The sequence below is a fragment of the Nocardia sp. NPDC006630 genome (genome assembly GCF_040611495.1).
Taxonomy (GTDB): domain Bacteria; phylum Actinomycetota; class Actinomycetes; order Mycobacteriales; family Mycobacteriaceae; genus Nocardia.
Genome location: NZ_JBEXOK010000013.1, coordinates 1 through 115,343, shown reverse-complemented (window position 1 = coordinate 115,343; position 115,343 = coordinate 1). Strand labels below are relative to the sequence as shown.

Below are 115,343 nucleotides of genomic sequence, written 5' to 3'. Positions count from 1 at the left end.
TCCGGCCGCCGTCACGCTTGCCGGTCTCGCGCAGCGTCCGATAGGCCCACACCGTAAAGAACAGTCCGACAGGCACATTCACCCAGAACACCGCCCGCCAGTCCCAGGCCGCCAGCAGCCCGCCGGCGACCAGGCCGATGAACATCCCGGCCAGGGCGGCGACCTGGTTGACGCCGAGGGCGAAGCCACGCTGCTCCTCGGGAAAGGCATCGGTCAGGATCGCGGCCGAGTTCGCGGTCAGCATCGATCCGCCGACGGCCTGCAGCACCCGCCACCCGATCAGCCACATCGCCGCGTGGCCGCCGTCCAGCGGATCGAAGGACAGCAGGATCGAGGCGAAGGTGAAGACCGCGAACCCGGAGTTGTAGATGCGGACCCGGCCGTACATATCGCCCAGCCGGCCGACCGTGACCACCAGCACGGCTTGGACCAGCCGGTATCCCATGATCATCCACAGCAGGTAGGCGATATTGCCCGGCGCCAGCGGGTCCAGGTGGATGCCCCGGAAGATCGCCGGCAGGGCGATCAGCACGATGGAACCGTCCAGCGCGGACATGAAGACCGCGGCGGTGGTATTCGTCAGTGCCGTCCACTTGTACCGGTCACCGGTCACGCGGGGTGGAGCGGGAGTCTCCGTCATCAGGTTGGTGCTCATGGTTCCGTTCAGATGTTCTGGGCCAGTCGCTCGAGAAGCGCTGCGGCCGAGGCGAGTTGCTCCAGCTCCGTCGGAGTGAATGTGCCGCTGGTCAGGGCGTGTGCGATGAGTTCGGTGCGTGCGTCGCGCTTGTTCTGCAGCGCTTGGAGGCCGGTGGCGGTGACTGTCAGCACGACGCGCCTGCCGTCATCCGGATCAGGCCGGCGTTCGACCAGACCCCGGCCGCGCAGTGCGCTGACCGTCGCCCCCATGGACTGGGCGGTGATCTGCATCGCCCGGGCCAGCGCCGCGGACGTGGTGGGGCCGGAGCGATCCAGGTGCGAGAGCGCGGCTCGCTCGGGCATCGTGAGCTCACCCGGCGTCGGCACCTGGCGAATCCGTCGCACCAGCACGCTGACGCTGGCCAGCAGCACGGCGGCGACCTCGGCGGGGTCCAGATCATCCATCCACTAAGGCTAACTTATAAGTTTCACTTAGCAAATTCTGAAACGGATATGTGTCTGAAAACCCTGCGGATTCGACGCCGAGTGGCGACAATTGGCCATGACTGCGCGGCGGAACCCGAACACCTGCCAGGCAGGCCCGAATCCCCATCGGCAACAGAGGAATTCAACAATGAGCAGGCTGGCGACCTCGTGCGCGGCGACCCTGGTCGCCGTGGCCGTCCTGGTCGGGACCGTGGTGGTCGGCGAGGCGCGCGCGCAGACGCGCGGCGCGCAGCACTGCACCCCCTACACCGCGATTTTCGCCCCGGGGACCTGGGAGACGCGCTCCGACGCGGATCCCACCGTGCCGGTCGGCATGCTCAGACCGATCGGTGACGGTCTGCAGCGGCAATTCGGCAGCGATATCACCGTGCTCTACGCCCCTTATGCCGCAAGCGCTTTCGATCAGGGATTGAGCTATGCGCAATCGCTGAGCACCCTGGAAAATCGATTGCACTCCATGATCAGCGGCCTGTGCGGCTCGACGCGGGTCATCCTCGCCGGGTACAGCCAGGGCGCGGACGGCATCGGCGACGTCGCCACCGCAATCGGCAATGGCGAAGGCCCCATCCGCGCCGATCGGGTGGTCGGCGTCGGGCTGCTGGCCGATCCGCACCGCAACCCGAATACCACACTCTCACTGGGTGATCCGCAACCCGGTCACGGTATCGCCGGAACCCGCAGTCAGGACTTCGGTGCGCTGACCGACCGGGTGCGCACCCTGTGCGCCGACGGTGATCTGTACTGCTCGCTCAATGCCACCGCCTCGCCGTTCCTCGCGGCGCTCGGCCGGGTGCTCAGCGGTGATCCCGCACCCATCGCCTCGCTGATCCCGGCCACCACCGACCCCGGCACGCTCATTGCGCAGGCCGTGAAGATGGGCGCGGGCTGGACGGCGACCGCGGCGAAGCTGCCCACCATTCTCGACGGCCTCACCGGCCTCCCGGCGGCGATCGAATCCGGCGATATCCGCGGTGCGCATCAGATCGCGAGCGACCTCAATGCCGATCTGGCCCCGATGGTCCAGGCGGCGGCGGGCGTGGACCTGCCCCTCATCGCCTCGGTCATCCGCGCGGCCGGCACCGTCGACCCCTCGGGGTGGACCGCCGCCGAAAGTGTCATCGCCGACGTCCTGACCCGGATCGACATCATGCGCATCGCCGGAGACGTCGGCCAGATGCAGGAAACCCTCTGGCGCGCAGTCGAATCCCTCACCCGGGGCGACTCGTTCACCGCCGCCGCAGACGTCGCTACCCTGGCCCCGGCCGGACTCGACCTGGCCGGCGCCGTTGTCGGCCCATTCGCCACCGCCGTACGCGGTGACCTCCGGGTGGCGGTGCACGCCCTGCTCAATATCGGTGGCCCCCAATGCATCAACGATCTGGTGCAACTGAGTCGCCAGGGCTTGGCCATGGCCAAGTTCTACGCCTCGAACGCCCACGTCGACTACGGCGACGACGCCCAGATACTGCTGAACTACCTGGGCTCCCAGGTCATTTCATAGAAGTGCGACCAACCCCGCATCAGCTCAGAAGTATTCGCCCATCAGCTCGGTCGACCACTCAGGCTGATGCACTTCTCCTCGGGGCCCGAACTCGCTCATATAGGGCTTGATATCGAGCACCGGGGTTCCGTCGATCGCATCCAGCCCCGCCACACGCACGGTCAGCCCGTCGACACCCAGCAGACGGCACCGGGAGACCCCGATCCGGTTGGGCCGATTCTTCCCCCGCTGCGCGAAGATCCCGACCAGCGGCCAGTCCTGGCGATTGCGCGGGTGCCTGGCGCCGGTCTCCACCTTCTCCTCCGGCACCAGGTGAAAGTGATAAACCACCTCCAGATGCGAGAAGTCCCCGAGTCCGGCAAGCGCCTCAGGCGTGAACCGCTCCGCATCCAACTCGATGGCGGCCTCGACGGCCCCCCAGTTGTCGTCGAACGCCTCACCGCGCCCTCCGGCCACCCGGCCCACAGGCTCGATCTCCAGTACAAAAGGCGAGTTCGTCATCACCGGAATATAGCCCGGAGCCTCCGTCACCCGAACAGTTGATCCGCACTCTGACAGGAGCACCCAATAATTCGGTTTCCCAGGCGAATACACGGTGCTACCGTCGTTTCAACGATCCACCGAACCTCCACAGAAGGCAGTGTTATGACCGGGCAGCAGCTACTGAATCAGCGGCAACGCTGGCTCGAGGGTGCCCGCCTGCCGCAGGCACTTCTTTCCGTATCGGTTCTCCGCCAGCGCATTCGCGGCGGTTCCTGAGGTCTGTCAACAGACCCCCACGGGGCCGCCCTGGCGAATTCGCCACGGAGCGGCCCTTTTCCGTATCCAACCCCGCGTTACCCGATCCCTCGTAGCCCAATTGGTAGAGGCAGCAGTCTCAGACCCTGTCCAGTGCGAGTTCGAATCCCGCCGAGGGAACCCGACCCAACCAGCCCCGCGCACCTCAGTGCGGAGTAGATGTCAATGGCGACATCCGCGCGGGGCCATATGCCCGTAGCTCAAACGGATAGAGCGCCTGCCTACGAAGCAGGAGGCTGGAGGTTCGATTCCTCTCGGGCATACACACTTTCGATGAAACGTGGTGTAACGGCAGCACGGCGAACTCTGACTTCGTCAGTCCAGGTTCGAATCCTGGCGTTTCAGCTCACTCTTCTTCCGGGGCTTCGTCGTCCGCCGGAGGCTCTCCCCCGCCGCCGCGGATGGTCCACAGCAGGCCGTCGAGTTCGTCGGACTTGATGAGGACGTCGCGGGCCTTGGAGCCTTCGCTGGGGCCCACTACGCCGCGGGTTTCCATGAGGTCCATGAGGCGTCCGGCCTTGGCGAAACCAACGCGGAGTTTGCGCTGCAGCATCGAGGTGGAACCGAATTGCGAGGTGACGACCAGTTCGATTGCCTGGACCAGCAGTTCGAGATCGTCGCCGATATCGGCGTCCACCTCCTTCTTCTCGCCGGCCTTGGCGGCGGTGACGCCTTCCTGGTATTCGGGTTCGGCCTGGGTCTTGGCGAATTCGACTACGGCGGAGATCTCTTCGTCGGAGATGAATGCGCCCTGCAGGCGGGTGGGCTTGCTGGCGCCCATGGGGAGGAAGAGGGCGTCACCCATGCCGATGAGCTTTTCGGCGCCGGGCTGATCGAGGATGACTCGGGAGTCGGTCAGCGAGGAGGTGGCGAAGGCCAGGCGGGAGGGGACATTGGTCTTGATCAGGCCGGTGACCACGTCCACCGAGGGGCGCTGGGTGGCCAGCACCAGGTGAATGCCTGCGGCACGGGCCTTCTGGGTAATGCGGACGATGGCGTCCTCGACGTCGCGCGGGGCGGTCATCATGAGGTCGGCGAGCTCGTCGACGATGGCGAGGATGTACGGGTACGGGCGATAGACGCGTTCGCTGCCCAGGGGTGCGGTGATCTGGCCCGACTTCACCTTGCGGTTGAAATCGTCGACATGGCGAACCTTATTGGCCTGCATGTCCATATACCGCTGTTCCATCTCCTCCACCAGCCAGGTCAGCGCGGCGGCCGCCTTCTTCGGCTGGGTGATGATGGGCGTGATCAGATGCGGAATGCCTTCGTAGGGCGTGAGTTCCACCATCTTGGGGTCGATGAGGATCATGCGCACTTCTTCCGGCGTCGCCCGGTGCAGCAGCGAAACCAGCATGGAGTTCACGAAACTCGACTTACCGGAACCGGTGGAACCGGCGACCAGCAGGTGCGGCATCTTCGCCAGATTCGCCGAGACGAACTCGCCCTCGATATTCTTGCCGAGGCCGATGACCAGCGGATGGTGGTCGGCGCGGGTGGTGGGCGCCTTGAGCACATCGGCCAGGCGCACCAATTCCCGGTCGGCATTGGGGACTTCGATGCCGACCGCCGACTTGCCCGGAATCGGGGCGAGCAGGCGCACATTCTCGGTGGCGACCGCGTACGCGATATTGCGGGCCAGCGCGGTGATCTTCTCGACCTTCACGCCGGGGCCGAGCTCGACCTCATAGCGGGTGACCGTCGGGCCGCGCACGAATCCGGTGACCGCGGCGTCGATCTTGAACTGGATCAGCACCTCGCTGATCGCCTCGATCATGGAATCGTTTGCGGCACTGCGCAGCTTGGGCGGGTCGCCATCGGTGAGCAGACTCAGCGGCGCGAGCTGATAGTCGCCGTCCACCTCACGCTCGGTGACGAACTCCAGCTGCTGCGCGACCGGCGGCGGCGGGGTCTGGTCGACCACCTTGGGCGGAACCTTGCGCACCTTGGCTTTCGGCTTCTCCTCCGCCACGATCTCCTTGGCGGCCTGCAGCGGCGGTTCGCCGATCACCTCGGTGAGGGCATCGGAACCACCGAATTCGTCGACCGGATAGTTCTCCGCGGGTGCGCGGCCGCGGCGCTTGCCGCGCACGCCCTCATGGCGCGGGAAGCCGTCCGCGTCATAGTTTTCCGGGTCGTAGAGGCCGGGTTCGTCGGAGTAGCTTTCGTATTCGTCGCCGCCGCTGCCGGTGCCGAAGATCTCGCGCAGGGCCTCCGGCACCTCGCGCACGGTGGTGCCGGTGAGCAGCAGAATGCCGAATCCGATGGCCAGCAACAGCAGTGGAACGGCCAGCCAGGCGCTCAAACCGTCACGCAGCGGGCCGCCGATGACGTACCCGGCAAAGCCCGCGGCATGTGCGCGACCGTGCGCATCGGCCGGCGCCCCGGCCGCCATATGCCACAGACCCAGCACCGGCAGGCCGACCAGCAGCCCGCCCAGCACCAGTCGCGGCCGGATCTCCGGATGCGGTTCGGTGCGCATGAGAATGACCGCGATGCCGATCAGCACGAACGGCAGTGCCGCCGAGACGGATCCGGCGACCGCGCGAATCGCGGCATCCACCCAGTGCCCGACCGGCCCGCCCGCCGACAGCCATACCGCCGCGACAATCAGAAATCCGAAACCGACCAGCCCCAGCGCGATTCCGTCCCGCCGGTGCCCGTGCTCGATCTCTCCGGCACGGCTAAGGGCCCGGGTGCTCGCACCCAGCCCCCGCGCCAGCATGTTCCACCCGCTGCTCACGCCGCGGGTGACCACCGCCAGCGGCGCGGTATTCGACTGGCGCCGAGGTGCGGGACGGCGGCGCGCCGGAGTGCTCCGACCGGCATTCCCCCGCGCCGCGGCCGTGGTGCGACCGCGCGCAGCGGTGCGCGGAGTGCTCGCCCGAGACCGTGCAGGAGTCTGCCCCCGCGTCGATCCCGCTCGCGAACGTGACGTTGCGGTACCGCGGGACTTACCTGGCATGCACCCCAGGCTAGTCGCAACCGCACCATACGGACCATCCGCAACACTCGGCCCTCCCACAACAGCGCTGTGGGATAGGCCATGAAAACGGACAGAACGGTCAGCTGGCGGCGGGGATCGCCGCCGGTCGAGTGCCGATCGGAGTGGGTCCCGGCGGCGCGGTCCAGCGGGTCAGGGCCGCTTCGAAGTCGGGGATCTGGCTGGCGGCGGTGCGGTAGCACTCGGCGGCGTCGAGGGTGCGGCCCAGGCGGTGCAGGGCGGTGTAGCGGACGAGCAGGTTGTAGGTGTGCAGCGCGCCCACCCGGGAGGATTCGCGGGTGGCCTCGGCGAGCTCGGCCTGTTCGACGGCCTGCAGGAGGCGGTCGGCGCTCAGATGGGCCAGGGCGGCCCGGGAGTGCACCGTGGATTCGAAGCGGAGGGCGCCGGCACGGCGGGCGGCGCGCAGGGCGGCGTCGAACAGCAGGGTGCCGAGTTCGCCGTCACCCTCCTTGCTGATCACCCAGGCGGCTTCGGTCAACGCCCACATGACATTCCGGCGGGTCCCGGGCTGCGAGTCGCCGACGACGGCACGCGCGGCCGCGGCCAGCGAATCGCGATTGCGGCCCGCCGCCGAATAGGCCTGGGCGAGACATGAATAGGCGACCCGCACGCATTCGGGACTCGCACCCAGCCGATACAGGCGCAGCGCATGCGCGAAATGCGTGGCCGCGCTCATCGGATCCTGGCGATACAGCCCGATAATGCCCGCGAACACATGCGCGGTACCCGCCACCCACGGTTCGGCATCGGGATCGGTATCGGCGAAAAGCTTGTGCAGGTGCCCGGCCGCCCGCTCGGGCTCACCGAACTCCGAGACCAGCGCGAAAACCAGCGCCAACCGGGCCCGACCGGCCGCCACCACATTGCCGTCGGCCTCGGTCGCCCGGATCAATTCCTCGAGCGCCTTCTCCACATCCACGGTGGCATCACCGGCGAGCATGGTCTCGGCCACCGACAGGGCCAGATCGGCGGCCAGCACCCGATGGTGCGGGGCGCCCGCCACCGCGAGGCGGTACAGCGCGACCAGATTGCGGCGCTCGATATTCAGGAAATCGCGGGTCGCGTCCAGGTCGGCCAGCCGGGTGCCCGGATGCCCGGTCGGGGCCAGGGCCAGGCGCAGACCCGGATGCCGCACGCGCAGCACGGTTTTCATGGTGGCCAGGTAGTGGTCGAGCAGCCGCTCGGTGACGTCCACCTCGGCATCGTCGCCCTCGCGGCCGAGCGCGAACAGGCGCATGAGGTCGTGATAGTGGTAGCGACCGCGGCCCACGGTCTCGAGCATGCCGCGATCGACCAGTTCCTCGCACAGATCCTCGGCCAGCGGCTCGGTGGTATCGAGCACGGCGGCCGCGGCGGTCAGCGGTAGTTCCGGCAGCTCGGCCACCGCCAGCAAGCGGAACGCCCGTGCGGCATCGGCGGGCAGCTGCTCGTATCCGGCCCGGAAGGCGACAGCCAGCGCCAGCTCCCCGGTCCGGAAGCGGTCCAGGTCATGGCGTTCGTCGGCCAGCCGGTCGGCCTCGGAGACGATCGTCCACTGCGGCCGCGCCGCGACCCGCGCCGCCACGATGCGCACCGCCATCGGCAGCAGTCCGCACAGTTCGGCAATGCGCCGGGTCGCCTCCGGTTCGGCAGCCACCCGCGCCGGGCCGACAATGCGGGCGAACAGCGCCACCGCCTCCGCGGTGTCGAGCACCGGCAGGGCCGCCGAGCGCACCCCGGGCAGCGCGGTGAGCGGGCGGTGCGCGGTGACCAGCACCGCGCAGCCGGGACCGCCGGGCAGCAGCGGCGCGACTTGGACGGCGTCGCAGGCATTGTCGAGCACCAGCAGCATGCGGCGACCGCTCACCACGGACCGGAACAATGCCGCACGCTCGGCCACCCCGGTGGGCACCTCACGCTGCGCCACATTCAGGGCGCGCAGAAAGACCCCGAGCACCTGCTCGGGGTCTGCCGGATCCGCACCCGCACCCTGCAAATCGACGTACAGCTGTCCGTCCGGATACTGATCCCGAATCCGGTGCGCCACATGCAGAGCCAATGCGGTCTTGCCGACTCCGCCCATACCGGAGAGGGCCACAATCGAGGTTCCGGCGCCGAACGCGGCGCTCAGCTCCCGCACGAGATCGCGGCGACCGGTGAAATCGGCCGTGTCCGGTGGTAATTGGGCCGGTAGCGGCGCCACCGCCGGAACCGGGGCGGTGACGTACACGCGGGCGGGCAGTTCATCGGCCAGGATCTGCCGATGCAATTCCAGCAGGGCGGGCCCGGGCTCGATGCCCTGCTCGGACACCAGCAGTCGCCGAATGCGCTGATATTCGCCGAGTGCCTCGGTGCGGCGGCCCGCCCGGTACAGGGCGGTCATCATGAGCCCGCGCAGCCGCTCACTGAGCGGGTCACCCGGGATCAGGGCCTCCAATTCGGCTATGGCATCGGAATAGTCGCCGCGCTGCACGGTGACTTCGATGAGGTCTTCGCGCAGCGCCCGGTGCAGGCGGCGCAGCCGGGCGCGTTCGGCGGTGGCCCACGGTCCGGGCACCCCGCTGAGCGGATCGCCGCGCCACAACCCCAGTAGCGCGCGCAGTGCGGCATCGGCCTGCTCCAGCTGTCCGGCTCCGCGCGCGTTCTCGGCTTCGGCGCGATACCGGTCGATTTCGTCGATATCGAGCTCGAGCGGGCCTTCCAGGCGGTAGCCCCGCGACTCCGAAGCCAGCAGCATCGTCCCCGGTTGCGCCGGCAGATGCTTACGCAGCGCCCACGCGTAATTGCGGAGCGCACCGACCGCGGAGGCCGGGCGTTCCGCACCCCAGATGCCGTCGACCAGTTCCTCGATCGACACCGTCCGCCCGCGCGCACAGGCCAGCATGACAAGCGCCGCTTGCTGTTTGGGCGGCATGGGCGAGCCGGGCGCACCATCGGACACCAACTCGACCGGCCCGAGCAGCGCCAGTTGCCAAGTCATTGCCTACCACCTCATCACCACGGGCTACCCGCCGCTCGCAGAAGCTACCGTCCGGCGCGTGATCGTTTCATGATCAGCGGCCGGACCGCCACTCGAGCGCACCCGCCGGCCGAAATCTCACACGCTGCGATCCAGAGCGTGGACCGCGGCGACATCCTCCGCGTCCCCGGTGGCTTCCAACCGGACGGCACTGCGGCCGAACGCATGCAGCAGCAGCTCCGACGGCGGACCCGCCAGCACCACCGTGCGCTCCCCCGCGCGATGCGCGACGGTGCGGCGACCGTCCGGCGTCACGAGCGCCACGGTAACCGGTGATTTGCGATATGCCATGCGCGCCAAGCCGGTCAGGACCTTCCAGAGCCGATCCTCGTCCGCGGCAGACAGTTCGCGCGGCTCCCACTCGGTCTGCGCGCGGCGCACATCCTCGTGGTGCACGAACATCTCGGTCAGATTCATGAGCGAATCCACCGGGCGCAGCAACCACGGCGGACCACTGCTCACCAGTTCGAGCAGCTGCGGGAACGGCCGCTGCGCGACTCGGCGCTGGACGTTCTCCAGGTGGGAGGCGAAGGGCTTCAGCATGATGCCGGGTGCGGCATCCGGGCGGCGCTCGCGGACGATCAAGTGCGCGGCCAGATCTCGCGTCGTCCATTCACCGCAGAGGGTGGGTGCGTCCGGGCCGACCACGCCCATCGTCCGCACCAGGGCCTGCCGTTCCCGCTGTGCCATGCTCATAAAGGGAACCCTAACCGGACACACCCTCGAATGCATCGCGCGCGTTGCACCTTGCGATAGCGATTCAATTGCTGATTGCCCTGGTCTTTAAGCGGAACACCCGGTCCGCCATAAGGCGCGCGTTCGATCATGAACTCATCAGCCGGTCCGGCATTCGCCGGTTGGCTTCGGTCGAATCGGATCGGTAGCTTGTGCACTCGGTCCATCGGGTCATGGGCCCACAGCACAAGAAGGGCAACAATTTTGAAGAAGATCGTCAGCGGCGCCACCATGATGGTTGCGGCGGCTGGTTCCCTACTGGTCAGCACCGCAGCTCCGGCCGGGGCCTACACCGACAACTTCGGCGCCATCGCGCTGTCACCCTCCACCGGCCACATCGGCTACTCCTACGATTATTCCGATCGCGGCTCGGCGCAGGACGGCGCGATGTCCTCCTGCTCCTTCAACGACTGCCGGGTGGTCGCCACCTTCGCGAATGGTTGCGGCGCGGTTGCCTACTCCCCCCGCGGCTATTACACCTATGGTGCGGATTACTCGCGCTCGTCCGCGCGGACCCAGGCGCTGAACCGCAATTACTCCGACGCCACCATCGTCCACTGGAACTGCACCACCGGCTACCAGCTCTGATTCCGAATTCCATACCGGGGAGAAAATCGTTGAAGCACACCATCTTCCGCGCCACCGCCGCCGTGGCGCTGGCCGCCGCCGCGCTCGGCCTGGTCGCCTGCAGCTCGAGCGATAAGTCCGACAGCGCCGCCACCACCACCAGCGCCGCCGCACCCAGCAATGCGTTCCAGGGCACCACCGACGACACCAAGGACACCGGCGCGCCGTCCACCTCGCAGGTGCCGAACCTGCCGAAGCCGACCGTGGCGGAGCTGAACGACAAGCTCACCAAGGCCTTCGACCCGTCCATCGACGCCAAGACCAAGGTCGACTGGATCGAGGATGCCGGACAGGACCCGCAGCTGGTCGCCAAGCTGGTCGACGCCGCCAAGAAGAACGACGTCAAGGTGGAGATCACCAACGTTCCCGATCCCGCGGACGGCAAGATCAAGGCCGATGCCAATGTCACCATCGGCAGCTCACCGGTCAACAATGCCACCGTCTCCTTTGTCGCCGACGGCAACGACTGGAAGGTGGACCACAACTTCGCCTGCAGCATCGTGAAGGCCGCCAAGCTGGATTCCGCAGCCTGCCAGGACAAATAGCAGCTCTTCGTGTTTCCGCCCCGGCAGCTGAGGCTGTCGGGGCGGCTTTGGTTTCGACGGTTGGCGGGAAGCTTTGTGAGGGTACGAACATACCGACCATTCATCTTTAAATGCGCATATTTCAATGTAGGTATGCTTCTCGACCTGCTTCAGCACATCATCAGAGTGATTGCCAGATAACGCAAGAGCGCCCGGCAGCTGGTGCTGCCGGGCGCTCTCAGGTTGTGGCGCTTGCCTTTTCGGGCGTCAGACCCCGATGACCGTCGGGACGATCATCGGGCGGCGGCGGTACTTGTCCGCGACCCACTTGCCGACCACCCGGCGCACGCTCTGGGCGATGCGGTGGGTGTCGGTAATGCCCTCGCTCGACAGGCGGCGCAGTTCCGCTTCGACGAGTTCGTGCGTTTCGGCCAACGCGTCCGGGTCGTCGGAGAAGCCACGGCCGTGCACCTCGGGCGCGCTGACGGCCTTGCCGGTGGTGGAGTCGACGGCGACGGTGATGGAGATGAAGCCGCCCTCCCCCAGCACCAGACGATCCGAGAGGGTCGATTCACCGACGTCGCCGACGGACAGACCGTCCACGTACACCTGACCGACCGGCACCCGGCCGGTGATCGAGGCGATGCCGTCGACCAGATCGACCACAACGCCGTTCTCGGCGAGCATGACTCGCTCCTCCGGCACACCGGTCGCCACCGCGAGCGCGGCATTGGCGCGCAGGTGCCGCCATTCACCGTGCACGGGCATGGCATTGGTCGGCCGCACCGCGTTGTACAGGTACAGCAGCTCACCGGCCGAAGCATGTCCGGAGACATGGACTTTCGCGTTCTGCTGGGTGATGACGGTCGCGCCGATCCGGGTCAGCCCGTTCACCACGGTGAACACGGCATTCTCATTGCCCGGGATGAGCGAGGAGGCCAGCACCACCAGATCGTCGGCGCGAATATTGATCTGGCGGTGATCGCCGCGTGCCATGCGCGAGAGCGCCGACAGCGGTTCGCCCTGCGAGCCGGTGGAGATGAGCACCAGCTTGTGCACCGGCAGGTTCGCGGCCTGATCGATATCGACCACCAGACCGTCCGGCAGATTCAGATAGCCGAGATCCTGGGCGATCTGCATATTGCGGACCATGGACCGGCCGACGAAGCAGATGCGGCGGTCATAACGCTGCGCCACATCCACCACCTGCTGAATGCGGTGTACGTGAGAGGCGAAGGACGCCACGATGACCCGGCCCTTGGCCTTGCCGATCACCGTGTCCAGCACCGGGCCGATCTCACGCTCGGGCGTGACGAAGCCGGGCACCTCGGCATTGGTGGAGTCCACCAGGAACAGGTCGACACCCTCGTCGCCGAGGCGGGAGAACCCGGCCAGGTCGGTGAGGCGGCCGTCCAGCGGGAGCTGGTCGAGCTTGATATCGCCGGTGTGCAGCACCATGCCGGCGGGGGTGCGCACCGCGACCGCGATGGCATCCGGGATCGAGTGGTTGACCGCGAAGTACTCGCAGTCGAACGGGCCGTGCTGGGTGCGCTGGCCCTCGGTGACCTCGATCAGCTTGGGCTGCAACCGGTGCTCACGGCACTTGGCGGCCACCAGCGCGAGGGTGAACTTGGCACTGACGATCGGAATATCGCGGCGTAGGCGCAGCAGGAACGGCACCGCACCGATGTGATCCTCGTGACCGTGGGTCAGGATGACCGCGGCGATATCGTCCATGCGGTCCTCGATGGGACCGAAGTCGGGCAGGATCAAATCCACGCCCGGCTGCTGGTCCTCGGGGAACAACACACCGCAGTCGATGATCAGCAGCTTGCCGTCGTATTCGAAAACGGTCATATTGCGGCCGATTTCGCTGATGCCGCCCAGCGCGAACACGCGCAGGCCGCCCTTGGGCGGCTTCGGCGGCGGGGGCAGCTGACGACGCTCGGGACGCGGCGCGGCAACAGCCTCGGAGCGATCACCACGACCACCCTGGCGGGAACGGGTCCCGCCCGGCTTACGGGTGCGATCGGCCTGCCGCGACTTGGGCGCGGAGTCGTCCTGGCGCGCCTTCGCGGGCGCGGCGTCGGCCTGCCCGTTCTTGGCGGCCCGGGTGCCGTTGCGCTTGGCCCGGGTTTCCTGCGGCGCGGCGGTTTCCGCCGGTGCCGCGGCCTTCGGCTGCTCGGCGGCAGTGACCTTCGGCGCCGCGGCAGCAGCGGCCTTCGGCTGTGCGACAACAGGTTCCGGCGCACCCGCGGCGCGGGAGGCGGTACGACGCGGTCGGCGACCTTCGGGGTTGCTCATGCAAGCACCCCCGCGGTTCGCAGGTCCACGGCAAGCTCGGCGAGCTGCTCGGTATTGGGCATGAGTTGTGGCAAACGTGGCTCCCCGGTTTCGACCCCGAGCAGCCGCAGCGCACCCTTGGTCATGGCGACGCCACCCAGCCGGGACATGGCCCGATTGAGTGGAATCATGCTGACATTGATTTCACGAGCCCGGGCCACATCGCCGGCGGCATGAGCCGCAGCGAGTGCACGCAGGCGATCCGGCACGAGATGGCCGATAACACTGATGAATCCGACCGCACCGACCGACAGCCAGGGCAGGTTCAGCCCATCGTCGCCGGAGTAGAAGGACAGGCCCGTCTCGGCGATGAGCTCGGCGCCGGCATTGAGATCGCCCTTGGCGTCCTTGACCGCGACAATGCGCGGGTGCTCGGCGAGACGGCGAATGGTGTCCGAATTGATGGCCACCATCGAACGCGGTGGGATGTCGTAGAGCGTGACCGGCAGATCGGTGCTGTCCGCAATGGCGGTGAAGTGTGCGAACAGGCCGTCCTGCGAGGGACGCGAGTAATACGGGGTGACGACCAGCAAACCGTGGGCACCCGCGCGCGCCGCATTGCGTGCCAGCTCGATGCTGTGCGCGGTGTCGTAGGTGCCGGCGCCCGCGATGACGGTGGCGCGGTCACCGACCGCGTCGACGACGGCGTGCAGCAGATCGAACTTCTCGGACTCGGTGGTGGTCGGCGATTCTCCGGTGGTGCCGGAGATGGCGAGCAGGTCCACACCACCTTCGACCAGGCGAGCGGCGAGCGCTACCCCGGCATCGACATCGAGCTTGCCTTCGGCGGTAAAGGGAGTCACCATCGCGACACCGACTGTGCCGGACGCGCGCAGCTCGATTCGCGTCGATTCACCGTTCGTCATAGCCAGAAGGCTACCCGGTTACCGAAACACCTTTTGCATCGTTATACCCGAACCGGCCCGTCGATGACGGTGATTCGCATCGCTCCCGGGGTGTGACGCCAAATCACTCCTTGAATGATGTCATTTATGACAGCACACTGGTGTCATGGATCTGAACAAGTACACCGCCCAACTACGCGAGAACCTCATCGCGGCCGCCGCGCTCGGCGATGAGAAGACGCAGTCGACGGCCGCCGCCCTGGCCGCGGCCACCGAGAACTCGGCGCGGCTGGTACTGCTGGCGGCGCTGTCCGAACTCGCCACCGAGGTGAGCGCCGCGGTCGGCGATCACACGGTGCACGTCTCCTACGGCGGCTCGGAAGCGCAGGTGGACGTGCGCAAAGCGGGCGGTCCCGAGGAGGAGCACCAGCCCACCTTCGAGGAGATGACCGGGGATATCAGCCGCGTGACACTGCGACTGGTCGAGCAGATCAAGTCCCGCGCGGAGGATGCCGCGGCACAGAGCGGGCAGTCGCTGAACTCGTGGATGGCGACTGCCGTGCAGGGTGCGCTGCGCGATCAGATGAAGAAGGGCGGCGCGGGCCGCTGGGATATGCCCCGCGATTCACGCCGCCCCAAGGACACCGACGCGCCCCGGGCCAAGGACACCAAGGACACCGAGGACCCGGCCAGCTGACACGAACCAGTACGGCCTGACTGACGCGAGTCAATGCGGCCGACTGACGCGAGTCAATGCGGCCTGACTAGCGCGAATCTGTGCGGCCTGACTGACGCGAATCTGTGCGCCGCGTTCAGTCCGTGACGCTGACCTGACCGTCCGTATCGATCTCGGTGCGGCAGTCGTGATCGGGCGCGTGCGCGAGCACCGTCGCCAGTACGCGCCGCCCCAGCGGCAGTACCCGCACCGTCACCGATCCGGTATTGGCGGCGTCCAATTCCCTTGTCGCCGCGTCGATCACACGCTTGCGCACCCATTCCGGGACGCCCGCGAAGCCACCGTCGTCGAGCAGTACGACCTCGACGCCCCGGGCGCGCGCACCGCGCGCCGCGCCACTGAGTTCATCGGTCATCAGCTGCGGCGCCCGCAGGCCGTCGCGCAGTTCCGCCTCGAGCAGGCGGCATTCCTCACGTTCGGCCGCGGTGAGTTCGGCCCCATCGGCAATGCGCTCCAGAATCGGGCGCGCCACCCGGTCCAGCCGGGCGAGCTGGCGGGTGCGTTCACTGTCGGCGGCGGCCATGGTGGCCTCGGAGGCGGCGCGCATCATGGCGTCCTCGCGCAGCAGTCGCAGTGAGCGCTGCATCGGGGCCATGACCATGCTGAAGACCGAGATCGCGGCCACGGTGCCGATCGGCACCAGCGAGCCGACCACGGTATTCGACTGCAGGTGCGCGGTCATACCGGCGACCAGCAGCACACCCGCGATCCCGGCCACACCGGCCCACGCCGTCCGGACCCGGCCGCGCAGCACCAGCACCGCGAGGACATAGGACGAGGCGAAGGCCGACCACACCGAGTGGTGCACGGTATCCGCCGACGGGGTCATGACGGTGAGCGCGGTGGCCACCGGTCCGGCCGCGGCGGCGAACAGGGCGAGCGGCAACGGCAGCGGATCCACCGGCACGACCACCACCAGCGCGCCCGCGCTCAGAATGAGCACGGTGCCGAGCAGGGCGGCCCACTGCGGTGATTCGCCGAAATTGCGAATCATGTACAGCGCGATGGTCGCTTCGAGAATCAGCAGGAACAGCCAGGCGGCGCGGCCGCGCAGGCCGAGCATATCGCGCAGGTCGAACCGCGAATCCAGTTCTGCCACATGGTAATCAGCGGGAACCATCGCCACCCCACACCAGTGTCACGGTAGTGCCCTCTCCCGGTTGGGATTCCACGAACGCGCTGCCGCCGGCCAGTTGCCGCATGCGGCCGAGAATGCTCATGGAGATGCCGAGCCGGTCCGCGGAGACCGCGGCGAGGTCGAAACCGGCTCCGTCATCGGTGAATACGATGCGAATACTGCCAGCGCTCACGGTGGCGGTGACAATGCGGCGCACCTCGCGACCGGGTAGCTGGGCATGTCGCAGACTGTTGCGCACCGCCTCGGCGAGCGCCGCGGCAATGGTGCTGGCCGCGTGCACCGGCATGCGCAGATCGTCGAAGCCCGGCCAGGTGCGGGTCGCGAAGCGCACCACGGGATTGATCTCGTGCACGGCGGCGCGCAGGAACAGCACCGCCGAACGCGCATCGAGCAGATCGGGATCGCGGTCGCTGCCGCGACATTCGTCGAGTTGTTCGAGGGTGCGCTCGGCTTGGCGGCGCAGCACATTCGACTGTGCGCCCGCCCGCGAGGCCTCCAGCAGGGTGGAGAGCACCGCATCGTGGATGAGCGCGGCGAAACGCGCGCGCTCGTGGTCACGGCCCTGCGCCGAGGCGGCGGCGGCCGCGCGGCGCGTGGCAATGGCCGATTCCCGGTCGACCCGCGCGGCCGCACCCGTGGCGGCGGTACCGCACCAGACGAACAGGGCCGCCAAACCCACTGCGCGCAGGAAGTTCTCGACCACCGAGTACGGCGTCACCGTGGCGACGGTGTAGATGATCGACAGCGCCACCGACGTGGAGGAGGCCACCAGATAGGCGACGGCCCAGCGCGGCGGCCAGGCCAGCACGGCCGCGATCACGGCCAGCGCCGCCACCCGGTACGGCCACACCGTGGTCGAATCCACCGAGTGGACTTCCAGCGCGAACGGCATGGTGGCCAGCGCGGCGAGGAAACTCAGTGCGGCACAACCGGATACGACCCGCACCGGGCCCGGTCCGGTAATGGCCGATATTACCGCCAGCACCGGGAACCAGCCGAAGGTCAGCACCACGGCGACCACTGTCCACCAGCCGGGGGCATGCCGCCCCTGTTCGGCGATCTCGGGCAATTCCATGGCGCAGACGATGATTCCGGCAATGCCGACGGAGATGCCGAGCCGGCGCATGATCCGGTCGTAGGCGGCGGTCGCCGGATCCTCCTGCGGCATCACCAGCGCGCGGCGCAGCCGTTGCAGGAATGCGGTGATCACGGACATCGGATGCTCGGCGGGCCGGGTGGCGAGCGTGCCGGTCGCGGTCATGCGTGCGGTTGCCGTTTTTCGGGGACGGGAAGCCACCCGTCCTCGACGGCCCGCTTGTACAGATCGGTCTTCGTGGGCGCCGGACGGCCGGCGTCGGCGTACTTCTGCCGGATGCGGCCGAGATAGTCGTTCACGGTCTGCTCCGACAGACCCGTCATGCGCGCCACTCGCGACGCCTTCTCACCGGAGGCGTAGAGCTGCAGCACCTGCTGCTGCCGCGGGCTCAACCCGACGTTCGACAGCTGCGGATCACCGTCGATGGCGGCCGCCCAATCGGTGGTCACCACCTGCTCGCCCTGTGCGGCGCGGCGCACGGCCGCCACCACGGTCGGCACATCCTCCGATTTCCGGACCACGCCCAGCACACCCGCCCGGGCGGCCTCGCGCACCATGAACGGATTGTCCGCACCGGTGAACACCAGCACCTCGATACCGCGTTCCCGCAGCGTGCGCACATTGTCGTCGGGCGATGATCCGTCGGCGAGCCGCAGATCCAATACCACCAGATCCAAGTGCGGCCCGGCGGACAACAGCTCCGCCACCGTCCCCGCGGTGATCACCAACTCCAGATCGGCCTCGGGCGCCAGCATGGCCGCCAGCCCGATTGCCACCGATTCATGATCCTCGACCAGCCCGATACGGCGTATCCCCGAATCCTGCGCCTGCACGCCGGCCCTCACCTCTTCTCAACTCCCGAATATTCGTATCGAGTATGACGGCAAGCCCACCGGATGCGTCAGCCACCAGAATTCGGGGGGAAGGCCGACTTCGGAACGAGTACAAAAAGACCGCCGGGCCCGTTCCGGGCGAACTGTCCGTACGCTCTACGCCATGAGCGAGAATCTGGAATCGGTGACTGCGCATTCAGGGGGCGGCGGGGGCACGGCTCGACTGCTCTCGGTGATGCTTTTCGGTATGGGGACATTGCATTTCGTGGCGCCGAAGCCGTTCGACGCCCTGATTCCCCCGCAGCTGCCGGGCTCTGCTCGGGCCTACACACTGGGTTCCGGAGTGGCCGAGCTCGCAGTGGCCGGGGCGCTCGCAGTGCCGAAGACCCGGCGGCTGGGCGGCGGACTCGCGCTGCTGCTGTTCCTCGCGGTGTTCCCGGGCAATCTGCAGATGACCTACGAATGGGTGCGCAGCGACAAGCCGCTGCCTTTGAAGGTCGGATCGATTCTGCGGCTGCCCCTGCAGATTCCGCTGATCCTGGCCGCCCGCAAGGTATATCGGCAGACCGCCCGGGGCTGATGCGCTTCAGGGCATGAGGTGCGCGGCCACGGTCGCGCCGAGTTCCCAGCAGCGCTGGACATCCTGCTTGGTCGGCGGGCCGGAGACCAGCACCGCGGCGGCGGCCTTCTCCCAGCCCAGCCCGGTAGTAATGCTCTCCACACCGCGTTCGGCGCCCTCGGTCCCCTGATTGCCGTGCATGTACATGCCGTAGGGCCGGCCTCGGGTCGAATCCAGGCAGGGGTAGTAGAAGGTGTCGAACGCGTGCTTGAGGGCCCCGGACATATAGCCGAGATTGGCCGGGGTGCCGAGGAGGTAGCCGTCGGCCGCGAGCACATCGCTCGCGGTCACCGCGAGTGCGGCCCGGCGCACCACCTCGACGCCGTCGATCTCCGGATCGGTGGCTCCGGCCACCACCGCCTCGAACATCTCCTGCATATGCGGCGACGGCGTGTGGTGAATCAGCAGCAGCTTCGGCACGACGTCGAGCCTAGCGCCGTGGTTCGCCTACGCCGGTCGCCGCAGCGGGTCAGTCCTGCTTCTCGGTGAAGAGCGACCGGTACTGCCCGTAGCCCTGCGCCTCGAGATCGTCGAGGTGGATGAACCGCAGCGCCGCCGAATTGATGCAGTACCGCAGGCCGCCCGCCTCGCGCGGGCCGTCGTTGAACACATGCCCGAGATGGCTGTCGCCGAGGGCCGAACGCGCCTCGGTGCGGATCATCAGATGACTGAGGTCGCGCTTCTCGACGACGGTCTCGGCCTCGATCGGCTTGGTGAAACTCGGCCAGCCCGAACCACTGTCGAACTTGTCGACCGAGGCGAACAAGGGCTCGCCGGACACCACATCCACATAGATTCCCGGCTCGTGGTTGTCCCAGTACTCGCCGGTGAACGCACGCTCGGTGCCGTTCTCCTGGGTGACGTGGAACTGCTCGGGTGAGAGCGCCGCCACCGCCGCGGGATTCCGGTTGTATTCCTGTGTCACTTGACCTCCTCAGATGGGCATCCGGTACAACCGGACCCTTGCCTCGGAAGTTCCCGCCGCACGGCAGGCGTCACACTTCGGTCACCTCTCGGCCAGCAGACCGTGGTTCGTCATGACATGACGCGAACGCTGCGGCCGTCGGCGCTGACCGTACTTCCGTAGGGGGAAATCGTTTCCGTGGCGCCGGTGCAGTCGGCATTGGCGTAGACGTAGGCCGTGGTGCCGGTGTCATTGTGAATCGTCACCGGGGGAACCAGATCGTCGTAGCAGCCGGTCGGATCCAGATAGACCCGGCCGTCGATGATCAATTGCCCGCCATCGTCGGCCGCGCCGACGCCGGCCATGCCCAGGGTCAAAATTCCGGCCACGATGAGCGTGGCCGGTAGTGCGACGAATCGTCGCATCAGCTTCTCCTTGTTTCAGCGAAAAGCGGCTTACAACAATTCGAGCCCGAACCGGCCTCGCGCAGTTACCTCCGCTGTCCCTCCAGGCTAGTCGGTCGTACCGCTGGCTTCGCCGATGAGTTCGGCAAGCACATCGACGGCATCCTGATTGCCGGTGGCGGCGAGCCGCCGCAGCTCGTCCATATCGTCGAATTCGATTGCCAGCTGCACGAGTTGGTCGGCGGCATCGTGGCTGCCGGCGGCGGCCAGCTGCCGCAATTCCTCCATATCGCCGCGCTCACCGGCGAGTTCGACAAGCTGATCGACCGCATCGGTATCGCCGGCGGCCGCCCTACTGCGAAGGTTCATCAGTTCGGAATCAGTCATGCCGGCCACAGTATCGGCGAGGGGTGACACCTCACGCGCAACGACCCACCGGGCGCGCGATGCCCGGCGGGTCGTTGTGGTGGTTCGCTACCGGCGCTGGTGGCGGCGGAGCACCGTGGAGGCGGCCGAGGCGATGAGCGACAGCGCCGCGATGGCCGCGAAGGCGAAGTGGTAGCCGGAAATCGGCTCCCATCCGGATGCCGTTGCGCGGGAAAGGATTACCGCGATCGCGGCCACGCCGACCGCGCCGCCGACACGCTGCAGGATATTGACGAAGGCCGCGGCATCGGGCAGTTGATCGTGGCGGACGGAGGCGTAGGCCGCCGATATCAGCGGGATGCCCGACAGTGCGGTGAATACACCCGCCGCGAACAGCAGCATCTCCATCAGGAAGGTATCGGCATCGATCGGGAGGAAGGCGAACGGGAGCACGGTCAGCGCCACCCCGAGGTTGCCGCCCACCGCGATGACACCGCCGCCGAAGCGGTCCGCCAGGCGGCCGCCGAGCGGAAGGGTGACAACGCCGCCCGCACCGAAGGCGATCAGCAGTACGCCGGTGCGAATCAGTCCGTCACCGTGCAGCACCTGGAAGTACAACGGCAGCAACACCATCACGCTGAACATGGACGCACCCGCGAAGAAGCTCGCGGCGTTCGCGGCCGCGAAGACCCGGTTCTTGAACATGCGAACGTCGAGCAGCGGCCGGCTGCTGCTGATCGTGCGCGCGATGAATCCGGCGAGCGCGGCCAGGCCGAGCAGGACCGGCAGCCATACCGAGAGCGCGGTGAACGAGCCGTCGATACCGATTTCCGACAGGCCGTAGACCACGGCCGACACTCCCCCACCGCCGAGAATCAGGCCGAGCACATCCAGGCGCTGCGCCGGTGCGCCGCCCTGCAGCGGCAGATACCGCAATCCGAGGGCGATGCCGATCAGGCCCAGCGGAATATTGATGAGGAACAGCCACTGCCAGCTCCAATTCGCCAGCATGAGACCACCGATGGTCGGCCCGATGGCGGGCGCGCCCACCACGGCGATGCCGACCACGCCCATGACCCGGCCCATGCGCTTGGGTCCGGCGGCCTGGCCGAGGATGGTCTGACCGGCCGGAATCATGACTCCGGCGGCGAGCCCCTGCAGTACGCGCAGCGCGATCAACCATTCCGCCGACCCGGCCAGCGCACAGGCGGCCGAGGTGAGGGTGAAGGCGAGCAGTGCGCCGATCCACAGCCGGCCCACGCCGACGCGCCGCGCCAGCCAGCCGCAGACGGTGAGCGAAACACCAAGGGCGAGTAGGTATCCGCTGGCCACCCATTGAATCGTGGCAAGCGAGCTGTGCAGATCCGCACCGATGGTGTGCAGGCCGATATTGACCAGTGAGGTATCGAGCATGCCCATGATCGCGCCGAACACCACGACGGCGGCGGTGCGCCAGACGTGCGCGGGGATCTTGTCGGAGGCCTCGGGGGCATTCGGGTCGGGGGCAATGGCATTCGGGGCGTTGGGAGCGCTGGCATCCGTGCGCGGCTGCGACATCGGACCCCTCCTTCAGTTGTGATTGAGCTTCTCAATTGCAGATACTAACAATGATTGAGTTCCTCAACAATAGATATAATCCGCAGGTGACCGAAAACCGCGAGTACCACCCCCGGGGCCTGCTGCGCTACCCGACGTACGCACTGGGCAAGCTGCACAAGGCCATGCACACCGAGCTTGATACGCCGCTGCGCGAGCACTGGGTACTGACCTACCTCGAGGAGAGCGGCGACATCACGCAGCAGGAAATGGCGAATGCGCTGGCCATCGACCGCAGCGAAGTGGTCCGGCTGATCGACAGCCTGGAGAAGGCGGGCCTGGTCACCCGCACCCGGGACGCCGACGACCGGCGCAAATACCGGCTGACCATCACCGCCTCGGGACGCAAACTGCGCGAGGAGGTCGGCGCGCGCGTCGATGCGGCGACCGATGTGCTGCTGCAGCGGCTCACCCCGGCGGAACGCACTACGCTGCACCGGCTTTCGCTCAAGGCCCTGGGTTACGACCTCGACGAGCTCTGAGCTGCCGGACCCGGCCGCCGGTGACGCGGTTCCCGGCCGCAGGCCGGACCGCTACCGTGGGCTGGTGCCTTCCCGACCGCGACTACCCCGACTACCTCAGCTGACCCCTGCGCACGATGCGCATCGCGGGTATTCGCAGCACGAGATTCTCGACGAGTTGCGCAGGCTGATCCTCGAGGGCAATCTGCCGCCGGGGACCGGTATGCCGCTGGGGGAATTGGCCCGGCAGTTCGGGGTCAGCGCGATTCCGGTGCGGGAGTCGCTGCAGACCCTGATCGGCGAGGGGCTCGTCGAGCACAAGACGAACTTCGGATATCAGGTGACGCTGTTGACGGCGGCCGAGCTGCGCGAGCTGTATGTCGTGCGGGAGAGCCTGGAGGCCGCGGCGCTGGCCGCCGCCGTGCACCAGGCCACGACGGCCGATCACGAGCTCGCCCGGGAGATCCATGCCCGGCTGGAACGGGCGATTCTCACCGAGAACGCCCTGGCCTATCACCGGGAGACGCGGAACTTCCATCTCGCGCTGGTGCGGCCGTCCGGTATGCCGCGGGTGGTGCACATGCTCGAATACGCCTGGAATATCACCGAACCGGTGCAGCCCATGGTGCACGCCAGCACGGCCGATCGGGTGGTGCTGCACGCCGATCACAGTAAGCAGCTCGCGGCCTTCCTGGCTCGCGATTCCGACGCGCTGCTGGCGGCCACGGGTGCGCATCACACGCGGCTCAACGGAGTACTCTCGCGACTGCCCACCGATACCGGACTTTTTGCGGATTCGGCCGGTCAGAAAGATATATAGTTTCAGCAACAACCGGGCAATACCCGCTCGATAGCATCGCGAACACCTTTGTTTCCGAAGGTCGGACCTATGAGATCGGATGTGCGACGTGCCTGACAGGAATCCGCGGCGCGGCAGCTGGCGGATCAGCGGCACGATCGCGACGGCCGGCACACTCGCCGCCGTGTTCCCGATGCCGGTCTCCGGCAAGATCAGCGGTATGCACCCGTCCGGCCCCGTATTCGAAACTCGGTGAGATCCATGCGAATTCGAGTCATCAATCCCAATACCACCGCGGCCATGACCGATCTGGCCGCGGCCGCCGCCCGGGCGGTGGCCGCACCCGGGACCGTGATCGAGGGCATTACCCCGACCATGGGTCCGGCCTCCATCGAAAGCCATTACGACGAAGCGCTTTCCATCCCCGGCCTGCTCACCGAGATCGCCCGTGGTGAGGCGGAGGGCGTGGACGGCTATGTGATCTCCTGTTTCGGTGATCCCGGCCTGGATGCGGCGCGCGAGCTGGCCCGCGGGCCGGTGATCGGCATCGCCGAGGCCGCCATGCAGGCCGCGAGCCATCTCGGGCGCGGCTTCAGCGTGGTGACCACCCTGGCCCGTACCTCCGGCCGGGCCGCGGAGCTGGCCGAACGCTACGGCATGCAGCGGTTCTGCCTCGGCATTCACGCCTGCGAGATTCCGGTGCTGGAGCTGGAGGACCCCAAGGCGCGCACGGTGATCGTGGATGCCTGCCGGGAGGCCGTGCACACGGACAATTCCGATGCCATCGTGCTGGGCTGCGCGGGCATGGCGGATCTGTGCGAATACCTGACCCGCGAGGTCGGCGTACCGGTGATCGACGGTGTCGCCGCGGCCACGCTGACCGTGCAGTCGCTGGTCACCATGGGACTGCGTAAATCCGGGCGCGGGGAGTACGCGACCCCGCTGCCCAAGCACTACACCGGCCTGCTGGCCGGATTCTCCACCGATGCCGAGGAGGCGCGTTCGTGACCCTGCCCCCGTATGTACTGGGCAATATCGAGGGCCGCCTGCAGGCCGTCGATTCCGAGTTGGCACAGCGATACCCGGGCGATCGGGCGGGTCAGCCGATCCACACCGTCTATGTGAGCGCGGCCGACGCCACCCCCGAGCTCCCGCGCGAATGGGGTGCGACGGCAATCGAATTGGCCGGGAAGCACAGTGCGGTGCTGACCGAATTGGCCGGCGGCGAGGTGCTGTCGCGGGCGCTCACCGCGCTGCGCTGGCGGCCGATCCAGGATTTGCGCCTGGATTTCGAGGACGGCTACGGCACGCGTGGCGATGCGGTGGAGGATCGCGACGCACTGCGCGCGGGCGCCGTGCTCGCCGCACTGCCCGCCGAGGTGGTCTCCCGCGGCATTCGCACGAAGGGTCTCACCACGCTCGAATGGGCGCGCGCCGTGCGCACTCTGGAGAAGGTGCTCGAGGGCGCGGGCGGGGTGCCGACCGGATTCGTCTTCACCATTCCGAAGATTCGCTCGGCCGATCAGGCCGAGGCGGCCGTACTGCTGTGTCAGGCAATCGAATCCGCGCACGGGCTGCCCGAGCAGTCGCTGAAGTTCGAGCTGCAGATCGAGAGTCCGCAGGCCGTCATCGCCGCCGACGGCACCGCGACGGTGGCGCAGGCCATTCACCGCTCGGCCGGACGCTGCACCGGATTGCACTACGGCACATACGATTACAGTGCGGCCTGCGGTATCGCACCGCAGTTCCAGTCGCTGGAACATCCGGTGGCCGATCACGCCAAGGCGGTCATGCAGGCCGCCGCCGCGCAGACCGGCGTATGGGTGTGCGACGGCTCGACCCAGGTACTGCCCATGGGCACCGATGACGAAGTGCGCGCGGCCCTGGCCCGGCACTATCGCCTGGTCACCCGCTCGCTGGAGCGCGGCTACTACCAGGGCTGGGATATGGGCGCCGGGCATCTGGCCACCCGCTGGCTGGCCACCTTCGCCTTCTACCGCACCGCACTGGAGGTGGCCGCGCCGCGCATCGGCCGCTACCTGGATCGCCAGGGCGGCGCGGTGGTCGACGAACCCGCCACCGCCCAGGCCCTCGCGACCGTGGTGCTGCGCGGATTGGATTGCGGCGCTTTCGATCCCGACGAAGTGACGGCGCTTATACCGGCCGCCACCGTCGATGTTCTACATCAGTTGCGAGAGAGGAAGATGCCGTCGCTATGACCGCAGATACGACTGATTTCACCCTCCTGCCCGATCTGGCCGTCCGCTCCCTCGGCGGTGCGGTGATCTGGGCCAATGACGAATCCTTCGCGGAGAAGGAGAATTTGGTCCGGCCGGAGGATTCCACCTATCAGCCCGCGACCTTCGGTCACAAGGGCCAGGTGTACGACGGGTGGGAGACCCGGCGGCGGCGCGACGAGGCCGGGGATGCCCCGGAACCCGATGATTGCGACACCGCCATTGTGCGGCTGGGTGTGCCCGGCGTGATCGCGGGCATCGTGGTCGACACCGCCTGGTTCAAGGGCAATTACCCGCCCGAGGTTTCCGTGGAAGCCATTGCGGTGCAGGGTTATCCGGCCGCAGCAGAGATTGCCGCGCTGGACGGCTGGACCACCATTGTCGAGCGCAGCGCGGTCGGCGGTGACAGCCGCAATCCGTTCACCGTCGATTCGAAGCGCCGGTTCACCCATGTGCGCCTGCGCATGTTCCCGGACGGCGGCGTCGCCCGGCTGCGGGTGCACGGTGTGGCCACACCCGATCTGCGCTGGCTGGATTCGGGCCCGTTCGATCTGGCCGCGCTGGAAAACGGTGGCCTGGTGGCGGATTGCTCCAATCGCTTCTATTCGCATCCGCAGAATGTGCTGCTGCCCGGGCGAGCACAGTCCATGGGCGGCGGCTGGGAGACCGCGCGCCGCCGCGACAAGGACAATGACTGGGTGCTGGTGCGGCTGGCGGGCGAGGGCGTGCTCACCATGGCCGAGATCGACACCTCGTACTTCCTGTTCAACAGCCCGGGGGCAGCCGCACTCACCGGTATTCGCGCCGACGGCTCCGAGGTGGAGTTGTTGCCGCGCACCGTGATCCGGCCCGATACCCGGCACCGGTTCGCCATCGACTCGGACGCGGCGGTGGTCGAGGTGCGGCTGGACGCCTTCCCCGACGGCGGCCTCGCGCGACTTCGCCTGTACGGCAACCTCACCGACGGCGCGCGGGCGCGGCTGGCGGCGGAGCAGGAGGACAACGCATGAGCGACTTCGATTCGGACTACCCCCGGGATATGGTCGGCTACGGCCCGAACCCGCCGCATCCGCAATGGCCCGGCAATGCCAATATCGCGGTCAATTTCGTCCTCAATTACGAGGAGGGCGGCGAGAACAATGTGCTCGACGGGGACGAGGGGTCGGAGACCTTCCTCTCGGATATCGTTCCGGCCCAGTCGTTCCCGAACCGGCACCTGTCGATGGAGTCCATCTACGAGTACGGCTCACGTGCCGGGCTCTGGCGGGTGCTGCGCATGTTCGAGCAGCGCGATATCCCGCTGACCATCTTCGGGGTGGCACGGGCGCTGGAGCGCAATCCGGAGGCGGTCGCGGCCTTCCAGCGACTCGGCCACGAGATCGCCTGTCACGGGCTGCGCTGGATCTCGTATCAGTCGGTCGATCCGGAGATCGAGCGCGAGCACATGAAGGAGGCGGTGAGCATCATTACCCGTCTCTTCGGTGCGCCGCCGCAGGGCTGGTACACCGGTCGCGATTCACCCCAGACCCGCGAACTGGTCGTCGAGCACGGCGGTTTCGCCTACGACTCCGACTCCTACGCCGATGATCTGCCGTACTGGGTGAAGGTGGGCGCCAACGATCAGCTCGTCATCCCGTACACCCTCGAAACCAACGACATGCGCTTCTCCTCCCCCGCCGGTTTCGCCAACGGTGACGAGTTCTACGCCTACCTCCGCGACGCCTTCGACGTCCTCTACGCCGAGGGCGAAGCGGGCGCCCCCAAGATGCTGTCCGTAGGCCTGCACTGCCGCATCGCCGGAAAGCCCGCCCGCGCAAAGTCTCTGGAGCGTTTCCTGGACTACGTGCAATCCCACGACAAGGTCTGGCTCACCCGCCGCATCGATATCGCCGACCACTGGCGCAAGGTGCACCCGGCGCGCTGACCGGTGCGCCGTGAGTGAGAGATGAGTGTGGCCCGGAACCGTACGGTTCCGGGCCACCGTCGTCGTTGCGGGGATCGACCGAAATTCGCTGGCCCGCTGTGAGTGTGGATCCCGGCCACAAGCATGCCGGGATGACGGGGGTAGCTGCGCCCGAAATGACCGGGGACGCTGCGCCCGAAATGACCGGGGACGCTGCGCCCGAAATGACCGGGGACGCTGCGCCCGAAATGACCGGGGACGCTGCGCCTGGAATGACTGGGACTGCTGGGTCCGAATGAGTGGCTCCGGCCCGGCGGGCTCAGCCGGTCTGCGTGGTGCGTTCCTGGCGTTCGAGTTCGACTGCGCGGCGCATGATTTCGCGGGCGCGGGTGCGGTCGCCGGCGTAGTCGTAGGCGCGGGCGGCGCGGTAGTTGCTGCGCCAGTTGTCGGGGTCGGCTTCCCATTCGGTTTTGACCTGCTCGAAGAGCTGGTCGGCGGCGGCACGTTCCAGGCGGCCGGAGGGGCGGCGCGGGAGGTCGGAGGTGTCCAGTTCCAGGCCCTCGGCGTGGATGCGGCGGGCCAGATGCTGGTGGGCGAAGGCGGCGCGGACGCTGGAGGCGACCACCCAGACGCCGAGCAGCGGCAGCAGGAAGACGCCGACGCCGAGGATCGCCGCGGGGATGGAGCCCGAGGCGATGAGGCTGACGGCAATGCGGCCCAGCAGGATGAAGTAGAACCCGAGCACCAGCACCAGGGCCGCGATGAAGGCGACCCGCTTGCCGACCTCGCGGGTGTTGTTCTCCGGGGTGGTGCTCACAGGTCCAGCAGTGGGTCGATGCCCACGGTCAGGCCGGGGCGCAGCGGGGTCTTGCGCACACCGAGCAGTACACCGGGGACAAACGAGGTGCGGTCCATGGAGTCGTGTCGAATGGTGAGGGTCTCACCCTGCGTACCGAAGAGCACCTCTTGATGCGCGACCAGACCGGCCAGGCGCACCGAGTGCACGCGCACACCGTCGACATCGGCGCCGCGCGCACCCTCGAGCTCATCGACGGTGGCATCGGGGCTGCGGCCGACACCGGCTTTCTCCCGGGCTGCGGCAATGATCCCGGCGGTGCGGTAGGCGGTGCCGGACGGCGCGTCCAGCTTGTTCGGGTGGTGCAGTTCGATGACCTCGACAGAGTCGAACCAGCGGGCCGCCTGCTCGGCGAAGCGCATGGACAGCACCGCGCCGATGGCGAAGTTGGGGGCGATGAGCACGCCGACCTCGGGCTTGGCGGCAATCCAGTCGCGCACCTGGCCGAGCCGCTCGGCATCGAATCCGGTGGTACCGACCACGGCGTGAATACCGTTCTCCACCAGCCACTTCAGGTTCGGCATCACGACGCCGGGGCTGGTGAAGTCGACCACGACCTCGGTACCGGCGGCGGTGAAGGTCTCCAGGGCGTCATCCTTGTCGACCTGGGCCACGAGCTCCAGATCGGCGGCCGCCTCGACACCCGCGCAGATCGCCTGCCCGACCTTGCCGCGCGCTCCGAGTACACCCACCCGGATCCGGTTCGTGGTCACCACGTCTCCTCACATACTTCGCCTGGACAACCCCAACGGGTCTCGCCTGAGCCTATCGGGTCGCTGTACAGCGCTGCGGAACCCCCGTGACGTGCCGGATCGGGGCGGGCGAGCTACCCAATGGCAAATGTTCAGGTCGTGGTCAACTCACGGTCGGATAGGCGCGGTATTGATCCCTGGTGAGAATTAGCCGCAATACCCCGAGCGCGCTCGTCGCCGTTGCCGTGTGCGCCGCTGCCCTTGCCGCCTGCTCCTCCTCCGGCTCCGGTGCGGACTTCACCGCGAGCAAGGATCAGCCGCTGGTGATCTCCCTGGACGATCTGCTGGCCAAGACCGGCGGCAGCGCGGCGGTGGCGATCGCGGATCCGCAGCACGGCGCCGTGAGCCGGCGCACCGACGGCGCCCTCGTCTACACCCCCGCCGCCGGATACACCGGCTCCGACAGCATTACCGTCACCACCACCGATGCGGTGCGACTGTTCACCACCGACATTCCCCCGCTCGGCACCTTCGGCGGAGTTACCGTGCAGGCCAGCGGATTCGGTTCCGCGCTCGCGCCGGTGCCGGGATCGAAGGACGAGTTCTACGGGCTCACCGACCGCGGCCCGAATGTGGACGGCAAGGGCAAGAACGAGAAGCTGGCCGCCGTACCGGATTTCACACCGTCCATCGCCAAGTTCAAGCTGGTCGGCACCCGGGCCGTCGTGGAATCCACTCTCGCGCTGAAGAATCCGGTGGGGCAGCCGTTCAATGGCCTGGTCGACACCGCCGCCTCCACCGGTGAGACCATACGCGACCTCGACGGGAATGTGCTGCCCGCCACCGATCACGGCATCGACAGCGAGGGCCTGGTGGCGCTGCCCGACGGCACCTTCTGGGTCTCCGACGAATACGGCCCGTTCCTGGTGCACTTCAATGCCAAGGGCAGTGAGCTGGAGCGACTCGCACCGGGACGCGGTCTGCCGCAGGAGCTTTCGCTGCGCACACCGAATCAGGGCATGGAGGGCCTCACCATCACCCCGGACGGGAACACGCTGGTGGGCATCATCCAGAGCGGTCTGAGCGCGCCCGGCGTGAGCTCCTCCCGCGAGGTGCCGATGACCCGCATCGTGATGGTGGATCTGAAGTCCCGGGCGGTCAAGGAGCTGGTCTACCCGCTGGAGGATCCCAAGGAGAAGCTCGCCGTCTCCGAGATCACCGCGCTGAGCAATACCACCTTCGTCGTCGACGAGCGCGACGGCAACAAGGCGCCCAAGGCGAACAAGAAGCTGTGGACCATCGATATCAGCGGCGCCACCGATGTCGGGCCGCAGGCGAATGTGCCCGGTGCGCAATATGATTCGAAGAACGGCCTGCTGGTCGACGGTAAGCCGCTCGAAGCCTACGTCGGTACGGTACCCACCGCGGACGGTGTGGCCGCACTGCAGAAGGCGGGAATCACCCCGGTCACCAAGAAGTCCGGCCTCGACCTGGGCGGGCTGCTCGACGGACTGAACTCCGAGGGCAAGTTCTTCGGCCACGACAAGATCGAAGGCGTCGCCACGAACGACGGCGGCAAGACCCTCTACATCTCCGATGACAGCGATTTCGGGCTCGAGGGCGCGACCGGAGACAAGGCGCCCTTCGGCCTGAAGGCCAAGATGCTGCCGAACGGCGTTCAGGACTCCGGCGAGATTCTGCTGGTCGACACCACCAAACTGCCCGCCAAGAAACAGACCGTGACGATCAGCCTCACGGTGCACTGACCGCCACGCCCGAACTGCGACAGCGCTCACGACTGCGCCCGCCACGTTGATTCGTGGCGGGCGCAGTCATTTCCAGCGCGGCGATATCCCACGCAACCGTGTGACGATATCCCACGCGACCATGCCATGCGGTCCCACGCAACCGCGCGTGCAGCAGCGGTATCACGGAGCCGCGCGTGCAGCAGCGGTCTCACGGAGCCGCGCCGCGCAGTGCAGCGGATTACATTGCGGCTCAGTCGAAAACGATCACCTGACGCAGGGCGTGCCCTGCGGCCAGCTCGTCCATACCCGCATTGATGTCCTCCAGCCGGATGCGGGAGGAGACCAGGCGTTCGACCGGAAGCTTGCCCTCCCGCCACATGCGGACGTACTCGGGGATATCACGGGACGGGACCGCCGAGCCCAGGTAGCTGCCGATAATGGTGCGGCCCTGGGCAACCAGGCCCAGCGGCGAGATGCTGGCCATCGCATCGGGCGCGGGCAGGCCCACGGTGACGGTCTTGCCGCCGGTGGCGGTGGCGGCGACCGCGGTTTCGAAGGCCCGCACATTGCCGGCGGCCTCGATCACCACTTCGGCCTGGATGTGCTGATCGGCGATCTCCTGCGGCGTATAAGCCGCTGTCGCACCGAGTTCCAGGGCGATCTTCAATTTCTCCGGGACCGTATCGACGGCGATCACATCGCGGCCGGTGCCCTCCCGCAGTGCGGCCGCGACCAGTACGGCCGCCATTCCGACGCCGCCGAGCCCGACCACCATAATGCGATCCGCGGGTGTCGGCTGCGCCGAATTCAGCAGCGCCCCACCGCCGGTCAGCACCGCGCAGCCGAGGACGGCCGCGACGTCCGGCGGCACATCGTCGTCCACCGGCACCACCGAGTGGCGGTCGACCACGGCATGGGTGGCGAAAGCCGAGACCCCGAGGTGATGGTGCACCGGCTCACCGTCGCGCAGCAGCCGCCGTCCGCCGCTCATGAGCTCGCCCGAATTATTGGCCATACTGCCGGGCAGGCAGGGGGTACGGCCCTCGGTGGCGCAGCCGGAGCATTCGCCGCAGCGCGGCAGGAAGGTCATGACCACCCGCTGCCCGACGGCGATATCGCTCTCGCCCGGACCCACGGCCTCGACCCGGCCGGCGGCCTCGTGCCCGAGCAGCATGGGCACCGGGCGCACCCGATTTCCGTCCACCACCGACAGATCCGAGTGGCACAGTCCGGCCGCCTCGATCCGCACCAGCAACTCGCCGGGGTTGGGTTCACCCAGGTCGAGTTCGCTCACCGTAATCGGCTTCGACTCCGCAAAGGGTGCTGACGCCCCGATTCGTTCCAGGACAGCTCCACGAATCCTCATGGGCCCGACGCTACTCCACCGCACCGGTCACCCACAGCTCGCCAAACCTTCCCAGACAGTTCGAAATCTGCTTCGATGAGGACAAGATTAGGAGCACACATGAACAGCACTTCCCTCACCACGGGCAACCGTGCCCTCAACCGGGTGGTGACCGGGTTCTTCGGCAATGTCGCCCGCGCCTACGACACCGCGGCACTGCAGCAGGCGGTGTATCGCCCGCCGCAGGACCAGGTGGTTTCCGAGCTGCGGGCGGCCGGATCCCGCCGGATCGCCGATATCGGTTGCGGCACCGGCATTCTCACCTCGCGCATCGCTCGCGAACTGCATCCGGAGGTGACCTACGGCGTGGACGCCTCCACGGGCATGCTGGAGCAGGCCCGCGCCCGGTCCGCCGACGTGCACTGGCGGCACGCCGCCGCCGAACATCTTCCGCTCGGTGACGGTGAATTGGATGCGGTGGTCTCCACCAGCGCCTTTCACTTCTTCGATCATCCGGTGGCGCTGCGCGAATTCCATCGGGTGCTGGTTCCCGGCGGCCTGGTCGCCATTGCCACCATGCACCCGTCGGCGCCCACCGCCCGTCCGATCCAGCGCCTCACCCGCAGCCCCCTGTTCCCCGCGCACGCGCCGTCCCCCAGCGAGGTCCGGAAGCTGCTGGAGGATGCCGGGTTCGAACTGCAGGATCAGCGCAAGGTCGCGCGTCCCCTGCCGTCCTGGCTGATCCCGGACGTCATCACCATCGCGCGCCGGGTGTAATTTCCGGCCAGGCCCTGGTGCGAGCCCTTGCGGTCGCACCAGGACCCGAGTGTCACTTGCCCGGATCGTCTCCGCCGCGGAAGCAGACGGTCATCCGGCGTTTGTCCCAGACGACCCACACCGCGCCCTTGCCGTCGCGCGGGCAGCCCGCACCGCTGGTGGAGTCCTCCAGCACCGCGGTGGCCTGCACGATGTGATCGCCGGGTGTTCCGCAATCGACCTTCGACGGTTCGTCCATATGCGCTGTGTCGTAACAGACTCCGACGCGCCAGTCGAAGGCCAGGCACAGATGGTAGAGCTGCTTTCCGGAGCGATCCTTGCGGCTGGTCTCGAGTTTGAACAGCGGGCCGGCGCAGGGTTCCGGGCCGGTCTGCAGGACGCGGTAGTTCGCGTCGAGAGAAGTGCAGTCGGCGGGATCGGGCGAACCGGGCTTCCAGGTCGGGGCGCCGGAGGCATCGGTCGCGGCCTCCATCGGAACCTCGACGCAATCACCCGGCTTCAGCAGCGACATCGGATCCGGGGCAACGGGTTTGGCGCTGGTCGTGGGGGCCATCGAACCCGCCGGGACCAGGCCGGGCGCGGGCGGCACGGCGGTGCCGGCGACGGTGTCCCCCATCAGCACCGCCACCCCGGGCTGCACGCCAGCCGCCAAGGCCAGCCAGCCGGAAATGCCCAGCGCAAGGGTCACGAGCACCAGTGCGCGTTTGCCCCTGATGACGAGAAAACCCACGATCGCGGCCGAGAACAGCAGTGCCACTGCCACTTCGACGACAATCCAATGAATGCCCAGCGTCCCCACTACGATCCCCTACTCGTTACCGCTGCAAGCTATCGCACGGGACGATCCGGGGGCAATCCGACAGATCGGGTCGCGCTAGGTGGTGCGCTCCGGCAGGTTCTCCGCCGGGGCCGGTGGCCACTGCTCGGGCAGGATATTGGCGGGTTTGGTGGCGGGCGTCTCATTCCAGTCGAAGTGCACGCCGACCCAGGCCTTCGGGCGCTCGAAACTGACCTCTCTGGCATCGAAGACCGCGCGCCGGAAGGAGATCTCCCCGAAGAAGTCACCGCCTGCGAAAACCGCCGAGCGCCCGCCGAACACCGCATCGGCGAAGGACACCTTGCCGTGGTATTCGGCCCGGGAGAAGTTCACCTCCTGGGTGCGGCCGGACCGCCAGCGGGTACTGCCGCCGAGATGCGCGCAGTCGAAGGAGGTGGCCTCGGAGTAGAAGCGGGCGGAGGTGAAAACCAGTTTGGCGCCGAAGAATTCGGCGCCGGTGAAGGTCAGCCGATCACCGTCGAAAATGGCGCGCTCGAAGGAGGTCAGCTCGGCGGTGAACTTGGCATTGGCGAAACCGCTGCGTTCACCGGCGAATTTGGCGCGGGTGAACGCGGTGCGCGCACCGCCGAACTCCGCGCCGTCGAAGCTCACCGGACCACCGAAGGTGGCATCGATGAAAGTGGTTCCGGTACTGCCGCGTTCACCGCGCGCGACCCGCGCATGGCTGAAACGGGTCTGATCGAAGGAGGTGGTGGCGCCGCGGAACATGGCCCCGCGGAAGGTGACCCGCTTACCGAGGAAGGCCGCCTTCTCGAAACTGGTGGCGCGGCCGCCGGTGAACATGGCATTGCTGAAGCGGGTATTGCGCCCGGCGAAGACGGTGTAGCGGAAGTCGGCATTCTCGAAGGCGGCGTCGGAGAAGTCGAAATCGCAAGCGGACCAGGACACTTCGGCGGAGGTCCGCAGATGTTCGGTGATCACCCGCACGATGGTCTCGCGGACCTGCCGGTCGTTCTGCCGATAGTGGTACACCCGCTCGACCGCCGTCCCGGCATCCTCGATGCGCTGGGATTTGGAGACCAGATGGCTGGCGCCCTCGTCCGGCGCGTACGGCAGTCGCAGATATCCGCAGAGCACATCGACACACTGCTGCCGCCGCCCCCGGGCCGAGAACTCGTCCGCGACACCGGCCATGGCGTACACACCGGCAAGCCGCACCGCCACATCGGGATTGCCCAATTGGGTGGCCGCGGCGCCGAACACCTCGGCGAACCTGCCGCGCTCATTGTCGCGCTGCCGCCGATAGGCGACCACCAGCGCCACCGCGCCGCCCACGCCCGCAGTCACCGAGAGCGCGATCTTGGTGAGATCCACCTGATTCGGCGTCTCCGCCTTGGCGCCGAGCAGCTCCCACATCACCCACCAGGTGAGCGCCGCGATGGCCAGTCCACCCAGGACCGCGAACACCACCGACAGCAAGAGGGCCGACCGATGTACTGCCCGGTTCCACACTCCCCCGAACCTCCCCCACCACCGCATAGCGGAAGGATAGCGATCGCACCCGCACAACGCACGGCAAGCCCGGATTCCTGATCTCCGACAGGCCCTTTCGCCGCCCGGACCGAAAATGGCACCGCATTCGATCACGGTCCCGGGGCTGCGGCCCAGCAGTCACCAGGGCCCGCCCGGCTGCTCGCCGGACGGGCCATAACTCTTCGGGTGGTGCGCGCTCAGGCCTTCCGCGGCCGCAGACCCAGCCCGGCTGCCGTCAGGCAGGCCAGTGCCACCGCCACGACGAACCAGGGGAAGACGGCAGTCAGACTCCAGGTGGTCGCCGCCCAGCCCGCGACCACGGTCGGCAACGCCATGGCCGAGTAGGCGAGCAGGTAGTAGGCCGACATGGTCTCGCCCCGCTTGTGGTGCGGCACAACGCTGGACAGGTGCCGCAGCGAACCGCCGAAGCCGAGTCCGAAGGTGGTGCCCAGCAGGAATCCGGCCGCCAGCACCAGCACCCAGTTGTGGGTGTTCAGCGCCGGGATCGTCAGCAGCAGTGCGATCGCCATGCCGATATCGCCGATGATCGCCGCGCGGCGCGCGGGAATTCCGCCCGCGAAGTACTGCGCTCCGGCGCCGGCGATGGCGGTCGAGGCCACCACCGCGCCGCCGAAGACCAGATTGTGAATGCCGGTCTTGGCCGAGGCCAGTGCGGGATACAGCGACAGCAGCACGCCGAGCACCGACCAGGCCGCCATCACACCGAGTGCGGAGAACCAGAAATCACTGCGGATTTCCGAGGGCACGGCCGGGCGGGAAATCTTGATGCGCCCCGCGATGCGCGCGGTGTGCGGTTCCCGCAGCGCCAGCACACCCGCGCCGATGGCCAGGCAGGCCAGCGTGATCACCATGTACGGCGTGCGCAGCGGATACGGCGCGTACTGCGCGAGCAGCGCCGAGCCCAGAATCGCCACTGCCATACCGATATTGAAGGCCACACCGGACAACTGCCCGGAGCGCGCGCCCTGGGTGGGTCGCAGGTCCAGCAGCGCCGCCGCACCCGCCACCACGGTGGCGCCGACCGCGAAGCCGTGCAGCGCCCGCGCCACCAGCAGCATGGCCACATTGTCGGCGAACAGGAATACCACCAGGCCGAGGATCATGAGGGCGCAGGCGCCCAGCAGCACCGGCTTGCGGCCGACCACATCGGAGATGCGGCCGGAGACGAGCACTGCGACCAGGGCGGCAACGGCATAGACGGCGAAGACGAATGTCGTAGTGAGCGGCGAGAAATGCCACGCCTGCTGATACATGCCGTACAGCGGCGCGGGCGCGCCGGAAACTCCGAGCGCTACGCCACCGGCGGCAAGTATGAGCGCGTAGGCCCAGGTCTGGCTGCCCTGCTCCACCGGAGCCGCAACCGTCGCTGTCGCTGCCATCACACCCTCCATCAGGTAAGTTCGATTACTATCGAACCTGACCATACGCCTGGTTCGATGATCGTCAAACCAGTTCCCGAGTGAGGTATTTCATGCCCGACACCTACGACACGCCCGCGGTGGCCCCGATCGCACCGCTGCCGACCGTCCTGGTCGCGCTGCAGGACCCGGTCCGCCTCGAAATGGTGCGCCGGCTGGGCAATGCGAACGAGCCGCTGCGCTGCACCGCGCTCTACGACGCGATCAGCAAGTCGACCGCCGCCCACCACTTCAAGATCCTGCGCTTGGCCGGTCTCACCGAACGCCTCACCATCGACGGCCAGACCTGTCAGCGACTGCGCCTGGCCGAGGTCGACGCGGAACTGCCCGGACTGCTGGACGCGGTCCTGAGCGCGGCGAACCGCCTGTCCGACTGACCTCGGGCGACTTGGTGCGATAGCGTTTACGAATGCGCATTCGTGCCGCGACGATCGACGATCTCCATATCCTGCAGGACATCGAGGACGCGACCGGCGAACCGTTCCGGGAACTGGGCATGATCGAGGTCGCCGATGACGACCCGCCCGCGATCGAGGTACTCGAGGAGCATCGGCGCGACGGCCGGGCCTGGGTCGCCGTCGATGACAGCGACACCCCGATCGCCTACCTCATCAGCGAAGAGGTCGACGATACCGAGCACATCGGCCAGGTCTCCGTACATCCGAACGCCGCGCGCCGCCGGATCGGCGCCATGCTCATCGACACCGCCGCCGAACACGCCCGCGCTGCGGGCCTGTCCGCCCTCACCCTCACCACCTTCACCGAAGTCCCTTGGAACGCACCGTATTACGCGCGCATCGGCTTCCACGAGGTGGAGGAGGACGAGTTGACCCCCGGCCTGCGCAAGATCCGCGCCAACGAGGCCGAACTGGGCCTTAACCGCTGGCCGCGCATTGTGATGCGCCGCGAGCTGTAGCCGCCCTCAGTTCCTGGTCGGCCCGGTGGCGAGTTGGGCTCGGAGGGAAGCGTTTTCGCGGCGGAGTTCGTCGAGGGCAGCCTCGTAGCGAGCGGCCTGCTCGGCCGCGGCCTTGCGCTCGAGGGCGAGGGCTTCGTCCAGGCGCGCCTTGTCGAAGCGGGGTTTGATGAACTTCACGCAGTTCCAGTTGAAGGCCTCGACGGAGATGATCAGGGCGCGTTCGGCGATCTTCTGGATCGCACCGGAGTAGGCGCCGGCCACGCGGTCGACCAACTCGGCGTCCTCGGCACGCTCGACGACCCGGGCGGTCCCGAATACCTTGAGCCGCTCGCGCAGCGGGTAGTCGATGAAGAACAGCGCCACACGGGAATTGGCCGCCAGATTTCCGACGGTCACATATTGCTGGTTTCCGGAGAGATCAGCGAAGGCGATGGTGTGGTTGTCCAGGACCTGGACGAAGCCCTTCGGTCCGCCGCGATGCTGAATATAGGGCCAGCCCTCCGGCGTCGCGGTCCCCAGGAAGAACGAGTCCGCGCGGCCGATGAACCCGCGCTCCCGCAGGTCCAGCGGCTCGGGCCCGTCCATCCGGCGTTGCTCCAATTGCGCACCGTAATCCCGGAAACTGCCCGCACGCTGCTGCAGGTCCACAGATCCGGCCGAAAAGGCGATCTGCGCGTACCGATTCGACACGATGCTCCCTTCGCTCGTCCCGGCAATCGACGCTACCAGCGGCGCGACCGTGGTCCGCAGCCTCACCGTGTGGGATTCATCGCCCGGGCAGTGCGCAGGTCAGCGGAGGATGCCCGCTCGGGTGGCTTCGTCGATCCAGGCGGGGAATTCCGAGAGCAGGCGGTCGTAGAGTTCCGGATCGGTGATCTGGTCCATATCGTCGACGGCGAAGAAGCCGACATTGTCGACGCGGCGGCCCGCCATGGTGTCGAGGCGTTCCAGGACGCCGTAGCCGGAGCGGGTGCCGAGGCCGACGAACTGCCAGAAGATGGGTTCCTCGACGGCGGCGCGGAGTTCCTGTTCGATCTCGCTGTTCTTGTAGACGCCGCCGTCGGAGAAGAAGAGCACCAGGGTGGGGACGGGCAGCGGCTGGGCGCGGATATAGGAGCGGACCTCGGCGATCACCTTCTGCTCCTCGTTCTGGATGCCCACGGTGCGCATATCGATCTGGCCGGGCTGCAGGTCGCGGGGCGGTTTGCGATTGCCGAACAGGGAGAGCTTGCCGCAGCGGACGTGTAGCGAAATCCATTGCGGCATATCGGCAATGGCCAGATCCGGGAGGCGGGCCGGGGTGCTGGCGAAGGTCCAGGCCTGCATATCGCCATTGTCGTCCAGCTGGGCGGCGACGGCGGCCATGCGCTCCACCACACGGTGCACCAGCTGCTTGTCGTAGAGCGGGGTCATGGAGCCGGAGGCGTCCAGCACCAGTACGACGCGTGCGGTGAGGCCGGAAATTCCGCGCTTGGCGAGGCTGACCGCCACCTGTTCCTTGCGCAGCGACAGGCGTTTTCGCATATCGACGGGCAGGCGCTCTTCACCCTTGGTGAGCCGCATACCGGGCTGCGAGGCAACGGGCGTGGGTCCGCCGGAGACAGGACGGGCCGGCGCGGCATATGCGGGCGGCGGCATGGGCGCCGCGGGCGACGGCAGGTTCGGCGACGCGGTCGCGACGACCTGCGGTGCGGGCTCCTTCTCGACCGTGATGCCGAAATCCGTTGCCAGCCCGGCCAATCCACTGGACCAGCCCTGACCGACGGCCCGGAACTTCCAGGCCCCGCCACGCCGATACAGTTCCCCGCACCACATGGCAGTCTCCGGGCCCGCCGCAATATCGAAGTGCGCTATCTCCGCATCGCTCGCGGCATCGATCAGGCGCAGTTGCAATCCGGGTACCTGTCCGAAGGTCCCGCCGTCGGCGGACGCGCAGACCGCGATGCGTTCGATATCCCCCTCGACCGCAGCCAGATTCACCTCCAGGGCGTCGAAGTCGCCGCGTTTGCCCAGATGCCGCACAGCCCCGCCGGGATGCTGCGGCTGGTTGTAGAAGACGAAATCCACATCCGACCGCACCCGCCCCGCCGCGGTCAGCAGGAGCGCCGATGCGTCGACCCCGGGCACCCCGGGTCCGCCCGTCCAGGCCAGCACGGCGCGAACAGCATTGGCAGCGACCGGCACATTGGACCCTTTGCTGAGATTCGTCACGCGCACCAGTGTGCCCGCATCACCGCAATCGCAACACCGAGCGGCAGATTGCGCATAGGCGCGGCGATCTCGCGCGCGTAGGCTTCGGACATGACAATCGCCGACAATTCGGTTGTCAGCATTCGTGATCGGATTGTGGGCCTGGCCTACGAGGTGGTCACCCGCCAAGGCGTGCGGGCTCTCGACGTCCATGCCATCGCGGCCGGTGCCGGAATCACGTATGTCGAACTGCAGCAGCACTTTCCCACCACCATCGACTTGGTCACGGCGGTATTGCAGCGCCGGGAACGACTCTGGACCTTCGGACTCATCGAAGAACAGTCCCGGCGCCGGGGCGAAACACCCGAGCAGCAGCTGCTGGCGATCTTCGACGTCTTCGACGAATGGTTCGCCGCCGACGATTTCAACGCCTGCACCTTCATCAATGTGCTGCTCGAAATGGGCGCGGATCACCCGCTGGGCCGTGCGGGCATCGAACACCTGCAACGCATTCGCGACATAGTCCGCTACCGCGCCGAACGCGCAGGCCTATCCGATATCGACGATTTCGCCCGCTCCTGGCACCTCCTCATGAAGGGTGCGATCATCGCCGCCGCCGAGGGCGATCTGCTCGCCGCCCGCCGCGCGAAGAAAATGGCCCGCACCCTCCTCGAAGCGCACCGCCCGCAAACGGACGGCAGCGGAGGGTAATCCGGCCGACGGTCAGTCGACGAGGCGGCGGACGACGGCGGGGAGGTCGCGGGTGCGGCGGTAGGGGCCCGCTACCGAGGCGCCGATGGGGCGGGAAAGCAGGGTGGCGGCGATGCGGGAGACTTCGTCGGTGGTGACTTCGTCGATGCGGGCGAGGGTTTCGGAGACGCTGCGGTGATTGCCGTAGCTGAGTTCGCTGCGGCCGATGCGGTTCATGCGGGAGCCGGAATCCTCCAGGCCCAGCACCAGACCGCCGCGCAGGGAACCCTTGGCGCGGGCGCACTCGGCGTCCGTAATGCCATCCGCCGCAACCTCTTCCAGTACGCCACGCGCGAGACTCGCCACCTGGCCCAGATTTTCGGGCTGGCAGCCGAGGTACACCGAGAAGGCGCCGGTATCGGCGAAGGTGTCGACGCTGGAGTACACCGAGTACGCCAGGCCGCGCTCCTCCCGAATCCGCTGGAACAGACGGGAACTGAGGCCACCACCGAGCACGGTATTGAGAATCGACAGCGGCCAGCGCTTATCGCCCTCATGCCTGCCGAAGGCACGGGTACCGAAGACCAGGTGCGCCTGCTCGCTGTCCCGGTGCATGCGAATCAGTTCGGGACTGGTGCGGGGACGGAATTTACCCTCACGGCGCGGTGCGGGTTCGCGCACCGGATCGAGACGACCGGCGAAGGCGCGATGCACCAGTTCGACGGTGTGCTCGTGCTCGATATTGCCGGCCACCGCGACCACCATCTGGTCGGGCCGGTAGCGCCGCTGATGGAAACCGCGCAGCTGCGGGGCCTGCATGCTCTCGATGCTCTCGATACTGCCGATCACCGGACGGCCGATGGGATGGTCACCGAAGAGCGCGGTCAGAAAGGCATCGCCGACCATATCCTCGGGATCGTCATCGCGCATGCAGATCTCTTCGAGCACCACCTGCCGCTCGACGGCGACATCCTCGGCGCGGCACAGCCCGTTGAGCACCACATCGGACACCAGATCCACCGCCATGGGCAGATCCTCGTCGATGACGTGCGCGTAGTAGCAGGTCTGCTCCTTGGCGGTGAACGCATTCAGTTCGCCGCCGACAGCATCCATGGCCTGCGCGATATCGAGCGCCGAGCGGGTGGGCGTGGCCTTGAAGAGCAGATGTTCGAGGAAGTGCGCGGCTCCGGCAACGGTCGAGCCCTCATCGCGCGAGCCGACGCCGACCCATACGCCGATGGAGGCGCTGCGCACCCCGGGGACATGCTCGGTGACAATGCGTAGCCCGCCGGGCAGCACGGTTTTGCGCAGACCGGTGTCGGCGTACACCGCTTCAGACGTGGAGAGAACCAGTGCAGAACTCTTACCCGACAGTGGAGTGTCCTTCTTCCGACCCATGCTTCCCAACCCGCGTCTCGAACTCACTGAGTGTCTACGAACTACGTACCTGGTGCCTACGAACTATGTACCTGCAGAAGCCGGTGGCCCCTCGCTCCATTATCCGGAGCAAGGGGCCACCGCACTTTACGTCAGAGCTACGACAATCACTCGGCCGCTACGGTTTCGGCGACGGGGGCTTCCGCGTTCTCAGCGGACTCCTCCTCGACCGGAACCAGCGAGATCTTGCCGCGGTTGTCGATATCGGCGATCTCGACGCGGAGCTTGTCGCCGACGTTGACCACGTCTTCGACCTTGGCGACCCGCTTGCCGTTGCCCAGCTTCGAGATGTGGACCAGGCCGTCACGGCCCGGCAGCAGCGAGACGAACGCGCCGAAGGCGGTGGTCTTGACGACCGTGCCCAGGAAGCGCTCGCCGACCTTCGGCAGCTGCGGGTTCGCGATGGCGTTGATCAGATCGATCGCCGCCTGCGCCGCAGGGCCGTTGGTCGCACCGACGTAGACGGTGCCGTCATCTTCGATCGAGATGTTGGCGCCGGTTTCCTCGGTGATCTGGTTGATGACCTTGCCCTTGGGCCCGATCACCTCGCCGATCTTGTCCACCGGGATCTTGATGGCGGTGACGCGAGGCGCGTACGGGCTCATGTCGTCCGGGGTGTTGATGGCCTCGGCCATGACATCCAGGATGGTCATGCGGGCGTCGCGCGCCTGGTTCAGCGCACCGGCCAGCACCTGCGACGGAATGCCGTCGAGCTTGGTGTCCAGCTGCAGCGCGGTGACGAACTCCGGGGTACCGGCGACCTTGAAGTCCATATCGCCGAAGGCATCCTCGGCGCCGAGGATGTCGGTCAGCGCGACGTAGCGGACCTCGTCCTCGCCCTTGGCGTTCTTGATGGTGTCGGACACCAGGCCCATGGCGATACCGGCGACGGGGGCCTTGAGCGGCACACCGGCGTTCAGCAGCGACAGGGTCGAGGCGCAGACCGAGCCCATGGAGGTGGAACCGTTGGAGGACAACGCTTCCGACACCTGGCGAATGGCGTACGGGAACTCTTCCTGCGACGGCAGCACCGGCATCAGGGCGCGCTCGGCGAGAGCGCCGTGGCCGATCTCGCGGCGCTTGGGCGAACCGACGCGGCCGGTCTCACCGGTGGAGTACGGCGGGAAGTTGTAGTGGTGCATGTAGCGCTTGGAGGTCTCCGGCCCGAGGGAGTCGACCTGCTGCGCCATCTTCACCATGTCGAGGGTGGTGACACCCAGGATCTGGGTCTCGCCGCGCTCGAACAGCGCCGAGCCGTGGGCGCGCGGGACAACCGCGACCTCGGCCGAGAGGGCGCGGATATCGGCCAGACCGCGACCGTCGATGCGGAAGCTGTCGGTCAGAATGCGCTGGCGCACAAGCTTCTTGGTGACCGAGCGGAAGGCCGCGCCGATCTCCTTCTCGCGGCCGACGAAGTCCTCGGCCAGCGCCGAGAGCACGTCGAGCTTGATCTCGTCGATCTTCTCTTCGCGCTCCTGCTTGGCGGCGATGGACATCGCGTTGTTCAGCGGGGTCTTCGCGGTGCCCTCGACGGCCGTGTACACGTCCGGCTGGTAGGCCGGGAAGACCGGGAACTCACCGGTGGGCTTGGCGGCCAGCGCCGCCAGGTCCGCCTGCGCCTTGCAGAGGCGGGCGATGAACGGCTTGGCGGCCTCGAGGCCCTGTGCCACAACGGTTTCCGTCGGAGCGGTGCCACCGTCGGCGATCAGGGACAGCACGTGGGTCGGGGCCTCGGCCTCGACCATCATGATGGCGACGTCGCCCTCGACCACGCGGCCGGCGACGACCATGTCGAACACGGCGCCTTCCAGCTGCTCCACGGTCGGGAACGCGACCCACTGGTCACCGATCAGGGCGACGCGCACGCCGCCGACCGGACCCGAGAAGGGCAGGCCCGCAATCTGAGTGGAGGCGGAGGCCGCGTTGATGGCGACCACGTCGTACAGATCCTTGGGATCGAGCGACATGACCGTCACCACGACCTGGATCTCGTTGCGCAGGCCGTCGACGAAGGACGGGCGCAGCGGCCGGTCGATCAGGCGGCAGGTCAGGATGGCGTCGGTGGAGGGGCGGCCCTCACGACGGAAGAACGAGCCGGGGATGCGACCCGCGGCGTACATGCGCTCTTCGACGTCCACCGTCAGCGGGAAGAAGTCGAACTGCTCTTTGGGGTGCTTACCGGCGGTGGTCGCCGACAGCAGCATGGTCTCGTCGTCCAGGTAGGCGACGACGGCGCCGGCGGCCTGCTTGGCCAGCCGGCCGGTCTCGAAACGGATGGTGCGGGTGCCGTAGCTGCCGTTGTCGATCAGCGCGACGGACTCGAATACGCCGGGCTCGACCTCGGCGGCGGAACTGGTCACTGTTTCGGTCATTCTCTTCTCTCAACCTCTCGTCTTCGCCGGATGCCAGCGCCGCTTCCCCGTGTGGGACGGTGGCGCGATCCGACTGTTGTGTCCCCTTGACAGGGGCAAGCTGTACCCGGCACGGGCTCGCGGCGACCCTCCTGGCCTACGCGCGCACACCCGGCCGTCTCCCCTTGGAAACGGCGACGCGGAGGCGGTCATCGATCGAAGCCCTCCGGCAGCGCGGTGTTTCTACCTCTTGCTGCGCCCCGAAAAGCCACTACCGAAGACCGACGCCACGGATCAGGTGCATACGGCTCGTGTTGGCGTGCATACGGCATCGTTCACCGGATGCACGAATGGCCAACGAGGAGATTCTATGCCTCCCCGTCGGCCGGTTCGTCAACTGCCTACGGCAGTCGTGTTGTGTCGCGTGAAACCGCGGCACGGTATCGCAAAGACTAGCGACGCAGACCCAGACGCTCGATCAGCGAACGGTAACGCGCGATGTCGTTGGCCTGCAGGTACTTCGAGAGCCGGCGACGGCGACCGATCAGCGCAAGCAGACCGTGGCGCGTGTGGTGGTCGTGCTTGTGCACCTTGAGGTGCTCGGTGAGGTCGGAAATCCGCTTGGACAGCATCGCGATCTGGGCTTCCGGAGAACCGGTGTCCGTCGGGTGCAGGCCGTACTCGGCCAGGATGGCCTTCTTCTGCTCGGTGGTCAACGCCACGAATTCACTCCTGATTTTCCAGTCCGCGCTCGGAATCCCGGGACGAAAGCCGAAACCGGCCCGGTTGGGCGCTGCCGCAGACCACAGCAAACCCGACGGATCAGGTTACCGGACCGGTGACCTGGACCGTTAATCGCCCCTGGCGGATCACGCGGGGACGTGCTATTCGGCCACGGCTTCCGCGGCGCTGAGCACCTTGCGAGTCTGCTCGACATCGCGGCGGATGGCCTCCACCAGCTCCTCGATGGACTCGAATTTGCGCATGCCGCGCAGCTGTTCGACGAAGTCCACCGCGACATGCTTCTCGTACAGGTCACCGTCGAAGTCGAGGATATGCGGCTCGACCGTGCGAGTGCGGCCGTCGAAGGTGGGATTGGTGCCGACCGAGATGGCCGCCATGCGCCGCTCCCCCGGTTCGTCCAGCACGCTGAACCAGCCGGCGTACACACCGTCCGCGGGAATCGCGCCGTGCATGGTCGGGGCCACATTGGCGGTCGGGAAGCCGAGCCCCTTACCGCGACCGTCACCGTGCACGACCACGCCTTCGACCCGATGCGGGCGGCCGAGCGCCTCGGCGGCGGCCGCGACATCGCCCTCCGAGAGACAGGCGCGAATATAGGTCGAGGAGAAGGTGACGGCATGTTCGCCGAGCAGCTGGACGCCGTCCACATCGAAGCCGAAGCGGGTGCCGAGCTCGCGCATGGTGTCAACCGTGCCTGCCGCCTGCTTACCGAAGGTGAAGTTGTCGCCGACCACCACTTCGGAGACGTGCAGCTTGTCCACGAGCAGCTGTTCGACGTACTGCTCGGGCGTCAGCTTCATGAAATCTTTGGTGAACGGCATGACCAGGAAGACGTCGATACCGAGCTCTTCTACCAGCTCCGCGCGGCGGTGCAGGGTGGACAGCTGCGGCGGATGCGAGCCGGGCCGCACCACGTCCACCGGGTGCGGATCGAAAGTCATGAGGACCGACGGAACACCCCGCACCGCAGCGGATTTCACCGCACGGCTGATGAGCTGGGCGTGACCGCGGTGCACGCCGTCGAACACCCCGATCGTGAGGACACACCGGCCCCATTCCGCGGGCATCTCATCGAGACTTCGCCATCTCTGCACACCGGAAGCCTACGCAAAGCGCGTCACAGACAGTATTCCGCGGTGCGGATCTTCACAGGAGGAAGCACTGTGGTCACCCGTAGTTCACCTCGGTCTACCAGCAGGCGCGCCGATGTGTGAAACCCGCGCGGCTGTGCCTAAGCTCGAGTACGTGCCTGGAAAACGAGACATCGCCACCCGTCGCGAGCTGGCCGATCCGTCCGAACCCACCGGTACCCTCACCGCCGTCGCGACCAGCGTTGCTCCCGTCCTGTCCTCTGTCGCACAGGACTATCTGAAGGTGATCTGGACCGCGCAGGAATGGTCGCCGGAGAAGGTGTCGACCAAGCTGCTCGCCGAACGCATCGGCGTGTCCGCGTCCACGGTCTCCGAGGCGGTCCGCAAGCTCGCCGATCAGGGCCTGGTCCAGCATGCGCGCTACGGCGCCATCACCCTCACCGAGGACGGCCGCCGCGCCGCCATCGCCATGGTGCGCCGGCACCGGCTCATCGAGACCTTCCTGGTCAATGAGCTCGGCTACGGCTGGGACGAGGTGCACGATGAGGCGGAGGTGCTCGAGCACGCCGTCTCCGAAACGCTCATGGCGCGCATCGACGCCAAACTCGGCTATCCGGACCGGGATCCGCACGGCGACCCCATTCCCTCGGTGGACGGTGCGGTCCCGACGCCGCCCGCACGGCAGCTCAGCGATTTCGGCGATGGCGAGATCGGCCGGGTGGCGCGCATCTCCGATTCCGATCCGGCCATGCTGCGGTACTTCGATTCCCTCGGCATCGCCCTCGACACCCCGATCACCGTGGTGGAGCGCCGCGATTTCGCGGGCACCATCGCCGTGCGCATCGAAGACCGCACCATCGATCTCGGCAGCATTGCCGCCGAGGCCATCTGGCTGACCCACGAAAATTGAGGGCTCGCGGAAATAGGCGTTCTGTGCATCGAAATACGCACCGGCACAACCGGATTCGGCACACGCCCAGAATGCTCGAATAGCCCTCCGACTGGGCGGTCGCTATGTACCGTGCTGCCTCAACGTCACTCGACGTCGAAGCAGTACCCGTACAAAGGATCGACCTTGAAGCGCTCACTCCTCGCCGGCATCGCCGGCGCAACCATCGCCCTCGGCACCGTCGGCTCGGCCTCCGCCACGCCACTGAACCTCGAAAACCCAGCCGCTGTCGCCGATTCCGGCAGCAGCGATACCGGCAGCAGCGCTGCCACGTCCGCCATTATCGGCCCACTGGTCAGCCTCCTGCCCACCGGCTCGACCGCCGGAATCAGCAACGCCATCGGCGCTGTTGCCACGATCCTGCTCGCGCCGATCGGGCTGCTGTGCTCTATGTCCAGTGGTGGTCACGGCTGCCTGGCCGGGCAGAGTCTCTAGGTCGCATCAGACCAGCCGGTGGCCGCCGTCCACATGCAGGACCGTGCCGGTGATGAAGGGTTGCGCAGTAGCGAAAGTGCTGCCTGCGCAATGTCTTCCGGGCGGCCGAGGCGGCCTGCCGGCAGGCGTTCGGCCATGGCGCGCAGGCGGTCCGCCTTGTCGTCCCAGGGCATGTTGTCCCATACCCCGGTCTCGACCCACCCGGGCGAGAGGACGTTCACGCGGGTGGGGGCGAGTTCGACGGCGAGGGCGCGGGCCAGGCCCTCCAGGGCGGCGTTCACGGCGGCCACCATGGCCCCGCCCGCGGCCGGGCGGTAGGCGGCGATGCCGGAGGTGAAGGTGAGGGAACCGCCGGGGGTGATGCGGGCGTGCTTCGCCAGCAGCATGGAGCCGATCAGTTTGGTCTCGAGGAAGCCGCGGCCGTTCCCGAAATCGAAAGTGCTTACGGGACCGTAGGCTCCGCGCAGATCGGCGGCGGTGGTGATCACGTGATCGACCGCGCCGACGGTGTCGAACAGGCGCCGGACCTGGTCCTCATCACTGACGTCCGCGGCAATGGCCGCGAGCTTGCCGTCGCCGAGTTCGCGTACCGCATCGGCGAGTCGCTCGGCCGAGCGCCCGACGATGGTCACCTCGCTGCCCGCGGCCAGCAGCGCGTCGGCAATCGCCTGGCCCATACCGGAACCGCCGCCGATCACGACGGAGCGGCCGATCTGATTGTCGAATCCCTTGTCTGTCATGCCTTTCAGCAAACCCGCGGCGGCAGTGCGCGTCCATGTCGCGGTATCGAAGCCGGATGAGCCGCCGACTAACGGGGCTGCTGCCGCTGCTGCTCGGCGGCGCAGATGCGAGCCGTGCCACAGCGATTCAGCCGACTGGCGATGCGGGCACGGCAGACCTCACCCGAGGGTGCGTGGTAGCCGGTACGGGCGGTCAGGGCGACAGCCGGGATCCGCTGGCGAGCACCTCGGCGACGGCCCGTAGTGCGGAGTTGCGGGCGGCGGGGCGCCAGGCGGCGACGTAGCTGATGACCAGCGGGTGCGGATGCAGTGGGCGCCAGGCCAATCCGGGGGCGGTGGCGGTGCGTGCGGAACCCAGGCCGATGGCGGCGGGGCGCAGCGGCAGCAGTGAGAGCATTTGAGCGTGGCTCATGGCGCTCTCGCTGAGGGCGACGGCCGCACCCTGCTCGCGCAGCTGTGCGAGCAGCGAATCATGCAGTTCGGGAGCGGAATCGCGGGCGAACATGATCAGTTCCTGACCGCGCAGGTGCACCGGTTCGATGGTGCTGCGAAGGGCGAGCGGATGTTCGCGAGACATGACGATGCCCAGCTCCTCCACGGCAATGGCGGTGCTGGTGAGGTGTTCGGGCAGGCGCACCGGCATGCGCAGCACCGCCAGATCCACATCCTCGCGATCGAGCAGGCGCACCTGGTCGGCGGTGGGCCCGCCGGTCAAAACCACGCGGGCGCCGGGTTGCCGGGCCTTGAGCAGCGATTCGATGCGCGCGGGCAGCCAGCTCGGCGCGCCGTTCACCACGCCGAGCCGGAAGACCGCGCATTCGGGATTGGCGACCATGCGCGTCTCGCGCAGCGCGATCTCCGCGGCCTCCAGCACCGTGCGCGAGTTCTTCAGCAAAACCTCACCGGCAGCGGTCAATTCGACGCCCTGGGAGCCGCGAATGAGCAGCGGCCCGCCGATCTCGCGCTCGATGGCCCGGATCTGCTGACTGAGCGTCGGCGCGGAGATGAACAGCCGCTCCGCGGCCCGGCGGAAGTGCAATTCCTCCGCTACCGCCACGAAATACCGCAACTGCCGTAATTCGACCACCACAGCACTCTAGGCCGCCCGGGTGTCGATCCGGGTGCGAGCGGTTCAGGGAAGGTTGGCGGGGCGGATCACCAGGACGGACGCGGCGCGCTTACCGCTCTCCTTCAGCAGGGCGATGGCACGGCCGGAGGAATCCACCGCGGCGTAGACGCCCGGCAGACCGGCAGGTTCGAGCCAGCGGCCGTTGCGCAGGTCTTCGGCCTGGGCATCGTCGATATCGCGGATCGGGAAGGCTGCGCGCACCGCCTCGTCGATATCCAGGCTCAGCAGCGGGTCGCCTGCCTCCGCCGCGGCGGCCAGGGTCGCGAGGGTTCGCGCGTGTTCCAGCGTGAAGGGGCCCACTCGGGTGCGGCGCAGGGCGGTGAGATGGCCACCGACACCGAGCTTTTCGCCGAGATCACGGGCCAGGGCGCGGATGTAGGTGCCGGAGGTGCAGTCGACCTCGACATCGAGGTCGACGAATTGCGCTGTGCCGGTGTCGATATCGCGGCGTTCGAGAATATCGAAGCGGCTCACGGTGACCGGGCGGGCGGCCAGCTGGACGTCCTCCCCCGCGCGGGCGCGGGCGTAGGCGCGCTCACCATTGATCTTGATGGCGCTGACGGTGGCCGGTACCTGCTGGATGTCACCGGTCAGTTCGGCTACGCCAGAAGCGATTTCGGCATCTGTGAGGTGCGCGGCGGAGGTGGTCGCGGTGACCTCGCCCTCGGCGTCGTCGGTAATGGTGGACTGCCCCAGGCGAATGGTCGCCGTGTACGCCTTGGTGGTCAGGATCAGCTGGCCGAGAATCTTGGTGGCCCGCTCCACGCCCAGCACCAGCACGCCGGTCGCCATCGGATCGAGGGTGCCCGCATGCCCGACCTTCTTGGTACGCAACAGCCCTCGGCTCTTGGCGACCACATCGTGACTGGTCCAGCCGCCGTCCTTATCGACGATCAGCAGGCCGCCGAGCGCATCGACGACGGGTGTCCGCTTCTCGCTCATCAGGCCTCCACGATCGCGGTCAGAATCAGTCCGTCGGTGATCACCCAGCGACCGTCGAAGCTGTGCAGCGCGGCGCCGCCGTCGGTGGTCTGGCCCGGAATCAGCAGACGCGTATGGAAGGAGCCCGCACCGGTGCCCGCGGACTCCTCGTCCACGGTGAAGGTGATGTGCGCGTCCTCGAAGCCCAGCCAGCGGCCGGTCAGCGGGAACCACGCCTTGTAGGTCGCCTCCTTGGCGCAGAACAGCAGTCGGTCCAGATGCAGTCCGGTGCCGGGCAGAACCGTTGCGAGCCACTCCCTTTCGGGCGGCAGACTCACCGAGTCGAGCACACCGTCGGGCAGCGCGGCGTGCGGTTCGGCATCGATGCCGATGGAACGGAAACGCAGTTTGTGGCCGAGCGCCGCCGCCCGGTAGCCGTCGCAGTGCGTGAGGCTGCCGACAATGCCGCGCGGGAGCAGCGGTTCGCCGGTGCCGCCCTTGCCGATGGCCACCGCGGGCTCACCGAGTTGGGCCAGCGCCTGCCGGGCGCAGTACCGCGCGCCGATGAAATCGCGCCGCCGCTTCTCCACCGCCCGCGCGATCAAATGCTCCTCGGCGGGATGGGGCTGCAGCCCCTCCGGGTACGCCAGCAGTTCGGCCGAGGCGACGCCAGGGGGGAGGATGCTCCCGAGAATGCGCGCCGACTCCGTCGTAGGTACCGACTCCGCCGCCGCGACTGCCCGCTCTTCGATGACCGCCTCCTGATCGCACCGCCACTTGCCCGAACGAGCCTACCGGCCGGGCGCGAGCACACGACGGGCCAGTGTCCGCCAGCATCGCCGCTCGGCTCCGAACCGAACGCCGGGGATATACCGGCCGGGCCGCGCGGCCCTATAGGTCTCGTCGACGGCCACGGGGCGTGTCGACCAGGCAGCGCGGGTGCACACCGCAATCCGCAGGTGAATACCGGCGATATCGAGCGCCGTCCATGAGAGCCCGAAACCGGGCGTCTATCGGGAGCAGGCGCAGCCGGAGGTCAGGCGTCGCGGACGCGGACCGCGATCCAGCGATCGGTGTGCTTCCACACATATACGTCCATGACGCGCCATGGCGGGGCAGCACGAGAAGGCCGCGCACTTATTCGAAGCGCACGGTGGCAATCATGTTGCGGGCCAGGGCTTCCGGGTCCTGCTCGAAGGCGAGTGCCGAATTCTCCAGTGCGCCTTCGCGCCACAGCACCGCGAAGCCGTGCACGATGGACCAGGCGGCGAGCTGGGTGGCCAGCTGTCCGCGCTCGGAGTGGTCGGGCTGTTCGGCGGCGACACCGGAGCGCAGGGCCGCGCCGGATCTGTTGCGCGCCTGGGCCAATTGCGGATCGTCACCGCGCAGCAGATCGCGGCGGAACATCACATCGAAGTGGCCCGGATGCCGCAGGGCGAACCGTACATAGGCGATCGCGGCGGCGTGGAAATCCGTGCCGGCCGCGTTCATCTCCACCGTCAGCAATTCGAAGCCCTCGATGGCCAGTGCGGTGAGCAGGCCCGCGCGATCACCGAAGTGATGCGCGGGCGCGGCATGGGAGACCTCAGCGCGGCGCGCCAGACCTCGCAGGGAGACGGCGTCGACACCGTCGGTGGCAATCTGCTCGGCGGCCGCCGCCAGGATGGTGGCCCGCAGATCTCCGTGGTGGTAGCCGGTTTTCGCCATGGGCCCCATCATGGACCGCAATCTAGTCATTGACAAGTTCCGCCGCGCGGACCTAATCTAGCCACTGTCAAGATTGCGTGCTCGATACACAGGAGATCCGATGGCCCCGCTGGTTGTACTTGCCGTCGTTACCGGACTGACCCGGCTCATCGGGTGGCTCACCGGTTATGCCTGGCTCGATTCCTGGCCGCACACCACGGCCCTGGGACTGGCCGCCATGTTCGCCATGACCGCCGGCGCGCACTTCGCGCAGCCCAAGCGGAACGAGCTGATCGCCATGGTCCCGCCGCAATTCCCGAATGCCGGCGCCATGGTCACGCTGACCGGCGTGCTGGAGGCCGCCGGCGCGGTGGGCCTGCTGCTCCCGCCGTTCCCCCGGGTGGCCGCACTCTGCCTGTTCCTGCTGCTGCTCATCATGTTCCCGGCGAATGTGCGTGCCGCGAAACAGGATGTGGGTGTCAAGACCATGCCGCTACCGCTGCGGACGGTCGTGCAGGCGATCTTCCTGGGTGCCTGCGCGATCGTCTCGGTGGGCTGAGAAGCCCTGTCGCAGTAGCACATCGAGCCGTCCGCAGCACCAAGCGGGCGGCCCGATACGCTGCCTGAACGTCAGGCCCGGCGCCTATGCCAGCCCGCGCCGCTTCTGCGCCTGTTCCTGCATCTTCAGGCCGGCTTCCCGCATTTCGGGCGTGATCTTGAAATGCCCGCCCCACTCATTGAGCGTGTCACCGTAATCGGGCACCGGAAGGATCTGCCGCAGCAGCTGGTCGGGCAGACCGCGCCGCTGCCACTCCCGGGGATAGCCGAGCGAGACCTCTTCGAAGCGCACGCCGTCGTGGAAGGTGGTGCGCGGAATGTGCAGATGACCGTAGACCGAGCACACCACGTTGTAGCTGGTGTGCCAGTCGGCGGTGAGGTCGGTGCCGCACCACAGCGCGAACTCCGGGTACCAGAGCATGTCGGTGATCTCCCGCAGCAGCGGGAAGTGATTGATCAGCACCACCGGGGTCTCCGCGGGCAGCGCGTCGAGACGGCGCTGGGTGTACTTCACGCGGGCGTGGCACCAGGCGTCCCGGGTCAGGTACGGCTCCGAGGAGAGCAGGAATTCGTCGGTGGCGACCACATTGCGCTCCCGGGCCAGGGCCAGGCCCTCGGCCTTGGTGGTGGTGCCCTTCGGCAGCCAGGAGTAGTCGTAGAGCAGGAACATCGGGACCAGGGTCACCGCGCCGCCGTACGCCTCCGCACCCGCGCCCTCCCACACCGGGAACGGATCCTCCGGCGTGACCACATCCAGATCACGGCAGATCGACACCAGGTAGTCGTAGCGCCCGGCCCCGTGCATCTGCACGGGATCCTTTGCCGTGGTCCACAATTCGTGATTGCCAGGCACCCAGATCACCTTGGCGAACTGGCGGCGCAGGGTTTCCAGCGCCCAGCGGAAATCGTCGGTCTTCTCCCCCACATCACCGGCGAGGATCAGCCAGTCCTCGGGTGAATCCGCCCGGATCGCCTCGACCACGGGTTTATTGCCCTGATGCCCGACATGGATGTCGCTCACCGCCATCAGTTTCGGAATCACCCAGCTCCGCCTCTCTGCTCGAACCAACCTTCGCAGCAACGATGGCGGCCGCCTCCAGATTCCCATGCGCCCGCGCGCAGACCGTCGGTCACCCCCTGCTCCAGGTCAGCGGAGGGCGGAGGACCTCAGCTGTCCAGGCGAATCCGGGCGGCGGGCGCGAAACCGGCTGCCACCGTCAGGACGCCGGAGGCTTCCCGGCGGCAGGAGGCCACCCCGAGATGGCAGGGGCGCAGCAGGTCGGTGGGAAGTTTTGCGCCGCCGTCGATCTGATAGCGGGTATTGGTGACCTTCCATTTGCGGTCGGCGCGCGCATCGTCCGGGTCGACCGGCGGGGCATCGGTGCGGGCCACCACCATGACCTCGGTGATGCCGGTGGGCCATTCGAAGAGCAGGAGCCCGGCTCGTTCGGCCAGGTCCCGGACGGCCGGCATACCGCTGGGCGTGGGATCTTCGGCGGGAGCGGCGGGAGCGGTCTCCTGCGGACGGGCCTGGCCGTCCGAGCGGGTCACCTCCGAGGCGCGGCCCGATACCGAGGCGACAACGCCGTACACGGGTACCGGACCGGCCATTGCGGCGCCATCCTCGAGGGCGGTGCCCCGCGTGCGGCCGACCACTCGCCAGGAACCGTCCGGTTGTAAACGGGTGACCCGGTACTCGGTCTGCTCCGTGGTGGACGGCGACCAGGCGATCACCACCGTGCCATCGGGTTTGCGGTTCGCGGTCACCTGACCGGGCGCGTCGACCGGCAGTACGGACAGTGCCGCGGTGGTATCGGCGTGATCGGCGCAGATGTCGAAAATCGCACGCAGCGCACGCATTCGGGCGACGACCGGTGCGGCCGGGGCCGCCGCGAACAACCGATCGGCCTCGGCGAGCGCAGCCCGCGCCTGCGCCGTCAGCTCCGCCAGACTCGGTCCGCCGCTTTCCGGATTGGGCACATCGGAAGCCGCACGCTGCAGATATTCGAGATGATCGAGCGCCTCGACATACCGCTTACCCGCACACCCGACGCGCGCCCCACGCCAGCGCACCGCCGCCTCGGCCAGCACCCGCTCCACCAGTTCGGCAATAGGCCGCACCGAGGTCGCCCCGAGGCTGTCATCCCCGACACTCCGCTGCGCCTGCGCCACATGGGAAGCCGCCGCACCCGGATGCCCGGCCCGCAGCGCTGCCCGAGCCGCCTTCAGCGGCTCCTCCCACTGCCGCGGCTGCGAGCCCCCGGACGTGCGGTGGTAACCAGAGGCCGCGCCATGGTCCGGCGAATCGGTCCCGCCCCGACCCGAACCCGCATATCCCGCACCGGAAGTCGTCCGCGAAGACCCGGCACTGGCCCCCGAGTATCCAGCGCCCGCCCCGGACTGTGCCGTATCCGCGGATCCGGCATGCCCCGTACCCGCGCCCGCCTCGGCACGGTTCCCCCCGCCGCCGGTCGCCTGCGAGGTTGTGCCGGAGGACGGCCTGGTGCGTGTGTACGAGATGGGTGGCGCAGCCGAGTTCTGTGGTCCGGAGCTGGGCGACGGCTCCGCGCCCTCTACCGTGGTGCCGAGCTCGTCTGCGAGGGCGAGGATTACGCGTTCGGCGGCGGGGTGGTCGAGTCCGGCGGCGATGGCTTCGCCGATCAGGTAATCGTGATCGCCCTCTACCAGACGGTCTTCGACGAGCACCGCCGCGCGGACCTTGGGACGCAGCAGGTCGGTGACGTCGTCGATAATGGCCTGCAGGTAGCCGTCCATGGCGCTGCCGCCGGGTTCGAGCAGGTCGCTGACGTGTACGAGCAACTCGTCCAGCACCACGCGTACCCGGCCGGGCGGCAGTTCGCGGGTGCGGGCGCGCAAAGCCTCAGCGCGCAAACGGATTTCGGAGGTTTGGCGGGCCTTGGTGAAATCCAGGCCGAGCAGGGCCAGCAGGGTGGGTACCGGATCGCCGGGGAGCAGGCGATCGTATTCGGCGAGCAGCTTCCGAATCTGCTGCCGCCGTTGCACACTCACCCCGGCGGGCGCGGGGGCCGGGGCGGCGTCCTCGTCGAGGAGACGATGCCGCCGCAGCCGGGCCTGGACCTCGGCGGGATCGAGACCGCTCAGCTTGCCGATATCTTCCAGCCCGGCAATCTTGCCAGCCGGAATTGCGCCGTGCCGCTGCACAAGTCGTTCGATGGCGGAATCGAGCATTTCGTAGCGCTCGGCATCCCGGCGCGCCCGCAGGTGTTTGACACGCTCGGCCTCGATCCGGCGCATCCCCGCATCGAGCAGCGGGGCGGACAGCTGCGCGTGCTCATCGACGAGCAGTCCGGCCAGCACCCGGTACTTGGGATGGTCGCGCTGCTTCTGCCAGAAGCCCCACACCTCCTCGATGCGCGCCCGCACCTCGGCATCACCGAGCCGGGGCGCCTCCTCGAGCGGAATGTCGTACAGCTCGAACGCATCCGAGTGGTCGATGCCGCCGCGGCGTTCCACGGCCGCGAGCACTCGTTTGCGGTAGTCGTTCGGATCGAAGGCGTGCATGGATACCGCGCTCACACCGCGCGGCGGCGGGTGCGCTGCAGCTGATCCAGCTCACGCGCCACATCCGCCTGGGACAGCGTCGCGCCGGTCTGCACCGAAAGGGCAAGCGGCATACGGGCATCCACGTGATAGGCCGTCACGTGCAGGACGCCGTCGAAACCCATCTCGAAGGTGACCTGCACTTCGCTGCCCGCCGGATAACCCGCCGGAATATCCCGAATGCGCCCCTCCACCAATACTTTCGTATCCTCGGGGCGGGTCGAGGCGGCCTGCCCCTGCTGTTCGACGATGGTCAGTTCGATCTGATCCTGATCGGCGCGCACCGTGCCGTAGGAGCGGCGCACCCGAATGGGCAGGGTCTGATTGCGATGCACCAGCCAGCTGGCCGCCAGCCCGTTGTAGGTATCGAGGGCCAGCACCCCGAAACCGCGCGACACCACGGTATCCACCTGAATTTCGAGCATGCGCCGCACCAGGGACACCGGCTGCCCGAAGGAGGCGGCGACCCGCTCGAGCGACTGCTCCAGGTCGCGGGGATCGGCATCGTAGAGATCCGCGCCATCGCGTAAACGGCCGCGCGTCACCAGATCCGCGATGACCAGCCGCTCCATCTCCAGCTTCTCGCCGTAGAGGGCGGCGCCGCGCGCGACCGACAGATCCGGATCGCGCAGCTCGCCGGTCAGGCCCAGTTCCCGCTTCAGTTCGCGCGCCACCATGGGCATGCGCGAGGAACCGCCGACCAGCAGCACCCGATCCACCTGCCGCACCCCGCGCTGCTCCGCCGCGGCCAGGCACGCCTTGGTGAGGTCGATGGTGCGCCGCAGCAGCGAGGCGGTCATGGCCTCCAGCTCGCTGCGGGTCAGGGTGATCACGGCGCGCACACCGTCATGCGTGACAACCACATCGGTGCTCTCGGACTCACCGAGTTCCCGCTTGGCGCGCTCGGCGGCGAGCACCAGCATCTGCGATCCGGCCGAATCGTCCAGCGGGTCTTCGGCATCCGGATTGGCCTCGCAGAACTGCTGCGAAAGATGCAGGGCGATCCGCTCATCCCAGTCCGCCCCGCCCAGCTGATGATCGCCCTCGACGGCGAGCACGGAGATGCGGCGATCGGACAGTTCGATGACGGTGGCGTCGAAGGTGCCGCCGCCCAGGTCGTAGACGAGCACGGTCTCGCGCAGGCCGCCGCTCTTACCGATATCGATACTGCCGTCCAGCCGCCCGAAACCATAGGACAGGGCCGCGGCAATGGGCTCGGAAAGTACGCCCGCCACATCGAATCCGGCGTAGGTCCCGGCCTGGATGGTGGCCCGCCGCTCCTCGTCGCCGAAGTACGCGGGCACGGTGATCACCACCCGCTGCACGGTTCCGCCGCCGCCGAATTCGGCGTCTGCCGCGAGGCTCTTCAAGATCAGGGAGGAGACCGCTGGCGCGGACCAACTCTGCCCGTGCGCCATGAATCGCCAGTCCGCATCGCCCATGCGCCGCTTCACCAGCGTGCACACATGCTCGGGATCCAGCCGGGATTGGCGGCGCGCGCCCTCACCGACCACATGATCGGTCGCGGACGCGAACAGCACCACCGACGGCACCGTCTGCTCACCGTTCATACCGATCAAAATCTCCGGGCGCCCGTCCGCGTCGATCCGCGCGATGGCCGAATTCGTTGTGCCCAGGTCGATGCCGAAGACCCCCATGGTCGCGATCGTAGCAGTCACCGGCGGCACCCGGGATTAAGGTTCGGAGCATGACCGAACCCGCCGCAGCGACCGGGAACCCTGATGCCGCAAGCGAACCCGCAGGCGCGGACCGCACCCGTCCACTGGCCGAGCGCATCGACGATCTGACCCGCGTGATCGCCCGCCAGGCCGCCACTCTGGAGCGGCTCACCGACGAGGCCAAGGCCCGCGCGCAGCGGGAACGCCTCGGCGCCGACCTGCCCCTGGTGGTCGAGCTGTTCGCCCTGTACAGCGATGCGCGGGCACTGGCGGGCACCGCCGGATCCGGCGCCGAGCGAACGGCTTTCGAGACCTTCGCGGCCCGCGTGGAACGACTGCTGATCGGACGCGGCGGGCAGATCGTCAGCCCCGCACCGGGCAGCGCCTTCGACGCGCTGACGATGGAGGCCGCCGACGTCACCGCCACCGCGGACCCGGCCGCCGACCGCACGGTCGACGCCGTGGTCGAACCCGGTCTGACCGTCGCCGACCGCTCGGTGCGGCCCGCCCGAGTGGTCGTCCGCCGCCATCGTCCGGACGGACAGGACTGACCACATCCGGCTCCGGTAGCCAGGAACATTTAAGCAATTGCTTGCAGAAATTAAGCACCGATGCTTAATCTCGGCGCATGACCTCTTCCGCCGCGACCGCGATCGTCACGGGCGCCGCCTCCGGGATCGGCCGCGCCCTCGTGACGCGGCTCCTGGAGCGGGGCGCCACCGTGTACGCCGCCGATCGCGATGCCGCCGGGCTCGACCGGCTGGTCACCAGCGACCGCCTCACGACCATGGTCACCGATGTCTCCGACCGGTCCGCCATTGCCGCCGTGATCGATCGCGCCGTCAGCGAAAAAGGCACGCTGGACCTGATTTTCAATAATGCGGGCATGGTGGTCGGCGGCGACTTCGAGGAGATGACCGAAGCGGCGTGGGACCGCATCATCGGCGTGAACCTGTGGGGTGTCATCCATGGCAGCCAGCTCGCCTACGCGGTCATGCGCAAACAGGGCAGCGGACACATTGTGAACACCGCCAGCAGTGCGGGCGTGCTGCCCGTCGCGCGGTCCACCGCCTATGCCGCCACCAAGCACGCCGTGGTCGGATTGAGCACCTCGCTGCGCGCCGAGGCCGCCGCACACGGCATTCGGGTCAGCGCGGTCCTGCCCGGCGTGGTCGACACCGGCATCTTCGACAGTGCGGTGAATCTCCCCGGCTACAACTACCGGGCCTCGATCGACAAACTGCCGTTCGCCAAGGTGACACCGCTCGACGCCGCGGACGCCATCCTGCACGGCGTCTCGAAGAACAAGCAGTTCATCACCTTTCCGGCCTACAACCGAATCATTATCGGGCTCAATCGACTCATGCCCGATGTGATGGCCCCGATCATCAATCGCGGAGGGCGACAATGACACCGGATATTCGCACCATCGATGTGGGACAGCCGATGACGCGGTTTGCGCGCGGCTGGCACTGTCTCGGCCTGGCCGAGAGCTTCCGGGACGGACAGCCGCACTCCATCAGCGCTTTCGGCACCAAGCTGGTGATCTGGGCGGACAGCACCGGGGCGTTGCACGCGCTCGACGGGTACTGCCGGCATATGGGCGCGGATCTGAGCTACGGGAGCATCAAGGGCGACAATATCGCCTGCCCGTTCCATGATTGGCGCTGGCGCGGCGACGGCAAGTGCGCCGCAATCCCTTACGCCCGCCGGGTGCCGCCGCTGGCCAAGACCCGCTCCTGGACCACCTGCGAGGAGAACGGGCAGTTCTTCGTCTGGAACGATCCGGAGGGCAATCCCCCGCAGCCCGAGGTCGCCATCCCGCACATCGAGGGCATGGGCACCGATCTATGGAGCGACTGGAGCTGGAACTCACTGCTCATCGAGGGTGCGCACTGCCGCGAAATCATCGACAACAACGTCGATATGGCGCACTTCTTCTATATCCACTTCGCCTATCCGGTGTTCTTCAAGAATGTGTTCGAGGGCCATGTGGCCACGCAGTTCCTGCATTCGAAGGGGCGGCCGGATATGCATACCGCCTCGAACTATTCGACCGAGATGCAGCTGTTGCGTTCGGAGGCTTCGTATTTCGGGCCATCCTACATGATCAACTACCTGCACAACGACTTCGGCGACAATACGGTGGAGGTGGCGCTGATCAACTGCCACTATCCGGTCACGCACAATTCGTTCATGCTGCAGTGGGGCGTCAGTGTGCAGCGCATCGACGGCCTGCCGCCGGAGAAATCGCAGAAGCTGGCCAAGGCGTTCGGCAAGAGCTTCGGCGTCGGCTTCCTGCAGGACGTCGAGATCTGGAAGCACAAGACCCGCATCGACAATCCGCTGCTCACCCAGGAGGACGGGCCGGTCTACCAGCACCGCCGCTGGTACGAGCAGTTCTACGTCGACGTCGCAGACATCACCCCGGACATGACCGCCCGCTTCGAATTCGAGGTCGACACCACACACGCCAATGAGAACTGGCGCGCCGAGGTCGCCGCCAACCTGGAAAAGCTTGCGGCGGAACAGAGTTAGGACACTGATAGGGCTCGTGACGGCCGCACAGTCAGCGCGGCCCCGTGACGGCGGCGGCCAGTAATTCGACCCCTGCCGGCAAGCTGCCGTCGGCGTCCGCGTCGATGAGGAACGTCTCCAGCGTTTCGCGAAAAGCGATGGCGGCGTGGGTCGGAGCGACATCCTTACGGTGCGCCAGCGCGACCGTACGGTGCAGGCCGGGCGCACCGCGGCCGCCGTCCAGCAGCAGCGGTGTGCCGCGCAGCCCGGGCCGGCCCGTCAAGACCGTGCTCGGGACGACCGCCACCCCGAGCCCCACCTCCACGAACCGCAGGACCGCGTCCATCTCCCCGCCCTCGACCGCGAAGCGGGGTTCGAATCCGGCGTGCCGGCACGCCGCGATCGTCGCCTCGCGCAGGTCGTATCCGGCCCGGAACATCACCAGCGGCCGGTCCCGCAGATCAGTGATGTGCAGGTGCGGCCGGTTCGGCAGCGACGTGTCATCGACGCGCGAGGCGACCACCAGGTTCTCCCGCAGCAGCGGGCTGGTGACCAGCGGCGTGTCCTCGGCGAGGGGCAGGATCACCAGGGCCAGGTCGAGCGCTCCCCTGGTCAGCTCCCGCACCAGATCACGCGAGCCGCCCTCTTCCACCAGCAGTCTGATTCCCGGATAGCCGTCGTGGAAGAGCCGCAGGGTGTCCGCCAGCAGTCCCGAGCACAGTGACGGCGTGGCTCCCAGCCGGACCCGGCCGCGCCGCAGTCCCGCGAGTTCCTGCACCTCGAGCCGCGCGGTGTCCACATCGGCCAGGATTCGATTGGCGAGCGGGAGCAGCGCCTCACCCGCCGGGGTCAGGGTGATATTCCCTCTGGCCCGGCTGAACAGCGGAGCGCCGAGCTCGGTCTCCAGCGCCCGGATCTGCTTGGACAGCGAAGGCTGCGCGACGCCCAGCGCCTCGGCCGCGTGCGTGAAATGCCTGGTCGTCGCCACGGCCAGGAAGTACGACAACTGCTGCAACTGCACGTTCGACAGCCTAGGACCACGCACTTGCGGCCTTCGACCCCGGAGCCGGTGACCGCGCCGCGGCGCGTTCTGGGGTGTGAAAGCCCTCACGCCACGAAACCCCTACGGGGCGTAGTAATTACGCCCGCAGCTTGCTGCATAGCCCGCGGCCATCGACACCAGAGCGTTGCGGACTTGGACCCGCCGCGCACTCCGGCCATATTTTCCGCTGGTGGCTATCGCAATACCCGCGCTGTACCGCTCGACGGTCGGCAAGAAGGCCGTCATGGCGGTGACCGGCGCCGTCCTCGTGCTGTTCCTGCTCGCGCATATGGCCGGCAATCTCAAGATCTTCCTGGGTGATTCGGACTTCGATCACTACGCCGGATGGCTGCGCACGCTGGGCGAGCCGGCACTGCCGCACCGGTGGCTGCTCACCGGAATGGAGATCGTGCTCACCGTGAGCGTGATTCTGCACATGTGGTCGGCGGTCTCCCTCGCCCGCACGGCGCGGCGCGCCAGACCCGTCCGGTACGCGGTCAAGAAGAAGTCGCACGCCCAGGGTTATGCCGTGCACACCATGCGGTACGGCGGCGTCATCATCCTGCTGTTCCTCATCTGGCATCTGCTCGACCTGACCTTCGGCGCGGTGAACCCCAAGGGCGGCAACTCCTCTCCGCATGCCAAGGTCGTCGCCGACTTCGAACCCTCACGCTGGTACATCACGCTGTTCTACGTCGTGGCGGTCGTCCTGGTGGGTGTGCACCTGCGGCACGGCATTCGCAGCGCCTTCCAAACACTCGGACTGGCGAGCAGCCGCAGTTATGCCCGCTACGACCTGCTCGCGGCCGCGGTCTCGGCGCTGCTGGTCGTCGGATTCCTCGCAGTCCCGATCGCCGTCACATTCGGATGGGTGAAGTAATCATGACCTGGTACAACAGCGGCGATCCGATCGCCGACAGCACCGCCCCGGCCGGACCGATCGCCGACCGCTGGACCACCCGTAAATTCGAGGCCAGGCTGGTCAACCCCGCGAACAAGCGGAAGAAGAAGATCATAATCATCGGCACCGGCCTGGCCGGCGGCGCGGCCGGCGCCACACTGGGTGAACAGGGCTATCACGTCATCCAGTTCTGCTTCCAGGACTCCCCGCGCCGGGCCCACTCGATCGCCGCGCAGGGCGGCATCAACGCCGCCAAGAACTATCGCAATGACGGCGACAGCGTGCACCGCCTGTTCTACGACACGGTCAAGGGCGGCGATTACCGTTCTCGCGAGTCGAATGTGCACCGCCTGGCCGAGATCTCCACGCAGATCATCGATCAGTGTGTCGCGCAGGGTGTTCCGTTCGCCCGGGAGTACGGCGGCCTGCTCGACAACCGATCCTTCGGCGGCACACAGGTTTCCCGTACCTTCTACGCCCGCGGTCAGACGGGTCAGCAACTGCTACTGGGCGCCTACCAGGCCCTGCTGCGCCAGGTCGATGCCGGCACTGTCGAACTGCACGCCCGGCACGAGATGCTCGATCTGATCATGGCCGACGGGGTGGCGCGGGGCGTGGTGGTTCGCGATCTCATCACCGGAGAGATCAAGTCCTACACCGCCGATGCGGTGGTGCTGGCCTCCGGCGGGTACAGCAACGTGTATTTCCTCTCGACCAATGCCATGGGCTCGAATGTCACCGCCTCCTGGCGTGCGCACAAGCACGGCGCGTACTTCGCCAACCCGTGCTTCACCCAGATCCACCCGACCTGCATTCCGGTCTCGGGCGAACACCAGTCGAAGCTGACCCTCATGTCGGAGTCGCTGCGCAATGACGGCCGGGTGTGGGTGCCGCAGCAGGCCGGTGACCACCGCGAGCCCCGCGATATCCCAGAGGATGAGCGCGATTACTACCTGGAGCGCATCTACCCGGCGTTCGGCAATCTGGTCCCCCGCGATATCGCCTCCCGGGCGGCCAAGAACGTCTGCGACGAGGGACGGGGTGTGGGTCCCGGCGGGCTCGGCGTCTACCTCGACTTCGCCGACGCGATCGGGCGGCTCGGCCTGGATGCGGTGAAAGCCAAGTACGGCAACCTCTTCACGATGTACGAGCGGATCACGGGCGAGAATCCGTACGAGCGGCCCATGCGCATCTACCCCGCCGTGCACTACACGATGGGTGGATTGTGGGTCGATTACGACCTCCGCTCGACCATCCCCGGTCTGTTCGTGATCGGCGAGGCCAATTTCTCCGATCACGGCGCCAACCGGCTCGGCGCGTCGGCGCTCATGCAGGGCCTGGCCGACGGGTACTTCGTACTCCCCACCACCATCGGCGACTATCTGGCCCGCGGCCTCGCCGGGGATGTCCCCGATACCGCGATCGCGGCAGCCGAGCGCCGGGTCACCTCGATGATCGGCAGACTGCTGTCGATCAACGGCGACCGCACGGTCGATTCCTTCCATCGCGAACTCGGCCACATCATGTGGGAGTACTGCGGGATGGAGCGGACCGAGGAGGGCCTGCGCAAGGCGCTCGACCTGATTCCCGCTCTGCGCGCGGAGTTCTGGGAGCGGGTCACGGTGCCGGGCTCGGGCGACGACCTCAATCAGTCGCTGGAACGCGCGGGCCGGGTGGCCGACTTCCTCGAACTGGCCGAGCTCATGGTGATCGACGCCCTGCATCGCACCGAATCCGCGGGCGGGCACTTCCGCGCGGAGTCGCGGACCGAGGACGGCGAGGCCAGGCGCGACGACCAGAACTTCTCCTATGTCGCCGCGTGGGAGTGGAACGACTCGGACGAGCCGCCGACGCTGCACCGGGAGGCGCTGAATTTCGAGTACGTCCACCCGACCACCCGGTCCTACAAGTAATAAGGGGTGTCACCCATGAAGCTCACACTGCGCATCTGGCGGCAGCGGGGTCCTCGGGACGAGGGCGGACTGATCGACTACCAGGTCGAGATCTCTTCCGACGCTTCGTTTCTGGAAATGCTCGATGTTCTCAACGAGCGTCTGACCGGCGCGGGCGAGGAGCCGATCGCCTTCGATCACGACTGCCGCGAGGGCATCTGCGGTATGTGCTCGCTCGTCATCGACGGCACTCCGCACGGCCCGGAGCAGGCGACCACCACCTGCCAGCTCCATATGCGCAAGTTCGCCGACGGCGACACCATCACGGTCGAACCGTGGCGGGCCAAGGCTTTTCCCGTCGTCAAGGATCTTGTTGTCGACCGCTCGGCGTTCGATAGGATCATTCAGGCGGGCGGCTACATCACCGCGCCGACCGGCGCCGCGCCCGAGGCCCACTCGGTGCCGGTCCCCAAACCCGATGCCGACTTCGCCTTCCAGGCCGCCGAATGCATCGGCTGCGGCGCCTGCGTGGCGGCCTGCCCCAATGGCTCGGCCATGCTGTTCACCGCCGCCAAGATCACCCACCTCGGACTGCTGCCGCAGGGACAGCCGGAGCGGTACTCGCGGGTGGCCGACATGCTGGAGACCCACGACGAGTTGGGGTTCGGCGGCTGCACCAATACCGGCGAGTGCACGCTCGCCTGCCCGAAGGAGATCCCCCAGGACGTGATCGGACGGCTCAACAGGGATCTGCTGCGCGCTGCCAGGAAGGGACGCTGATCAGGCCGGCCGTCCCGGCACATCCGCGCCCACCCGGGCCCAGCGCCCGGACAGTGCCCGCCACGATACGGCGGCGAGGCGCAGCACCATGAAAGCGACCAGCCCGGTCCAGATTCCGGCAATGCCCCAGTCGTAGACCAGCGATAGCCAGATGGCCGGGAGAAAGCCGAGCAGCGCCGATCCGAGGGTGGCATTGCGCAGGAAGGCGGCGTCGCCCGCACCGAGCAGCACGCCGTCCAGTGCGAAGACCACTCCGGCGATCGGAATGATGCCGACGAAGAACCACCACACCACGTGGGTGCGGTCCAGCACCGACGGATCGGTGGTGAACAGGTTCGGTATGACCGAGTATCCGGCCGCGAAGACCACGGCCAGCGCCACCGCGAACACCGTGGACCAGCCGGTAATGCGCCGCGCCAAACCCTGTGCGCCGCGCGCGTTTCCGGCTCCCAGGGCGGCGCCCACCAGGGTCTGCGCGGCAATGGCCAGCGAATCCAGGGTCAGGGCGAGGAAATTCCAGAGCTGCAGCACCAATTGGTGCGCGGCGACCGAGGCCGCCCCGAATCGGGAGGCCACCGCCGCTGCGGAGACGAAGCACGCCTGAAAGGACAGACTGCGCGCGATCAGGTCCCGCCCCAGCACCAATTGCGCCTTCATGATCGCACTATGCGGCGCCAGAGGCACTTTCGAGCGCCGGAGCGCCAGCACGAAAAGTACGGCGGTCACCACCTGCCCCGCCAGATTGGCCACCGCGGAGCCCTCCAGTTCCAGTCGCGGCGCACCCAGCAGCCCGTGCACCAGCATCGGGCACAGCACGCCCGAAAGCGCCAGCCCCGCAATCACATACAGCAGGGGCCGCCGCGTCTGCTGGACCCCGCGCATCCAGCCGTTGCCCGCCATCGACAGCAGAATCAACGGCACCCCGAACAGCGCGATGCGCAACCAGGACTCCGCGCCCGCCGCGATCTCGCTGCCACCGGCGATGGCGCGCGTCACCGGACCCGCGAAGACCTGCAGCACAAGAACAATCGCCAGCCCCACCCCGGCGGCGATCCAACTCGCCTGCACCCCTTCGCCGATCGCGCCGCGCTCATCCCCCGCCCCGTGCCGGCGCGAGGCTCGTGAGGTCGTCCCGTAACTCAGAAATGTCAACTGCGTACTGACCTGCGCCAGAATCAATCCGCCGACCGCCAGGCCGGCCAGCGCCAGCGCACCCAATCGGCCTACCACCGCCATATCGAACAGCAGGTAGATCGGCTCGGCGATCAATACGCCCAGGGTCGGCACGGCAATGCCGAGAATCCGGCCCGGCCCGGCCGCGGCCGGATCCGCACCGAGCCCCGACCGCGCCGACGCCGTCACGACATCGGCGAAGGCCTCCGCCGGGTCATCCCCGCCCTCCTCGTCGACACCGCTCATCCGATCACCATCGCACACAGCACCGGCCGAGAGGCCTGCCGGTGCTGTGGCGGCTGCTGGTTTCTAGCTGGTGAGCGCCTTTTCGAAGCCTGGCCAGGACCGGTGCAGATCCTCCTGCCAATAGCGCCAGGAGTGCGTGCCCGTGGGCCGCAGATCGAAGGTGGCCGGAATTCCGAGCTGCTGGAACCGCTCCTGCAGCTCCCGGGTGCACATGTTCATCACCGCTTCGAGCGGCGCGCCGAACAGCAGTTGCCAGGTGAGTTGGAGCAGATCACCGTGCGCGCCCTCGGGCGTATCGAACGGCCCCGGCACGCCCGTGCCGGTGGATACGTAGATCGCGGTGCCGCGCAGCCGATCGGCATGCAGGTAGGCGTCATTCGCCGCCCACCGCGCGTCACCGGGCGGACCCCACATATTGAACGCATTGCCGCGCTGCCGCCCCACCGCGGCGGTGACGAAGGCCTGCCCCTGCGGATCGCTGGTCCGCACGCACCCGCTGTAGGAGCCGATGGCCCGATACCGGCCCGGCGCGGCCAGCGCGAGCTGGAACACCGACGTCCCGGCCATCGAGATACCGGCGATGGCATCGGCGCCACTGCCGTGGAACGCCGCATCGACGACCGGCGGCAGCTCCCCGGTGAGGAAGGTCGACCACCTCGGGTGGCCGAGAATCGGGTCGTCGAATGCCCAATCGGTGAAATAGCTTCCGGCGCCGCCCACCGGGATCACCACATTGACCTGCTTGTCGCGGAAGAAGTCCGCCACATCGGTCTCGTCGTACCAGCTGCCGTCGACGCCGCCGTTCGCGCCGTTGAGCAGATAGAGGGTGGGTGCGGGTGCGTCCGGGTCGGCGGCGCGCAGGACCCGATTGCGGATGACGGTGTTCATGGCGGCGGAGTAGACGTAGACATCCGACACCCGATCGCGCACCGGCTCGATGCGGTCGAGATGCGAACCATCGGTCGCGGAATCCGGAGGCCCGCTGTGGCCCGTCGCCGCGGTCAGCATGCCGAGCAGCAATGCCAGCCATACAGCTGTGGTGCGGTATCGGATTGTGTGCCAGTGCAATTGGAGTCTGCGCCGCGTTCTCACAAGATTCCTCCCTCGACGACCTGCATGCTCGCCATGGGTGGCCGGTCCGCGACCGATACTGTGCTGACCGTCCGCCGCCAGGAGTTGCCCTCCGGCCGATACAGCGCCAGGCCGATACCCGAATCGTGGATGCCGAGCCGATCGAGCAGGGTGGCGATGAGCTGGCGGCTCATGACGGCCAGTTCATGGGTGGGGCGATTGCGATGAATGCGGGTGCCCAGATCGACCTGGGCAATGGCCTGCGCACCGTAGCGCTGCCAGGCGTCGATGAGAATGCCGATCTCGACGCCGTAGCCGGGCGCGAAAGGAATGCCGGTCAACAGCTTTCGGGTTGCGGCGTACTCACCGCCGAGCGGTTGCAGTACCTCGCCGAGTTCGGGCGCCAGCGCGGCGAGCAGCGGGCGCGCCACCAGCTGGGTGACTCGCCCGCCGCCGTCCGCATCACCGGAGGGGTCGGCGATGAGCGGCCGGCGGTAGTAGCCCTTCACCAGTTCGATGTGCTCCTCGAACAGCAGCGGAGCCAGTAGGGCCGGAACGAAGAGCGGATTCGGCGCCAGCAGATCGGAATCGATGAAGACAACGAGATCACCGGTGGTCACGGCCAGCGACCGCCACAGCACCTCACCCTTGCCCGGCCGTGGCGGTATTCCCGGCATCGCCTGCTCACGGGTGTAAACCGCAGTGGCGCCGGAGGCTTCGGCAATGGCCACGGTGTGATCGGTGGAACCGGAGTCGATGACCACCAGCTCGTCCACCAGTGTTCCCACCAGGCCGCGGATGGATCCGAGTACCCCGGCAATGGTGGCCTGCTCGTTCAGCGCCGGCAGCACGACCGAGACGGTGCGCCCGGCCTTGCGTTCGATCAGCTCCGGTATCGACCAATCCTGGTGAAACCAGATGATGTTGGCAGGAGTTCTCCGGTAGGTCATCGATCTATCCCTTCACCCGAATCGAGGATGGTGGTGTGCCAGTCCGGCCAGATATCGGACCAGGGGCGCAGCGGATGGTCACAGCGCCAGATGACGACGTGCCGGGTGATGCCCGGGAATCCGAGTGGGGCGTCCAACCGGGAGATCGGCCGAACCTCGGAGAACGTCTGGCGCAGTGACGTTTCCGCCGAGTTCGAACCGACGTAGAGCACGGTGGTCGCGGTCTCCGGCGGGCTCCCGAAGTAGGCGAACCCCCGGTTCGCGCTGTACACCGGCGGCAGGCCGACGCCGAACTCATCGAGAGCTGCTGCCTGCCAATAGTTCTGGGCGATGAGGACGACATGCGAACTCGCATCCGGGTCCAAGCCAAGCACCGCCGCATCGACGGCTGTCACCATTTCCGCCCAGCCGCTCACACCGAACATTCGCATTCGCAGGGACACGGCGCGCTGCGTGTCCGCGGGCTCGCGCAGTGACGATGCGGGCAAGGGGAGCAGGACAACCACGGCCAGGGCGATCACCATCGACACTGCGGCCACGCCACGACCGGCAATGTCGAGCCAGGTGCGCCGATCGCGATCGGCGTACCACACCGCGCCTGCCGCGAGCAGTACCGGGAACAGGCCCGCCAGATAGTAGGGCCTGGAGTCGGTGACCACCACGAACAGCGCCTGCACCAGCACCGCGACCGCGGCAAATCGATAGGGGCGCAAGGCCGGAGACCGCAGCAGCGCCCACAGTCCGGCGGCGGCCGCCGGGCATCCGCACACCCCGAGCAGCAGTGCCCACTGCATCGGCAATCCGCCCACACCGCCGGTCGCCGCCCGCTGCTCAGCCGCGATGACCGGACCCATGGCCAGCTGTGGCCAGCCGTGCCGCACCTGCCACCACAGACTCGGGACCGCGGAGAGCCCGGCCGCCGATATCCCCGCCCACAGCAGCGGGCGGCGGCACACCGCACGCGGACCGAAGATGAGCAATCCCAGCACAATTCCGGCGCCGAGGACCGGTAGCAGCAGCTTCACCTGTAGGTCGACAGCGGCAATGACCGCAGCGCCGAGGAGCAGCCGATCGTCACGAATTCTACTCCAGCGCACCAGTATCCAGAGCAGTGCGGCGGACAAGGTGGCATCGATCGCGAAGGTGGACAGCGTGGCCGCCGCCGTGATCAGGAAGGGACTCGTGGCGTACGCGAGCGCCGCCATTCGCTGCGCGCCTCGGCCGCCCCCGAACTCCCGCGCCAGCGCGGCGCACACCCAGATCGACGCCACCGCGCACACAATCGACGGAATCCGCAGCACGGTAACCGATTCCGGCGCCATCCAGCCCGCTGCGCGGGCCAGCACCGGCACCAGCGGCCCCTGATCCGCATACCCGACCGCAAGATGCCGCCCAGCCGAGAGGAAGTACAGCTCGTCCCCGAAGTAGCCGTACCGTCCCGCCCGCAGGCACAGCACCACCGCCGTCACCCCCGTGATCACACCCACCCACCGTACGTCCCACGGCGGCAACGCATCTCGGATGATCCCGTACCGGGAGTCATCGGCAGAGGGACCGGGTTTCAGCGACATGGCCGTTCCGGAACCAGCTGCCGACCGCGCTGCCTTCCCGCCGGCAGGGGTTGCGACCCGCTGCGGCGCATCCGCTCCGGCGGCAGTCTCCTGCTGCTGCGGCCCGGTGTTCATGTCCGCCGCCCGGGCAGCGCGAGTGTGAGCACGGCGAGTAGCGCGGATACTCCGGCCATGATCCAGAGCACGGTGGTGAGCGCGGCGAGATAGGACTGCGCCGCGACCCGGGCGAAGAACACCATCCCCAGCACGGCCACCCCCACCGAACTGCCGACCTGCTGCACCGTCGGCACGATCCCCGACGCCGATCCGGCAGCACGATCGGCCACTCCGGCAATCATCAACGGCGGCAGCGGTGCGGCGAACCAGCCCATACCCGCACCGGCCGCGCATACCGGCCACACCAATTCTCGGATGTCCAACCCGGCCCCTGCCGCGTGCACGGTGCTCGCTATCGCCCCCAACCCGACAGCGAACACCGTCACTCCGAGGGTCAGCGCCCGGTTTCCGAACCACGACACCAGCATCGGCGACGACAGCGCCCCGGCGACCGCACCGACCGCGAACGGCAACATGACCAGCCCGGTATGTGACGCGGACCAGCCCAACCCCGACTGTGTCGTCACCGACACCGTGAACAGCAACGCGGTGAAGACCCCGTAGAACACCGCCATGAGCACGGCCCCCACCCCGAACCCGCGATCAGCAAACAACTCCAGCCGCACCAGCGGCTCCAACCCCCGGTCCACCCGCCGCCGCTGCCCGGCTACGAATACCGCTAGCACCGGCCCCGAAAGCCCCAGCAATACGAACATCCCCGGTGGCCACCCCAACTCCCGTCCATAGGTCAGCGGATAAACCAGCAATCCCAGCCCCGCAGCCGACAGCACCGCCCCCCACACATCAAGCCGTCGCACCGCCCCCGCAGCGGCACCCGAGTACACATCCTCCCCGACCACTGCGGCAGCACCCGAGCGCGCACACTCCGCCACCGGCTGCCCTGCTTCCGAAACAGCGTGCGCGGCATACCCAACCGGCATCCCCGGCAGGTAGGCCGAATGCCTGGCAGCTCCCTCGGGCCGCCCGGGATTTCCCGGCAAGAGCCCGCGGCCCGCTGCTCGCCGCCCGAGGCTTCTCTCCCCTGATCCGAGCCGGTCCGCCGATCGCCCGGACTCCCTACTCGGCTGTGTGGAGTCCCCGTTGGCGTGCGCGGCCTCTGCTACCGAGCTCTCTGCCGGTGCGCGCCGAATCGCCAGGGCCACAGCAACTCCGGCTAGCGGGATATTGATCAGAAAAACGGCTCGCCAGCCCAGGGAGAGCGGGTTCGCGTCTATCAGCGCGCCGCCGAGGGTGGGTCCGGTCATGCCGGCAAGGCCGGCTACCGCGCCGTAGAGGCCGAAGGCGGTGGCTCGCGCCTGCTGCGGGAACGCGGCGGTGATGATGGCGATGGTCTGGGCGGAGGCCAGGGCGGCGGCTATGCCCGACACGGCTCGGGCCATCACTAATTCCGTTGCACTGGAGCATATTCCGCACCAGAGAGAGGCGACGGCAAATCCGGCCAGGGCGGCCGGGAAGACGAGCCGCCTGCCGAGCACGTCGCCTATGCGGGCGGCGGTCGGCAGGGCGCAGGCGAAGGTCAGGCCGTAGGCGCTGACAATGAGTAGTTCGGCGGACGAGCTCGCCCCGAGATCCCGGGCCAGCGCGGGCATGGCGGTATGCACGATGGTCAGGTCCAGCATTTGCATGAATACCGCGATCAGGCACGCCGACAGGGCAATCCACGCCCCCGGAGATCTCGTGGCGCCCGCGTCGCCGGTCCGGTCCGATTCCCGGACGGTCATGACAGCGCCGGGACCCGGACCGCGTAGTCCCCGTCGGCGGCCACCGTCGTGACGATGGTGACCAGCTTCTGCACATACCGGTCGACCGAGGCGTGCGCCTGCGGAGTGTCGGGGAACAGCAGGGTCAGGGTGGTCACATCGTTCATGCGATTGACCCAGAGAAAGACCTCACCGGAGCTGCCGTCGCTGCCGTACAGCCCGCCCTTGATCGCGTCGAACATCTCCGCACCGGCCATTTTCCGGACATCGACGTAGGACACCATGGGCGCCGCGAAACCCGGGCGGGTCCGAATGCCGAGGTCGGGCGTGACCAGCTCCAGCACCCGGTGCAGTGAGATATCCGTGAGGTCCCGGGCCCGCTCGGTCGCCTCCTGTGCCGCCGCCACCAGCGCGGTGAAGGTGTCCACGGACTCCACCGGGACCACCACCGGAATGAGATTGGTGTACCAGCCCACCGAGTCCATCTCCCCCGGCAGGAATCGGGTGTTGGCCGGGGTGAAGCCGAAATAGCTTTCCCTACCGGTCAATTCGAATTCCGCGAGCGCGACCGCCGCGAACAAGCCGCCGAAGAATCGGCCGCCGTGCTCCTCGCACACCTGCTCGAAGCGCAGCATATCGGCCTCGCTCAGCAGCGGAATGGTGAGCTGCGCACCCCGGGTGTAGCCGCCGTCCGCGCCCAGATCGAGCGGGAAGTGCGGCACCTGACCGTCATTGCGCCGCAACAGCTCCACCCACCGGGCGACCGCGGCCGACTCCAGGGTGAGCTGCCCGTTGAGGCGGCGCTCCCGGGCGCAGTAGCCGATATGACCGTCGACCGGCGGCAAAGCCAGTGTGCCACCGGATATTTCGGTGCCGTACAGCAGCAGCAGTTCCACACACGAGAGCGCCTGCGCCACACCGTCGGTGTGCAGATGATCGACGGCCGCGTACACGGTGAACGAACCGGGACGCTCGATGATCCCGAAGGAGAAGCAATCCCATTCGAAGGGGCCCGGCGTCTCGGCCTGCACCCGTTCGCGCAGCGCGCCGAGATCGGTGAACTCACCGTACGTGGCAGGCGTGAAATCGATATCCGCCGGATCCGTCACATGGCGCACGAACCACTCACCGCGCTCCGGCGCGAACCAGCTGTGAAAGGTGTCGTGCCTGCGCAGGAACGCATTCACCGTGGCAGTCATGGCCCGCTGGTCCGGCACTCCGGGAATATCGAACGAGATCATGCATATTCGCGAAACCCGTAATCCCGCAACGTCATTACGCTGTGCCGCCCGCAGATACGCCTCCTGCTGATACGACGGGCCCACGTCGTGCGCGGGCGCCCGCCGCACCGCCGCCCGCGATTGCGGCGATGCGGTCCAGGTGGTGAGCCGGCCCGGCTCCGGATGCCAGTCGTCGAACAAACCGAATGCGACCATGATGACCCTCGATTCCTACAGCTGAGAACCACGCGTCACCGCCGGAATCATGTGTCCGGGGGTAACAGGTTTTCGAGTGAACGGCACGCGGCGGCACCCTGACCAGCGCCGCGCCGAAAGTCTGTGATCATTCCCAAGCCTGTGTGCCGTCGACCGGACGGTCTCCCAAAGCTTCGCGACATTCATTGTCGCGGCATTGCTTTGGTCCTAACGTGACCAGCCGACCGGCTCCACTCCAGACGATCGGAGGTCTCGGGTGAAGGCAGCAGTCCCGCTCGTCTCGCTCACACTCGCCCTCGCGCTGCCCTGGCTGGGTGTCGCGGCTCCGGCACGAGCGGAGCCCGCGCCACCGGCCGCGGTGCTGGCGGCCGCACACCTGGCACCGGACGGTTCCGGCGTGATCGCGGTGACCGAGGACTCCGGCGGCCTGCTCGACATGCGGGTGCACTCCACCGCCATGGATGCCGATATCGCGCTGAAAGTCCTTCGCGCACCGGATGGTTCGTCTCCCGCGCCGACCCTCTACCTGCTCAACGGCGCCGCCGGCGGCTCCGATGCCAGCAGTTGGACGGATCAGACCGATATCGTCGATTTCTTCCGCGACAAGCAGGTCACGGTGGTCGTGCCATTGGGCGGCAGTGGCAGCTACTTCACCGATTGGCGGACCGATGATCCCGCGCTGGGCCGGGTGCGGTGGAGCACCTTTCTCACCCAGGAGTTGCCGCCCATTATCGATTCGGCGCTGAACGGCAGCGGCGCGAACGCCGTCGCGGGCATCTCCATGGCGGGCACCTCGGTCTTCCAGCTCGCGCTCGACGCACCCGGCAGGTACCGCGCCATCGGCTCCTACAGCGGCTGCGCCCGCACCAGCGACCCCATCGGCCAGGCCTTCGTCGATGCCGTGGTGCTGCGCTGGCATGGCAATCCCGCCAATATGTGGGGCCCACCGGGTGATCCGGCCTGGACCGCCAACGACCCCTACCTGCATGCCGACCGGCTCCGCGGCACAGCCGTCTACGTCTCGACCGGCAATGGACTCCCGGGCCCACTCGACACTCTCGACGGGCCCGGAATACACGGCAGCGCAGCAAAACTCGTCGGCCAGCTCACCAGCGGCGGCGTGCTCGAAGCCATTACCGATCAGTGCGCGCTGGCGCTCCGCGACCGTCTCCAAACCCTGGGCATCCCAGCCACTTTCAACCTCCGCCCGGCCGGAACCCACTCCTGGGGTTACTGGCAGCAGGATCTGCACGACTCCTGGCCCCTGTTCGCCCGCGCGCTGCACGGGTGATCAACACCGCGCCGCAGCAAAAAGACCTACACCGAATCGGGCACTCGAGGCAGGCTGGGCACATGACCCAACTCGAAACCGCCATCACCGCGGTCACCGTGTACCCGGACCGAGCCCGCGTGACCCGATCCGGCAAGGCGAATCTGGTGGCGGGCGAGCATCGGATACGGGTGGCGCCCCTGCCCACCGGCCTGCTGCACGATTCGATCCGGGTGGCCGGACAGGGCGATGTGACGGTGCTCGGGGTCGATATCGTCACCGAGCGGCAGGCGGCGACCAGTGACGAGCAGGTCGCGGACCTGCTGGCCCGCATGCGCACGCTGGACGCCGCGATGACCGAGCTCGCCGACGCCGACCGCGCCGCGGAGGCTCGGGTGGCATTCCTGAAACGGCTCGCCCAGCAGTCCGCCGAACGGCTGGCGAAGGCCGATGAGGACCGCGTCATCGAATTCGCCGACAGCCTCGAAGCGCAGTACGGGGCCGTGCACGCCGCACGACGCGAACGGGAACGGCTGCGGCAGGAGCACATTCGCGAACATCAGGCCCTCGAGCGGCAACTGGCGGACCTGCGCGGAAAGGACCGGACCGATATCACGGTCGCGGTGATCACCGTCGATGCCGCACAACCGGTGACCGTGGACCTCGAGGTGTCCTATGTGGTGCCGAATGCGAGCTGGTACAGCACCTACGATCTGCGCCTCGGCGAGACCGGGCTGACGCTGCGCTGGTTCGGACTGGTGCTGCAGAGCACGGGCGAGGACTGGCCCGAATGCCGGTTGCAGCTCTCCACCGCCCGCCCGGCGCAGGCGCTGGACGTCCCCGAATTGGATCCGTGGTTCATCACCGCCGAAGCGCCGCCCGCACGGGTGTACCGCAAGGCCTCCCGCATGGCGGGGTCCGCGGATATGAGCGCCGATATGGTCAGCTTCGGCGCGCCCGGCGGCGCAATGCCCGCCGCCGCCATGCCCGCCCCTCGGATGCGGGAGTCGGTCGCCACCGTCGAACAGGGCGTCACTGCGGCGACCTATACGCCGCAGCGCACCGTCGCGGTGCCGTCCGACGGCACCTCGCACCGCACCGTCATCACGGCCCTCGATCTGGAAGCGCAGCTCGATCACGTGACCGCGCCGGTGCGGTCGCTGGAGGCGGTGCTGCGCGCGACGGCCCGCAATACCTCCGAGCACACGCTGCCCGCCGGCCGCGCGGCCCTGTTCCACGACACCGAATACGTCGGCGCCACCGACCTCGAGACCTGGGCTCCCGGCGAGGAGCGCGAACTCGCGCTCGGCGTCGACGACCGCATCCGTGTCGAACGAGAACTGGTGCGCCGCAATGCCACCAAGGCCACGCTGGGATCGACCCGCCGCACCGAGGTGGAATACACCATCACCATCAGCAACCACGGCGCCCGCCCCGCCACAGTGACAGTCCTGGACCGCCTCCCCGTATCCCGCGACGCCGCCATCACCGTCCGCGAAACCACCGCCAAGCCCCAGCCCGCCGACCGCGACGAACTCGGCGTCCTCACCTGGAAGACCGCCCTGGCCCCCCAGGCCGACACCACCATCACCTTCGGCTACCGAGTCGAATCCGCCAAGGGCGTCACCATTTACGGCCTCGACGACTGACCATTCCCCCCGTTCGCCGACGGCAGTGTCACGTACTGCCGTCGGCGAACACCTCACCGCGACGCAGCGCTGAAAAGCAGGGCGCGACATGGCGAATGATGGTGCGCAGGTTTAGCGAATTGTCTACGCCGCGCAAAGGGGTACCCATCGGACAGCTCGATCTGCGAACACTAGGCTGATCTCGCGGAACGTCGGAGCACGGGGGGCGACATGGTCAATGGCGTTGAGGCGCTGCGCAAGTGGCTGTCACGGATTGCTGCGGCGGCGGGCGCACTGGGGGCCGGTTTGATCGTCGGCGGGACGGCACTCGCGGTCTACAGCCGCTGCTTCGCATCAACACGATCACTGCACAAAGAGTGGCTGGACCGCGGAGCCTGGTTCACCGCCGGCCCGGGGGTGGAGATCTCGGTGCTCCCCGGTTACCTCGCCACGGCGGCCGTACTGACCGGAATCGCGATGCTGGTCACGGTGGCGGTCGTCATGGTCCGCGTGGTGCGGCGATGGGACAGCTATTTGGGGCTCAACGCCCTCGTCGCGCTATCGACGATCGGTGCGGTAGTCGTGCTGCCATTCATGGCAGTGCACTATCATCTGCTCGAGGCATACCGCCTGATCAGTTTCGAGTACCAGCTTTTCGAGATGCTGCCCACCGCGATCGCGGCCGCCGGTGTGCTGGTCGCCGGAACGGTACTGTTCGTGCCGATCGCGCTTCGACCCGCACACACCCGCACCTTGCCGATACAGGTACTCGCTCTATTGCTGACGACCGGGATGCTGGTATCGGCCGGCGTCGCTGTCGCTGCCGTCCGCCTGGGTGATGATCAGCGAAATATAGAGCATACGACAGCATCCCGGACGGAGTCTGCGGCTGTACCGGACCGGCTCGGCGCGGAGCGCTACCGGATACCGATTCCGATAGCGCCCAACTATTTCGGCGAAACGGCTGCCGATGACGTGGTGCCCGCGGGCGCGGGATTCGTCATCGCCTCGGCGCAGGGTTTGACGGCCTACGACGGTTCGACCGGCCTGCCCCGATGGCACTACCTGCGACGGAACGTCGAACGCGACGGCCGGTTCGGCCCGGCCTACATACCGCGAACACTGCGGCCGCTCGACAACGGAGCGATAGTCCTCGCGCTGTGGGATCAGTTGGGCTGGATCGCCTTCGACGCCTCGACCGGGGATACCCTCTGGCAGGGTTCGGATTTCACCCGCGACACTGTGCCCGGAGTGTCGTGGGAGTTCCCCGGCAGCGAGCTCCGGACCGATTCCGAGGCCTTGATCCTGGTGAGCGACAACCGGATCGCGGGGTACGACTCGCGCAGCGGGCTTCGGCTGTGGTCAACGGATACGACCACTCCGGACTGTAAACCGTCCAAGTCCGACGTCGCCGCCACCGAAACTGTGGTGTATCAGATCTCCCGCTGCACGAATCACAGCGAATTCTGGTTCACCTCGACAGTCCGGGACGCCCGAACGGGTGTAGTGATCGGGACACGCGAAGTCGGCAGGAGCGCAGAGACGAACGCGCCGGAGTCGGTGGCGTCTATCAAACGGTTCGGCGGTGTCCTCGTCATATGGTGGCTCGAAATGAACGACACACACCAAATCGTCTTCGCGATGCCCCAGCAATTCGCCACCACACCGGTCACCGACGAGAAAGACTATATGCCCATCGGCGGCGACCAAGCCGGCACCGAGGCGCTGGTCGACAAATCGACCCACACCGATGATGGCTACAACCACGATCGTCTCCCCGTCCTCGAACTCCCCGAGGGCGCCGAAAAATACACTTTGACCGGGCCTGAGCCGGATTACGACAGCCCGCTGCTGTTCCTATCGGCGGAAATCGTCGCCGTATTCCGCTACGGCAGCACCAAGAGCAATCCCCGATCCAGCCTGCAGTCCTGGAGCCGCGACAATGGCGGACCGGCAACGGACCGGCCGATCGCCTCCGATAACCACACGTGTGACTTCACGCGGCTTATGGCCGCGCCCGGCGCGATACTGGCACTGTGCGTAGAGGATCAGTCCGCGGAGCTGGTGGGTTTCGGCTCGGTGGGGTGATCGCCCGGACCGCGCGCCATTCAGGCGGCAGTGAATCTCGCGAGTGGCGTGCTCGATGGGCCCGGCGGGGCGATCGCAGGGGCCACAGCCGGATTCAGGGTTGAGCGAGCTGTCGGGTCAGGTTCTCGATGAGCTCATCGGGGCTGCCGGTGGTGGAGTAGCCGGCGGCGTAGCGGTGGCCGCCGCCGCCCAAAGCTCCTGCGACGCAGGCGACGTCGACTCCCGGTGAGCCGTCGGCACTGTCGTGCGAGCGGAGGGAGACCGTCCACTGTCCGGAGGTGCTGCGGGTTTCCTTGAAGACGGCCGCCACCTGGGCCTCGGAGGTGGTGCGGATGAGGTCGATAATGCTCTCGACCTCCTCCGAACGCACGCCGACGGTGTCCTCGCGGCGGACGAAGACGTAGACCAGGCCCGCACCGTTCGCGGCCTCGCGATCCAGCTCCGCCGACGCGAGCACCCGCGACAGCATGGGCAGCCAGGCGAAGGGGTGGGTGTCCATGAGGGTCCGGGTGATCCCGGCGCCGTCGATGCCGGTGGCCAGCAAGCGCTCCGCGAGCGCGTGCGAGCCGGGCCGGGCCCATTTGAACGAGCCGGTATCGGTGACCAGTCCGGCGTAGAGACAGTGCGCCACGTCGCGGTCGATGGGTTCACCCCAGGCGTCCAGCACCCGGGCGACCAAACCTGCTGTGGATTCGGCGTTTTCGTCGATGACGTTCACCATGCCGAAGCGGGTGTTCGAGCGGTGATGATCGAGTACGAGACTGACGCGGGCGCCGCCGAGACGGTCCGCGAGCGCGCCCAGCCGACCGGCACTGCCGCAGTCCACCGCGACCAGCACATCCACCTCACGCGCGACCTGCTTCGCCGGCACCAGCAGTTCGGTGCCGGGCAGCCCGCGCATGGATACCGGCAGCTCCGACGGCTCGGCGAAGGACACCTGCACCGGCACGCCCCGCCGTCGCAGCACCTGCGCCAGAGCCAGCCCGCTGCCTATGGTGTCGGCATCGGGCTGGACATGGCTCAGCACCGTGACCGATCGGGCGGTGTCGAGTATCGACACCGCCGCGGCCAGATCGACCGGTTCAGTCACCGGCGGTCTCCTCCCCCGCAGAAGATCCGCAGGTCAGTCTTCGTCTTTATCGTCGTCGACCTTGTACGGGTCGGCGTCGCCGGCGTGGGTCGCATTGACCGCGACCTGTGCGACACGAGCGTCGGCGTCGCGGGCCCGGGCCAGCAACTCCTCCATCTCCTTCGCGACGGTGGGCACGGTATCGAGCTTGAACGCCAGAGACGGCGTGAACTTCACGCCGGTACCCGCGCCGACCTTGGAACGGAGAATGCCCTTGGCCTTCTCCAGTCCGGCCGACGCCTCGGTGTAATCGGGCTCGGTGTCGAGCGTTTCGCCCATCACCGTATAAAAGATGGTGGCCTCTCGCAGATCACCGGTCACCTTGCAATCGGTGACGGTGACGAACCGCAGTCGCGGATCCTTGATCTCGTACTCGATCGCGGTGGCCACGATCGAGGAGATCCGCTTGGCGAGTCGGCGTGCCCTGGCTTGATCCACCATGGCTGTGCCCTCCTCACTGGTTAGATTCAGTCTTCGGGTCCGAAGACGCGGCGGCGTACCGCCAGCAACTGTAACTCCGGGCGTGCTGCCACGTGCCGTTCACACTTGTCCAGCACCTGGGTCAGGTGGTCCATTCCCACACCGACCATCGCGACGCCCAGCAACGTACGCCGGTACAGATCGTGATCGCCGCCTTCTGCGGCGCTCACACCGAACTTGATCAGCTCGGCGATGACCGGGCGGATGACGGAGCGCTTCTCCTTCAGCGAATGTACGTCGCCGAGAAGTATGTCGAACTCGAGCGCTCCCACAAACAGTTTTTCAGTCATGTAATGCGCACGCACTTACCTGGAATGGCCGACGCGCTCCACGGCGTGCGCACGAGTGCGTCGGAATCTATTGGTACACAACCCTGCCGGGACAGGATCGCTCCCGTCCCGGCAGGTCGTTGCACATACTAGTCGCGCGGCTTCTCGCGCAGCTCGTACGCCTCGACGATGTCACCTTCACGAATGTCGTTGTAGGTGAGCGTCATACCGCATTCGAAGCCCTCGCGGACCTCGGTGGCGTCATCCTTCTCGCGACGAAGCGAGGAGATGGTGACCGTCTCGGCGACAACCACGTTGTCACGCAGCAGGCGCGCCTTGGCATTGCGCTTGACCGACCCGGAGGTGACCCAGCAACCGGCGATATTGCCGACCTTGGACGAACGGAAGATCGCGCGGATTTCCGCCCGGCCCAGTTCGACCTCTTCGTAGATCGGCTTGAGCAGACCCTTGAGGGCCTTCTCGATCTCGTCGATCGCCTGGTAGATGACCGAGTAGTAGCGAATATCCACGCCTTCGCGGTTCGCCAGCTCGGTCGCCTTGCCCTCGGCCCGGACGTTGAACCCGATGATGATCGCGTTCGACGCCGACGCCAGGTTGACGTTGGTCTCGGTGACGCCACCGACACCGCGGTCGATGACGCGCAGACGCACCTCTTCGCCGACATCGATACCGAGCAGCGCCTCTTCGAGGGCCTCGACGGTACCGGAGTTGTCGCCCTTGAGGATCAGGTTCAGCTCCGAAGTCTCCTTCAGAGCGGCATCCAGATCTTCCAGGGAGATGCGCTTGCGGCTGCGTGCGGCCAGCGCATTGCGCTTACGCGCATTACGACGGTCCGCGATCTGGCGAGCGATGCGGTCTTCCTCGACAACGAGGAGGTTGTCGCCGGCGCCGGGCACCGAGGTGAAACCGATGACCTGGACGGGCCGCGACGGCAGCGCCGCCACGACGTCTTCGCCGTGCTCGTCGACCATGCGGCGCACTCGGCCGTAGGCGTCGCCCGCCACGATCGAATCACCGACGCGCAGCGTGCCGCGCTGAATGAGGACGGTGGCAACCGGGCCACGACCGCGATCGAGGTGGGCTTCGATGGCCACACCCTGCGCGTCCATGTCCGGGTTCGCCCGCAGATCCAGGGTGGCGTCCGCGGTGAGGACGACCGCCTCGAGCAGCTGCTCGATATTGGTGCCCTGCTTCGCCGAGATGTCGACGAACATGGTCTCGCCGCCGTACTCCTCGGCGACCAGACCGTATTCGGTCAGCTGCTGGCGAATCTTCTGCGGATTCGCGCCTTCCTTATCGATCTTGTTGACCGCCACCACGATCGGCACATCCGCGGCCTGCGCGTGGTTGATGGCCTCCACCGTCTGCGGCATGACGCCGTCGTCGGCCGCGACCACGAGGATCGCGATATCGGTGGCCTTCGCACCACGGGCACGCATGGCGGTGAACGCCTCGTGGCCCGGTGTATCGATGAAGGTGATCAGTCGATCGAGCTGGTTGACATGCGTCAGCACCTGGTAGGCGCCGATGTGCTGGGTGATACCGCCGGCTTCGCCCTCGCGGACGTTCGCCTGGCGGATGGTGTCCAGCAGTCGGGTCTTACCGTGGTCGACGTGGCCCATGACGGTCACGACCGGCGGACGGAACTGCAGATCGTCCTCGTCGCCCTCGTCCTCGCCGTAGGTGAGGTCGAAGTTGGCGAGCAGCTCGCGGTCCTCGTCCTCCGGGGAGACCACGTGCACGACGTAGTTCATCTCCGAACCCAGCAGCTCGAGGGTCTCCTCGTTCACCGACTGGGTCGCGGTGACCATCTCACCGAGGTTGAACAATGCCTGGACCAGCGAGGCCGGGTTGGCGTTGATCTTGTCGGCGAAGTCGGACAGCGAGGCGCCACGGGCGAGGCGGATGACCTCGCCGTTGCCGCGGGGCAGACGCACGCCGCCGACGGCCGGAGCCTGCATGCTCTCGTATTCGGCGCGCTTCGCCCGCTTCGACTTACGGCCCTTGCGGACCGCGCCACCCGGACGACCGAACGCACCCGCGGCACCGCCGCGGCCACCACCGGAACCGGGACGGCCACCGCCGCCACCGCCGGGACGCCCGCGGAAACCACCCGCTGCTGCGCCGCCACCGGCACCCGGAGCACCACCGGTACCCGGGGCGCCGCCCTGGCCACCGCGGTACGGACCACCGGCGCCGGCCGGACGACCTGCGCCGCCACCGGGGCGCGGACCACCCTGACCCGGACCACCGGGGCGACCGCCGCCGGGAGCCGGACGTGCGGCACGCGAGGGCATGGCACCCGGATTCGGGCGGGGAGGCATGGAGCCGGGGTTGGGACGCGGGCCACCGGGGCGGGGACCGCCCTGACCTGCGGCCGGACGCGGACCACCCTGACCCGGAGCCGGACGACCGCCGCCCTGGGCGCCACCCGGACGGGGGCCACCCTGACCGGGACGCGGGCTCTGGCCGGGGCCGGGGCCGGGACGCGGACCACTCTGGCCGGGGGCCGGACGAGCGCCGCCCTGACCCTGAGCCTGGCCCGGAGCCGGACGCGGCGCGGGACGCTCGGGAGCGGAGGAGAAGGGATTGTTGCCGACGCGCGGGGCCTTCGGACCCGGCTTCGGACCGGCCGGACGCGGAGCCGCGCTCGGTGCCGGAGTGGCAGCCTGCGCAGCCGCGGGACGCGCCTCGGCGGCAGGAGCCGGCTGGGCCGGACGCGGTGCGCCCGGAGTCGGGCGCTGACCCTGCTGCTGCGGTGCGGCAGCCGCGGCCGGAGCCTCGGAAGCTGCTGCGGGAGCAGGGGTTTCACGCACGGCCGGCTTGGGAGCCGGAGCCGGTGCGGCCGGACGGGGCGCACCGGGACGCGGTCCCGACGCCTCGGCATTGGCCGCCGGGGCGACCTGCTCGGATGCGGCCGGAGCCTTGGGCGCTGCCGGAGCCGGGGCTGCCGGGGCCGGAGCGGACGGACGGGGCGCACCGGGACGAGGTCCCGAGGATGCGCCGGGGGCCGGCTTCGCAGCCGGACGCGGGGCCTGGTCGCCGGGCTTACCGGCGGCCGGCTTTGCGGAACCGTTCGCCGGGGTGCTCTTCGGGGCGACGGACTCCCGCAGGCGACGTGCGACGGGTGCTTCCACCGTCGACGACGCGGACTTCACAAACTCGCCCTGCTCCTTGAGCCTTGCGAGTAGTTCCTTGCTCGTGACACCGAGTTCTTTAGCCAACTCGTGCACGCGGGCCTTGCCTGCCACTGCTCTCCTCACTGAGAGGTCGAGCGCGACAACCCTTTTGGGAAGGGAGGCCCGCACGACCCCAGATTAATTCCGATGGTCGATCATCGTTGGTGCTTCACGGTGTGCTCATGAGTGCTCGTGCCTGTTCTCTACGTAATGCTCCAGGGCTGAGATATCCAGATGTCCGGACACTCGTAGTGCTCTGCCGAATGCTCGGCGCCGAACTGCTTGGCTCAGACAAAGCGAAGAGGGGTGCAACCAGGCACCCCTTCCGGGCAGTCTACGCCTCGGATCGGGAACAACCACAGTCTCCTGCGCCACGACCCGCAATAGTTCAGCGGCTAGCACTTGTTTCCGGCATCCGATGCAGGTCCGCACAGGTGCTGATCTTGATTGCACCCGCCGGACGCACAAAGCAGCCGGAGACTCGCGCTGAGCCTTCTTCCACTCTACCGCTGACATGTCCCGATCTCCGCATCCGTACCCCTGGGAAGTTACCAAGCTGTCATCCGCGGGGTCTGTTTCACAAATCTCGGGACCTACCGGGGCCGATTCGTGCTACAAGATCAACCCCGGTGTGGCGCCCGTGGGTCAGCTCCGGTGCGCTTCGGAACGCACCGACCCCGCCACATCGGGTGCCGCGTCGCTGCGAATGTCGATACGCCAGCCGGTGAGACGTGCTGCGAGGCGGGCATTCTGGCCCTCCTTGCCGATCGCCAGCGAAAGCTGGAAGTCCGGCACCACAACCCGCGCCGCGCGGGCGTCGGGATCGACAATCGTGACGGAGACAACCTTCGACGGGGAGAGCGCATTCCCGACGAAGGTGGCCGGATCCTCGGCGTAGTCGATGATGTCGATCTTCTCGCCGGCCAGCTCGCTCATGACATTGCGCACGCGCTGACCCATCGGGCCGATGCAGGCGCCCTTGGCGTTCACGCCGGAGACGGTGGAGCGGACCGCGATCTTGGAGCGGTGCCCGGCCTCGCGGGCCACGGCCACGATCTCGACCGAACCGTCCGCGATCTCCGGCACCTCGAGCGCGAACAGGCGGCGCACCAGATTCGGGTGGGTCCGCGAGAGGGTGATCTGCGGGCCGCGGGGACCACGCGAGACGCCGACCACGTAGCACTTGATGCGATCGCCGTGCTCATAGGTTTCGCCCGGCACCTGCTCGGCGGGCGGGATGACACCCTCCGTGCCGTTCGCCTCGCTGCCGATGCGCACCACGATGGTGCCGCGCGCGTTCATGCGGGCGTCGCGCTGGATCACTCCGCCGACAATGTCACCCTCATGGGTGGCGAAGTCGCCGAAGGACTTCTCGTTCTCGGCATCACGCAGCCGCTGCAGCACCACCTGGCGGGCGGTGGTGGCGGCGATGCGGCCGAAACCCTCTGGGGTGTCGTCCCATTCGGAGATGACATTGCTGTCGGCGTCGACCTCGCGGGCCATCACCCGTACGACACCGGTCTTCTGGTTGATGTCGATGCGGGCGTTGGCCTCGTGGCCGTCGGTGTGCCGATAAGCGGTGAGCAACGCGGACTCGATCGCGGAGATCACGGTCTCCATCGAGATCCCCTTGTCGGCGACAATCGCGCGCAGGGCTTCGATTTCGATGTTCATTCCACGATCCCTTCGGTCGGTGAATCGGATACTGCTTCGTCTTCGTCTTCAGGTGCTTCGTCGTCCGGCGCTTCGTCTGCCGCGCCCTCGTCCAGGGGCACCTCCTGCGCACCCGGCCGCGGACGACCCGGTGCGACTCCCCCGGCTAGCTCGAGTTCGGCGATGCCCGGCGGAGAGAATTCCACCTGCACCACGGCGAACTCGATTCCGGCCAGCGGCACCGTCACCCGGTGTGGCTTCCGCTTGCCGCCGAGGACCAGTGCCACCTCGGTCTCGGTGGCGGCGCCCACGCGAGCCTCGAAGCGGGCCTTGCCCTTCTCCTCCGGAGATTCGACGCCCGGGCGGAGCGTGACCTTCACCTTGCGGCCGCGGGCGCGCCGCCAGTGGCGTAGCTCGGTGAGGGGTCGATCGATACCGGGGGTGGTGACCTCCAGCAGATAGGGGGTCTCGCCGAAGTCGCCCGCCTCGTCGAGCGCCGCGGAAACTTCCGAGCTCAGCTCTGCGACGGCGTTCAGTGGGGCGGCCTCGTCACTGTCGACTGTCACCTTCACCTTGGCATGCGCGGTACCGGCGGCCGAAATCGAAACGCCCTCGAGGTCGAATCCCCGGCGTTCGACGAGTCCAGCAACGAGCTGGCTCACCCTTTCCTCGGTCGGCATCGGCATCTGGGGCGGCTCCTGGTTCAGTTGTCACGGGTTGCGATTGTGTGGTGCGGCTGTGCGGTGCGGCGGTGGTGCTGTCCAGAGTTCGGCGAATTAGCGCACCGAAGGTCTAGCGTAACGCGCGGAAAGAGTGTAAAGGACCAGCCGATGGTCGCTACTTCGGCATGGTCGGCGCTACCGGAACGGCGGCGTGTCCAGTGCCGACGCGCCCATTCCGGTGGCATATCGATCGAGATCACAGCCTATCGGACGGCCCTGACGCGGCGGGCACGCTCCGGCGGCTGGCACCATGTACCCGTGCCCCGCAGTCAGAGCCGCCGAACAGGCGGCGTTCCGCTCACGCCCGAGCCCTCCGTTCGCACCGTGGACCGCCGTGCCGTACTGCGCCTGGCCGGTGGCGGCGTCTTCGCCGTCGCGGCCGTCGGCACGCTGACCGCCTGCGCCAAGGACGACACCCCCGAGCCTCCGGATCCGCTGCTGGCACAGGAACTGTCGGCCCGCACCGATGCCGCCGTCGCGAGCGCGGCCATTGCCGTCAACCCCACGCAGGCCGGGGCACTGCAGACGATCGCCACCCAGCGCGGCGCGCACGCCGATGCGCTGCGCACCGAAATCGACCGCGCCATAGGCGTTTACGGTGACGGCACCACGCCCAGCCGCCGGGTCGCGCCGGTCACCCCCACCGTCGCGGTGCCGCCGCCGTCGGTGAATCAGCTGCGCACCAACCTGACTCAGGCCCAGCGCGCCGCCGCCGACCTGGCGGTCACGCTCACCGGCTATCGCGCCGGCCTGCTCGGTTCGATCAGCGCCGCCTGCGCCACCCACGCGGGGGTCCTGCTCGCATGACCACATCTGATCAGCAGGCGCTCACCGATGCGTTGAGCGCCGAGTACGCCGCCGTCTACGCGTACGGCATCATTGCCGCCTTCGCCAATCACGACCGCGACAAACTCGTCGCCGAATCCACTGCGGCGCACCGGGCCCGGCGGGATGCGACCGTCGACACCCTGAAGTCGCTCGGTGCGAACGCCCCGGCGCCCGCGGCCGCCTATACGACGCCGTTCGTGGTCGACGACCCGATTCCGGCCGCCAAACTCGCGGTGACCGTCGAGTCCGATACGGCGGCGGCATGGCGGTCCGCGGTGGAGCGGGCCGACACCCCCGAGATCCGGCACATCGCTCTCGACGCTCTTACCGAAACCGCTGTGCGACTGGCCACCTGGCAGTCCATCCTCGGCGCCAACCCGATCACGGTCGCCTTTCCGGGCCAGCCCTGACAATTCTTCTCGATTCGCTCGGTCCGAACTCGTCGGTGAATACCGGTAAGGTCGGACCGACGTGGCCAGGTGCATTATCCCTGCCGCGCAATCAATTCCGATGTGAGTCGAGGAGAGACTGTGGCGGTCGATACTGCCCGGGAAGAAAAAGCACTGCGTGCGCTGACGAATCGCCTGGTAGACGACTATGGCGAGGCGCATTCGAAGGAACGTGTCGAGGCCGTGGTGGGTACGGTGCGGCGGCGGTTCGACGGGCATTCGGTGCGGGATTTCGTTCCCATTCTGATCGAGCGAATTGCGCGGCGGGAGTTGGATCCGGCCGCGGCGGAACCCGATATCGAACAATCGGTTTCAGCGAATACGACAGCAATTCCATTGGGTGACAATTCGAATTCGGCCGGTAGTCATCTGTTCGACACCTTGGACCGATGGGGTTCGGCCGCGCGGGGTTTGGGCGGACGGTCGGCTGCCCTACCGCGCCGGACCGTGCTGATCGGCGTGGGCGCCGTGCTGGCGGTGATCGCGGTGGTGGCTGTTGTCGCTGTGCAGCAGCCGGATTCGGGGCCGGTGAGCACCGGACCGGTGCCGTTGACGACCGTGCACGGTGTGGTCGGCTCGGAGAAGATGGCGTTCTTCGACGATCCGCAGGTCGCGCAGGCGCTGGCCAAGCACGGATTGCAGGTGCAGGTCGATCCGGCGGGATCGCGGCAGATCTCCACCTCGGTGGATCTGGCCAAGTACGACTTCGCCTTTCCGTCGAGTGCGGCGGCCGCCGAGCGCATCCAGCGCGAGCGCGGAGTGAGCGGCAAGTACACGCCGTTCGCCTCCCCCATGGTCATCGCGACCTTCAAGCCGATCGCGGACCTGCTGACCCAGGCAGGCATCGTAGCGCCCGGCGCGACAACAACATTCGACGTCGAGAAGTACCTCGCCCTGGCCGAGCAGGGCACGCAGTGGGATCAGCTGGCGGGTAATACCGTCTATCCGGTCCGCAAGAATGTGCTGGTGTCCACCACCGATCCGCGGACGTCCAACTCCGCCGCGATGTACCTGGCGGTGACCGCCTACGTGGCCAATGACAACACCATCGTTCGCGGGACCAAGGCCGAAGACTATGCGGTGTCCCGCATTTCGCGCCTTTTCACCCGTCAGGGCTACACCGAGTCCAGCAGTGACGGACCGTTCAAGGATTACCTCGCCAATGGCATGGGCCCGGTGCCGATGGCCTGGGTCTACGAAGCCCAGTACGTGGACGCCGCCGTGCACGGGCAGTTGAAGCCCGACATGGTGCTGATGTACCCGAAGCCGACCGTGCTGTCCCAGCACACGGTGGTGCCGCTGAACGACAAGGGCGATCGGATCGGCAAGCTGCTGACCACCGATCCGGAGCTGCAACGGCTCGCAGCCGAACACGGCTTCCGGCCCAACGATCCGAGCCTGTTCACGAAAGTCACCGCCGAGCACCAGGTTCCGGTGGACACGAACCTCGTCAATGTGGTCGATCCACCGGATTACGACACCCTCGAGCATCTGCTCGACGATGTCGCCAGGGCCTACAACTGAGTGACAACATCTGGTCGAAAAAGCGAAGCCGCGCATCACCGAATGTGATGCGCGGCTTGCTGTTTCGCTATCGGCAGGTCAGCCGCGCACCCTGGCGACGATGGACGCCACGGCCGATTCGGCCGGGAGCTCATCGCTGGTGCCGGCGAAGCGGTCGCGCAGCTCGAGCTTGCCCTCGGCCCAGCCGCGGCCGATGACGACCACCAGCGGCATGCCGAGCAGTTCGGCATCCTTGAACTTGACGCCCGGGGAGGCCTTGCGGTCGTCGAAGAGCACCTCGAGACCCTGCGAGTTCAGTTCCGCCACAATCTGTTCCGCACCCTCGCGCGCGCCGTCGTCCTTATTGGCGATGACCACGTGCACGTCGTACGGCGCGACCTCGCGGGGCCAGCGCAGGCCCTTCTCGTCGTGCATCTGCTCGGCGATGACGGCCATCATGCGGGAGACGCCGACGCCGTAGGAGCCCATGGTCAGGCGCACCGGCTTACCGTTCTCGCCGAGCACGTCGACCTCGAAGGAGTCGGTGTACTTCTGGCCGAGCTGGAAGATGTGGCCGATCTCGATACCGCGCGCGGCCTCCAGGACGCCACGGCCGTCGGGCGAGGGATCGCCGTCCCGGACCTCGGCGGCCTCGATGGTGCCGTCGGCGACGAAGTCGCGCCCGGCGACCAGGTTCACGTAGTGCTTGCCCGGCTCGTCCGCACCGGTGATCCAGGCGGTTCCGGAGACCACGCGCGGGTCGAGCAGGTAGCGAACGCCATTGGCCAGCAGCGCCTTCGGGCCGATGTAACCCTTCACCAGGAAGGGATTGGCCTTGAAGTCGGCATCGCCGAGCAGCTCCACCTCGGCGGGTTCGACCGAAGCCTCGAGCCGCTTCTCGTCGACCTCGCGGTCGCCCGGAATGCCGACGCCGAGGATCTCGGTCTTGCCGTCCGGGTAGCGCAGCTTGACGATCACGTTCTTCAGCGTGTCCGCGGCGGTGACGGGGCGGCCCAGCTGCTCGGCGATGCCCGCACTGTTCGCCCACTCCACCAGCGACGCGATGGTCGGGGTGCCGGGGGTCTCGTGCGCCACGGCCTCGGCCTGGCCTTCGAGCGGGATCTCCGGGGGTGCGGCGGTAATCACTGCCTCGACGTTTGCGGCATAACCGGATTCGCGGCAGATCACGTAGGTGTCCTCGCCGACGGGGCTGTCGGCCAGGAACTCCTCGGAGGCGGATCCGCCCATGGCGCCGGAGGTGGCGGCCACGATCACATACGACACGCCCAAGCGCTCGAAGATCTTCTGGTACGCCTCGCGGTGCGCGCTGTAGCTCTTCTTGAGCCCGTCCTCATCGAGGTCGAAGGAGTACGAATCCTTCATGATGAATTCGCGGCCGCGCAGGATGCCGGCGCGCGGACGCGCCTCATCGCGGTACTTGGTCTGGATCTGGTACAGGGTGACCGGCAGGTCCTTGTACGAGTTGTATTCGCCCTTCACGGTGAGCGCGAAAAGCTCCTCGTGGGTGGGGCCGAGCAGGTAGTCCTGCCCCTTGCGGTCCTTGAGCCGGAACAGGCCGTCGCCGTATTCGGTCCACCGGTTGGTGGTCTCGTACGGTTCGCGCGGCAGCAGCGCCGGCAGCGAAATCTCCTGGGCGCCGATGGCGTCCATTTCCTCCCGGACGACATTCTCGATCTTGCGCAGTGTGCGCAGGCCGAGCGGCAGCCACGAGTAGATGCCGGGCGCGATGCGGCGCACGTATCCGGCGCGGACCAGCAACCTGTGGCTGGGCACCTCGGCATCGGCGGGATCGTCGCGCAGGGTGCGCAGGAAGAGGTGGGAGAGGCGGGTGATCACGGCTCCACAGACTAGCCGCTGCTGAGCCGATGCTCACAAGGCATTACCGTGTTCGCCTGTGCTGGTGCTGCTGCCTCCCTCAGAAACCAAGTCCGACGGTGGCTCGGGCCGTCCACTGGACCTGGATGCCCTTGCGATGCCGCAGCTCACAGCGGTCCGCGACAAGCTTGTCACCGAGTTGATCCAACTGGCCGCCGACCCGGAGGCCTCGCGGTCCGCGCTGGCTCTGGGCAAGGGGGCTGACGCGGAGATCGCGCGCAATGCCGCGCTGCGCACCTCGCCGACCCGGGCGGCGCTGGACCGGTACACCGGCGTGCTCTACGACGCGCTCGATGCCGCGTGCTTCACCACGGCGCAGCGCACCAAGGCCAATGCGCGGCTGGCCATCGGGTCGGCGCTGTTCGGTGTGGTGCGGGCGGGCGATCCGATTCCGGCGTACCGGCTTTCGGGTGGTTCCAAGCTGCCCGGGATGCCGACGCTGCAATCGGTGTGGAAGCAGGTGCTGCCGGAGGCGCTGCGCGAGGAGACCGACGGGCAGCTGATCGTCGATCTGCGTTCGGGCACCTACCAGAATCTGGGCCGCATCCCCGGTGCGATCACCGCCGCCGTGCTCACCGAGCGTCCCGACGGCAGCCGAACGGTCGTGAGTCACTTCAATAAACATCACAAGGGCCTGCTGGCCCGTGCGCTGGTCCTCGCCCGTTCCGAGCCGACCGATATCAACGGCCTGGCGCGGGTTGCCGAGAAGTTCGGCCTGCGCATCGAAATCGCTTCGCCGACCGAACTTCTCGTACTCACCTAGCCGAATTTCACTGCGTGCGCTGATAACTCCGGAAGGCGGAGACGGCCCACCAGAACGCGAGCGCGGCCAGCGCCAGCAGGTAGCCCAGGTGTGCGGCCACGAATCCCGCGTCGGCCGTGCCCGCGAGTCCGCTGCGGCCGATATCGACGGCCCAGGACACCGGGTTGAACTTCGAAATGCCCTGCACCCAACCGGGCATGAGGGCGGTGGCCATCATGCCCGAGGACAGGAAGGTCGCGGGCAGAATGATCAGCTGCGACATTCCGATGAGGGCGATCTGGCTGCGCGCGGTCAGTGCGAGCGCAACCGATCCGGCGCAGAAGATCGCCGCCAGCAGGGTGGCTGCGGCGAGCGCGAGCACCATTCCGGTCAGGCCGCCGGGATACCGTGCGCCACCGAGGAATCCGATGCCGAGCACCAGCGCCGATTGCACGAGGCCGATGACGAGCTGGACGGCGAGCTGGCCCGCGATCACCGCGGTGCGCGAAATCGGCGCGGTCAGCAGCTGATTCATCACACCGTTGTCGATGTCCTCGATATAGGACGTGCCCGCCCACACACCCGAGTAGAGCACGGTCATCATGAGGACGCCCGGCGCCAGGAAGGTGATGTAGTTCGCCGAGCCGAATCCCGGAATGCTGCCGACCGATTTGAAGACCTGGCCGAACAGGAGAATCCAGACGATGGGCTGCAGCAGTGCGGCGGCCACGCCCCAGGATTCACGCAGGGTATTGAGCGACCAGCGGCGGAAGATCTGACCGGCGACGACCAGCCAGCCGACAGAACGGGTTTCGTAGGCATCCACGGTGGTCATGCGGCCACCTCCACCCGGGTGCCGTCGGTCGCGCCGGACCGGTACGAGCGGCCCGCGTAGTGCAGGTAGACATCGTCGAGCGTCGGACGCGATACCGACACCGCCCCGAAACGGATGGCGGCGGAGTCGAATTCGGAGATCACCCGGCCCACGACGGTGGACGGATCATCGGCCCGGGCGATCATGCGGCCATTGGGCCCGTGCGTCTCGACCACGATATCGCGCAGTGCCGGAATCGATTCGCCCACAGCTCGTACCGCCGCGATATCGGGTTCGATGAGCTCCACGGTCAAGGTATCGCCATCGAGTGTCGACTTCAGTTGCGCCGGTGTGCCTTCGATGACGGCGCGGCCGTGGTCGATGATGACCAGGCGGTCACACAGCTCATCGGCCTCCTCCAGATAGTGCGTGGTCAGCACCACGGTGAGTGCCGCCTCGGTGGCCAATCGCCGTATCTCGGACCACATTTCGGCGCGCGCCTGTGGGTCCAGTCCGGTGGTGGGCTCATCGAGGAACAGCACCGACGGCGTGTGCACCAGCCCCACGGCGACGTCCAGCTTGCGCCGCATGCCGCCGGAAAGCTTGGCCACCTTACGATCCCGCGCCTCGGTGAGCTGGAACTGTTCGAGCAGACCGGCGGCGCGCCCGAGGGCGTCGCGCCGGGAGATCCCGTGCAGCCGGGCGGCCATGACGAGATTCTCGAAGGGCGTCTGCCGCGGGTCCGCGCCCGAGCCCTGCGAGACATAGCCGATGCGATGGCGGATGGCGTCCGCATCGGTGCGGACATCGAATCCGGCCACCCGCGCGGTGCCCGAGGTGGCGCGGGCGAGGGTGGTGCAGATTTTGGTGGTGGTGGATTTGCCCGCGCCATTGGGCCCGAGCATGCCGTAGACGGTGCCTGCGGCAATGGCGAAGTTCAGGCCGTCCAGCGCCCGGATTTCCGGGGTGCGCCGGCCGCCCGGATAGATCTTGACGAGGTCGCTGACCTCGACTGCGGGCATGGCTGTAGACGGTGGGTGGGAGGTAAAAGACATGGTTCGGTCCTCAGGGTTCGGGATTCGAACGACCGCGAGACCGACAGATATGCTGTGAGTGCAGTTCGAGCATCAGCGGTCTGTGCCGCCGATCGTTCGGATCCGGCGACGGCTCGGGTGTTAGCGCACCCGGGCCGTTGTCGTGGATCGGGATGGTCGATCACGTGGGTGGTGTCGGTAACCCCCATTCCTTCATGAGCTTGTCGCTCTCCTCCGGCGGTATCCGGCCGCCCGGAAACCTTTGCGACAGTTCGTACATCTGCCGCCAGCCTGCGATCCCGCCCAGCTCGCCCGCCTGGATGCGGGCCACCAGGCCGGCCGTGAATTCCCGGTCCGCCTCCAGCATCCGGAGCTCGTAGAGTCCCTCGACAATGAGCAGTTCGGGAAGCCAGCTCTCGGTGGCGATCTTGCTGTCATTGATCGCGGCAATCCGTTTGTCCAGCACGGCAATTCGGCGATTCAGCAGATCGGCGGCCTCATCCGGGCCAAGCACCGGCAGAAACGACAGCGCCGCCATGAACCGCGGATATTCCTTCTCGGCCTCGGACACCCACTCGCGCAACCAGTCCCGCATTTCGGCAATGCCGTCATCGGTGATCCGGTACACGGTGCGCGCAGGCCGATTCCCCTCCTGCTCGGCCCCGACAACCTCGATGAACCCTTGCTGCAGTAGCGATTCCACCACGGCATACAGCGCACCGTAATTGATCCGCACACTGTCGTCCTTGCCGCGCTGCTTCAACGTCTGCGACATCTGATACGGATGCATGGGCCGCTCCCACAGCTGCACCAGCACCGCCAGCGACAACGGATTGACACGCCGAAACGCCCGTTTCCCAGCCATGCCCACCTCCGCATACTCTGACCAGAGTATTAATTACTCTCACCAGAGTATCCCCGCGGAAACGGCTCAGCAAGAGGCGAACCGGAGCGAAACCGCACAGCGAATCAGGCGGTAGCGGCGGACGTCACGACGCCGAGGCGGGTGGATGCACACCTGCACGGAGTCCGGTCCGCCGGAGAAAGGTGAGCGGCGCCGTCCAGGTAGGGCCGGACGGCGCCGCTCATCGGCTGCTTACTGCCCCGCGGGATGACCGGGGAGTACGCAGACGGCATCGAGGCCGAGGACGTGGTTGAGCCGGCCGAAGGCGAGCCAGGAGCCCAGGCACATGGACAGTTCCACCACTTCGGCCTGGGAGTAGGCCGCGAACATGCGGGTCCAGAATTCGTCGTCGAGATTGTGGTGGTCGAGGGCGTAGCGCTCGGCGTATTCGGCGGCCAGGCGGGTGCGGTCGTCGAAGGATTCGGTGGTGCGCCAGTCCGTGACATCTTGTTCGAAGGACTCGTCGACCTTTTCGCCATTGCGGTCGGTGCGCCAGTCCAGGCAGAACAGGCAGCCGTTGATCTGCGCGATACGCAGGCGGGCGGCCTCGAATTCGCGCAGTCCGAGCGTGGTGTGGGAGTAGACGGCAAGGGAGAACGCGGCGGCAGCGGTGCCGATGCCGGGCACCATTTCCCCCCAGACGTAGCCGATGGGGTCCTTGCCTTCGGGAATGTCGATGATCACGGCTGGTTCCTTCCGAGAGTGCCGGGTCGCAGGGGGATGTCGAGGGCGTCGTAGAGGCCGGGTTCGGCGGCCACGAGCCAGTCGATGGCGCCGACCAATCTGCCTACGGCGGTGGCGTTTCCGCCCGCGGAGTGATTGCCGTCCTCATCGGTGGCCTGGATGGTGACCTCGATGTGCGGGCGGCCCTCGATGATCACGCGATGCGCGCCGGCGCCGCTGTGCGGCAGCGGCCAATCAGTGGCACAGGAGGAGTGGATGCGGGTGATGTGCTCGATGACGATGCGCGGGCGGCCGTCGACAATGCCCTGCACTTCGAAGCGGATCGCGCCCTGGGTGCCCGCCTCGAACTCGCCCATGAGCTCGGTGCTGACGGTGGCTTCGAGCGGGCGGCGCTCGACCACCTCACGAATCTCCTCGACCGCGACGCCGAGCCCGCGCGCGATGAGCCGAATCTGCCCGCCCCACACCATGGTCGGCACCGAGGCCATGAGCATGGGCGGGTCGTAGTCCATGGGCTGGCCCATGCCGACCAGATAGCGCACCGAATCGGGTTGGTCGTAGGTGGTGTAGTCGAAGATCTCCTGGCAGCGCACCACATCCACGGTGCTGCCGAGCCCGCTCACGAGCAGCGGCAGCACATCGTTGCCCCAGCCCGGATCGACGCCGGAGACGAACAGTGAGCCGCCGCCCTCGGCGATCGCGGCGAGCACCGGTTCACGGAGCTCGGCCGGGGCATTGCGCTGGTCGTAGAGGGCGTACAGCGCGGGTGTCACCACCACCGCGCCCGCCCGCAGCGCGCGCAGGATGTCGGCGAGGGCGTCGTCGGGCCGGATATCGCCCGAGGCCGCGTACACCACGGCGCCCGGTCCCGAGGCGAGCGCGGCGGCGATATCGCCGGTCGCCGCCACGCCCAGTTCGGTGTCGAGCCCGGCGAGGTCGCCCGCATCGCGGCCCACCTTCGCCGGATTGTGCACGAGCACGCCGGTCAATTTCAGCGCCGGATGCGCGGCCACCGCGCGGATGGCGGCACGGCCGACATTGCCGGTGCCCCAGACCAGGGTGGGAATCATTTCGGGAGGGTAGCAAATGCTTGGTTGGTCGTGGTCCAATTCACTATGGATTTGAACGCAGTCGAGGAGATTCGCACCCTCAAGTACCGCTATCTGCGGACGCTGGACCTCAAGCAGTGGAAGGATTTCGGCGAGACGCTCAGCACCGATGTGATCGGTTCCTACGGTTCGCCCTCGGGCGGAATGCCGCTCGAATTCGCAGGTCGGGACCAGATTGTCGACTATATGCAGGGCGCGCTGAGCGGGAACATCATCACCGTGCACGTGGCCAATCACCCGGAGATCGAGGTCGACGGTGATACCGCCACCGGCAGTTGGTGTTTGGAGGACACGGTCATAGTCCCCGACTATCAATTGCTGATCCGCGGGGCCGCGTACTACAACGACACCTACCGCCGCGAGGACGGCATCTGGCGGATCACGAGCACCGGTTATGTGCGCATCTACGAGTCCAAGGTGTCCACCGCGGGCCTGCCCGGGTACGAGATCACCGCCAATCGGTGGGCCGGAAACTGATCTTCCCGGACGGGAAAAGCACTGAGCGCCTTACCCTCTGCGTGTTCACCTAGCGGTTAACGCCTGTCGGTGCCGCACACGATAGTGGTGCGCACGGCCGAATTCGTTCGGCCGGCAGCACTATCGGTTCGACACACAGCTAGGAACACTCATGCGCAAGATCCTTCTCGGTACCGCCGGTATCGCGTTCGCCGCTCTCGCCACCGTCCTGCCCGCCGCACCGGCGTCGGCCTCCGCCAACTGGGGCGCCATCGCCGTCTCCGGTGATGGCGATCTGGGCTGGGCCTGGAATTACGACTCCGAGTCCGCCGCCAGCCAGGCCGCCGAGGCCAAGTGCGGTTACAGCGACTGCTCGACCGTCGCCTCCTTCACCGGCTGCGGTTCGGTCGCCTACTCGGCGAGCATGAACAAGTACACCGGCGGTTACGGCTCCACGCCGGCGGAGGCCGAGAGCTCCGCGCTCTGGTACGGCGATTCCACCATCGTGCGCGCGGCCATCTGCAACGACTGATCCGCGGCCCCGCGCGACGGACCTGACACCGTTGCCGCAGGGGCCTGCCCCGGGGGAAATGAATCGGGTTGTCCGGCCCGGACAGCACCGCATCCGAGGGGATGCCGCAGTGTCCGGCCCGGCAATTCGGCCGATGGATTTCACCATCGGGCAAGAAGTTTCACCGTTCGGCGGCGTCGACCGCCTTGCGCACCGTCTCGGCATCGGCCGGGGCCGCGTCGTTCTCCCAGAAGGGAGCGGCGGCCGCGTACGGCGCACCGTAGGCGGGAGTATCGGGATGGGTTCGCCAGCTGTCGCTCGCACTGCCGATATCGACCGTGTCGTAGCCCAGTGCATTGATGAACTGTGTGGCAGCGGCTTTCGCGTCGGAATCATCGCCCGCGATCGGCAGCGCGGTCCGATCGGACGCACCGGCCGGGCGGCTCAGTACCGCCAAATGCTTGAAGTAGATGTTGTTGAACGCCTTGACAACCCGTGACCGCGGCAGATGCCGCTGCAGTAGCTCACTGCTGGTGGCCGTGCCCGCCTCCAGATCCGGGAACTCGCCGTCGCGCCCGGGGTAGTAGTTATTGGTGTCGATGACGACCTTGCCGACCAGCGGGTCCGCGGGTACGTCGCGATAGGCCTTCAACGGAACGGTCACCACCACAATGTCTCCGGCCGCGGCGGCCTCCTCGGGAGTTCCGGCGCGCGCCCGCTCCCCCAGCTCCCGCACCAGATCGGCCAGGGTCTCGGGCCCCCGGGAATTGCTCAGCACCACATCGATCCCGGCGGCGACGGCCAGTCTGGCCAGCGTCCCGCCGATATTGCCGCTTCCGATCAATCCCACGGTAGTCATGATTCGTGCCAACCCCCGCGCGTCTGCGGATGTTCCCTGGCATGGGGAGCCGCAGCGCCCCGGCCCGGTTCGCCCCTGCGGCCGCCACACTCCCGACGGCCGCAGGAACTCGCCGGATGGTCTCAGACGCGGGTGGTCACTCCGCTACTCCTATGTCCTCGTTCCAGAGTTCCGGCCGGTCGGCGATGAAGCGTTCCATCATGTCCACGCAGGCCGGATCGTCCAGCACGGTGATCGACACCCCGTGTGCGGCAAGCCATTCGTGGCCGCCGGTGAAGGTGATCGACTCGCCCACCACCACCGCGCCGATGCCGAACTGGCGGACCAGGCCGCTGCAGTACCAGCAGGGCGACAGGGTGGTCACCATGATGGTGTCGCGGTAGTCGCGGCGGCGACCGGCATTGCGGAAGGCGTCCGTCTCGGCGTGCAGGCTGGGGTCTCCGGCCTGGACGCGGCGATTGTGACCGCGGCCGAGCAGGTTCCCCTCCGAGTCGAAGAGCGCGGCGCCGATCGGAATGCCGCCCTCGGCGAGCCCGAGCTGCGCCTCGTCATAGGCGGTGACCAGCAGATCTTTTGCGGTGATCATGCCGATCATGCTGCCACCGCCGCGCGCGCGATCCGTGCACGGTTGAGCAGCAGATATGCCGCGCCGGAGATGAGGAAGCCGACGAAGAAGGTGATATCGCCGAGCTGCGGCCAGGCCTTGGCCGCGTAGCCGACGAACTTCGCCTGATTGGAGAACAGCACCACCGACAGCACCAGACCGATCAGGAAGGCCGCCACGCCACCCCAGTTGGTGTACGAGCGGTCGTAGAGCAGGTGATCGATGCGCTGGCCGCGCCGCAGGTACTCGTCGGCGAAGACGATGCCGAGCCACGGGCCGATCCAGTAGGCGACGATCAGCAGGAAGGCCTCGTAGTTGGCCGCGGCGTCGGGCAGCGCCCACCACGCGACCAGGAAGCCGACCACACCGAAGACGGCCGAGACCAGCGCCCGCTGCGTGCGCACCGGCAACTTGAAGCCCATGGTGACGAAAGCCATTGCGCCCGAATACACATTGAGCGCATTGGCCGCCACCGCGCCGACCGCGATGGCCAGCAGTGTCAGCTTCGCCAGTGCCGTCGGCAGATTCGCGGTGAACACATCGGTCGGGCTGCCCTCGGCCGTCGCGGCCACGGTCGCCGAGGCGGCGCCGACCACGGTGAGCCAGGCACAGGAGAGGAAGAGGCCGGCCGAGGCCCAGAGGCCGGTCGCGGTCCGGGAGACGGTGGACGGCAGATAGCGAGAGTAGTCCGCGGCGTAGGGATTCCAGCCCGCGCCGTAACCGAATGCGGTGCCGACGGTCAGCAGGAATCCGCCCATGCCGCCCGCGCCTCCGGCCGGCGCGGGTGCGCCCAGATCGGCCTTGCTGAAGATCACCACGGTGACAATGGCGAAGACGATCGCCAAGAGCGGGAAGGCAATTCGCTCGAAGGCCTGCACCAGATTGTGGCCGAAGAATGCGAAAGCGGTCTGCACCAGCACGATGACGAGCAAGGAGGGCAGTTTCGGCAGACCGGTCAGGGAGTTCAGCGCGAACGCGCCGCTGACGCTATTGGTGGCGAACCAGCCGACACCGCACATGATGGCCATGAATCCGGCGGGCAGCGCATTACCTAGATAGCCGAATCCCAAGCGGCCCAGCACCATTTGCGGCACCCCGTGCAGCGGGCCGCGCGCCGAGAGCAGATAGTGCGCGACCGCGCCGAGACCGAGGCCGATCACCAGACCCAGACTCGCCTGCCAGAAGTTCATCCCGTAGGCGGTCACGGCGAGGACGCCGACGAAGATCGTCGCGAACTCCATATTCGGAGACATCCACGTCCAGAACAGTTTTCGTGGCGTGCCGTGCCGGGCGCTGTCGGGAATGAAATCGTCGCCGCCGGGCTCGACGGCTATCAGCCGATCGCTGTAAGCCGCCTCGGTCCGGGTCGATGCCATAGATACAACTCCTCAAATCTCGGTCGCTTGACCTGTGAGGATTGTGCGGGCCCGATTGTTGCCTGAATATGAAACAGCGTTACCAGCGGAAATCAATATGGTGACCCAGGTCACACACCTTACAGTGAGTGCGGAAACAGGCGGGCAATCTTACGATTCGTCGGGGCGGCAATCCGCCTGTAGCGCAGCACAATCCGGCAGCCCTCAGTGTGCTGGAGAATCATCCGGCGATCTGACTTTAGTGAGATGAACCTAGGAAGTAGTGTGACGGAATGGACAACGACTTCGCCCGCGCGATGTGGCGGGTGCTCGAACCCCTGCACGCGGTGACCTATTTCGCGCCGAGCTGCACCGCCGCCAACAAGGCCGCCGGCTTCCGCGGGTACTGGATGGGCTATTTCGCCGCCCGCTCCGCACCGCTGGGCGCCGTCGGACCCGGCGTGATCGAAGCGACGTTCTACAACTTCCACCCGGCGATGATCCGGCGCGCGATTCCCGACGCGTGGACCTTCGCCACTCCCGAGATTGCCCTGACCACCCGGAGTACCGCGTCCGCAGGGGCGCTTCAGGCCCTGGTCCCCGATCTCGCCGCCGTCATCGACGAGGCCCTGCCCGCACTCCAGGCGGCCATCGCCGGAGCGCCCGCACCCGGCCGCGCGCTCTTCGCGGCCAATCGCGACCTGCCCATCCCCGCCGATCCCGTCGAGGCGCTCTGGCAGGCCGCCACCACGCTGCGCGAGCATCGCGGCGACGGTCATGTCGGGTGTCTGCTCGCCGAGGGCATCGACGGCTGTGAAGCCCATGTTCTCTTCTCCGCCGACACTGGCGCGCCGGAGCAGATGTGGCGCGACAATCGCGGCTGGACCGAAACCGATTGGGCCGCAGCCCGCGACCGCCTGCAAGCCCGCGGTCTGCTCGATGACAGCGGCATTACCGATACCGGCCGGAACCTGCGCATCCACCTCGAATCCCGCACCGACGAGCTGGCCATGACCGCCTACCGCGACATCCCCGATATCGCGGCAGCCCTCGCGGCCCTCACTCCGGCCGCGAAGGCCGTCGCCCACAGCGGTGCGGTCCCCTACCCGAACCCCATGGGCGCCAACCCGATCTGAGACTCCCCGGCCGCATGTCACCAGACGCCGGGGACCAGGCGCTTGGTGGTGGATCGATAGCTCTCGTACGGCCGCCCCATGGTCTCGACCAGGGCCTTCTCCTCGACATCGATGCGCCGCATCAGGCCGTAGGTCGGAATGATCGTCACCACGAGCAGGGAGATCCAGTTGTCCGCGGCGATGCCGAAGCCGAGAGTGATCAGCAGAACGCCGGTATAGGAGGGGTGGCGGATCCAGTGGTACGGCCCCCGGTCCACCACCGACTGATCGGCATCGACCTCGACCGTGGTGCGGAATGACTTGCCCAGCACGGCAATTGCCCACACCCGCACGATCAGGCCCAGCCACATCACCACGACGCCGATTACTTCCCAGGTCAGTTGCGGGCCGGGGAATCGCAGCGGGCTGTTCGAGGACAGCACGCCCGCGACGATGCTGGCCACCAATACCGAGGGAAACATCAGCAGGAAGATCGTGAACCTGGTTCCGCGATCCCGGGCGGTGGAACCCGTATGCCGCACTCTGTCGCGTATGCGCAGCCCTAGCTCGAGTGCCAACCATATCCAACTGGTGACGACGGCGGCGTTCACAATTGTCTCCCCTCGTTCGGAACACTGACCTGCCCATCAAGGGAAGCACCCCCCTTCGCCGATGCACATCGGGAAGTTCCCTGACGAGACCCCGATATGTGCCGGATGGCAGGGCGTGCACGATGGCCCGCGGAAGTTCTCCAGTTGCCCCGGTCCGCAGGTCTCGGATGGGTCAGGGCAGCCGATCGAGCCGGCCGTTTCCTGATCCTCGAGCGCTATGCCGATCAGCAGTCGCTCGATACCACCCGGCCGTCCCCGACCGGCTGGCAGCCGACAGCTCCGGACCCCTCGAATCCACCGTTGAGGTAGGACGAATTCGCTTGCTCAGCACCATCGATCGCATTCCCCGGGCGGTACTCGACTGATGGGGGACTACTCCCAGATGGCGGATTCCGGGTCGATACCGTAGGCCGCAGCGTTCGCGAAGATGGTGTCGCGCAACCAGACCGGGAGGCCGGGCTCGATCGCGTCGTAGTGTTTCGCGAAGCCGGGGTCTGCCACGAACATTCGGCCCAGGCAGACCTGCATCGAATGGGTGCAGTCGTAGTAGTAGCGCGTGAAGAGGGCGCGGTGGCGTTCGGCCAGTGCGTTCGCTGCTTCGGAACCGGGGAGGACGCCGTTGCGCAGTGCAGCGGCGAAATCCGCTTGCAGGGAATCGGTTTCGGTGGTCACCGCACGCCAGTCGTCCGGGCTCATTGCCGCTGCCCGCTCCGAGTACTGCGCCCACTGTGCACTCTCGCCCCAGCGCTGCTGCGCCTCGTCTATCCAGGCGGGATGCCAGTCGTCGCCGAAGATCTCGACCTGCTGTTCTGGCGTCAATTGCATTCCGGCACCGGAGGCTTCGAGCATGTGGTCGACCGCGCCGACCATCTGCTGCAGGCGGGCGATGCGGTCGACGAGCTGGGAGCGCTGACGGCGCAGGTGGGTGCGGGCGTCGAGGGCGGGATCGTCGAGGAGGCGGGCGATATCGGCGAGGGGGAATCCGAGTTCGCGGTAGACGAGTACGCGGTGGATGCGGGCGATGTCATCGGCGGAGTACAGGCGGTAGCCGGACCAGGTGCGGTCGCTCGGCTGAACCAGGCCGATGACATCCCAGTGGTGGAGCGTTCGGACGCTGATTCCGACCAGAGCGGCCGCTCGACCCACGGTGAGGGCCCCTGCGGGAGACTGGTCGCCGATTTCCACGTGCGCGGCGGAATCCCCGGCCGACTGTGCCGCCGCGTCTCTCGCCGACTGTGCCGCCGAATCTCCTGCCACAGGTGCGTCCGAATCTCCCGTCATCGGTTCAGTATCTCCGGCGTCTCGGCAATCTCCGGCACCTCGAAGCCGATGGCGCGCAGGTGATCGGCCTGCGGGCTGCGCGGGTCCAGCGGGCGAGCGGCGGTCATGACAACGCAGACGTTCTCGGGTGTGATGACGGTCAATTCGCGGGAGTTCCACGGCATCTCCCGCGGCTCAGCCGCGGACCCCGGCAGCAAACCTTCGCAGCGCGCGGCGATCTCCTCGATCTGGCTGAGCACACAGGCGAAACTCGTCCGCAGCGCGGAGGCCTCGGCGGCAGGCTCCCCCGGTACGAGCAGCACATCCTGGAATGCCCAGCGCCGCAGGTGGATCAGCCGATCGGGCACGGTGAAGATATCGATGAATCCGAGGCCGCGCGTCCAGAAATCCAGCGATGCCGCGAGATCAGCGGTCGGGACGATGACGAACATCGGCATGCCGTAATAGCCGCGAAAGGGCTCGGGAGCAACCGCGTCGAGGGCGGGCATGGGGACGGGACTGATGTATTCGCTCATGCCCCGATCGTCGAGCCTCACGCAGCGTGAGGGTCAAGCCGGCTACATCTCGCCGGGGACGGTGAGGTCGCGGATGAGCAGGGCGGTGTGCAGAGAGGTGCGGGTCTCGCCGTCGTCGAGGTCCACGTCGAGGATGCGTTCGATGCGCGAGAGGCGGTCGTAGAGGGTGGGGCGGCTGATATTGAGGCGCTTGGCCAATTCGGTCTTATTGCCTGCCAGATCCAGGAATTGGCGCAGCGTGCGGGTGAGGTCGGCTGATTGGCGGATGTCGTAGCGGAGTAGCGCGCTCAGTTCGGTTTCGGCGAAACGCTGCACTCCGGGTTCGTCGCGAATGAGGGAGAGCAGGCCGCGCAGCCGGACGTCGCCGCTGCGATAGAAGGGGCGGGGCGCGGAAGAGGCCAGGGAGAGTGCGACTTCGGCTACGTGCGCGGCCTGGGAGAGTTCACGGGCGGTGTCCAGGAGTGAATCGGATTCGGCGCCCACGCCCAGTACGGCACGGTCGACGCCCGGTACCCGGCGGATTTCGCCGAGCATGAGGGTGCAGACGGCCGTGAGAACTGTGTCGAGATCACCGGTGCGCGAGACCGCCAGCACGAGGTTCACCCGATTGCCGTGATCGGGCGCGGCCAGGGCGGTCGCCTTGGCCAGTGCCACGCCGTGCAGCGCCGCGTCGAGAATCGCGGCGGTGCGCCGCTGGTGGGCAACGGGATCGGATTCGATCGCGGCCGCCACGTCGATGGCGAGCGGGATGTAGCGCGCCCGGCGCGCGAGACCGAGGGTGGCCGCGAGCGCGAGGGCATCACGCTCATCGGTGAGACGGCCGTTGATCATGTCGTCGATGAGACCGGTCTGCGCCTGCCGGTGCAGTCCGAAGCGATCGCGCTCGACCATGCGATGCAGGGTGAGTGTTTGCGCGGCACGCTCGAGGACCATGCGGGCGCGGGCATCGGGGACTCGGCTGGAGCGCAGGATGAGCCGGCCCCAGCGCTGCATATGCGGGCCCACCGGCACCACATTCGCATCGTGGTCGGGCAGCAGGCGGGAGGTGGTCTCCCAGTGGTCGAGCAGCGTCGAGGTGGCGGTGTGGCGCGCGGTGGCGGCGAGCACCCGGTGGGTCAGATCCTCGAGCACCACGGAGGCGTCGAGCAGACCCGCCGCGGTCTTGACGATCTCGGCGAGGGACGCGCGGCGCACGCTCAGATCGGTGAAGGTCTCGTGCACGCTGTGCGCGAATTCCAGTTCGGCGTACTGGTCTGCCACGATGACGCGGTGCACCGCCTCGGTGACCTCGACGAATCGCACCACCTCACCGAGCGCGACGATCGGCAGCTGCAGCCGGTCGGCGGTCGCGGCCACGATCGGCGGCAATTCCCTGATATACGTGCCCAATTCGACGACCAGGCCCGATACCCCGGCGGCGGCCAGGGATTCCAGATAGTCGACGGTCGCCGTATCGCTGTGCGACAGCGCCTGCCCGGTGGTCAGGATCAGTTCCCGGCCCACCAGAAGTTTCGCGACATCCGAGAGTTCGCTGACGTGCACCCAGCGCACCGGCCGGTCCAGCGATCCACCGCCGGCGACCTCCGGCCGCCCGGCGCGCACCACGGGTATGGCCAGGACATCAGCAACGGTGAGGAGCACCTACGAATCGTAATACCAATGCTGAAACACCGTACAAAACGTCGGGGTGTGCGGCGACAATCTTCATGCAGAGTAGGGATCGGGCCACCGCAGTCCCGCCCGACGGCTTCTCCGGCATCGGCGGTCGCGGCAGGTCCTCATCCTGCCCGTGGCCTCCGGTGGCCACGGGCGGCTACGCCCACCTCCGAGGCCCGACCCCAGTCATGCCGGTGACGGGGGCCGGGCCCATCTCCATATGCGGAGCCAGTTCCATCCATCGAATCGAGGAGATATGCAGACCATCGCGCACTGGGTCGACGGCAAATCATTCACCGGAACCAGCACCGCCACCGCGCCGGTGACCAATCCGGCGACCGGGGTGGTCACCGGGCAGGTTTCGCTGGCGAATGCGGCGGATGTGCGAACGGTTGTCGACGCCGCCGCCGCGGCCTTCCCGGCCTGGCGCGACGCCTCGCTCTCCAAGCGCACCCAGGTGCTGTTCCGCTTCCGCGAGCTGCTCAACGCCCGCAAGGAGGAGATCGCGGCGATCATCACCGCCGAGCACGGCAAGGTGCTCTCCGATGCGCTGGGCGAGGTGACGCGGGGTTTGGAGGTCGTCGAATTCGCCTGCGGCATACCGCATCTGCTCAAGGGAGGCTACACCGAGAACGCCTCCAGCAAGGTGGACATCTTCTCCATTCGCCAGCCGCTGGGCCCGATCGCGATCATCTCGCCGTTCAATTTTCCAGCCATGGTGCCCATGTGGTTCTTCCCGCTGGCCATTGCCGCCGGCAACACCGTGGTGCTCAAGCCGAGTGAGAAGGATCCCTCGGCGGCGCTGTGGACCGCGGCCCTGTGGGAGGAGGCCGGATTGCCCGCCGGCGTCTTCAATGTGGTGCAGGGCGATAAGGTCGCGGTGGACGAACTGCTGGAAAACCCTGCGATCAAGGCGGTTTCGTTCGTCGGCTCCACCCCGATCGCCAAGTACGTCTACGAGCGCGGCACCGCGCACGGCAAGCGGGTGCAGGCCCTCGGCGGCGCCAAGAACCATATGGTGGTGCTGCCCGACGCCGATCTGGATCTGGCCGCCGACGCCGCGGTGAACGCGGGCTTCGGTTCGGCGGGCGAACGGTGCATGGCGATCAGCGCGCTGGTCGCGGTCGGACCGATCGCCGATGACCTGGTGGCGCGGATCGCCCAGCGCACCAAGACTATTCGCACCGGTGACGGTACCAAGGGTTCGGATATGGGCCCGCTGGTCACCGAGGCGCATCGTGACAGGGTCGCCTCCTATATCGCGGCAGGTGAATCCGCCGGTGCGACAGTCGTTCTCGACGGCCGCACGGTGGACGCCGACGGCGCGGCGGACGGATTCTGGCTGGGCCCCACCATTCTCGACAATGTCACCCCCGAGATGAGCGTCTACACCGACGAGATCTTCGGCCCGGTGCTGTCGGTGGTGCGCGTCGACACCTACGACGAGGCGCTGGCGCTCATCAACAACAATCAGTACGGCAATGGCACCGCCATTTTCACCAATGACGGCGGCGCGGCCCGGCGCTTCCACAATGAGGTCGAGGTCGGCATGGTCGGCATCAACGTCCCGATCCCGGTGCCGATGGCCTATTACAGTTTCGGTGGCTGGAAGAATTCGCTCTTCGGCGATTCCCATGCGCACGGCATCGACGGCGTGCACTTCTTCACCCGCACCAAGGCTGTCACCTCGCGCTGGCTCGATCCCAGTCACGGCGGCCTGAATCTCGGCTTCCCGCAGAACAACTGATCGGAACTGTGATGACACTTCCCAATGGTTTGACTCCCGAGGCCGCCCGCGTACAGGCCGCCCGCGCGTACGAGCTCGACCGCAAGCACGTCTTCCACTCGTGGTCGGCGCAGGCGCAGCTGAAGCCCATGGTCATCACCGCCGCACAGGGCTCGTACGTGTGGGACGGCGAGGGCTCGCGGCTGCTGGATTTCTCCTCCCAGATGGTGAATACCAATATCGGCCACCAGCATCCGAAGGTGGTCGCGGCGATTCAGGAGCAGGCGGCCAAGCTGTGCACAGTCGCGCCGCCGCACGCCAATGACGCCCGCTCGGAGGCCGCCCGGCTGATCGCCGAACGCACACCCGGCGAGCTGAATCGGATCTTCTTCACCAATGGCGGCGCGGACGCCGTCGAGCACGCGGTGCGCATGGCGCGGCTGCACACCGGGCGCTACAAGGTGCTCTCGCGCTACCGCTCGTATCACGGCGGCACCGAGACCGCGGTCAATCTCACCGGTGACCCGCGGCGCTGGCCGAACGATCACGGCAATGCCGGTGTGGTGCACTTCTTCGGACCGTTCCTGTACCGCACGCGATTCCATGCGAGCACCGAGGCCGAGGAGTCGCAGCGGGCGCTCGAGCATCTCGAGCAGACGATCCTCATGGAGGGTCCGGGCACCATTGCCGCGATCGTGCTGGAGTCGGTGCCCGGTACCGCCGGAATCATGGTTCCGCCGCCGGGATATATGGCCGGGGTGCGGGAATTGTGCGATCGGCACGGCATCGTCTTCATCGCCGATGAGGTCATGGCGGGCTTCGGGCGCACCGGAAAGTGGTTCGCCATAGACCATTTCGATGTCGTTCCGGATCTCATCACCTTCGCCAAGGGCGTGAATTCCGGCTATGTGCCGCTGGGCGGGGTGGCCATCGCACCGCATATCGCGGCGACCTTCGACGATCGCGCCTATCCCGGCGGGCTGACCTACTCCGGGCATCCGCTCGCCACGGCGGCCGCGGTGGCCACCATCAATGCCATGCGGGACGAGGGCATTGTCGAGAATGCGGCGTCCATCGGCGAAAACGTGCTCGGGCCCGCGCTGCGCGAACTCGCCGAACGGCATCCGAGCATCGGTGAGGTGCGCGGCCTGGGTGTGTTCTGGGCGCTGGAACTGGTGCGCGACCGCGAAACCCGAGAGCCGCTGGCACCCTATGGCGGCACCAGCCCGGCCATGGCCGAGACCGTCGCCGCCGCCAAGGCGGCCGGTCTGCTGCTGTTCGTCAATTTCAATCGGCTGCATGTCGTTCCGCCGTGCACCATCTCCGAGGGTGAGGCGAAAGAGGGTCTGGCCATTCTGGATCAGGCGTTGTCCGTCGCCGATTCCCATCTCGTCAGCTAGGAGCGCAGTGAGTCCGCAGGAACTGCAATTCATCGGCGGGGCCCGCCGCGCCGGGTCCGGTGCACCGCTGGATATCACCGCGCCGTCGACCGGAGAAATCATCGCCTCCGGCGCGAGCGCGACCGTCGCGGATGTGGAGGCCGCCGTTGCCGCCGCCCGCGCGGCCTTCCCGCAGTGGGCGGGGATGACGCCGGGCGAGCGATCGGACATCATGCACCGCTGGGTGCGGCTGCTGCGCGATCACGCTGGGGAGCTGGCGGCGGTCGAAAGCCGCAATGCGGGCAAGCCGATTCGGCTGGCGCAGGAGTTCGATGTACCGGGCACCATCGACAATGTCGCGTTCTTCGCCGGGGCCGCACGCCATTTGGAGGGTAAGGCGTCGGCCGAGTATTCGGCCGATCACACCTCCAGCATCCGCCGGGAACCGCTCGGGGTGATCGGCTCCATATCGCCGTGGAACTATCCGCTGCAGATGGCGGGGTGGAAGATCCTGCCGGCGGTCGCGGCCGGAAACACCATCGTGCTCAAGCCTTCCGAGCTCACTCCGCTGACCTCACTGCTGTTCGCGGAGCTCGCGACCGAGGCCGGTGTGCCGCCGGGCGTGATCAATGTGCTCACCGGTGTCGGGCCCGTCGCTGGTCAAGCGCTCGTCGAACATCCGCATGTCGCGATGGTGTCCTTCACCGGATCGACCGTGGTCGGCAGGCAGGTGGCCGCAGCCGCGGCCGGTTCCGTGAAGCGGGTGCACCTGGAGCTCGGCGGTAAGGCGCCGTTCGTGGTCTTCGACGATGCAGATCTCGAGGCCGCCGCACGCGGCGCGGTCGCCGGATCGCTCATCAATGCCGGGCAGGATTGCACCGCGGCCACCCGTGCCTATGTGCAGCGGCCGCTGTTCGACGAATTCGTCAGCCGGGTGGCCGATCTCATGGATCGGGTGACGCTGGGACCGGTGGACGATCCCGAAACCGATATGGGACCGCTGATTTCGCTGCCCCATCGGGACAAAGTGATCGGCATGGTGGATCGGGCCCGTGAATACGGTGCGAAAGTGGTGCGCGGCGGGCGAATTCCGGAGCACACCGCCGCCGGTGGCGCCTATTTCGAGCCGACGCTGATCACCGGCGCCGCGCAGGATTCGGAAATCGTGCAGAACGAGGTCTTCGGGCCGGTACTCGTGGTGCTGCCGTTCGATACCGATGACGAGGCCATCGCGCTGGCGAACGATACGGCGTACGGTCTGGCGGCCTCGGCCTGGTCGGCGAATGTATTCCGGACCCAGCGCGCGAGCCGGGAGATCCAGGCCGGTTGCGTGTGGATCAATGACCATATTCCGATCCTCAGCGAGATGCCGCACGGCGGATACAAGGCGTCCGGATTCGGAAAGGATATGTCTGCCTACTCATTCGACGAGTACACCAATATCAAGCATGTCATGTCGGATATCACCGCCGCCGCGCACAAACCCTGGCACGACGTGGTCTTCCGAGCCTGATTGCCGGGTTCTGGGCTATTCTCCCTCTCATGTGGCCTTTCCTCGATATCGCCGGGCAGCTGCGTAATCGCCGCCGCTCGGACGATCGCGCCGCCACCAGCTGATTTTCCCGCGAGCCGCCGGGTCCGGTCGTATCGACCGCCGGCGGCTTTCGCGTTCCCTGAGACCAACACAAATGTCGTTGGGCCACGCGGCTGGACCGTGCGGCAAGAGAGAAGGAGTTGATCGGCCATGCAGGCCAAAGGAAGCAAACTGTTGGCGTCGGCACTCTCCGAAGCAGCGCCGACGCCGTTCTGGACTGACCGGCCCGAGCGCCCGTCCTCGACCGACCCGCTGACCACCGCCACCGACGCCGATCTGGCCGTCATCGGCGGCGGGTACAGCGGATTGTGGACCGCGCTGCTGGCCAAGGAGAGAGATCCGGGTCTCGATGTGGTGCTCATCGAATCCGGATTGTGCGGGCATGCGGCTTCCGGCCGCAATGGCGGCTTCTGCGCCGCCAGTCTCACGCACGGCCTCTCCAATGGTGTGGACCGCTTCCCCGACGAGATCGGCGATCTGGAGCGGCTGGGCCGGAAGAACCTCGACGAGATCGAGAGCGCCATCCGCCGCTACGATATCGACTGCGATTTCGAGCGTACCGGCGAGATGGAGGTCGCCACCGCGCCGCACGAACTGGAGTGGCTGCGGGAAAGTCATGATGCGGCAGTCGATCTCGGCTATCGCAGTGAACTTCTGGATGCGCAGGGCGCACAGCAGATGGTGCACTCCCCCACCTATCTCGGCGGGCGGTGGGATCGCGACGGTGTGGCCATGCTGGATCCGGCCCGCCTGGCGTGGGGGCTGCGCCGCGCCTGCCTGAAGAAGGGCGTGCGCATCTTCGAAGGCACTCCGGTGCAACGCATTTCGAAGACACAGGGCGCGCTGGACCTGCACACTCCGCACGGCGAGGTGCGGGCGCCGCGAGTCGCACTGTGCACCAGCGCATTTCAGGGTCCGCTGGCCAAGGTGTCCCGCCACGTGGTGCCCGTCTACGACTACGCGCTCATGACCGAACCGCTGACCGCGCAGCAGCTGGAATCCATCGGCTGGGCCGGCCGCATGGGGCTCGGCGATGCCTCGTACCGCTTCCACTACTACCGCCTGACCAGCGACAACCGCATTCTCTTCGGCGGCTACGACGCGATCTATCACTTCGGAAGCAAGATCGCGCCCGGCCTGGAATGCAATGAGGCCACCTTCGAAACCCTGGCCCAGCACTTCTTCCAGACCTTCCCGCAACTGGACGGCCTGCGCTTCACCCACCGCTGGGGCGGCATCATCGACACCTGCGGCCGCTTCTGCGCCTTCTTCGGCTCGGCCTTCAAAGGCAAACTCGCCTACGCCGCCGGCTACACCGGCCTGGGCGTAGGCGCAACCCGCTTCGGCGCCGAAGTAATGCTCGACCGCCTCTGGAACCTCGACACCGAACGCACCCGCCTCCGCATGGTCCGCTCCCGCCCCCTCCCCCTGCCGCCAGAGCCCTTGCGCTCAGCCGGCATTCACCTGACCCGCTGGTCGATGGCCCGCGCCGACGCCCATCAGGGCCGCCGCAACCTCTGGCTCAAAACAATGGAATTGACCGGACTCGGCTTCGACAGCTGAGGCCGGACTTCGACAGCTGCGGCAGAGCGGCGACCCGGACTGTTCGGGTCGCCGCTCCCGCAACGCGATGCCCTGCGGCTGCTGCCGGATTCGATGATCGGACGATAACCACGCCCCAGGATCACGGGCGAATACGTCGATGCGGCAATCGAATTCCGCGTTCGATCGTCAGCTTGCGGCCCGCCGATGGACCGCAAACCGCCGATGGGTCGTATGCCGCCGATGGGCCGCAGCCTCCGACGGGCCGTACGCCTCCGGTAGATCGCAGGCCCGCCCGACCGCGCCCTGATGAACTGTGGGTACGGACAGGCCTATGCCGCAGCGCCTGCGAGTTCTGGGCTGCGGAGGACCAGGACGGTGATCTCGCTCGGGGCGAAGACGCGGAGCTGTGGGCCCCAGAAGCCGGTGCCTCGGCTGGTGTAAAGCTGGGTGGCGCCGTGGCGGCTGAGGCCGGCCACTACCGGCTGGTCGAGGAGGACCAGGTAGCGGAAGGGCCAGATTTGGCCGCCGTGGGTGTGGCCGGAGATCTGGAGGGCGACACCGTGTTCCACCGCGTCGGTGATCTGCTTGGGCTGGTGGGCGAGCAGGATTACCGGGAGTTCGGGGTCCGCGCCGGATAGGGCAGCGGGGAGGTTCGGGCCGTGGCCGGTGAGGGCGACGCCGGTGGGGTCGTCGATGCCGGCCATGACCAGGCGGTCGCCGTCTCGGGTGAGGATCTCGTGCTGGTTGTGCAGAGGCTGCCAGCCCAGGCCCGCCATGTGCTCGATCCAGCCGGGGGCATCGCCGAAGTATTCGTGGTTGCCGGTGATGTAGAAGCGGCCGAAGGTGGCTTCGACCTTGCCCAGGGGATCTACCTGCGCGCGGCGCTTCACTACCGAGCCGTCCGCGAGATCGCCTGCGTGACAGGCGATATCCGGCTTCTGCGCATTGACGACCTCGACTACTCGCTCCGACCAGCGCAGGCGGTCGGTGGCGGCGTAGTGGGTATCGGTGACCACCACTACGCGCAGCCCGTCGAGGCCGGGTGCGAGCTTGGGGATGGTCACATCGACGGTCAGCACGCGTGGGATGCGCCGGGCCTCGTAGATGCCCCAGGCGACGAGAGCGGCCGAAATCACAAGCACGCCAAGGGCAACGATGCGCGAACGCGCTGGATCATCGACACCGGCCAGGATCAGTACCGTGCGCGCCACCGCGCCGATGGCGGACCAGGTGAACAGCACCCACATCACGCCCAGCCCGGTATCGCCGATCAGCGCGGCGGTATCCGACTGCTTCGGACCGTGCCCGGTGAACATGGCGGCGGGCAGACCGATATAGCCCAGTACGAACAGCGCCGACAATGCCCAGCAGGCCGCCCCCGATGTGGTGGTGTAGACCAGCACCCACCACGGGAGCAGGAATAGCAGCGCTGGAATCGCCAGGAATATGACCTGGCGGGGAATTCTGTTCAACAGAGTCCGTCCTCATGGGGCAAGGGGCACGGACCTTGTATCCAGCGCCGTCGATTCCCCCGCACCGACGATACCTGCACCCGGCAACCGCGGCCGGACGAGCAATTCGGGGCTAGGACGCCGGATCCTCCGGGCGTACCCGCAGGCGTTCCGACAGCAGGGACAATGCGGCGGCGACCTCCTCGACGGCCGCCGCATCATCGGTGCCGAGGGCGCGGGCGAGGGCATCGTGAATGGTGGTCGCGCGCACCTGCGTGACGCGCTCGGACACCTCGGCCGCCCGGCTGATGAGGGTGCGCCGGCCGTCGCGCGGATCGGGTGCGGTGGTGACGGAACCGGATTCCTTCAATCGCGCCACGGCATTCGAGACCGCGCTCTGCGGCAGGCCGGTGCGGGCGGCGATCTCGCTGATGGTGGTGCCGGGGTGGTCGAGGATATCGCTGAGCGCCACCAGTACCCCGCGGTGACCGCCGCGCTGCGGGACCTCGGGCAGTGATTGCTCACCGAGCTTCATCAGCGTGCGTCCCAGGAGGAACAGCTCGACTCCGTTCATGCGCTCACGGTACATCAATCCTGATGCATCAGTATTGATGTATCAGGATTGATGGATTATCGTCGGTGGCATGAACACGATCGAAACCGCCACCCTGCAGGTCCCCGGAGCCGAGCTCTACTACGAGATTCGCGGCGCCGGGCCGATGCTGCTCATCTCACAGAGCGGCGAGGGTGACGCACGGCGCAGCGAGGATCTGGTGCGGCGACTGGAGAATGACTTCACCGTTCTTACCTATGACCGACGGGGGTTGTCGCACAGTCGAATTCAGGATTCCTGGCCCGTCACCGTCGCGACACACGCCGATGATGTACACCGCCTGCTGTCCGAGATCGCGGACGGTCCGGTGCGCATGCTCGGCTGCAGCCTGGGCGCTTCGATCGGATTGCATTTGGCCACAACACATCCCGAGCAACTGCAACTACTCATCGCACACGAGCCGGTCTCACCGTGGCTGCTGGCCGCCACCGATCGCGCCCGGCACATGCGCGAACTCGAACACTGCCAGCAGGTGTACCGGGCCGAAGGATGGCAGGCGGCCCTCGCACCCATGGCGCGCACACTCGGCATCAATCCCGCCGATCAAGAAATCGAACCGGGCGTGCAGCCGATCCCCATCAGCGCCGAAAGAGCCGCCAACTTCAGCTATTTCATCGAGCACGACTTCACGGCCGTTCGCGAGGATCGGCTCGACGTCCTGCGACTACAGCAGACCGAAGTGCAGATCGTGCCCGCCTGGGGCCGTCGCACCCCACAGCAGGTCTTCGACCGCAAATGCACAGCCGAACTCGGCAAACTCGTGAACGTCCCCATCGCCGAATTCCCCGGCGGCCACAATGGAAATCTCACCCACCCCGCCGCCTACGCCGAACAGGTACGTACCTTGATCGCCTCCGCCCGCCCCTGAGCTCGGCCGGAGCCGCCACCACCAGCCCACCGATCACCCCAATCACCGATCGCCACGAACCCAATGGTCACGGCACCAGTGACGACCTCGATTGCGTGATCCTGGTGCACACAAGCAAACCCACACTGACCTGGACTCGAACTCACTCGACTAGTAGTCGCGCCCCCGAGCATCGCGCGAGACACCAAGTGCTACTTAGTTTTCGTCTCGAGAACGTGACCACAGCCGGTCGACCCCGCCGGTACCGCAGGTAATCGTCCCAACTGCGGAAGGTAAGCCGGGTACCCCTCCCCACGTGCCCAGCACGGCCATCTCGGGCTTTGCCCGCACCCCCTGCTGACCAACCCTGCCCGGGAGGCAAGAAACCCAGGTGCACCGACGGTTTCGGCATAGAAACCATCGGCCACCATGGACGGAACAGCGGGTCTCTCAGCGGCACAACGGTTATCAGGTCTATCCCGCGTAAACACCTGCCGTGCGGTCGCAGAGAAGGCCTGTGCAGTGCCTGCTTCGGAGGGATTCGAGACCGAGACAGGCCGGTGCACCTGGGTTGCTTGCGCCGAGAGGCGGTGGTGGGTTTCTGGGTGCGGGCAGGGCCCGAGATGGCCGTGCTGGTGGCGTCAGGTGGGGTACCCGATTTACCTTCCGGGATAAGGAGATACCCGCGGTACCGGCGGGGTCGACCGGCTGTGGTCCGGTCTCAAAGACACAAGACGAAAAGACAAGAGCCGAAAGACAAGGACGCCTGGAAACAAGGGATCGAAGAACAAGAACCCGGAAGGCCACGTCGGGCGACGGCCTGTCGCCGGAGCGGGATCAGGCCCGCAGGGCAGGGGCAGGGGCAGGGGCAGGGGCAGGGAAGACTCGCGGTCTGGCGTAGTTGTGTGGTCCGGTGGCCGAGCAGATTCGGTGGTGGCCCTCGGTGGTGTTGCTGCCCTGCGGGTGCGCGTGGGGGGCGGGGAAACCTGTTGTCGCGGTGGGGTTGTCACTGTTCGGCGAGCGAACCGGCCCGAAAGCCGATGCGGCAACGACCTCTAGCACCGACAGGGTGATCCTGTCGGTGACACCAGGGGCGGGAAATCTATTGTCGCGGTGGGGGTGTGATGGCCCGGCCGACCACCCGGTACCGAACCGGTGACAACCCCGAGGCACGACACACCCTGCGAGGCCGCAGCGACGGCGGAACCTCGGTCAACAACTCACCCGGGTGATGCAGGTGATTGACCCGTGGCGTCCGGGACGGATCCACATGAGCGGGGGCGATCCACGCCGTACGGCCCGGGAAATCCGAATCCTGACCGAGTTTGATCGTTTTCCACCCGCGTGGGCCGTCCTTGACCAGGGCGTGGCAGTGATCGCACGCCAGAGTGAGGTTTTCGATGTCGGTGGGGCCGCCCTTGCTGAACTCGGTCACATGATGGGCCGCCGCCATAGCCGCCGGAGCCGAGCAGCCGGGGCGGGTGCACCCGCGTTCGGTGGCGATCAATGCCAGCCGTTGTGCCGGGTTCGCCAACCGGATTTCCCCGATGT

Annotated in this window: 106 protein-coding genes, 3 tRNA genes and 1 pseudogene (1 of these 110 running past the window's edge); 44 read left to right on the top strand and 66 right to left on the bottom strand. The window is 67.4% G+C overall.

Annotated features, from left to right (window positions below; translation table 11 throughout):
* Positions 1-640 (bottom strand): annotated as a pseudogene (locus ABZX86_RS34135) (MFS transporter); its annotated part reaches 1,025 nt to the left of the window's first position; the annotation flags it as partial.
* Between the two features lie 23 nt (positions 641-663).
* Positions 664-1,101, bottom strand: coding sequence for a MarR family winged helix-turn-helix transcriptional regulator (locus ABZX86_RS34130; protein WP_355129571.1), 438 nt, complete (start codon positions 1,099-1,101; stop codon positions 664-666).
* Between the two features lie 169 nt (positions 1,102-1,270).
* On the opposite strand from ABZX86_RS34130, the gene ABZX86_RS34125 reads away from it, so the two are divergent.
* Positions 1,271-2,644, top strand: a complete 1,374-nt coding sequence (locus tag ABZX86_RS34125) for a cutinase family protein (RefSeq protein ID WP_355129569.1) — start codon at positions 1,271-1,273, stop codon at positions 2,642-2,644.
* 24 nt (positions 2,645-2,668) lie between these two features.
* On the opposite strand, the gene ABZX86_RS34120 is transcribed toward ABZX86_RS34125, so the two are convergent.
* A complete protein-coding gene (locus ABZX86_RS34120; protein ID WP_355129567.1) occupies positions 2,669-3,145 on the bottom strand; it encodes an SAM-dependent methyltransferase in 477 nt (158 codons plus the stop codon).
* A 343-nt stretch (positions 3,146-3,488) separates the two neighbouring features.
* Between ABZX86_RS34120 and ABZX86_RS34115 the strand changes: the two genes are divergently transcribed.
* The 3 genes from ABZX86_RS34115 (at position 3,489) to ABZX86_RS34105 (ending at position 3,787) form a co-directional block, all read left to right on the top strand.
* Positions 3,489-3,562 (top strand) — tRNA-Leu (locus ABZX86_RS34115).
* A gap of 69 nt (positions 3,563-3,631) precedes the next feature.
* Positions 3,632-3,705: transfer RNA gene (locus ABZX86_RS34110), tRNA-Arg, on the top strand.
* A gap of 11 nt (positions 3,706-3,716) precedes the next feature.
* Positions 3,717-3,787 (top strand) — tRNA-Gln (locus ABZX86_RS34105).
* 1 nt (position 3,788) lies between these two features.
* Here the strand turns inward: ABZX86_RS34105 and ABZX86_RS34100 are convergent.
* From ABZX86_RS34100 to ABZX86_RS34090, 3 genes are all read right to left on the bottom strand, one after another.
* Positions 3,789-6,407 carry a DNA translocase FtsK gene (locus ABZX86_RS34100; protein ID WP_355129565.1) on the bottom strand — a complete coding sequence of 873 codons (2,619 nt, stop codon included), beginning with the start codon at positions 6,405-6,407 and terminating at the stop codon, positions 3,789-3,791.
* A 100-nt stretch (positions 6,408-6,507) separates the two neighbouring features.
* On the bottom strand, positions 6,508-9,405 hold the full coding sequence (locus ABZX86_RS34095) for a BTAD domain-containing putative transcriptional regulator (RefSeq protein ID WP_355129563.1): 2,898 nt from the start codon (positions 9,403-9,405) through the stop codon (positions 6,508-6,510).
* Between the two features lie 117 nt (positions 9,406-9,522).
* Positions 9,523-10,140 carry a TIGR03085 family metal-binding protein gene (locus ABZX86_RS34090; RefSeq protein ID WP_355129562.1) on the bottom strand — a complete coding sequence of 206 codons (618 nt, stop codon included), beginning with the start codon at positions 10,138-10,140 and terminating at the stop codon, positions 9,523-9,525.
* A 243-nt stretch (positions 10,141-10,383) separates the two neighbouring features.
* Between ABZX86_RS34090 and ABZX86_RS34085 the strand changes: the two genes are divergently transcribed.
* Both ABZX86_RS34085 and ABZX86_RS34080 read left to right on the top strand, forming a co-directional pair.
* The gene (locus ABZX86_RS34085) at positions 10,384-10,767 is read left to right on the top strand and encodes a DUF4189 domain-containing protein (protein ID WP_355129560.1); all 384 of its coding nucleotides are present in this window, start codon (positions 10,384-10,386) and stop codon (positions 10,765-10,767) included.
* Between the two features lie 29 nt (positions 10,768-10,796).
* The gene (locus ABZX86_RS34080) at positions 10,797-11,351 is read left to right on the top strand and encodes a hypothetical protein (RefSeq protein ID WP_355129558.1); all 555 of its coding nucleotides are present in this window, start codon (positions 10,797-10,799) and stop codon (positions 11,349-11,351) included.
* A gap of 246 nt (positions 11,352-11,597) precedes the next feature.
* Here the strand turns inward: ABZX86_RS34080 and ABZX86_RS34075 are convergent, their stop codons facing one another.
* Complete coding sequence (locus ABZX86_RS34075; RefSeq protein WP_355129556.1) at positions 11,598-13,634, bottom strand: ribonuclease J; 2,037 nt, start codon at positions 13,632-13,634, stop codon at positions 11,598-11,600.
* Entirely contained in the window at positions 13,631-14,539 is a 909-nt protein-coding gene (dapA, locus tag ABZX86_RS34070; RefSeq protein ID WP_355129554.1) for a 4-hydroxy-tetrahydrodipicolinate synthase, read from the bottom strand. Before dapA ends, ABZX86_RS34075 begins: the two co-directional genes overlap by 4 nt.
* A 145-nt stretch (positions 14,540-14,684) precedes the next feature.
* Between dapA and ABZX86_RS34065 the strand changes: the two genes are divergently transcribed.
* Positions 14,685-15,215, top strand: a complete 531-nt coding sequence (locus ABZX86_RS34065) for a hypothetical protein (RefSeq protein ID WP_355129552.1) — start codon at positions 14,685-14,687, stop codon at positions 15,213-15,215.
* A gap of 115 nt (positions 15,216-15,330) precedes the next feature.
* On the opposite strand, the gene ABZX86_RS34060 is transcribed toward ABZX86_RS34065, so the two are convergent.
* The 3 genes from ABZX86_RS34060 to ABZX86_RS34050 are packed head-to-tail and all read right to left on the bottom strand — an operon-like array spanning position 15,331 to position 18,321.
* The gene (locus ABZX86_RS34060; RefSeq protein ID WP_355129550.1) at positions 15,331-16,353 is read right to left on the bottom strand and encodes a hypothetical protein; all 1,023 of its coding nucleotides are present in this window, start codon (positions 16,351-16,353) and stop codon (positions 15,331-15,333) included.
* Between the two features lie 7 nt (positions 16,354-16,360).
* A complete protein-coding gene (locus tag ABZX86_RS34055; RefSeq protein WP_355129548.1) occupies positions 16,361-17,653 on the bottom strand; it encodes an ATP-binding protein in 1,293 nt (430 codons plus the stop codon).
* Positions 17,650-18,321, bottom strand: coding sequence for a response regulator transcription factor (locus tag ABZX86_RS34050; RefSeq protein ID WP_355129546.1), 672 nt, complete (start codon positions 18,319-18,321; stop codon positions 17,650-17,652). Before ABZX86_RS34050 ends, ABZX86_RS34055 begins: the two co-directional genes overlap by 4 nt.
* Positions 18,322-18,556: 235 nt before the next feature.
* On the opposite strand from ABZX86_RS34050, the gene ABZX86_RS34045 reads away from it, so the two are divergent.
* A complete protein-coding gene (locus ABZX86_RS34045) occupies positions 18,557-18,901 on the top strand; it encodes a hypothetical protein (RefSeq protein ID WP_355129723.1) in 345 nt (114 codons plus the stop codon).
* A gap of 6 nt (positions 18,902-18,907) precedes the next feature.
* Here the strand turns inward: ABZX86_RS34045 and ABZX86_RS34040 are convergent, their stop codons facing one another.
* The 5 genes from ABZX86_RS34040 to ABZX86_RS34020 all read right to left on the bottom strand — a co-directional run bounded on the left by ABZX86_RS34040 (position 18,908) and on the right by ABZX86_RS34020 (position 22,171).
* The gene (locus ABZX86_RS34040; RefSeq protein WP_327144972.1) at positions 18,908-19,360 is read right to left on the bottom strand and encodes a flavodoxin family protein; all 453 of its coding nucleotides are present in this window, start codon (positions 19,358-19,360) and stop codon (positions 18,908-18,910) included.
* Positions 19,361-19,409: 49 nt separating this feature from the next.
* Positions 19,410-19,865, bottom strand: a complete 456-nt coding sequence (gene msrB, locus ABZX86_RS34035) for a peptide-methionine (R)-S-oxide reductase MsrB (protein WP_355129543.1) — start codon at positions 19,863-19,865, stop codon at positions 19,410-19,412.
* 110 nt (positions 19,866-19,975) lie between these two features.
* On the bottom strand, positions 19,976-20,269 hold the full coding sequence (locus tag ABZX86_RS34030; protein ID WP_355129541.1) for a hypothetical protein: 294 nt from the start codon (positions 20,267-20,269) through the stop codon (positions 19,976-19,978).
* An 87-nt stretch (positions 20,270-20,356) separates the two neighbouring features.
* The gene (locus ABZX86_RS34025) at positions 20,357-20,635 is read right to left on the bottom strand and encodes a hypothetical protein (protein WP_355129540.1); all 279 of its coding nucleotides are present in this window, start codon (positions 20,633-20,635) and stop codon (positions 20,357-20,359) included.
* 87 nt (positions 20,636-20,722) lie between these two features.
* On the bottom strand, positions 20,723-22,171 hold the full coding sequence (locus ABZX86_RS34020; RefSeq protein WP_355129538.1) for a DHA2 family efflux MFS transporter permease subunit: 1,449 nt from the start codon (positions 22,169-22,171) through the stop codon (positions 20,723-20,725).
* 86 nt (positions 22,172-22,257) lie between these two features.
* Between ABZX86_RS34020 and ABZX86_RS34015 the strand changes: the two genes are divergently transcribed.
* The 7 genes from ABZX86_RS34015 to puuE all read left to right on the top strand — a co-directional run bounded on the left by ABZX86_RS34015 (position 22,258) and on the right by puuE (position 27,631).
* Positions 22,258-22,692: a MarR family transcriptional regulator gene (locus ABZX86_RS34015; RefSeq protein WP_355129536.1), complete on the top strand. Its 435-nt coding sequence runs from the start codon at positions 22,258-22,260 to the stop codon at positions 22,690-22,692.
* A gap of 100 nt (positions 22,693-22,792) precedes the next feature.
* On the top strand, positions 22,793-23,491 hold the full coding sequence (locus tag ABZX86_RS34010) for a GntR family transcriptional regulator (RefSeq protein ID WP_355129721.1): 699 nt from the start codon (positions 22,793-22,795) through the stop codon (positions 23,489-23,491).
* Positions 23,492-23,579: 88 nt separating this feature from the next.
* Entirely contained in the window at positions 23,580-23,726 is a 147-nt protein-coding gene (locus tag ABZX86_RS34005) for a hypothetical protein (RefSeq protein WP_355129534.1), read from the top strand.
* A 5-nt stretch (positions 23,727-23,731) separates the two neighbouring features.
* Positions 23,732-24,478, top strand: coding sequence for an aspartate/glutamate racemase family protein (locus tag ABZX86_RS34000; RefSeq protein ID WP_355129531.1), 747 nt, complete (start codon positions 23,732-23,734; stop codon positions 24,476-24,478).
* The gene (locus tag ABZX86_RS33995) at positions 24,475-25,689 is read left to right on the top strand and encodes an aldolase/citrate lyase family protein (protein WP_355129529.1); all 1,215 of its coding nucleotides are present in this window, start codon (positions 24,475-24,477) and stop codon (positions 25,687-25,689) included. Before ABZX86_RS34000 ends, ABZX86_RS33995 begins: the two co-directional genes overlap by 4 nt.
* Entirely contained in the window at positions 25,686-26,717 is a 1,032-nt protein-coding gene (gene alc, locus ABZX86_RS33990; protein ID WP_355129527.1) for an allantoicase, read from the top strand. The genes ABZX86_RS33995 and alc overlap by 4 nt, the downstream gene beginning before the upstream one ends.
* Complete coding sequence (puuE, locus tag ABZX86_RS33985; RefSeq protein WP_355129525.1) at positions 26,714-27,631, top strand: allantoinase PuuE; 918 nt, start codon at positions 26,714-26,716, stop codon at positions 27,629-27,631. The genes alc and puuE overlap by 4 nt, the downstream gene beginning before the upstream one ends.
* Before the next feature lie 298 nt (positions 27,632-27,929).
* Here puuE and ABZX86_RS33980 read toward each other — a convergent pair whose 3' ends face one another.
* Both ABZX86_RS33980 and dapB read right to left on the bottom strand, forming a co-directional pair.
* Positions 27,930-28,427, bottom strand: a complete 498-nt coding sequence (locus ABZX86_RS33980) for a hypothetical protein (protein ID WP_355129524.1) — start codon at positions 28,425-28,427, stop codon at positions 27,930-27,932.
* Positions 28,424-29,164 carry a 4-hydroxy-tetrahydrodipicolinate reductase gene (dapB, locus tag ABZX86_RS33975; RefSeq protein WP_355129719.1) on the bottom strand — a complete coding sequence of 247 codons (741 nt, stop codon included), beginning with the start codon at positions 29,162-29,164 and terminating at the stop codon, positions 28,424-28,426. The genes ABZX86_RS33980 and dapB overlap by 4 nt, the downstream gene beginning before the upstream one ends.
* A gap of 194 nt (positions 29,165-29,358) precedes the next feature.
* On the opposite strand from dapB, the gene ABZX86_RS33970 reads away from it, so the two are divergent.
* Positions 29,359-30,924, top strand: a complete 1,566-nt coding sequence (locus ABZX86_RS33970; protein ID WP_355129522.1) for an esterase-like activity of phytase family protein — start codon at positions 29,359-29,361, stop codon at positions 30,922-30,924.
* A gap of 232 nt (positions 30,925-31,156) precedes the next feature.
* Here ABZX86_RS33970 and ABZX86_RS33965 read toward each other — a convergent pair whose 3' ends face one another.
* Positions 31,157-32,272, bottom strand: a complete 1,116-nt coding sequence (locus tag ABZX86_RS33965; RefSeq protein WP_355129520.1) for an alcohol dehydrogenase catalytic domain-containing protein — start codon at positions 32,270-32,272, stop codon at positions 31,157-31,159.
* Between the two features lie 99 nt (positions 32,273-32,371).
* Here ABZX86_RS33965 and ABZX86_RS33960 point away from each other — a divergent pair, with 99 nt between their 5' ends.
* The gene (locus ABZX86_RS33960; RefSeq protein ID WP_355129518.1) at positions 32,372-33,028 is read left to right on the top strand and encodes a methyltransferase domain-containing protein; all 657 of its coding nucleotides are present in this window, start codon (positions 32,372-32,374) and stop codon (positions 33,026-33,028) included.
* Positions 33,029-33,080: 52 nt separating this feature from the next.
* Here the strand turns inward: ABZX86_RS33960 and ABZX86_RS33955 are convergent, their stop codons facing one another.
* From ABZX86_RS33955 to ABZX86_RS33945, 3 genes are all read right to left on the bottom strand, one after another.
* On the bottom strand, positions 33,081-33,791 hold the full coding sequence (locus ABZX86_RS33955; RefSeq protein ID WP_355129516.1) for a hypothetical protein: 711 nt from the start codon (positions 33,789-33,791) through the stop codon (positions 33,081-33,083).
* A gap of 111 nt (positions 33,792-33,902) precedes the next feature.
* Positions 33,903-35,345, bottom strand: coding sequence for a pentapeptide repeat-containing protein (locus ABZX86_RS33950; RefSeq protein WP_355129514.1), 1,443 nt, complete (start codon positions 35,343-35,345; stop codon positions 33,903-33,905).
* A gap of 191 nt (positions 35,346-35,536) precedes the next feature.
* Positions 35,537-36,739, bottom strand: a complete 1,203-nt coding sequence (locus ABZX86_RS33945; RefSeq protein WP_355129512.1) for an MFS transporter — start codon at positions 36,737-36,739, stop codon at positions 35,537-35,539.
* Between the two features lie 92 nt (positions 36,740-36,831).
* Between ABZX86_RS33945 and ABZX86_RS33940 the strand changes: the two genes are divergently transcribed.
* Complete coding sequence (locus tag ABZX86_RS33940; protein WP_355129510.1) at positions 36,832-37,155, top strand: helix-turn-helix domain-containing protein; 324 nt, start codon at positions 36,832-36,834, stop codon at positions 37,153-37,155.
* Between the two features lie 32 nt (positions 37,156-37,187).
* On the top strand, positions 37,188-37,694 hold the full coding sequence (locus tag ABZX86_RS33935; protein WP_355129508.1) for a GNAT family N-acetyltransferase: 507 nt from the start codon (positions 37,188-37,190) through the stop codon (positions 37,692-37,694).
* A 6-nt stretch (positions 37,695-37,700) separates the two neighbouring features.
* On the opposite strand, the gene ABZX86_RS33930 is transcribed toward ABZX86_RS33935, so the two are convergent.
* A complete protein-coding gene (locus ABZX86_RS33930) occupies positions 37,701-38,384 on the bottom strand; it encodes a pyridoxamine 5'-phosphate oxidase family protein (protein WP_355129506.1) in 684 nt (227 codons plus the stop codon).
* A 99-nt stretch (positions 38,385-38,483) separates the two neighbouring features.
* Positions 38,484-39,905, bottom strand: a complete 1,422-nt coding sequence (locus tag ABZX86_RS33925; RefSeq protein WP_355129504.1) for a VWA domain-containing protein — start codon at positions 39,903-39,905, stop codon at positions 38,484-38,486.
* A 90-nt stretch (positions 39,906-39,995) separates the two neighbouring features.
* Here ABZX86_RS33925 and ABZX86_RS33920 point away from each other — a divergent pair, with 90 nt between their 5' ends.
* A complete protein-coding gene (locus tag ABZX86_RS33920; protein ID WP_355129502.1) occupies positions 39,996-40,595 on the top strand; it encodes a TetR/AcrR family transcriptional regulator in 600 nt (199 codons plus the stop codon).
* A gap of 12 nt (positions 40,596-40,607) precedes the next feature.
* Here ABZX86_RS33920 and ABZX86_RS33915 read toward each other — a convergent pair whose 3' ends face one another.
* The 4 genes from ABZX86_RS33915 to ABZX86_RS33900 form a co-directional block, all read right to left on the bottom strand.
* Positions 40,608-41,972 carry a pitrilysin family protein gene (locus ABZX86_RS33915; RefSeq protein ID WP_355129500.1) on the bottom strand — a complete coding sequence of 455 codons (1,365 nt, stop codon included), beginning with the start codon at positions 41,970-41,972 and terminating at the stop codon, positions 40,608-40,610.
* A 146-nt stretch (positions 41,973-42,118) separates the two neighbouring features.
* Positions 42,119-44,383, bottom strand: coding sequence for a polyribonucleotide nucleotidyltransferase (locus ABZX86_RS33910; protein WP_355129498.1), 2,265 nt, complete (start codon positions 44,381-44,383; stop codon positions 42,119-42,121).
* A gap of 431 nt (positions 44,384-44,814) precedes the next feature.
* A complete protein-coding gene (gene rpsO / locus ABZX86_RS33905) occupies positions 44,815-45,084 on the bottom strand; it encodes a 30S ribosomal protein S15 (RefSeq protein WP_067529397.1) in 270 nt (89 codons plus the stop codon).
* A gap of 162 nt (positions 45,085-45,246) precedes the next feature.
* A complete protein-coding gene (locus ABZX86_RS33900; RefSeq protein ID WP_355129496.1) occupies positions 45,247-46,200 on the bottom strand; it encodes a bifunctional riboflavin kinase/FAD synthetase in 954 nt (317 codons plus the stop codon).
* 151 nt (positions 46,201-46,351) lie between these two features.
* Here ABZX86_RS33900 and ABZX86_RS33895 point away from each other — a divergent pair, with 151 nt between their 5' ends.
* The gene (locus ABZX86_RS33895; RefSeq protein WP_355129494.1) at positions 46,352-47,107 is read left to right on the top strand and encodes a metal-dependent transcriptional regulator; all 756 of its coding nucleotides are present in this window, start codon (positions 46,352-46,354) and stop codon (positions 47,105-47,107) included.
* A gap of 165 nt (positions 47,108-47,272) precedes the next feature.
* Positions 47,273-47,581, top strand: a complete 309-nt coding sequence (locus ABZX86_RS33890) for a hypothetical protein (protein WP_355129492.1) — start codon at positions 47,273-47,275, stop codon at positions 47,579-47,581.
* On the opposite strand, the gene ABZX86_RS33885 is transcribed toward ABZX86_RS33890, so the two are convergent.
* The 5 genes from ABZX86_RS33885 to ABZX86_RS33865 form a co-directional block, all read right to left on the bottom strand.
* A complete protein-coding gene (locus ABZX86_RS33885; RefSeq protein WP_355129490.1) occupies positions 47,578-48,321 on the bottom strand; it encodes an SDR family oxidoreductase in 744 nt (247 codons plus the stop codon). The genes ABZX86_RS33890 and ABZX86_RS33885 overlap by 4 nt on opposite strands.
* 193 nt (positions 48,322-48,514) lie before the next feature.
* Positions 48,515-49,408 carry a LysR family transcriptional regulator gene (locus tag ABZX86_RS33880; RefSeq protein ID WP_355129488.1) on the bottom strand — a complete coding sequence of 298 codons (894 nt, stop codon included), beginning with the start codon at positions 49,406-49,408 and terminating at the stop codon, positions 48,515-48,517.
* Positions 49,409-49,453: 45 nt separating this feature from the next.
* The gene (gene truB / locus ABZX86_RS33875) at positions 49,454-50,392 is read right to left on the bottom strand and encodes a tRNA pseudouridine(55) synthase TruB (protein WP_355129486.1); all 939 of its coding nucleotides are present in this window, start codon (positions 50,390-50,392) and stop codon (positions 49,454-49,456) included.
* On the bottom strand, positions 50,392-51,066 hold the full coding sequence (npt, locus tag ABZX86_RS33870; protein WP_355129717.1) for a 4'-phosphopantetheinyl transferase Npt: 675 nt from the start codon (positions 51,064-51,066) through the stop codon (positions 50,392-50,394). Before npt ends, truB begins: the two co-directional genes overlap by 1 nt.
* A 442-nt stretch (positions 51,067-51,508) precedes the next feature.
* The gene (locus tag ABZX86_RS33865; protein ID WP_355129715.1) at positions 51,509-52,078 is read right to left on the bottom strand and encodes a TetR/AcrR family transcriptional regulator; all 570 of its coding nucleotides are present in this window, start codon (positions 52,076-52,078) and stop codon (positions 51,509-51,511) included.
* 100 nt (positions 52,079-52,178) lie between these two features.
* Between ABZX86_RS33865 and ABZX86_RS33860 the strand changes: the two genes are divergently transcribed.
* Complete coding sequence (locus ABZX86_RS33860; protein ID WP_355129484.1) at positions 52,179-52,616, top strand: DoxX family protein; 438 nt, start codon at positions 52,179-52,181, stop codon at positions 52,614-52,616.
* A gap of 84 nt (positions 52,617-52,700) precedes the next feature.
* Here ABZX86_RS33860 and ABZX86_RS33855 read toward each other — a convergent pair whose 3' ends face one another.
* From ABZX86_RS33855 to ABZX86_RS33845, 3 genes are all read right to left on the bottom strand, one after another.
* On the bottom strand, positions 52,701-53,657 hold the full coding sequence (locus ABZX86_RS33855) for a metallophosphoesterase (RefSeq protein ID WP_355129482.1): 957 nt from the start codon (positions 53,655-53,657) through the stop codon (positions 52,701-52,703).
* Between the two features lie 125 nt (positions 53,658-53,782).
* Positions 53,783-56,173 (bottom strand): Ig-like domain repeat protein, encoded by a 2,391-nt coding sequence (locus tag ABZX86_RS33850; RefSeq protein WP_355129480.1) that lies wholly within the window; start codon positions 56,171-56,173, stop codon positions 53,783-53,785.
* Complete coding sequence (locus ABZX86_RS33845; protein ID WP_355129713.1) at positions 56,170-57,855, bottom strand: Hsp70 family protein; 1,686 nt, start codon at positions 57,853-57,855, stop codon at positions 56,170-56,172. The genes ABZX86_RS33850 and ABZX86_RS33845 overlap by 4 nt, the downstream gene beginning before the upstream one ends.
* A 50-nt stretch (positions 57,856-57,905) precedes the next feature.
* On the opposite strand from ABZX86_RS33845, the gene grpE reads away from it, so the two are divergent.
* From grpE to ABZX86_RS33830, 3 genes are all read left to right on the top strand, one after another.
* A complete protein-coding gene (grpE, locus tag ABZX86_RS33840) occupies positions 57,906-58,427 on the top strand; it encodes a nucleotide exchange factor GrpE (protein ID WP_355129478.1) in 522 nt (173 codons plus the stop codon).
* Between the two features lie 77 nt (positions 58,428-58,504).
* Positions 58,505-59,287, top strand: coding sequence for an SDR family oxidoreductase (locus ABZX86_RS33835; protein WP_355129476.1), 783 nt, complete (start codon positions 58,505-58,507; stop codon positions 59,285-59,287).
* Positions 59,284-60,414 (top strand): Rieske 2Fe-2S domain-containing protein, encoded by a 1,131-nt coding sequence (locus ABZX86_RS33830; RefSeq protein ID WP_355129474.1) that lies wholly within the window; start codon positions 59,284-59,286, stop codon positions 60,412-60,414. The genes ABZX86_RS33835 and ABZX86_RS33830 overlap by 4 nt, the downstream gene beginning before the upstream one ends.
* A 31-nt stretch (positions 60,415-60,445) precedes the next feature.
* Here ABZX86_RS33830 and ABZX86_RS33825 read toward each other — a convergent pair whose 3' ends face one another.
* A complete protein-coding gene (locus ABZX86_RS33825) occupies positions 60,446-61,414 on the bottom strand; it encodes a LysR substrate-binding domain-containing protein (protein ID WP_355129472.1) in 969 nt (322 codons plus the stop codon).
* A 211-nt stretch (positions 61,415-61,625) separates the two neighbouring features.
* On the opposite strand from ABZX86_RS33825, the gene ABZX86_RS33820 reads away from it, so the two are divergent.
* Genes ABZX86_RS33820 through ABZX86_RS33810 form a run of 3 tightly spaced genes read left to right on the top strand, consistent with a single transcriptional unit; the run spans position 61,626 to position 65,008 of the window.
* Positions 61,626-62,315 (top strand): succinate dehydrogenase cytochrome b subunit, encoded by a 690-nt coding sequence (locus tag ABZX86_RS33820; RefSeq protein ID WP_355129470.1) that lies wholly within the window; start codon positions 61,626-61,628, stop codon positions 62,313-62,315.
* 2 nt (positions 62,316-62,317) lie between these two features.
* A complete protein-coding gene (locus tag ABZX86_RS33815) occupies positions 62,318-64,249 on the top strand; it encodes a fumarate reductase/succinate dehydrogenase flavoprotein subunit (RefSeq protein ID WP_355129468.1) in 1,932 nt (643 codons plus the stop codon).
* 15 nt (positions 64,250-64,264) lie between these two features.
* The gene (locus tag ABZX86_RS33810) at positions 64,265-65,008 is read left to right on the top strand and encodes a succinate dehydrogenase/fumarate reductase iron-sulfur subunit (RefSeq protein WP_355129466.1); all 744 of its coding nucleotides are present in this window, start codon (positions 64,265-64,267) and stop codon (positions 65,006-65,008) included.
* Here the strand turns inward: ABZX86_RS33810 and ABZX86_RS33805 are convergent, their stop codons facing one another.
* The 6 genes from ABZX86_RS33805 to ABZX86_RS33780 form a co-directional block, all read right to left on the bottom strand.
* Positions 65,009-66,427 carry an MATE family efflux transporter gene (locus tag ABZX86_RS33805; protein ID WP_355129464.1) on the bottom strand — a complete coding sequence of 473 codons (1,419 nt, stop codon included), beginning with the start codon at positions 66,425-66,427 and terminating at the stop codon, positions 65,009-65,011.
* Between the two features lie 63 nt (positions 66,428-66,490).
* Positions 66,491-67,435 carry an alpha/beta hydrolase family protein gene (locus ABZX86_RS33800; RefSeq protein WP_355129711.1) on the bottom strand — a complete coding sequence of 315 codons (945 nt, stop codon included), beginning with the start codon at positions 67,433-67,435 and terminating at the stop codon, positions 66,491-66,493.
* Positions 67,436-67,515: 80 nt separating this feature from the next.
* Complete coding sequence (locus ABZX86_RS33795) at positions 67,516-68,448, bottom strand: glucosyl-3-phosphoglycerate synthase (protein WP_355129462.1); 933 nt, start codon at positions 68,446-68,448, stop codon at positions 67,516-67,518.
* A complete protein-coding gene (locus tag ABZX86_RS33790; RefSeq protein ID WP_355129460.1) occupies positions 68,445-69,929 on the bottom strand; it encodes a glycosyltransferase family 39 protein in 1,485 nt (494 codons plus the stop codon). Before ABZX86_RS33790 ends, ABZX86_RS33795 begins: the two co-directional genes overlap by 4 nt.
* Positions 69,930-70,129: 200 nt before the next feature.
* A complete protein-coding gene (locus ABZX86_RS33785; RefSeq protein WP_355129458.1) occupies positions 70,130-71,857 on the bottom strand; it encodes an MFS transporter in 1,728 nt (575 codons plus the stop codon).
* Complete coding sequence (locus ABZX86_RS33780; protein ID WP_355129456.1) at positions 71,854-73,272, bottom strand: condensation domain-containing protein; 1,419 nt, start codon at positions 73,270-73,272, stop codon at positions 71,854-71,856. The genes ABZX86_RS33785 and ABZX86_RS33780 overlap by 4 nt, the downstream gene beginning before the upstream one ends.
* 256 nt (positions 73,273-73,528) lie before the next feature.
* On the opposite strand from ABZX86_RS33780, the gene ABZX86_RS33775 reads away from it, so the two are divergent.
* The 3 genes from ABZX86_RS33775 to ABZX86_RS33765 all read left to right on the top strand — a co-directional run bounded on the left by ABZX86_RS33775 (position 73,529) and on the right by ABZX86_RS33765 (position 78,258).
* A complete protein-coding gene (locus tag ABZX86_RS33775; RefSeq protein ID WP_355129454.1) occupies positions 73,529-74,563 on the top strand; it encodes an alpha/beta hydrolase family protein in 1,035 nt (344 codons plus the stop codon).
* A gap of 62 nt (positions 74,564-74,625) precedes the next feature.
* Positions 74,626-76,191 (top strand): DUF4139 domain-containing protein, encoded by a 1,566-nt coding sequence (locus ABZX86_RS33770; RefSeq protein ID WP_355129452.1) that lies wholly within the window; start codon positions 74,626-74,628, stop codon positions 76,189-76,191.
* Positions 76,192-76,401: 210 nt separating this feature from the next.
* The gene (locus ABZX86_RS33765; protein ID WP_355129450.1) at positions 76,402-78,258 is read left to right on the top strand and encodes a PQQ-binding-like beta-propeller repeat protein; all 1,857 of its coding nucleotides are present in this window, start codon (positions 76,402-76,404) and stop codon (positions 78,256-78,258) included.
* 94 nt (positions 78,259-78,352) lie between these two features.
* Here ABZX86_RS33765 and ABZX86_RS33760 read toward each other — a convergent pair whose 3' ends face one another.
* The 7 genes from ABZX86_RS33760 to rimP form a co-directional block, all read right to left on the bottom strand.
* The gene (locus ABZX86_RS33760) at positions 78,353-79,348 is read right to left on the bottom strand and encodes a bifunctional oligoribonuclease/PAP phosphatase NrnA (protein ID WP_355129448.1); all 996 of its coding nucleotides are present in this window, start codon (positions 79,346-79,348) and stop codon (positions 78,353-78,355) included.
* A 33-nt stretch (positions 79,349-79,381) separates the two neighbouring features.
* Positions 79,382-79,828: a 30S ribosome-binding factor RbfA gene (gene rbfA / locus ABZX86_RS33755; protein ID WP_327144924.1), complete on the bottom strand. Its 447-nt coding sequence runs from the start codon at positions 79,826-79,828 to the stop codon at positions 79,382-79,384.
* 26 nt (positions 79,829-79,854) lie between these two features.
* A complete protein-coding gene (locus ABZX86_RS33750; RefSeq protein ID WP_327146468.1) occupies positions 79,855-80,145 on the bottom strand; it encodes a DUF503 domain-containing protein in 291 nt (96 codons plus the stop codon).
* 140 nt (positions 80,146-80,285) lie between these two features.
* Positions 80,286-83,408 (bottom strand): translation initiation factor IF-2, encoded by a 3,123-nt coding sequence (gene infB / locus ABZX86_RS33745; protein WP_355129445.1) that lies wholly within the window; start codon positions 83,406-83,408, stop codon positions 80,286-80,288.
* Positions 83,409-83,516: 108 nt separating this feature from the next.
* Complete coding sequence (locus ABZX86_RS33740) at positions 83,517-83,804, bottom strand: YlxR family protein (RefSeq protein ID WP_355129709.1); 288 nt, start codon at positions 83,802-83,804, stop codon at positions 83,517-83,519.
* Between the two features lie 177 nt (positions 83,805-83,981).
* Positions 83,982-85,010, bottom strand: a complete 1,029-nt coding sequence (gene nusA / locus ABZX86_RS33735; RefSeq protein WP_327144921.1) for a transcription termination factor NusA — start codon at positions 85,008-85,010, stop codon at positions 83,982-83,984.
* On the bottom strand, positions 85,007-85,675 hold the full coding sequence (gene rimP / locus ABZX86_RS33730) for a ribosome maturation factor RimP (protein ID WP_355129443.1): 669 nt from the start codon (positions 85,673-85,675) through the stop codon (positions 85,007-85,009). The genes nusA and rimP overlap by 4 nt, the downstream gene beginning before the upstream one ends.
* Positions 85,676-85,969: 294 nt before the next feature.
* On the opposite strand from rimP, the gene ABZX86_RS33725 reads away from it, so the two are divergent.
* The 3 genes from ABZX86_RS33725 (at position 85,970) to ABZX86_RS33715 (ending at position 88,512) form a co-directional block, all read left to right on the top strand.
* Positions 85,970-86,518 (top strand): hypothetical protein, encoded by a 549-nt coding sequence (locus tag ABZX86_RS33725; RefSeq protein ID WP_355129441.1) that lies wholly within the window; start codon positions 85,970-85,972, stop codon positions 86,516-86,518.
* Positions 86,515-86,949 (top strand): ferritin-like domain-containing protein, encoded by a 435-nt coding sequence (locus ABZX86_RS33720; RefSeq protein ID WP_355129439.1) that lies wholly within the window; start codon positions 86,515-86,517, stop codon positions 86,947-86,949. Before ABZX86_RS33725 ends, ABZX86_RS33720 begins: the two co-directional genes overlap by 4 nt.
* A 120-nt stretch (positions 86,950-87,069) precedes the next feature.
* The gene (locus tag ABZX86_RS33715) at positions 87,070-88,512 is read left to right on the top strand and encodes a three-helix bundle dimerization domain-containing protein (RefSeq protein ID WP_355129437.1); all 1,443 of its coding nucleotides are present in this window, start codon (positions 87,070-87,072) and stop codon (positions 88,510-88,512) included.
* A 78-nt stretch (positions 88,513-88,590) separates the two neighbouring features.
* Here ABZX86_RS33715 and ABZX86_RS33710 read toward each other — a convergent pair whose 3' ends face one another.
* Positions 88,591-90,348 carry a proline--tRNA ligase gene (locus tag ABZX86_RS33710; protein ID WP_355129435.1) on the bottom strand — a complete coding sequence of 586 codons (1,758 nt, stop codon included), beginning with the start codon at positions 90,346-90,348 and terminating at the stop codon, positions 88,591-88,593.
* 58 nt (positions 90,349-90,406) lie between these two features.
* On the opposite strand from ABZX86_RS33710, the gene yaaA reads away from it, so the two are divergent.
* Entirely contained in the window at positions 90,407-91,150 is a 744-nt protein-coding gene (gene yaaA, locus ABZX86_RS33705) for a peroxide stress protein YaaA (RefSeq protein WP_355129433.1), read from the top strand.
* Positions 91,151-91,157: 7 nt separating this feature from the next.
* Here the strand turns inward: yaaA and ABZX86_RS33700 are convergent, their stop codons facing one another.
* The 5 genes from ABZX86_RS33700 to ABZX86_RS33680 all read right to left on the bottom strand — a co-directional run bounded on the left by ABZX86_RS33700 (position 91,158) and on the right by ABZX86_RS33680 (position 95,635).
* Positions 91,158-91,964: an ABC transporter permease gene (locus ABZX86_RS33700; RefSeq protein WP_355129431.1), complete on the bottom strand. Its 807-nt coding sequence runs from the start codon at positions 91,962-91,964 to the stop codon at positions 91,158-91,160.
* Positions 91,961-92,965, bottom strand: a complete 1,005-nt coding sequence (locus ABZX86_RS33695) for an ATP-binding cassette domain-containing protein (RefSeq protein ID WP_355129429.1) — start codon at positions 92,963-92,965, stop codon at positions 91,961-91,963. The genes ABZX86_RS33700 and ABZX86_RS33695 overlap by 4 nt, the downstream gene beginning before the upstream one ends.
* Positions 92,966-93,158: 193 nt before the next feature.
* Positions 93,159-93,842, bottom strand: coding sequence for a PadR family transcriptional regulator (locus ABZX86_RS33690; RefSeq protein ID WP_355129427.1), 684 nt, complete (start codon positions 93,840-93,842; stop codon positions 93,159-93,161).
* Positions 93,843-94,073: 231 nt separating this feature from the next.
* Complete coding sequence (locus ABZX86_RS33685; protein ID WP_355129426.1) at positions 94,074-94,565, bottom strand: carboxymuconolactone decarboxylase family protein; 492 nt, start codon at positions 94,563-94,565, stop codon at positions 94,074-94,076.
* The gene (locus ABZX86_RS33680; RefSeq protein WP_355129424.1) at positions 94,562-95,635 is read right to left on the bottom strand and encodes a dihydrodipicolinate reductase; all 1,074 of its coding nucleotides are present in this window, start codon (positions 95,633-95,635) and stop codon (positions 94,562-94,564) included. The genes ABZX86_RS33685 and ABZX86_RS33680 overlap by 4 nt, the downstream gene beginning before the upstream one ends.
* A 45-nt stretch (positions 95,636-95,680) precedes the next feature.
* Here ABZX86_RS33680 and ABZX86_RS33675 point away from each other — a divergent pair, with 45 nt between their 5' ends.
* Positions 95,681-96,151 carry a nuclear transport factor 2 family protein gene (locus ABZX86_RS33675; RefSeq protein ID WP_327144909.1) on the top strand — a complete coding sequence of 157 codons (471 nt, stop codon included), beginning with the start codon at positions 95,681-95,683 and terminating at the stop codon, positions 96,149-96,151.
* 151 nt (positions 96,152-96,302) lie between these two features.
* A complete protein-coding gene (locus ABZX86_RS33670; protein WP_355129422.1) occupies positions 96,303-96,662 on the top strand; it encodes a DUF4189 domain-containing protein in 360 nt (119 codons plus the stop codon).
* A gap of 160 nt (positions 96,663-96,822) precedes the next feature.
* Here ABZX86_RS33670 and ABZX86_RS33665 read toward each other — a convergent pair whose 3' ends face one another.
* The 3 genes from ABZX86_RS33665 to ABZX86_RS33655 all read right to left on the bottom strand — a co-directional run bounded on the left by ABZX86_RS33665 (position 96,823) and on the right by ABZX86_RS33655 (position 99,480).
* Positions 96,823-97,500, bottom strand: coding sequence for an NADPH-dependent F420 reductase (locus tag ABZX86_RS33665; RefSeq protein WP_355129420.1), 678 nt, complete (start codon positions 97,498-97,500; stop codon positions 96,823-96,825).
* 136 nt (positions 97,501-97,636) lie between these two features.
* Positions 97,637-98,068, bottom strand: coding sequence for a nucleoside deaminase (locus ABZX86_RS33660; RefSeq protein ID WP_297619069.1), 432 nt, complete (start codon positions 98,066-98,068; stop codon positions 97,637-97,639).
* Between the two features lie 23 nt (positions 98,069-98,091).
* On the bottom strand, positions 98,092-99,480 hold the full coding sequence (locus tag ABZX86_RS33655; RefSeq protein ID WP_355129418.1) for a cytosine permease: 1,389 nt from the start codon (positions 99,478-99,480) through the stop codon (positions 98,092-98,094).
* Between the two features lie 272 nt (positions 99,481-99,752).
* Here ABZX86_RS33655 and ABZX86_RS33650 point away from each other — a divergent pair, with 272 nt between their 5' ends.
* Positions 99,753-100,595: a hypothetical protein gene (locus tag ABZX86_RS33650; protein ID WP_355129416.1), complete on the top strand. Its 843-nt coding sequence runs from the start codon at positions 99,753-99,755 to the stop codon at positions 100,593-100,595.
* Between the two features lie 17 nt (positions 100,596-100,612).
* Here ABZX86_RS33650 and ABZX86_RS33645 read toward each other — a convergent pair whose 3' ends face one another.
* From ABZX86_RS33645 to ABZX86_RS33630, 4 genes are all read right to left on the bottom strand, one after another.
* On the bottom strand, positions 100,613-101,152 hold the full coding sequence (locus tag ABZX86_RS33645) for an isoprenylcysteine carboxylmethyltransferase family protein (RefSeq protein WP_355129415.1): 540 nt from the start codon (positions 101,150-101,152) through the stop codon (positions 100,613-100,615).
* 405 nt (positions 101,153-101,557) lie between these two features.
* A complete protein-coding gene (locus ABZX86_RS33640) occupies positions 101,558-102,466 on the bottom strand; it encodes a MerR family transcriptional regulator (protein ID WP_355129413.1) in 909 nt (302 codons plus the stop codon).
* Positions 102,463-102,981, bottom strand: coding sequence for a VOC family protein (locus ABZX86_RS33635; RefSeq protein WP_355129411.1), 519 nt, complete (start codon positions 102,979-102,981; stop codon positions 102,463-102,465). The genes ABZX86_RS33640 and ABZX86_RS33635 overlap by 4 nt, the downstream gene beginning before the upstream one ends.
* Positions 102,982-103,023: 42 nt before the next feature.
* Positions 103,024-104,622: a PucR family transcriptional regulator gene (locus ABZX86_RS33630; protein WP_355129409.1), complete on the bottom strand. Its 1,599-nt coding sequence runs from the start codon at positions 104,620-104,622 to the stop codon at positions 103,024-103,026.
* Between the two features lie 271 nt (positions 104,623-104,893).
* Here ABZX86_RS33630 and ABZX86_RS33625 point away from each other — a divergent pair, with 271 nt between their 5' ends.
* From ABZX86_RS33625 to ABZX86_RS33610, 4 genes are all read left to right on the top strand, one after another.
* Positions 104,894-106,384: a CoA-acylating methylmalonate-semialdehyde dehydrogenase gene (locus tag ABZX86_RS33625; protein WP_355129407.1), complete on the top strand. Its 1,491-nt coding sequence runs from the start codon at positions 104,894-104,896 to the stop codon at positions 106,382-106,384.
* An 11-nt stretch (positions 106,385-106,395) separates the two neighbouring features.
* A complete protein-coding gene (locus ABZX86_RS33620; RefSeq protein WP_355129405.1) occupies positions 106,396-107,763 on the top strand; it encodes an aspartate aminotransferase family protein in 1,368 nt (455 codons plus the stop codon).
* Positions 107,764-107,770: 7 nt separating this feature from the next.
* Positions 107,771-109,255 (top strand): gamma-aminobutyraldehyde dehydrogenase, encoded by a 1,485-nt coding sequence (locus tag ABZX86_RS33615; protein WP_355129403.1) that lies wholly within the window; start codon positions 107,771-107,773, stop codon positions 109,253-109,255.
* A gap of 231 nt (positions 109,256-109,486) precedes the next feature.
* The gene (locus tag ABZX86_RS33610; protein WP_355129401.1) at positions 109,487-110,899 is read left to right on the top strand and encodes an FAD-dependent oxidoreductase; all 1,413 of its coding nucleotides are present in this window, start codon (positions 109,487-109,489) and stop codon (positions 110,897-110,899) included.
* Between the two features lie 311 nt (positions 110,900-111,210).
* Here ABZX86_RS33610 and ABZX86_RS33605 read toward each other — a convergent pair whose 3' ends face one another.
* Both ABZX86_RS33605 and ABZX86_RS33600 read right to left on the bottom strand, forming a co-directional pair.
* On the bottom strand, positions 111,211-112,353 hold the full coding sequence (locus ABZX86_RS33605) for a metallophosphoesterase (protein WP_355129399.1): 1,143 nt from the start codon (positions 112,351-112,353) through the stop codon (positions 111,211-111,213).
* Positions 112,354-112,465: 112 nt separating this feature from the next.
* Positions 112,466-112,906 carry a helix-turn-helix domain-containing protein gene (locus tag ABZX86_RS33600; protein WP_355129397.1) on the bottom strand — a complete coding sequence of 147 codons (441 nt, stop codon included), beginning with the start codon at positions 112,904-112,906 and terminating at the stop codon, positions 112,466-112,468.
* Positions 112,907-112,976: 70 nt separating this feature from the next.
* Between ABZX86_RS33600 and ABZX86_RS33595 the strand changes: the two genes are divergently transcribed.
* Positions 112,977-113,813: an alpha/beta hydrolase gene (locus tag ABZX86_RS33595; RefSeq protein ID WP_355129395.1), complete on the top strand. Its 837-nt coding sequence runs from the start codon at positions 112,977-112,979 to the stop codon at positions 113,811-113,813.
* 1,081 nt (positions 113,814-114,894) lie between these two features.
* Here ABZX86_RS33595 and ABZX86_RS33590 read toward each other — a convergent pair.
* Positions 114,895-115,343, bottom strand: a 449-nt coding sequence (locus tag ABZX86_RS33590; RefSeq protein WP_355129393.1) for an HNH endonuclease signature motif containing protein, incomplete at its 5' end; no start/stop codon positions are given.

Bases quoted from the DNA above. Each gene is read 5' to 3' on its own strand.
- ABZX86_RS34130 (WP_355129571.1), bottom strand. From the start codon at position 1,101: ATGGATGATCTGGACCCCGCCGAGGTCGCCGCCGTGCTGCTGGCCAGC.
- ABZX86_RS34125 (WP_355129569.1), top strand. From the start codon at position 1,271: ATGAGCAGGCTGGCGACCTCGTGCGCGGCGACCCTGGTCGCCGTGGCC.
- ABZX86_RS34120 (WP_355129567.1), bottom strand. From the start codon at position 3,145: ATGACGAACTCGCCTTTTGTACTGGAGATCGAGCCTGTGGGCCGGGTG.
- ABZX86_RS34100 (WP_355129565.1), bottom strand. From the start codon at position 6,407: ATGCCAGGTAAGTCCCGCGGTACCGCAACGTCACGTTCGCGAGCGGGA.
- ABZX86_RS34095 (WP_355129563.1), bottom strand. From the start codon at position 9,405: ATGACTTGGCAACTGGCGCTGCTCGGGCCGGTCGAGTTGGTGTCCGAT.
- ABZX86_RS34090 (WP_355129562.1), bottom strand. From the start codon at position 10,140: ATGAGCATGGCACAGCGGGAACGGCAGGCCCTGGTGCGGACGATGGGC.
- ABZX86_RS34075 (WP_355129556.1), bottom strand. From the start codon at position 13,634: ATGAGCAACCCCGAAGGTCGCCGACCGCGTCGTACCGCCTCCCGCGCC.
- dapA (WP_355129554.1), bottom strand. From the start codon at position 14,539: ATGACGAACGGTGAATCGACGCGAATCGAGCTGCGCGCGTCCGGCACA.
- ABZX86_RS34065 (WP_355129552.1), top strand. From the start codon at position 14,685: ATGGATCTGAACAAGTACACCGCCCAACTACGCGAGAACCTCATCGCG.
- ABZX86_RS34055 (WP_355129548.1), bottom strand. From the start codon at position 17,653: ATGACCGCGACCGGCACGCTCGCCACCCGGCCCGCCGAGCATCCGATG.
- ABZX86_RS34045 (WP_355129723.1), top strand. From the start codon at position 18,557: ATGCTTTTCGGTATGGGGACATTGCATTTCGTGGCGCCGAAGCCGTTC.
- ABZX86_RS34030 (WP_355129541.1), bottom strand. From the start codon at position 20,269: ATGCGACGATTCGTCGCACTACCGGCCACGCTCATCGTGGCCGGAATT.
- ABZX86_RS34025 (WP_355129540.1), bottom strand. From the start codon at position 20,635: ATGACTGATTCCGAACTGATGAACCTTCGCAGTAGGGCGGCCGCCGGC.
- ABZX86_RS34020 (WP_355129538.1), bottom strand. From the start codon at position 22,171: ATGTCGCAGCCGCGCACGGATGCCAGCGCTCCCAACGCCCCGAATGCC.
- ABZX86_RS34000 (WP_355129531.1), top strand. From the start codon at position 23,732: ATGCGAATTCGAGTCATCAATCCCAATACCACCGCGGCCATGACCGAT.
- alc (WP_355129527.1), top strand. From the start codon at position 25,686: ATGACCGCAGATACGACTGATTTCACCCTCCTGCCCGATCTGGCCGTC.
- puuE (WP_355129525.1), top strand. From the start codon at position 26,714: ATGAGCGACTTCGATTCGGACTACCCCCGGGATATGGTCGGCTACGGC.
- ABZX86_RS33965 (WP_355129520.1), bottom strand. From the start codon at position 32,272: ATGAGGATTCGTGGAGCTGTCCTGGAACGAATCGGGGCGTCAGCACCC.
- ABZX86_RS33960 (WP_355129518.1), top strand. From the start codon at position 32,372: ATGAACAGCACTTCCCTCACCACGGGCAACCGTGCCCTCAACCGGGTG.
- ABZX86_RS33950 (WP_355129514.1), bottom strand. From the start codon at position 35,345: ATGCGGTGGTGGGGGAGGTTCGGGGGAGTGTGGAACCGGGCAGTACAT.
- ABZX86_RS33945 (WP_355129512.1), bottom strand. From the start codon at position 36,739: ATGGCAGCGACAGCGACGGTTGCGGCTCCGGTGGAGCAGGGCAGCCAG.
- ABZX86_RS33940 (WP_355129510.1), top strand. From the start codon at position 36,832: ATGCCCGACACCTACGACACGCCCGCGGTGGCCCCGATCGCACCGCTG.
- ABZX86_RS33935 (WP_355129508.1), top strand. From the start codon at position 37,188: ATGCGCATTCGTGCCGCGACGATCGACGATCTCCATATCCTGCAGGAC.
- ABZX86_RS33920 (WP_355129502.1), top strand. From the start codon at position 39,996: ATGACAATCGCCGACAATTCGGTTGTCAGCATTCGTGATCGGATTGTG.
- ABZX86_RS33915 (WP_355129500.1), bottom strand. From the start codon at position 41,972: ATGGGTCGGAAGAAGGACACTCCACTGTCGGGTAAGAGTTCTGCACTG.
- ABZX86_RS33910 (WP_355129498.1), bottom strand. From the start codon at position 44,383: ATGACCGAAACAGTGACCAGTTCCGCCGCCGAGGTCGAGCCCGGCGTA.
- ABZX86_RS33885 (WP_355129490.1), bottom strand. From the start codon at position 48,321: ATGACAGACAAGGGATTCGACAATCAGATCGGCCGCTCCGTCGTGATC.
- truB (WP_355129486.1), bottom strand. From the start codon at position 50,392: ATGAGCGAGAAGCGGACACCCGTCGTCGATGCGCTCGGCGGCCTGCTG.
- ABZX86_RS33865 (WP_355129715.1), bottom strand. From the start codon at position 52,078: ATGGCGAAAACCGGCTACCACCACGGAGATCTGCGGGCCACCATCCTG.
- ABZX86_RS33860 (WP_355129484.1), top strand. From the start codon at position 52,179: ATGGCCCCGCTGGTTGTACTTGCCGTCGTTACCGGACTGACCCGGCTC.
- ABZX86_RS33845 (WP_355129713.1), bottom strand. From the start codon at position 57,855: ATGGGGGTCTTCGGCATCGACCTGGGCACAACGAATTCGGCCATCGCG.
- grpE (WP_355129478.1), top strand. From the start codon at position 57,906: ATGACCGAACCCGCCGCAGCGACCGGGAACCCTGATGCCGCAAGCGAA.
- ABZX86_RS33835 (WP_355129476.1), top strand. From the start codon at position 58,505: ATGACCTCTTCCGCCGCGACCGCGATCGTCACGGGCGCCGCCTCCGGG.
- ABZX86_RS33830 (WP_355129474.1), top strand. From the start codon at position 59,284: ATGACACCGGATATTCGCACCATCGATGTGGGACAGCCGATGACGCGG.
- ABZX86_RS33815 (WP_355129468.1), top strand. From the start codon at position 62,318: ATGACCTGGTACAACAGCGGCGATCCGATCGCCGACAGCACCGCCCCG.
- ABZX86_RS33810 (WP_355129466.1), top strand. From the start codon at position 64,265: ATGAAGCTCACACTGCGCATCTGGCGGCAGCGGGGTCCTCGGGACGAG.
- ABZX86_RS33805 (WP_355129464.1), bottom strand. From the start codon at position 66,427: ATGAGCGGTGTCGACGAGGAGGGCGGGGATGACCCGGCGGAGGCCTTC.
- ABZX86_RS33800 (WP_355129711.1), bottom strand. From the start codon at position 67,435: ATGCTGACCGCGGCGACGGGCCACAGCGGGCCTCCGGATTCCGCGACC.
- ABZX86_RS33795 (WP_355129462.1), bottom strand. From the start codon at position 68,448: ATGACCTACCGGAGAACTCCTGCCAACATCATCTGGTTTCACCAGGAT.
- ABZX86_RS33785 (WP_355129458.1), bottom strand. From the start codon at position 71,857: ATGACCGTCCGGGAATCGGACCGGACCGGCGACGCGGGCGCCACGAGA.
- ABZX86_RS33780 (WP_355129456.1), bottom strand. From the start codon at position 73,272: ATGGTCGCATTCGGTTTGTTCGACGACTGGCATCCGGAGCCGGGCCGG.
- ABZX86_RS33770 (WP_355129452.1), top strand. From the start codon at position 74,626: ATGACCCAACTCGAAACCGCCATCACCGCGGTCACCGTGTACCCGGAC.
- ABZX86_RS33765 (WP_355129450.1), top strand. From the start codon at position 76,402: ATGGTCAATGGCGTTGAGGCGCTGCGCAAGTGGCTGTCACGGATTGCT.
- rbfA (WP_327144924.1), bottom strand. From the start codon at position 79,828: ATGGTGGATCAAGCCAGGGCACGCCGACTCGCCAAGCGGATCTCCTCG.
- nusA (WP_327144921.1), bottom strand. From the start codon at position 85,010: ATGAACATCGAAATCGAAGCCCTGCGCGCGATTGTCGCCGACAAGGGG.
- rimP (WP_355129443.1), bottom strand. From the start codon at position 85,675: ATGCCGATGCCGACCGAGGAAAGGGTGAGCCAGCTCGTTGCTGGACTC.
- ABZX86_RS33720 (WP_355129439.1), top strand. From the start codon at position 86,515: ATGACCACATCTGATCAGCAGGCGCTCACCGATGCGTTGAGCGCCGAG.
- ABZX86_RS33700 (WP_355129431.1), bottom strand. From the start codon at position 91,964: ATGACCACCGTGGATGCCTACGAAACCCGTTCTGTCGGCTGGCTGGTC.
- ABZX86_RS33695 (WP_355129429.1), bottom strand. From the start codon at position 92,965: ATGCCCGCAGTCGAGGTCAGCGACCTCGTCAAGATCTATCCGGGCGGC.
- ABZX86_RS33690 (WP_355129427.1), bottom strand. From the start codon at position 93,842: ATGGCTGGGAAACGGGCGTTTCGGCGTGTCAATCCGTTGTCGCTGGCG.
- ABZX86_RS33680 (WP_355129424.1), bottom strand. From the start codon at position 95,635: ATGATTCCCACCCTGGTCTGGGGCACCGGCAATGTCGGCCGTGCCGCC.
- ABZX86_RS33675 (WP_327144909.1), top strand. From the start codon at position 95,681: ATGGATTTGAACGCAGTCGAGGAGATTCGCACCCTCAAGTACCGCTAT.
- ABZX86_RS33670 (WP_355129422.1), top strand. From the start codon at position 96,303: ATGCGCAAGATCCTTCTCGGTACCGCCGGTATCGCGTTCGCCGCTCTC.
- ABZX86_RS33665 (WP_355129420.1), bottom strand. From the start codon at position 97,500: ATGACTACCGTGGGATTGATCGGAAGCGGCAATATCGGCGGGACGCTG.
- ABZX86_RS33655 (WP_355129418.1), bottom strand. From the start codon at position 99,480: ATGGCATCGACCCGGACCGAGGCGGCTTACAGCGATCGGCTGATAGCC.
- ABZX86_RS33650 (WP_355129416.1), top strand. From the start codon at position 99,753: ATGGACAACGACTTCGCCCGCGCGATGTGGCGGGTGCTCGAACCCCTG.
- ABZX86_RS33640 (WP_355129413.1), bottom strand. From the start codon at position 102,466: ATGACGGGAGATTCGGACGCACCTGTGGCAGGAGATTCGGCGGCACAG.
- ABZX86_RS33635 (WP_355129411.1), bottom strand. From the start codon at position 102,981: ATGAGCGAATACATCAGTCCCGTCCCCATGCCCGCCCTCGACGCGGTT.
- ABZX86_RS33625 (WP_355129407.1), top strand. From the start codon at position 104,894: ATGCAGACCATCGCGCACTGGGTCGACGGCAAATCATTCACCGGAACC.
- ABZX86_RS33620 (WP_355129405.1), top strand. From the start codon at position 106,396: ATGACACTTCCCAATGGTTTGACTCCCGAGGCCGCCCGCGTACAGGCC.
- ABZX86_RS33610 (WP_355129401.1), top strand. From the start codon at position 109,487: ATGCAGGCCAAAGGAAGCAAACTGTTGGCGTCGGCACTCTCCGAAGCA.
- ABZX86_RS33600 (WP_355129397.1), bottom strand. From the start codon at position 112,906: ATGAACGGAGTCGAGCTGTTCCTCCTGGGACGCACGCTGATGAAGCTC.
- ABZX86_RS33595 (WP_355129395.1), top strand. From the start codon at position 112,977: ATGAACACGATCGAAACCGCCACCCTGCAGGTCCCCGGAGCCGAGCTC.